This is a genomic window from Xanthomonas sp. NCPPB 3005, from assembly GCF_041228095.2.
Classification (GTDB): Bacteria; Pseudomonadota; Gammaproteobacteria; order Xanthomonadales; family Xanthomonadaceae; genus Xanthomonas_A; species Xanthomonas_A bonasiae.
On sequence record NZ_CP166096.2, the window covers coordinates 3,063,324 to 3,173,231 of the forward strand.

The 109,908-nt window shown below is 68.2% G+C and carries 125 protein-coding genes, 3 tRNA genes and 1 pseudogene (2 of these 129 running past the window's edge); 65 read left to right on the top strand and 64 right to left on the bottom strand.

Annotated elements, in window-relative coordinates:
• The 31 genes and pseudogenes from AB8810_RS13270 to AB8810_RS13420 form a co-directional block, all read right to left on the bottom strand.
• On the bottom strand, positions 1-41 hold the start of the coding sequence (locus tag AB8810_RS13270; RefSeq protein ID WP_369913884.1) for a phage portal protein. The gene continues 1,549 nt to the left of window position 1, outside the view; only the first 41 of its 1,590 coding nucleotides appear in the window; it begins with the start codon at positions 39-41; its stop codon lies beyond the left edge, outside the window.
• Positions 38-331 carry a hypothetical protein gene (locus tag AB8810_RS13275; protein ID WP_369913885.1) on the bottom strand — a complete coding sequence of 98 codons (294 nt, stop codon included), beginning with the start codon at positions 329-331 and terminating at the stop codon, positions 38-40. Before AB8810_RS13275 ends, AB8810_RS13270 begins: the two co-directional genes overlap by 4 nt.
• Positions 332-406: 75 nt before the next feature.
• Positions 407-1,849: a phage major capsid protein gene (locus AB8810_RS13280; RefSeq protein ID WP_369913886.1), complete on the bottom strand. Its 1,443-nt coding sequence runs from the start codon at positions 1,847-1,849 to the stop codon at positions 407-409.
• A 109-nt stretch (positions 1,850-1,958) separates the two neighbouring features.
• Positions 1,959-2,588: an HK97 family phage prohead protease gene (locus tag AB8810_RS13285; protein ID WP_369913887.1), complete on the bottom strand. Its 630-nt coding sequence runs from the start codon at positions 2,586-2,588 to the stop codon at positions 1,959-1,961.
• A gap of 1 nt (position 2,589) precedes the next feature.
• Positions 2,590-4,317, bottom strand: coding sequence for a terminase large subunit domain-containing protein (locus AB8810_RS13290; protein WP_369913888.1), 1,728 nt, complete (start codon positions 4,315-4,317; stop codon positions 2,590-2,592).
• Positions 4,314-4,646 carry a hypothetical protein gene (locus tag AB8810_RS13295; protein ID WP_369913889.1) on the bottom strand — a complete coding sequence of 111 codons (333 nt, stop codon included), beginning with the start codon at positions 4,644-4,646 and terminating at the stop codon, positions 4,314-4,316. The genes AB8810_RS13290 and AB8810_RS13295 overlap by 4 nt, the downstream gene beginning before the upstream one ends.
• A complete protein-coding gene (locus AB8810_RS13300; RefSeq protein WP_369913890.1) occupies positions 4,634-4,930 on the bottom strand; it encodes an HNH endonuclease in 297 nt (98 codons plus the stop codon). The genes AB8810_RS13295 and AB8810_RS13300 overlap by 13 nt, the downstream gene beginning before the upstream one ends.
• 299 nt (positions 4,931-5,229) lie before the next feature.
• The gene (locus AB8810_RS13305; protein WP_369913891.1) at positions 5,230-5,556 is read right to left on the bottom strand and encodes an HNH endonuclease; all 327 of its coding nucleotides are present in this window, start codon (positions 5,554-5,556) and stop codon (positions 5,230-5,232) included.
• Complete coding sequence (locus AB8810_RS13310; RefSeq protein ID WP_369913892.1) at positions 5,556-5,762, bottom strand: hypothetical protein; 207 nt, start codon at positions 5,760-5,762, stop codon at positions 5,556-5,558. Before AB8810_RS13310 ends, AB8810_RS13305 begins: the two co-directional genes overlap by 1 nt.
• On the bottom strand, positions 5,762-6,055 hold the full coding sequence (locus AB8810_RS13315) for a hypothetical protein (protein ID WP_369913893.1): 294 nt from the start codon (positions 6,053-6,055) through the stop codon (positions 5,762-5,764). Before AB8810_RS13315 ends, AB8810_RS13310 begins: the two co-directional genes overlap by 1 nt.
• Positions 6,056-6,060: 5 nt before the next feature.
• Positions 6,061-6,258 carry a hypothetical protein gene (locus AB8810_RS13320; protein WP_369913894.1) on the bottom strand — a complete coding sequence of 66 codons (198 nt, stop codon included), beginning with the start codon at positions 6,256-6,258 and terminating at the stop codon, positions 6,061-6,063.
• Positions 6,259-6,354: 96 nt separating this feature from the next.
• On the bottom strand, positions 6,355-6,837 hold the full coding sequence (locus tag AB8810_RS13325) for a lysis system i-spanin subunit Rz (protein WP_369913895.1): 483 nt from the start codon (positions 6,835-6,837) through the stop codon (positions 6,355-6,357).
• Between the two features lie 244 nt (positions 6,838-7,081).
• Positions 7,082-7,207 (bottom strand): hypothetical protein, encoded by a 126-nt coding sequence (locus AB8810_RS13330; protein WP_369913896.1) that lies wholly within the window; start codon positions 7,205-7,207, stop codon positions 7,082-7,084.
• Entirely contained in the window at positions 7,204-7,704 is a 501-nt protein-coding gene (locus AB8810_RS13335) for a hypothetical protein (RefSeq protein ID WP_369913897.1), read from the bottom strand. Before AB8810_RS13335 ends, AB8810_RS13330 begins: the two co-directional genes overlap by 4 nt.
• On the bottom strand, positions 7,701-8,159 hold the full coding sequence (locus AB8810_RS13340) for a hypothetical protein (RefSeq protein WP_369913898.1): 459 nt from the start codon (positions 8,157-8,159) through the stop codon (positions 7,701-7,703). The genes AB8810_RS13335 and AB8810_RS13340 overlap by 4 nt, the downstream gene beginning before the upstream one ends.
• A gap of 1 nt (position 8,160) precedes the next feature.
• On the bottom strand, positions 8,161-8,652 hold the full coding sequence (locus AB8810_RS13345) for a glycoside hydrolase family 104 protein (protein WP_369913899.1): 492 nt from the start codon (positions 8,650-8,652) through the stop codon (positions 8,161-8,163).
• A 213-nt stretch (positions 8,653-8,865) separates the two neighbouring features.
• Complete coding sequence (locus AB8810_RS13350; RefSeq protein ID WP_369913900.1) at positions 8,866-9,876, bottom strand: P63C domain-containing protein; 1,011 nt, start codon at positions 9,874-9,876, stop codon at positions 8,866-8,868.
• Positions 9,877-9,947: 71 nt separating this feature from the next.
• Positions 9,948-10,361 (bottom strand): hypothetical protein, encoded by a 414-nt coding sequence (locus tag AB8810_RS13355; protein ID WP_369913901.1) that lies wholly within the window; start codon positions 10,359-10,361, stop codon positions 9,948-9,950.
• A 4-nt stretch (positions 10,362-10,365) separates the two neighbouring features.
• Entirely contained in the window at positions 10,366-10,623 is a 258-nt protein-coding gene (locus tag AB8810_RS13360) for a hypothetical protein (protein WP_369913902.1), read from the bottom strand.
• On the bottom strand, positions 10,620-11,138 hold the full coding sequence (locus AB8810_RS13365; RefSeq protein ID WP_369913903.1) for a hypothetical protein: 519 nt from the start codon (positions 11,136-11,138) through the stop codon (positions 10,620-10,622). Before AB8810_RS13365 ends, AB8810_RS13360 begins: the two co-directional genes overlap by 4 nt.
• Positions 11,135-11,842, bottom strand: coding sequence for a hypothetical protein (locus AB8810_RS13370; RefSeq protein ID WP_369913904.1), 708 nt, complete (start codon positions 11,840-11,842; stop codon positions 11,135-11,137). Before AB8810_RS13370 ends, AB8810_RS13365 begins: the two co-directional genes overlap by 4 nt.
• Positions 11,839-12,132 carry a hypothetical protein gene (locus tag AB8810_RS13375; protein WP_369913905.1) on the bottom strand — a complete coding sequence of 98 codons (294 nt, stop codon included), beginning with the start codon at positions 12,130-12,132 and terminating at the stop codon, positions 11,839-11,841. Before AB8810_RS13375 ends, AB8810_RS13370 begins: the two co-directional genes overlap by 4 nt.
• On the bottom strand, positions 12,129-12,653 hold the full coding sequence (locus AB8810_RS13380) for a Rha family transcriptional regulator (protein WP_369913906.1): 525 nt from the start codon (positions 12,651-12,653) through the stop codon (positions 12,129-12,131). Before AB8810_RS13380 ends, AB8810_RS13375 begins: the two co-directional genes overlap by 4 nt.
• Before the next feature lie 22 nt (positions 12,654-12,675).
• Complete coding sequence (locus AB8810_RS13385) at positions 12,676-12,849, bottom strand: hypothetical protein (RefSeq protein ID WP_369913907.1); 174 nt, start codon at positions 12,847-12,849, stop codon at positions 12,676-12,678.
• Positions 12,846-13,214, bottom strand: coding sequence for a Ref family recombination enhancement nuclease (locus AB8810_RS13390; protein ID WP_369913908.1), 369 nt, complete (start codon positions 13,212-13,214; stop codon positions 12,846-12,848). Before AB8810_RS13390 ends, AB8810_RS13385 begins: the two co-directional genes overlap by 4 nt.
• Positions 13,211-14,017: a hypothetical protein gene (locus AB8810_RS13395; protein ID WP_369913909.1), complete on the bottom strand. Its 807-nt coding sequence runs from the start codon at positions 14,015-14,017 to the stop codon at positions 13,211-13,213. The genes AB8810_RS13390 and AB8810_RS13395 overlap by 4 nt, the downstream gene beginning before the upstream one ends.
• Positions 14,014-14,661, bottom strand: a complete 648-nt coding sequence (locus tag AB8810_RS13400; RefSeq protein ID WP_369913910.1) for a hypothetical protein — start codon at positions 14,659-14,661, stop codon at positions 14,014-14,016. Before AB8810_RS13400 ends, AB8810_RS13395 begins: the two co-directional genes overlap by 4 nt.
• A gap of 107 nt (positions 14,662-14,768) precedes the next feature.
• Positions 14,769-16,145 (bottom strand): annotated as a pseudogene (gene dnaB, locus AB8810_RS13405) (replicative DNA helicase); the annotation flags it as partial.
• Positions 16,142-17,122: a hypothetical protein gene (locus AB8810_RS13410; protein ID WP_369913911.1), complete on the bottom strand. Its 981-nt coding sequence runs from the start codon at positions 17,120-17,122 to the stop codon at positions 16,142-16,144. The gene AB8810_RS13410 and the pseudogene dnaB, both read right to left, overlap by 4 nt.
• On the bottom strand, positions 17,119-17,310 hold the full coding sequence (locus AB8810_RS13415; protein ID WP_369913912.1) for a hypothetical protein: 192 nt from the start codon (positions 17,308-17,310) through the stop codon (positions 17,119-17,121). Before AB8810_RS13415 ends, AB8810_RS13410 begins: the two co-directional genes overlap by 4 nt.
• Positions 17,307-17,753, bottom strand: a complete 447-nt coding sequence (locus tag AB8810_RS13420) for a phage regulatory CII family protein (protein WP_369913913.1) — start codon at positions 17,751-17,753, stop codon at positions 17,307-17,309. Before AB8810_RS13420 ends, AB8810_RS13415 begins: the two co-directional genes overlap by 4 nt.
• A 54-nt stretch (positions 17,754-17,807) precedes the next feature.
• On the opposite strand from AB8810_RS13420, the gene AB8810_RS13425 reads away from it, so the two are divergent.
• Positions 17,808-17,972, top strand: coding sequence for a hypothetical protein (locus AB8810_RS13425; protein WP_369913914.1), 165 nt, complete (start codon positions 17,808-17,810; stop codon positions 17,970-17,972).
• A gap of 94 nt (positions 17,973-18,066) precedes the next feature.
• Positions 18,067-18,312: a hypothetical protein gene (locus AB8810_RS13430; RefSeq protein ID WP_369913915.1), complete on the top strand. Its 246-nt coding sequence runs from the start codon at positions 18,067-18,069 to the stop codon at positions 18,310-18,312.
• Positions 18,313-18,584: 272 nt separating this feature from the next.
• On the opposite strand, the gene AB8810_RS13435 is transcribed toward AB8810_RS13430, so the two are convergent.
• On the bottom strand, positions 18,585-18,773 hold the full coding sequence (locus tag AB8810_RS13435; RefSeq protein WP_369913916.1) for a Rha family transcriptional regulator: 189 nt from the start codon (positions 18,771-18,773) through the stop codon (positions 18,585-18,587).
• 75 nt (positions 18,774-18,848) lie between these two features.
• On the opposite strand from AB8810_RS13435, the gene AB8810_RS13440 reads away from it, so the two are divergent.
• The 42 genes from AB8810_RS13440 (at position 18,849) to AB8810_RS13645 (ending at position 43,979) form a co-directional block, all read left to right on the top strand.
• Positions 18,849-19,283, top strand: a complete 435-nt coding sequence (locus tag AB8810_RS13440) for a helix-turn-helix domain-containing protein (RefSeq protein ID WP_369913917.1) — start codon at positions 18,849-18,851, stop codon at positions 19,281-19,283.
• Between the two features lie 2 nt (positions 19,284-19,285).
• Positions 19,286-19,603, top strand: a complete 318-nt coding sequence (locus tag AB8810_RS13445) for a hypothetical protein (protein WP_369913918.1) — start codon at positions 19,286-19,288, stop codon at positions 19,601-19,603.
• A gap of 29 nt (positions 19,604-19,632) precedes the next feature.
• The gene (locus AB8810_RS13450; RefSeq protein ID WP_369913919.1) at positions 19,633-20,430 is read left to right on the top strand and encodes a hypothetical protein; all 798 of its coding nucleotides are present in this window, start codon (positions 19,633-19,635) and stop codon (positions 20,428-20,430) included.
• A gap of 162 nt (positions 20,431-20,592) precedes the next feature.
• Entirely contained in the window at positions 20,593-20,778 is a 186-nt protein-coding gene (locus AB8810_RS13455) for a hypothetical protein (protein ID WP_369913920.1), read from the top strand.
• A 3-nt stretch (positions 20,779-20,781) separates the two neighbouring features.
• Positions 20,782-21,147 carry a hypothetical protein gene (locus AB8810_RS13460; RefSeq protein WP_369913921.1) on the top strand — a complete coding sequence of 122 codons (366 nt, stop codon included), beginning with the start codon at positions 20,782-20,784 and terminating at the stop codon, positions 21,145-21,147.
• Positions 21,144-21,407, top strand: coding sequence for a hypothetical protein (locus AB8810_RS13465; RefSeq protein WP_369913922.1), 264 nt, complete (start codon positions 21,144-21,146; stop codon positions 21,405-21,407). Before AB8810_RS13460 ends, AB8810_RS13465 begins: the two co-directional genes overlap by 4 nt.
• The gene (locus tag AB8810_RS13470) at positions 21,404-21,712 is read left to right on the top strand and encodes a hypothetical protein (protein WP_369913923.1); all 309 of its coding nucleotides are present in this window, start codon (positions 21,404-21,406) and stop codon (positions 21,710-21,712) included. The genes AB8810_RS13465 and AB8810_RS13470 overlap by 4 nt, the downstream gene beginning before the upstream one ends.
• Positions 21,709-21,972 carry a hypothetical protein gene (locus AB8810_RS13475; RefSeq protein WP_369913924.1) on the top strand — a complete coding sequence of 88 codons (264 nt, stop codon included), beginning with the start codon at positions 21,709-21,711 and terminating at the stop codon, positions 21,970-21,972. The genes AB8810_RS13470 and AB8810_RS13475 overlap by 4 nt, the downstream gene beginning before the upstream one ends.
• Positions 21,969-22,247, top strand: coding sequence for a hypothetical protein (locus AB8810_RS13480; protein WP_369913925.1), 279 nt, complete (start codon positions 21,969-21,971; stop codon positions 22,245-22,247). Before AB8810_RS13475 ends, AB8810_RS13480 begins: the two co-directional genes overlap by 4 nt.
• On the top strand, positions 22,244-22,636 hold the full coding sequence (locus AB8810_RS13485; RefSeq protein WP_369913926.1) for a hypothetical protein: 393 nt from the start codon (positions 22,244-22,246) through the stop codon (positions 22,634-22,636). Before AB8810_RS13480 ends, AB8810_RS13485 begins: the two co-directional genes overlap by 4 nt.
• Positions 22,633-22,854: a hypothetical protein gene (locus AB8810_RS13490; RefSeq protein WP_369913927.1), complete on the top strand. Its 222-nt coding sequence runs from the start codon at positions 22,633-22,635 to the stop codon at positions 22,852-22,854. Before AB8810_RS13485 ends, AB8810_RS13490 begins: the two co-directional genes overlap by 4 nt.
• Positions 22,851-23,081, top strand: a complete 231-nt coding sequence (locus AB8810_RS13495; protein ID WP_369913928.1) for a hypothetical protein — start codon at positions 22,851-22,853, stop codon at positions 23,079-23,081. Before AB8810_RS13490 ends, AB8810_RS13495 begins: the two co-directional genes overlap by 4 nt.
• On the top strand, positions 23,078-23,200 hold the full coding sequence (locus tag AB8810_RS13500; protein ID WP_369913929.1) for a hypothetical protein: 123 nt from the start codon (positions 23,078-23,080) through the stop codon (positions 23,198-23,200). Before AB8810_RS13495 ends, AB8810_RS13500 begins: the two co-directional genes overlap by 4 nt.
• Positions 23,197-23,751, top strand: coding sequence for an HNH endonuclease (locus AB8810_RS13505; protein WP_369913930.1), 555 nt, complete (start codon positions 23,197-23,199; stop codon positions 23,749-23,751). Before AB8810_RS13500 ends, AB8810_RS13505 begins: the two co-directional genes overlap by 4 nt.
• A complete protein-coding gene (locus AB8810_RS13510) occupies positions 23,748-23,927 on the top strand; it encodes a hypothetical protein (RefSeq protein WP_369913931.1) in 180 nt (59 codons plus the stop codon). The genes AB8810_RS13505 and AB8810_RS13510 overlap by 4 nt, the downstream gene beginning before the upstream one ends.
• The gene (locus AB8810_RS13515) at positions 23,920-24,231 is read left to right on the top strand and encodes a hypothetical protein (protein WP_369913932.1); all 312 of its coding nucleotides are present in this window, start codon (positions 23,920-23,922) and stop codon (positions 24,229-24,231) included. Before AB8810_RS13510 ends, AB8810_RS13515 begins: the two co-directional genes overlap by 8 nt.
• A complete protein-coding gene (locus AB8810_RS13520; RefSeq protein ID WP_369913933.1) occupies positions 24,228-24,482 on the top strand; it encodes a hypothetical protein in 255 nt (84 codons plus the stop codon). The genes AB8810_RS13515 and AB8810_RS13520 overlap by 4 nt, the downstream gene beginning before the upstream one ends.
• 23 nt (positions 24,483-24,505) lie before the next feature.
• Positions 24,506-25,291 carry a pentapeptide repeat-containing protein gene (locus AB8810_RS13525; RefSeq protein ID WP_369913934.1) on the top strand — a complete coding sequence of 262 codons (786 nt, stop codon included), beginning with the start codon at positions 24,506-24,508 and terminating at the stop codon, positions 25,289-25,291.
• A gap of 39 nt (positions 25,292-25,330) precedes the next feature.
• Positions 25,331-25,582, top strand: a complete 252-nt coding sequence (locus AB8810_RS13530) for a hypothetical protein (protein WP_369913935.1) — start codon at positions 25,331-25,333, stop codon at positions 25,580-25,582.
• 11 nt (positions 25,583-25,593) lie between these two features.
• Positions 25,594-26,193 carry a hypothetical protein gene (locus tag AB8810_RS13535; protein WP_369913936.1) on the top strand — a complete coding sequence of 200 codons (600 nt, stop codon included), beginning with the start codon at positions 25,594-25,596 and terminating at the stop codon, positions 26,191-26,193.
• Between the two features lie 104 nt (positions 26,194-26,297).
• Positions 26,298-27,350 (top strand): hypothetical protein, encoded by a 1,053-nt coding sequence (locus AB8810_RS13540; protein WP_369913937.1) that lies wholly within the window; start codon positions 26,298-26,300, stop codon positions 27,348-27,350.
• Between the two features lie 2 nt (positions 27,351-27,352).
• Entirely contained in the window at positions 27,353-29,041 is a 1,689-nt protein-coding gene (locus AB8810_RS13545; protein ID WP_369913938.1) for a hypothetical protein, read from the top strand.
• Positions 29,041-29,268 carry a hypothetical protein gene (locus AB8810_RS13550; protein ID WP_369913939.1) on the top strand — a complete coding sequence of 76 codons (228 nt, stop codon included), beginning with the start codon at positions 29,041-29,043 and terminating at the stop codon, positions 29,266-29,268. Before AB8810_RS13545 ends, AB8810_RS13550 begins: the two co-directional genes overlap by 1 nt.
• Entirely contained in the window at positions 29,265-29,645 is a 381-nt protein-coding gene (locus AB8810_RS13555; RefSeq protein WP_369913940.1) for a zinc-finger-containing protein, read from the top strand. The genes AB8810_RS13550 and AB8810_RS13555 overlap by 4 nt, the downstream gene beginning before the upstream one ends.
• Complete coding sequence (locus AB8810_RS13560; RefSeq protein WP_369913941.1) at positions 29,642-29,896, top strand: hypothetical protein; 255 nt, start codon at positions 29,642-29,644, stop codon at positions 29,894-29,896. Before AB8810_RS13555 ends, AB8810_RS13560 begins: the two co-directional genes overlap by 4 nt.
• Positions 29,893-30,963, top strand: a complete 1,071-nt coding sequence (locus AB8810_RS13565) for a phage Gp37/Gp68 family protein (protein WP_369913942.1) — start codon at positions 29,893-29,895, stop codon at positions 30,961-30,963. The genes AB8810_RS13560 and AB8810_RS13565 overlap by 4 nt, the downstream gene beginning before the upstream one ends.
• Entirely contained in the window at positions 30,960-31,112 is a 153-nt protein-coding gene (locus AB8810_RS13570; protein WP_369913943.1) for a hypothetical protein, read from the top strand. The genes AB8810_RS13565 and AB8810_RS13570 overlap by 4 nt, the downstream gene beginning before the upstream one ends.
• Positions 31,109-32,284 (top strand): site-specific DNA-methyltransferase, encoded by a 1,176-nt coding sequence (locus AB8810_RS13575; RefSeq protein ID WP_369913944.1) that lies wholly within the window; start codon positions 31,109-31,111, stop codon positions 32,282-32,284. Before AB8810_RS13570 ends, AB8810_RS13575 begins: the two co-directional genes overlap by 4 nt.
• The gene (locus AB8810_RS13580; protein WP_369913945.1) at positions 32,281-32,469 is read left to right on the top strand and encodes a hypothetical protein; all 189 of its coding nucleotides are present in this window, start codon (positions 32,281-32,283) and stop codon (positions 32,467-32,469) included. The genes AB8810_RS13575 and AB8810_RS13580 overlap by 4 nt, the downstream gene beginning before the upstream one ends.
• Positions 32,466-32,738 (top strand): hypothetical protein, encoded by a 273-nt coding sequence (locus tag AB8810_RS13585; protein ID WP_369913946.1) that lies wholly within the window; start codon positions 32,466-32,468, stop codon positions 32,736-32,738. The genes AB8810_RS13580 and AB8810_RS13585 overlap by 4 nt, the downstream gene beginning before the upstream one ends.
• A 2-nt stretch (positions 32,739-32,740) precedes the next feature.
• A complete protein-coding gene (locus tag AB8810_RS13590) occupies positions 32,741-33,676 on the top strand; it encodes a hypothetical protein (RefSeq protein ID WP_369913947.1) in 936 nt (311 codons plus the stop codon).
• On the top strand, positions 33,673-33,996 hold the full coding sequence (locus AB8810_RS13595; RefSeq protein ID WP_369913948.1) for a hypothetical protein: 324 nt from the start codon (positions 33,673-33,675) through the stop codon (positions 33,994-33,996). Before AB8810_RS13590 ends, AB8810_RS13595 begins: the two co-directional genes overlap by 4 nt.
• 294 nt (positions 33,997-34,290) lie before the next feature.
• Entirely contained in the window at positions 34,291-35,253 is a 963-nt protein-coding gene (locus tag AB8810_RS13600) for a tyrosine-type recombinase/integrase (RefSeq protein ID WP_369913949.1), read from the top strand.
• A gap of 303 nt (positions 35,254-35,556) precedes the next feature.
• Positions 35,557-37,089, top strand: coding sequence for an aldehyde dehydrogenase family protein (locus AB8810_RS13605; RefSeq protein WP_369913950.1), 1,533 nt, complete (start codon positions 35,557-35,559; stop codon positions 37,087-37,089).
• 3 nt (positions 37,090-37,092) lie between these two features.
• A complete protein-coding gene (locus AB8810_RS13610; RefSeq protein ID WP_206259700.1) occupies positions 37,093-37,833 on the top strand; it encodes a metallophosphoesterase in 741 nt (246 codons plus the stop codon).
• Between the two features lie 85 nt (positions 37,834-37,918).
• Positions 37,919-38,200, top strand: a complete 282-nt coding sequence (locus AB8810_RS13615; protein WP_179564286.1) for a DUF4190 domain-containing protein — start codon at positions 37,919-37,921, stop codon at positions 38,198-38,200.
• 4 nt (positions 38,201-38,204) lie between these two features.
• Positions 38,205-38,972, top strand: coding sequence for a class I SAM-dependent methyltransferase (locus AB8810_RS13620; RefSeq protein ID WP_369913951.1), 768 nt, complete (start codon positions 38,205-38,207; stop codon positions 38,970-38,972).
• 9 nt (positions 38,973-38,981) lie between these two features.
• A complete protein-coding gene (locus tag AB8810_RS13625) occupies positions 38,982-40,037 on the top strand; it encodes a quinone-dependent dihydroorotate dehydrogenase (protein ID WP_179564282.1) in 1,056 nt (351 codons plus the stop codon).
• A complete protein-coding gene (murB, locus tag AB8810_RS13630; RefSeq protein WP_179564280.1) occupies positions 40,034-41,074 on the top strand; it encodes a UDP-N-acetylmuramate dehydrogenase in 1,041 nt (346 codons plus the stop codon). The genes AB8810_RS13625 and murB overlap by 4 nt, the downstream gene beginning before the upstream one ends.
• A gap of 32 nt (positions 41,075-41,106) precedes the next feature.
• Positions 41,107-41,976, top strand: a complete 870-nt coding sequence (locus AB8810_RS13635) for a DMT family transporter (RefSeq protein WP_179565571.1) — start codon at positions 41,107-41,109, stop codon at positions 41,974-41,976.
• 112 nt (positions 41,977-42,088) lie between these two features.
• The gene (locus tag AB8810_RS13640) at positions 42,089-42,778 is read left to right on the top strand and encodes an aspartate/glutamate racemase family protein (RefSeq protein WP_369913952.1); all 690 of its coding nucleotides are present in this window, start codon (positions 42,089-42,091) and stop codon (positions 42,776-42,778) included.
• Between the two features lie 109 nt (positions 42,779-42,887).
• Positions 42,888-43,979: a YgcG family protein gene (locus AB8810_RS13645; protein WP_369913953.1), complete on the top strand. Its 1,092-nt coding sequence runs from the start codon at positions 42,888-42,890 to the stop codon at positions 43,977-43,979.
• 159 nt (positions 43,980-44,138) lie between these two features.
• On the opposite strand, the gene AB8810_RS13650 is transcribed toward AB8810_RS13645, so the two are convergent.
• The 4 genes from AB8810_RS13650 to ispG form a co-directional block, all read right to left on the bottom strand.
• On the bottom strand, positions 44,139-45,059 hold the full coding sequence (locus tag AB8810_RS13650; RefSeq protein WP_369913954.1) for a hypothetical protein: 921 nt from the start codon (positions 45,057-45,059) through the stop codon (positions 44,139-44,141).
• On the bottom strand, positions 45,041-45,601 hold the full coding sequence (locus AB8810_RS13655; RefSeq protein WP_369913955.1) for a hypothetical protein: 561 nt from the start codon (positions 45,599-45,601) through the stop codon (positions 45,041-45,043). Before AB8810_RS13655 ends, AB8810_RS13650 begins: the two co-directional genes overlap by 19 nt.
• Positions 45,602-45,910: 309 nt before the next feature.
• The gene (locus AB8810_RS13660) at positions 45,911-46,633 is read right to left on the bottom strand and encodes a phosphatase PAP2 family protein (protein ID WP_369913956.1); all 723 of its coding nucleotides are present in this window, start codon (positions 46,631-46,633) and stop codon (positions 45,911-45,913) included.
• Positions 46,614-47,879: a flavodoxin-dependent (E)-4-hydroxy-3-methylbut-2-enyl-diphosphate synthase gene (gene ispG / locus AB8810_RS13665; RefSeq protein ID WP_179564272.1), complete on the bottom strand. Its 1,266-nt coding sequence runs from the start codon at positions 47,877-47,879 to the stop codon at positions 46,614-46,616. The genes AB8810_RS13660 and ispG overlap by 20 nt, the downstream gene beginning before the upstream one ends.
• A gap of 104 nt (positions 47,880-47,983) precedes the next feature.
• Between ispG and AB8810_RS13670 the strand changes: the two genes are divergently transcribed.
• The 3 genes from AB8810_RS13670 (at position 47,984) to AB8810_RS13680 (ending at position 51,694) form a co-directional block, all read left to right on the top strand.
• Entirely contained in the window at positions 47,984-49,207 is a 1,224-nt protein-coding gene (locus AB8810_RS13670) for an ATP-binding protein (RefSeq protein WP_179564270.1), read from the top strand.
• The gene (locus AB8810_RS13675; RefSeq protein ID WP_179564268.1) at positions 49,204-49,770 is read left to right on the top strand and encodes a response regulator transcription factor; all 567 of its coding nucleotides are present in this window, start codon (positions 49,204-49,206) and stop codon (positions 49,768-49,770) included. The genes AB8810_RS13670 and AB8810_RS13675 overlap by 4 nt, the downstream gene beginning before the upstream one ends.
• Before the next feature lie 127 nt (positions 49,771-49,897).
• Positions 49,898-51,694, top strand: coding sequence for a putative bifunctional diguanylate cyclase/phosphodiesterase (locus AB8810_RS13680; protein ID WP_369913957.1), 1,797 nt, complete (start codon positions 49,898-49,900; stop codon positions 51,692-51,694).
• A gap of 51 nt (positions 51,695-51,745) precedes the next feature.
• Here the strand turns inward: AB8810_RS13680 and AB8810_RS13685 are convergent, their stop codons facing one another.
• From AB8810_RS13685 to pcnB, 8 genes are all read right to left on the bottom strand, one after another.
• Positions 51,746-53,308, bottom strand: coding sequence for a sodium/sugar symporter (locus tag AB8810_RS13685; RefSeq protein ID WP_179564264.1), 1,563 nt, complete (start codon positions 53,306-53,308; stop codon positions 51,746-51,748).
• 345 nt (positions 53,309-53,653) lie between these two features.
• Positions 53,654-56,242 carry an exo 1,3/1,4-beta-D-glucan glucohydrolase gene (locus tag AB8810_RS13690; RefSeq protein WP_369913958.1) on the bottom strand — a complete coding sequence of 863 codons (2,589 nt, stop codon included), beginning with the start codon at positions 56,240-56,242 and terminating at the stop codon, positions 53,654-53,656.
• A 593-nt stretch (positions 56,243-56,835) separates the two neighbouring features.
• Entirely contained in the window at positions 56,836-58,350 is a 1,515-nt protein-coding gene (pgi, locus tag AB8810_RS13695; RefSeq protein WP_179564260.1) for a glucose-6-phosphate isomerase, read from the bottom strand.
• On the bottom strand, positions 58,347-58,727 hold the full coding sequence (gene panD / locus AB8810_RS13700; RefSeq protein ID WP_003470181.1) for an aspartate 1-decarboxylase: 381 nt from the start codon (positions 58,725-58,727) through the stop codon (positions 58,347-58,349). Before panD ends, pgi begins: the two co-directional genes overlap by 4 nt.
• A 696-nt stretch (positions 58,728-59,423) precedes the next feature.
• Positions 59,424-60,263 (bottom strand): pantoate--beta-alanine ligase, encoded by an 840-nt coding sequence (panC, locus tag AB8810_RS13705; protein WP_369913959.1) that lies wholly within the window; start codon positions 60,261-60,263, stop codon positions 59,424-59,426.
• Positions 60,260-61,078, bottom strand: coding sequence for a 3-methyl-2-oxobutanoate hydroxymethyltransferase (panB, locus tag AB8810_RS13710; RefSeq protein WP_369913960.1), 819 nt, complete (start codon positions 61,076-61,078; stop codon positions 60,260-60,262). Before panB ends, panC begins: the two co-directional genes overlap by 4 nt.
• A gap of 31 nt (positions 61,079-61,109) precedes the next feature.
• A complete protein-coding gene (folK, locus tag AB8810_RS13715; protein ID WP_179564257.1) occupies positions 61,110-61,622 on the bottom strand; it encodes a 2-amino-4-hydroxy-6-hydroxymethyldihydropteridine diphosphokinase in 513 nt (170 codons plus the stop codon).
• Positions 61,619-62,962: a polynucleotide adenylyltransferase PcnB gene (gene pcnB, locus AB8810_RS13720; RefSeq protein ID WP_237651029.1), complete on the bottom strand. Its 1,344-nt coding sequence runs from the start codon at positions 62,960-62,962 to the stop codon at positions 61,619-61,621. The genes folK and pcnB overlap by 4 nt, the downstream gene beginning before the upstream one ends.
• A gap of 103 nt (positions 62,963-63,065) precedes the next feature.
• Between pcnB and AB8810_RS13725 the strand changes: the two genes are divergently transcribed.
• Positions 63,066-63,140: transfer RNA gene (locus AB8810_RS13725), tRNA-Glu, on the top strand.
• Between the two features lie 86 nt (positions 63,141-63,226).
• On the opposite strand, the gene AB8810_RS13730 is transcribed toward AB8810_RS13725, so the two are convergent.
• The 14 genes from AB8810_RS13730 to AB8810_RS13795 all read right to left on the bottom strand — a co-directional run bounded on the left by AB8810_RS13730 (position 63,227) and on the right by AB8810_RS13795 (position 89,785).
• Positions 63,227-63,787, bottom strand: coding sequence for a carbonate dehydratase (locus tag AB8810_RS13730; RefSeq protein ID WP_179564256.1), 561 nt, complete (start codon positions 63,785-63,787; stop codon positions 63,227-63,229).
• On the bottom strand, positions 63,784-64,731 hold the full coding sequence (gene folE2, locus AB8810_RS13735) for a GTP cyclohydrolase FolE2 (RefSeq protein ID WP_369916671.1): 948 nt from the start codon (positions 64,729-64,731) through the stop codon (positions 63,784-63,786). The genes AB8810_RS13730 and folE2 overlap by 4 nt, the downstream gene beginning before the upstream one ends.
• 74 nt (positions 64,732-64,805) lie before the next feature.
• Positions 64,806-65,972: an N-acetylmuramoyl-L-alanine amidase gene (locus AB8810_RS13740; protein ID WP_369913961.1), complete on the bottom strand. Its 1,167-nt coding sequence runs from the start codon at positions 65,970-65,972 to the stop codon at positions 64,806-64,808.
• 365 nt (positions 65,973-66,337) lie between these two features.
• Complete coding sequence (locus AB8810_RS13745) at positions 66,338-67,765, bottom strand: sugar porter family MFS transporter (protein WP_179564254.1); 1,428 nt, start codon at positions 67,763-67,765, stop codon at positions 66,338-66,340.
• Positions 67,766-67,855: 90 nt separating this feature from the next.
• Positions 67,856-69,196 carry a xylose isomerase gene (xylA, locus tag AB8810_RS13750; RefSeq protein WP_179570173.1) on the bottom strand — a complete coding sequence of 447 codons (1,341 nt, stop codon included), beginning with the start codon at positions 69,194-69,196 and terminating at the stop codon, positions 67,856-67,858.
• A gap of 39 nt (positions 69,197-69,235) precedes the next feature.
• Positions 69,236-70,729: a xylulokinase gene (gene xylB, locus AB8810_RS13755; RefSeq protein ID WP_369913962.1), complete on the bottom strand. Its 1,494-nt coding sequence runs from the start codon at positions 70,727-70,729 to the stop codon at positions 69,236-69,238.
• The gene (locus AB8810_RS13760) at positions 70,726-73,113 is read right to left on the bottom strand and encodes a glycoside hydrolase N-terminal domain-containing protein (RefSeq protein ID WP_369913963.1); all 2,388 of its coding nucleotides are present in this window, start codon (positions 73,111-73,113) and stop codon (positions 70,726-70,728) included. The genes xylB and AB8810_RS13760 overlap by 4 nt, the downstream gene beginning before the upstream one ends.
• A 184-nt stretch (positions 73,114-73,297) precedes the next feature.
• Complete coding sequence (locus AB8810_RS13765) at positions 73,298-76,198, bottom strand: TIM-barrel domain-containing protein (protein WP_369913964.1); 2,901 nt, start codon at positions 76,196-76,198, stop codon at positions 73,298-73,300.
• 53 nt (positions 76,199-76,251) lie between these two features.
• Positions 76,252-77,973: a DUF5597 domain-containing protein gene (locus AB8810_RS13770; RefSeq protein WP_369916672.1), complete on the bottom strand. Its 1,722-nt coding sequence runs from the start codon at positions 77,971-77,973 to the stop codon at positions 76,252-76,254.
• 11 nt (positions 77,974-77,984) lie between these two features.
• On the bottom strand, positions 77,985-79,916 hold the full coding sequence (locus AB8810_RS13775) for a sialate O-acetylesterase (protein WP_369913965.1): 1,932 nt from the start codon (positions 79,914-79,916) through the stop codon (positions 77,985-77,987).
• Between the two features lie 114 nt (positions 79,917-80,030).
• Positions 80,031-82,256, bottom strand: a complete 2,226-nt coding sequence (locus AB8810_RS13780; protein WP_369913966.1) for a WD40/YVTN/BNR-like repeat-containing protein — start codon at positions 82,254-82,256, stop codon at positions 80,031-80,033.
• 143 nt (positions 82,257-82,399) lie between these two features.
• Positions 82,400-85,132: a TonB-dependent receptor gene (locus AB8810_RS13785; RefSeq protein WP_369913967.1), complete on the bottom strand. Its 2,733-nt coding sequence runs from the start codon at positions 85,130-85,132 to the stop codon at positions 82,400-82,402.
• 390 nt (positions 85,133-85,522) lie between these two features.
• On the bottom strand, positions 85,523-88,369 hold the full coding sequence (locus AB8810_RS13790; protein WP_369913968.1) for a TonB-dependent receptor: 2,847 nt from the start codon (positions 88,367-88,369) through the stop codon (positions 85,523-85,525).
• A gap of 456 nt (positions 88,370-88,825) precedes the next feature.
• Positions 88,826-89,785 carry a LysR substrate-binding domain-containing protein gene (locus AB8810_RS13795; RefSeq protein WP_179564231.1) on the bottom strand — a complete coding sequence of 320 codons (960 nt, stop codon included), beginning with the start codon at positions 89,783-89,785 and terminating at the stop codon, positions 88,826-88,828.
• A 332-nt stretch (positions 89,786-90,117) separates the two neighbouring features.
• On the opposite strand from AB8810_RS13795, the gene AB8810_RS13800 reads away from it, so the two are divergent.
• The 5 genes from AB8810_RS13800 to fdxA all read left to right on the top strand — a co-directional run bounded on the left by AB8810_RS13800 (position 90,118) and on the right by fdxA (position 94,183).
• On the top strand, positions 90,118-90,738 hold the full coding sequence (locus tag AB8810_RS13800; protein WP_191826957.1) for a 2-dehydro-3-deoxy-6-phosphogalactonate aldolase: 621 nt from the start codon (positions 90,118-90,120) through the stop codon (positions 90,736-90,738).
• Complete coding sequence (dgoD, locus tag AB8810_RS13805) at positions 90,735-91,886, top strand: galactonate dehydratase (RefSeq protein ID WP_179564227.1); 1,152 nt, start codon at positions 90,735-90,737, stop codon at positions 91,884-91,886. Before AB8810_RS13800 ends, dgoD begins: the two co-directional genes overlap by 4 nt.
• 8 nt (positions 91,887-91,894) lie before the next feature.
• Entirely contained in the window at positions 91,895-92,812 is a 918-nt protein-coding gene (locus AB8810_RS13810) for an SMP-30/gluconolactonase/LRE family protein (protein WP_369913969.1), read from the top strand.
• Entirely contained in the window at positions 92,809-93,708 is a 900-nt protein-coding gene (locus AB8810_RS13815; protein WP_369913970.1) for a 2-dehydro-3-deoxygalactonokinase, read from the top strand. Before AB8810_RS13810 ends, AB8810_RS13815 begins: the two co-directional genes overlap by 4 nt.
• 151 nt (positions 93,709-93,859) lie before the next feature.
• On the top strand, positions 93,860-94,183 hold the full coding sequence (fdxA, locus tag AB8810_RS13820; RefSeq protein ID WP_039005179.1) for a ferredoxin FdxA: 324 nt from the start codon (positions 93,860-93,862) through the stop codon (positions 94,181-94,183).
• Between the two features lie 240 nt (positions 94,184-94,423).
• Here fdxA and AB8810_RS13825 read toward each other — a convergent pair whose 3' ends face one another.
• A complete protein-coding gene (locus AB8810_RS13825) occupies positions 94,424-94,957 on the bottom strand; it encodes a hypothetical protein (protein WP_179564221.1) in 534 nt (177 codons plus the stop codon).
• 18 nt (positions 94,958-94,975) lie between these two features.
• Positions 94,976-95,884, bottom strand: coding sequence for a 4-hydroxy-tetrahydrodipicolinate synthase (gene dapA, locus AB8810_RS13830; protein WP_369913971.1), 909 nt, complete (start codon positions 95,882-95,884; stop codon positions 94,976-94,978).
• A 160-nt stretch (positions 95,885-96,044) separates the two neighbouring features.
• On the opposite strand from dapA, the gene AB8810_RS13835 reads away from it, so the two are divergent.
• The 9 genes from AB8810_RS13835 to AB8810_RS13875 all read left to right on the top strand — a co-directional run bounded on the left by AB8810_RS13835 (position 96,045) and on the right by AB8810_RS13875 (position 101,951).
• Positions 96,045-96,620, top strand: a complete 576-nt coding sequence (locus AB8810_RS13835; RefSeq protein ID WP_087943489.1) for a glycine cleavage system protein R — start codon at positions 96,045-96,047, stop codon at positions 96,618-96,620.
• Between the two features lie 61 nt (positions 96,621-96,681).
• The gene (locus AB8810_RS13840) at positions 96,682-97,161 is read left to right on the top strand and encodes a peroxiredoxin (RefSeq protein WP_009604221.1); all 480 of its coding nucleotides are present in this window, start codon (positions 96,682-96,684) and stop codon (positions 97,159-97,161) included.
• An 84-nt stretch (positions 97,162-97,245) separates the two neighbouring features.
• Positions 97,246-98,646, top strand: a complete 1,401-nt coding sequence (locus AB8810_RS13845) for a PhoH family protein (RefSeq protein ID WP_179564215.1) — start codon at positions 97,246-97,248, stop codon at positions 98,644-98,646.
• A complete protein-coding gene (locus AB8810_RS13850) occupies positions 98,643-99,137 on the top strand; it encodes a hypothetical protein (protein WP_369913972.1) in 495 nt (164 codons plus the stop codon). Before AB8810_RS13845 ends, AB8810_RS13850 begins: the two co-directional genes overlap by 4 nt.
• A 69-nt stretch (positions 99,138-99,206) precedes the next feature.
• Entirely contained in the window at positions 99,207-99,875 is a 669-nt protein-coding gene (locus AB8810_RS13855) for a YoaK family protein (RefSeq protein WP_179564211.1), read from the top strand.
• 42 nt (positions 99,876-99,917) lie between these two features.
• A complete protein-coding gene (gene thiD / locus AB8810_RS13860) occupies positions 99,918-100,727 on the top strand; it encodes a bifunctional hydroxymethylpyrimidine kinase/phosphomethylpyrimidine kinase (RefSeq protein ID WP_369913973.1) in 810 nt (269 codons plus the stop codon).
• Positions 100,724-101,575: an alpha/beta fold hydrolase gene (locus AB8810_RS13865; RefSeq protein ID WP_372530391.1), complete on the top strand. Its 852-nt coding sequence runs from the start codon at positions 100,724-100,726 to the stop codon at positions 101,573-101,575. The genes thiD and AB8810_RS13865 overlap by 4 nt, the downstream gene beginning before the upstream one ends.
• 63 nt (positions 101,576-101,638) lie before the next feature.
• Positions 101,639-101,715, top strand: a tRNA-Arg gene (locus AB8810_RS13870).
• A gap of 159 nt (positions 101,716-101,874) precedes the next feature.
• Positions 101,875-101,951: transfer RNA gene (locus AB8810_RS13875), tRNA-Arg, on the top strand.
• Positions 101,952-102,033: 82 nt separating this feature from the next.
• Here the strand turns inward: AB8810_RS13875 and AB8810_RS13880 are convergent.
• Both AB8810_RS13880 and AB8810_RS13885 read right to left on the bottom strand, forming a co-directional pair.
• Complete coding sequence (locus tag AB8810_RS13880; protein ID WP_179564205.1) at positions 102,034-103,023, bottom strand: DedA family protein/thiosulfate sulfurtransferase GlpE; 990 nt, start codon at positions 103,021-103,023, stop codon at positions 102,034-102,036.
• Positions 103,024-103,128: 105 nt separating this feature from the next.
• Complete coding sequence (locus AB8810_RS13885) at positions 103,129-104,055, bottom strand: LysR substrate-binding domain-containing protein (protein WP_369913975.1); 927 nt, start codon at positions 104,053-104,055, stop codon at positions 103,129-103,131.
• 162 nt (positions 104,056-104,217) lie between these two features.
• Here AB8810_RS13885 and AB8810_RS13890 point away from each other — a divergent pair, with 162 nt between their 5' ends.
• The 3 genes from AB8810_RS13890 (at position 104,218) to AB8810_RS13900 (ending at position 108,017) form a co-directional block, all read left to right on the top strand.
• Positions 104,218-104,919, top strand: a complete 702-nt coding sequence (locus AB8810_RS13890; RefSeq protein WP_179564201.1) for a pirin family protein — start codon at positions 104,218-104,220, stop codon at positions 104,917-104,919.
• Between the two features lie 277 nt (positions 104,920-105,196).
• Positions 105,197-107,335, top strand: a complete 2,139-nt coding sequence (gene glgX, locus AB8810_RS13895) for a glycogen debranching protein GlgX (RefSeq protein ID WP_369913976.1) — start codon at positions 105,197-105,199, stop codon at positions 107,333-107,335.
• A gap of 511 nt (positions 107,336-107,846) precedes the next feature.
• Positions 107,847-108,017: a CsbD family protein gene (locus tag AB8810_RS13900; RefSeq protein ID WP_179564197.1), complete on the top strand. Its 171-nt coding sequence runs from the start codon at positions 107,847-107,849 to the stop codon at positions 108,015-108,017.
• Positions 108,018-108,528: 511 nt separating this feature from the next.
• Here AB8810_RS13900 and AB8810_RS13905 read toward each other — a convergent pair.
• Both AB8810_RS13905 and AB8810_RS13910 read right to left on the bottom strand, forming a co-directional pair.
• Positions 108,529-109,344 (bottom strand): 4'-phosphopantetheinyl transferase superfamily protein, encoded by an 816-nt coding sequence (locus AB8810_RS13905; protein WP_369913977.1) that lies wholly within the window; start codon positions 109,342-109,344, stop codon positions 108,529-108,531.
• Between the two features lie 183 nt (positions 109,345-109,527).
• A protein-coding gene (locus tag AB8810_RS13910; RefSeq protein ID WP_179564193.1) for an efflux RND transporter permease subunit crosses the window boundary here: on the bottom strand, positions 109,528-109,908 show its final stretch. 2,673 nt of this gene lie beyond the right edge of the window; the window shows 381 of its 3,054 coding nt (coding positions 2,674-3,054); its start codon lies beyond the right edge, outside the window; its stop codon occupies positions 109,528-109,530.

A 109,908-nucleotide genomic window follows, 5' to 3' on the forward strand; every position in this document is an offset into this window, starting at 1 on the left:
CCGGCCTCCGTTGCCAGCTCACGGGGCGAGAAACCAGTCATTCGGATTCGTCCTTCTTGGCAGGCGACTGCGCCGCCTTCTTTGCCGCCTTGGCTTGCGCCGTGCCGGCCTTGTCGGCCTTGGGAGACTCGGACGATGCAGGCGCGGCTACCGGAGCTTCCGGCGCCGGGGTCGCCTGCAACGAGGTGGGCGGCACGGGCGGAGTTGCATCTGCGGGTGCCTGCGCCTGCATGTCGCGGCGCAGATAGCCGTGCCGCGACACGAGCATGTCGGCAACGCGCGGGTGCACCTTCGCCACGCGGCCGCGCTTTTCGATTTCGACCTTGGTCATTGAGTCCTCACCTGGTCAGGTAAACGCACGAAAGCGGCGAGGGCCGAAGCCCCCGCCGCCGTCGACCGCTCGGGGTTACGCGGCGCCCCAGCTCACGCCGGTCAGGTACGCCACGCCGGAAGCGCGGCGGCGCTGCCAGTTGATGTAACGCTCGGCGCGGAACGCGGTGCTGTTGGTCTGGAACATCGAGACCATGCTGGTGGCGGTGCCGGTCGCCGAGTTGTTGGTCGGGTTGTCCAGCATCTGCAGCGACGCTTCCTGCGAGGCGTCGACGGTGACCTGGCCGTCATCGGCGAGCCAGATGTCCGAGGCGTTGACCAGCACCACGATGCTGCCGTCGCTGGTGACCGGCAGGTAGTCCGACACGATCACCGGCACGCCGTTGAAGGTGCCGCCGTTCATGGTGATGCCCGGGAACTCGGGCTGACCCAGCGGGTTCAGCATCAGGCTCAGGGCCAGCGCCGTGGTGCTGTCCATGATATAGACGGCGCTGCGCGGCGGATTGCGGGCCGCGATGAACGGAGCCCACAGCGCCTTCAGGTCGGCGCGGATTGCATCCGCATCGCTGCCCGAGGACGCCACTGCGGTCGCGCCGTTGGTGATCGACGCCGGCGAGACGTTCGCCACCGCGGCCTTCGCCGGGTTGATGAAGTCGATGTCCAGGCGCTCGTTCACCGCGCCGGCCAGCGCATCGCGGACCAGGCGCTCGGCCGACGGGCTGGAGAAGCGGATCAGCTCGTTGGTCAGGACCGAGATCGCCGCGACCTTCGCCCAGCGCAGTTCGACCGCGTTGAAGTCGAAACCGGTGAGCGGCTTCGGAGCACCCTCACCCACCCAGCTGGCGTTGCCGCCACTGGTCTGCCCGGCGATACGGACATTGAACGGGATGCTGTTCAGGCCGGGCACGTTGCCCTGACCGAACTGGCCGATGATGCCGCGCGGCCGCTGGAACTCCACGAAATCGCCCGCGAAGGTCTGGTAGTCCACCAGGGGTGCGGCGAAAGTCGAGTCCAGCGTGGTGCCGGCCTCGATGGTCGCCTTCATGATCATCTCCAGGTCAGCACCTTCCGCCTGCGCCTTCAACGTGCGGACGATGCGCTCGCTGTCGGGGAAGTGCCGCTCGGCCAGGCGGAACGCGGTCTCCGGGTTGCCCTTGGCCTTCAGACGGCACATGGCGTACCGCGCGAACTCGATGCCCTTCTCCAGCTTCTGGGTGTTCTTGAGCTGCGCCGGCTCCAGCGAGCGGCCATCGCCGCGCGACACGGGGTCTTCGTTGCCCTTGGCGATGATCGCCGCCGGCACCGCGGACTTGGCCTGCACGGCCTGCAGGCGGGTCAGGCGGTCGATGTCCCCGTCCAGCGACTTGATCTGGCCTTCCAGGTCGTCGAACTCTTCCTGCTCGGCGGTGTTGAAGGAACGGCTCTCGTCCATGGACTTCTGAGCGATGTCGCCCAGCTTCTTCTGGTGCGCTTCGCGGGTCGCGCGCAGCGCTTCCAGCTGTTCGGCGATGGTCTTCATTTCGTTTCCTTGATGATGGCGCAGCCGTTCGGCCCGGGTTCCACGCCGGGCAGTGCCTGCAAGATTGGGAAAGCGGGTTCCACCCCGCGGAGCCATGCGGCCCGGTGCTTCAGTGCAGCAACTTCACCGCGCCGCCGGCCGGTCGTTCGACCGGTGCCGCCTGGCGCTGGATGAGGGGGACGCCGCCACCCAGCAAGTTCCGCACGAGCGCTTGACGCTCCAGAACGCTGGACGCGGCCTTGATGCCGAGTGCGCTACGGATCAGCGCGGCATCGGCAGATTTGAATGCGGTGATGACGGCATCCGGGTTGGCCGGAACACCGACGAGACTTAGCTCGAGCATTTCCCACTTCTTGAAGAGCAGGCCGCCCGACTTCAGCAGTTCGACGCCGCCCTCTAGCGGGTTGAAGCCGATGGAGACGGCATCCAGAAGGCGGTACTTGACCGAGTGCCATGCCTCGTTGACGCGCTCCCGTACGGTTCCGGCTTCGCTGACGTCCGGGATTGTCGCCTTGAACGGGATGCCCTTTTTCGTGGGCCGATCGAACGTCACCCGCCCCACCGGCAGATCATGCTTGTGGTACAGGTGCAGCTTCACCGGGCCTCGATAGACGACACCCTCCGGATCGACAACGTCGTCCATACGATCGACAGTCGGCGTGGTCGCCATGCCGTGGATCTCACGGCGCTCATCATCGACCTGCTTCACCTCCAGCAGGCTCCAGGCTTTCATGGTCATCTCAGTTTCCCAGGGTCATGAGGACGAGCTTCTTGTTCTTGCGCGGGCTCGGATTGAGGGACATCAGCGCCACCGCGTTGATGCCCGCGAGTAGCGGATCCACCTTCGCGCTGCCCGATACCTGCTTCGTGATGTAGCTGGCGTTTCCTGCGTTCACCATCTTCGCGTTGCCTACGCACCACGCCATAAGCGGTTGCGCCGCGTGCACGATGTCGCCACCGGCCAGTGCGCGCTCGGTGGTCTTGGTCCAACCGTTGAGTTTCCAACCCTGCCCGATCGATACGATCCGGCTCTGATCGATGCCGCGTTCCTTTGTGGTCAGCTCGTCGACGATCGCTGAGATGCCGGCGGAATCCACTCCGACGGCTTGGTGTTCGGCAAGCAGCCCGGCGCGATCCACCCGGCACACGATGTCGGCCACTTGGTCGACGTCTTCGCCAGGTAGTTCCACGATCGTCAGGTCGCCATCCTTTTTGAACCCTTGCAGCTGTGGCTCGATGTCCTTGCGCCGATCCAGCACGATCTCGTGGGCCCATGCATGCGCCCACCACAACCACCGGCGCGTTCCCTTCTCGCGTCCCAGCACCACCAGCCCCAGGAGGTCGTCCAGGCCGCCGCCGTCGATGCCGATCGTCGCCACCTCGCAGCGCTCGAGCAGGCTGTCCAGCGTCAGCGTGCGGTCGCCGCGGCGGTTCCAGAACTCCGCCCCAGCCCAGCCGCCGCCCATGTTCTCGGACGGAGGCACGTTCAGGCGCTTGGCGAGGAACACGCGGAGCTTCTCGCCGCCGGCCTCCTTCGCCTCCTCCATCTTCCGAGCGAAGTCCTCGGGATCGACGGAGGCGCCGAAGTTCGGGTTCACCAGCCGGGCGTTGGCTACGTCCAGGTACGCCTTGGACTTGATCAGGCTCTTCGGCCACTCGTACAGCAGCGGCAGGAACCACGGCGCGTCGATCTCACCATCCCGGACCTTCCGGGCGAACTCGATCTTCGCCTTGTACTCGCCCACCGGCTCCTCATCGGATTCGGTGGTGATCGAAATCACCACGCCCTCCGGCCGCGAAGCCTGACCGCCGGTCGCCTCAAGGATCATGTCCGAGGCGCCCTTCCGCTTCGCCAGCAGCCAAAGCTCTTCGAGGATCACGAAGGCCCACTTCTTGCCGGAGATCGCGTCGGTGTCCGCCGCGTAGACGCGGCAGCTCATCTTGGTGATGCGGTGCGTGATCTTCCGGTTGATCGGCTGGATGTGGAAGATCGCCGACAGCTCGGGATCATTCTCGATCGCGACCTTCATCGGGTCGAAACAGTTGTCGGCGGTGTCCTTCGTCGGCGCGATGATCGCGGCGCCGTTGGACGATCGCCAGTTGAGGATCATCAGCGTGAGCATCACCCCCGCTGCGAACCCGGACTTCCAGTTCTTCTTCGGGACCTTCAGCAGCACCTCGCGGATGAGGCGCTGCCCGGTTTCCTCGTCATACGACCCTAGGATGGCGGCCGCCAGATCCAGCAGCCACTTCCGGGAAATCTGCCCGTAGGTCGGAGGCACGGGCAGCCCTGTCTCCGGATCGACCTCCCCGGTAGGGTTTTCCACGTCCACCGCCAGCAGGCTTTCGAACACCTGCATCGCCTTCTCGGCGTAGGCCGGGAAGATCGGGCCGCACGGCATCAGGCTCTCGCCCGACTTGAAGCGACGCTCCCAGTCCGGGCAGGCCGTTGTCCATGTCGGATTCACTTGACCGCTACCAGCCTCGGCCTGCTCGGCGGTGCAGAAGGCGCCAGAGACCGGGACACCAACGCCTGCGCAGCTTGCTGGGACCGTTCCCGCTTGCCTGCCGGACCAGGCTCCTTCCCGGTCTTCTTCAGGGCCATAGCCGCGGCCATCCGGTCCTTGAAGTCGGCATTCGGGTCAGCCATCAGCGCACGCAGGAACTCGTCAGGATCGGTGGTCTGGTACGCCTTCGATTTCGACTTTTTGGGCTTCGCTGGCTTACGGCCCGCGCCGGGACGGGCACCGCCCGAGTTTTCGCGCGGCCCTCCGCTTCGTCCCTTCACGCCTGCCATTTGCTGATTCCCCCTTGCCCGGGATTTTTCTCACAAATGAGTGGGCGGCAGGTGTCCAGCGAGACGGCCTTGAAGTTTTCCCCCTCCCCCCCGGGCATGTTCGCCCCCTTGTTCAGGTTGCAGGCGCGGCATGCGCACCGCACGTTGTCGCGCGTGTGGGTTCCGCCCTTGCTGAGTGGGATCACGTGCTCGAGCTCGGGCGCGTTCGGCTCGGCGCTTCCCATGAGCTCTCGCGGTGTGTCGCAGCCGCACAGGTAGCAGCACCACCCTTCGGCCTCGAACACACTCTCCTTCCTGATGTGCTCCGATGCCACTCCGTACTTCCGCGCCCTCCTGCTGTGCGTGCTGCCCGACTGCTGGGCGTTCTTCCTGGCCTGCCTGCACTCCACCCTGCAGTAGGCGCCGTTGCCGAGGCTGGTAAACGGCCCCTGGCACCACCCGCACGCCTTCCCCCTGCCCACCTTCGGCTGCTGCGACAGCGCCACCTGCTGCTTGGTGTGCGGCCTGCAAGTCAGGCAGTACAGGCGTGGCCGACCTACTGAGGTTCCGCCCGTGGCATTGCCGCAGCTCTTGCACGCCATCATTACCAAGACCCCTTCACGCCGCGCTGGGCTTCTGCTTGCGTCTTGGCCTGGTGGCAGTCCGTGCAGATCGACTGCAGGTTGGTGTCGTCGTCGGTGCCACCCTCTGCCAAGTTCAGCATGTGATCCACCTCAGTGGCCTCCGTGATGCGGCCTGCCCTCTGACATGGCTGGCACAGGTATTGGTCGCGCTTCAACACCGCCTCGCGCTTCCTCCGCCATGGCCTGCCGCCTCGGCCGTGGCCGTAGGTAGGGACTGCCTGTGCCATCGTCTGGACCCTGGGCGCGAGGGTCTCCAGGCGTGGGGTCAACATGCGGAGGCGGCCCATCAGAGGATCTCCACGCGGACCGTGCCACGCTTGGTGCGCTCGATCATTCGCTTTCCGTGCTTGTGGATCTTCGGAGGCGTGTCGGCGTGGTGCACGATGCCCTTCCGGGTGTCGGCGTAGGTCACCTTCTCCACCACCTTGCCGTCCACCATTACCCTGCGCGGACCGCGTCCATCATCTGGCGCGTGGATGTGCGAGTCCTCCATCAGCCCAGGCTCTGCGACTGGTCGCGCTCGCCCGGCATCACGTCACCATCCAGGCTGACGGCCGGGGCCTCCTGCCCTTCCTCGCCCTCGGCTGCCAGCGCCTCCAGTAGCGCGTCCAGCTTCTGCTCGATGCGGCCCAGCTGCTCGCTGTCGCTCTTGGTGATGCCCGGCGGGAGGACCACCACCATCCGATCGCCGTACGCCTTGCGGAAATTGGCCGCGAGTTCGTCCATCTGTTCGTCGCTCAGGTGATGCGCCAGATGGAAGACGACGGGCTCGGGCTTCTCGCTCATGGCTCTCATCCGTTGATCGGCCTGCCAGCCAGATCGAAAGCCGGCTCACCGCCTGCGTCCTGGTCTCCGGCAACCGTCGCCATCAGGTCAGCGTTCATCGCCACGATCTGTAGCAGCAGGTCGTTCTGCTTGGTGATGGCCAGGGTGTGCTCCTGCATGGCCGATGTCTGCGCCTTCAACAGCGCCTTCAGTTCCTCGTCCACGCATCCTCTCCAGCAGTTCGTTGCCTCGGGCGAGCGCGATTCCCGCCACCTTGGTCATCCACGCCCGCCGACGCTTGCAGCCTGAGCAGCTCAGCGTCACGGCTTCACCTGGCCGGGCTCGGCCCGATCCGCGAGGATCACGGCTTGCGCTGCTCGGAGCTGGTCGTCGGCGTCGCGGGTGAGACGAACAAGATCTCCCGCAACCTCTGCTCGTAGTTGGGCGTGCGCATCACGTTCGAGGGTGCCGGCGACAGCTTGGGACAGTAGGCTGGTGCTGCAGGTGGCGAGGTCGTCGCGCAGCTGGAGACTGCCGTCACGCACGCCAGCAACAACAGCAGCAGGGACGGCCTGGGCCGCGGTGCGGTCTTCTTCATGCTTCACTCCGATGTCGGCCAGCACCTGGCCCTGGGTGTGCTCGATTTCGCGCGCGCCGGCTTGGGCCTTGGCCTCACCCTGGGCGGCGGCGGTCTGCTGCTGGGACGTGGCCAGGTCTGCGCTGCGGTCGCGCCACTCGCGCCCGGCCCAGAACGCCACGCCGGTCCAGGCAACGAATACGGCCAGCGTCAGCCAGCGGTTCATCGGACGCTCCCAGTCTTCACCCAGCGTCGAATCCCCAACTCGCATGCCGTGGTGAGTGCCATGCCGTTGGCCATGCCGCGATGTGTTGCGCGGCGCTTGCACCCGCAGTGGCATCGCCGCCGGGACTTGGATTCCACAGCCTCGGCATAGCGCACGTGGTTGACAGATCCATGCCAGCCCCAGCCTTCAGTGCCGCCACGCATGGCAGCAGAGCGTGCCGCCGGATTCAAATCGTTCAGCATGCTCAGCCCCTCACGTTGATGTAGATGCCCACCGCCAGCACGGCCAGCAGGCCCACGCACAGCGCAGCGACCAACCACCCGGGCGGATCGCCAGCCGGCGGCAGCCCACGGTCCCAGCGGTCGCTCACGCCGCGGCCTGGGATGCGCCCATGGCCAGGCGCATCACCAGGCGCGACACGGCCCGGTTGTCCTGCTCGGTTGCGTCGTTGAAGCGCTCCCAGCGGAATTCCTGGATCACCGACCCGAACTCCATCCAGTCGCCCCGGCGCGCGGCGGCCCACAGGTCGCTGCTGTCGCGCACGTCCTCGGCGCCGATGATGTCGGCGATGGCGATGATGTACGGCAGCGAGGGGCGCATCTCCGGGTGCACCGCCAGCAGCTCGAAGAACCGGCCGCGCAGCGTCTCCTGCGCCTCCATGCAGTCCTCGGTCAGCTCCAGCGTCGCCGCGCGCTCGCTCTGGTCCCGCGTCTCGATCGCCCGGCCGTAGCCCAGGCGCAGCACGTTGCGGTTGTCGCGGCGCGGGCGCGGGGAGCGGCCCCACACCTCCTGCAGCAGCGCCACCGCCTCCCCCAGAGACTGGCGCTCGGCGTCCAGCAGCGTGGCGTCGTCGAGGTCCGGCATCATGCGTCCCCTTCCCCAGCGGCCGGCGGGTCGTTGGGCTGCAGGGATTCCGGCTTCGCGCACGGGAACATGCGATAGAGCACGTTCGACGCCGTCGTCCACAACCCCATCGCGGCAAAGCCGGTCATCAGTGCGAACCACGCCCCGCGCGGCGTCGGCACCTTCGCCCAGCAGATGACGATGGCCAGCAAGCAGCTCCAGAACCGGATCCGCGCCTTGGTGAACGCCGGCGGCCACGACGCCCGCATGCCGATCTGTTGCGGGAGGTGCGGCAGCAGCAGGCCGATGGCGACGCTGATCGCCAGGCTCATCCACATGGCCTCGACCTGCGGGGCCGAGAGGAACGTGCCCATGTCGATCAGGAATAGCTTCACCGCCGGCCAGTTGTCGGCCATGGCGACGATGCCGCCGATGATCGGCACGGCCGCGGCGGCCTGCGCGAGGGTGATGCGCGCCACGTCAGGCCTCCACGACCTGGCCGCCGGCGCGCTTGTACGCGGCCAGCAGGTTGTCCAACTTGTGCTCGTGCTGCCCGTAGCCGGCACCCGGCAGGCTCGCCCAGATGTTCGACACCCGCACGATGGCCTCGTGGATCCTGCCGGCCTGGATCAGCGGCAGCGCCTTGCGCTCGCGGATCTGCTGCAGGGCGATCTTGTCCTGGCTCAGCGGCGAGAAGTCGGCCAGGCCGAGGGTCTTGCGGTAGGCGTCGAAGTAGCGACGCAGCAACTGGTAGCGCCCGGCCGCCGTCGACTGGATGCGCAGCGCCGGCAGGTCCACCAGCACGCGCGGATGGTCCGCGTAGCTGGTGAACAGCTTGCCGCCGACGATGACGTCGTAGCCGTGGTTCTTGGTCGCCTGCTTGCCGTTGTCGGTCCCCTCGGACCAGGCCAGCATGTCCAGGAAGGCCACGACGTTGCGGCCACCAGCTTGCTCGGGCGTGATGACCGCCATGGGATTCTCCAGTGTGGCGCGGGCGGCCGAACCCGGCCCTTGATCGGCCGGCAGCAGCCAGCCCAACCCGCATGCAATAGGTGCCCGGCCCGCGGTCCAGCTGGACGCATGGCTTGGTCTGGCGAGGGGCCGGGCGGAAACGAAAAAGCCCCCGGGGTATCCCGAGGGCTTCTATGTCAGCTTCACGGATTGGACACCTTTCCGGATTATCCGTCAAGGCCCTTCAGCATCACCTTCTGGCAGATCCATCCCGATGGTTTCGCTGTACTTCGGGTGCACCACATCCAGCTTGTGGGTGAAGTCATCGTAGTCCTTGCTCAGCTTCATAACCGTGACTACCGAAGCCAAGTGTTCACGCAACTTCGGATGACCAACGTTGTTGGTGAGGCGCTGCATCAACTTCCCCTTCTTCTCGTCCTTGGCTGCCTGGGCTTTCAGCTCCGTCAGCAATCCAGGGGCCAAGCGCTTGTAGACGATGTCGTTCGTGAGCACCCCGAAGTACTGCGGACGGTAGTGAGCCTTCTCCGGAGGGTAAGGGAGCCCGCGAAGGCGAAACATGTGTTCGTAGTAGTCGGAGGGAAAGGTTTTCACGTAAGGCTGCAGCTCTTTGGCGACGAATGCCTCCAGAATCTGAGCAAGCGCATCGCGGGCTCGCTCCTTCTGGTAGCCAGTCGCCTCATCGACGAGCGCAATAACACCGACTCGCGCGAAGCCACGGACGAGTACCTCGCATTGATCGGCTATGTGGGCCAGACGCAAGGGGAGGTCGCCGTCTGCGCGAGCTGAGAGGACCGCCTCGCAAACGTCAGCCAAAATTGTCGCCGGATATCCGAATGCGGTCGCGCCGCCGTGCGGGGGTCGGAAGCGAATAGGCGCCCTCAGCATCGCCAGTAAGTCCTTGCTTACATGGGATTTCATTGCGTCAGACTCGAACAAAACGATGTGGCGAGCATCGCCGCTTTTGGAGGACCCGAGGCTCATGCCGATGCCAGAAATGAGGCCTCGCTGGGAAAGAACTCGCGTGCCGTCATCCAACACGTAGCAGGGGATCTCGACGTCTCCAATGCGCAGCGGACGGTCAGCCGACCCATGTGTTGCTTTTGGCAGCGAGGCTACCTCTTTGCGTGCCGCAGCACCCTCCCGCGCAATCTCCCGGCGACGCTCCGGTGTCAGTGACGCCGCGCGCGCTTTACCACCTTTCGCCTTTCCGGAATCCTCGACCATTTCTAGCAAGCTCCAGCCCTCAGTTGCTTGCATATCACCATCAAGCAAGCACATTGTCAATCTTTGCTTGCTTATGCAGCCCTTGAAACCCCGAGCAGCATCCCGTGAACCCGCTCGGTCCCACGGCGCGCCATGTCCAGGTAGCTCGGCTGGCTCACAGCGGCCAGGCCGGCAGTGGTCAGCAGCAAGTTCGCCGTCTCCCACCGCTCGATCTTCCGGCGCCCCTGGCCGCAGTAGTAGGCGCGCAGCACCCATCCCAGCGCCGGCGCATGCCGCGCGATCTCGAAGACGGCATCTTCGATCTGCTGCGCCTCGGCGTCGACCTCCAGCGGCTTGAATCCGATGGACCGGCTCGGCATCTCGCCTCGGTGGTCGATCAGGACCTGCAGCAGGTTCTTCGAGGCGTGGCCCAGGTACTCGCAGTCGCGCGCCAGCGCGAACACCTCGCCCCAGCGCTCGAGCCGGCGCCGCACGTATTCGCTCATGGTGTCAGGCTGCATCGCGATACTTCTCCAGGGTGTTCGGGTCGAGTTGAAATTGCGGCTGCTGGCCATCCCACTTGCAGCAGCCCTTTTGCCGGTCTTCCTTGCCGCGGCAGTGCAGGACGCCCATCGTCGTGGCGCGGTGCAGGCAGATGCAGCAGTTGCCGTGCCGGCGGCGGTCGGCGTCCATGCGCTTGCGCAGCACCTTGGCGTGGTGGCGCTCGGTGTAGCGCTCCTGTCGTGTCAGGTCGTCGGGGTTTCTCACGCGGCGCGGGCTCCCAGTTCGGTGTGCTCGTGGTACAGCGCCAGCAAGAGCGCCTCGCTGCGGCCATCGTCTTTCTTCCGCTGCAGCAGCGCCGCCGCCGACGGAAACCGCGCTATCGCCAGCAGCCGCGAGGCGTCCTTGCCCTTGCCGATCAGGCCGTAGTGCCGCTTCCAGCTGGCCGGCTCGGCGAGGCTGAAGGGGATGCCCATCACCTCGAAGACCGCTTTCACCTTGGCGTAGCTCTCGCCGAAGTTCATCGACGATTGCGCGCCTGGCCGCCGGTCGCCCTTGGGCGGCATTGCCCGGACGCGCTCGACGCAGCCGGAGAAATATGCGCCAGGGTGCGCGGCGCGGAGCGATCGGATGAAAACGGCGATTGCGCGCGCGTCCACCTCGCGCTTGTTGCCCACCGCCATGGTCGGCATGTCGATGACCGGCCCGGCCTCGCCGTCGATCAGCGCGGCGACTGCGCCCGACATGCCCGGGTCAGCGCCAAGAACTACGCGAAGGGTCATGCTGCGTTTCTCCAAGTCGGGATGGTCCGCGGCGCCGGCGCGGCCTGGATGCCGGGCAGCCGATCGACGGCGCCGCCGCGCGCCAGGAACTGCTCGACGGTCTCCGCCGGGCGGCTTGATGGCGTGACCACCGGCTTGGGCGTCATGCCGGCGACGCTGCCGACGCGCTGCAGCCGGGTCGGCGCAGGCCGCGGCGCGCTGGGACGCTCCTGCTTGCCGGCGGCGACCTTCGCCAGCCACTCGGCGCGGGTCATGCCGCCGGCCGCGCGGCGGGCCAGTCGTTTGCGCTCGGCGGCGCGCTGCTTGGCGTAGGGCAGATCGCGCACGCGGGCTTCGCGCTCGGCCCGCCGCTGGGCACGCTCAGCCTCGCGCGCCAGGCGCCGCTGCTCCCGCGCCACGGCCAGCTCATCGCGGGAAAGCCCGCCGTCGCGCTTGTGCCGCGCACGCGCCATCGCCGCGCGCTTCTGCTTGCGCACTTCCGGCGTCAGCTTCGATGCGCGCGTCGGCATCTGCACGAACTGGTAGCGCATGCCCCGGCCCATGCCCTCGCTGACCAACTGGCCGCCCTGCACCATCGTGCGGATCGTCCACGCCACCATCTGCCGTTCCTTGCCGGTGGCGCCCAGCCCATCCGACACCTCGCCGGCCGACCGCATCCCGCCGGCGGCGATCAGCCAGGCCCGCACCCGCGCGGCGCGGCTCACAAGGTGCCCCGCAGCTGCACGCCACCAGGAACACGCTGTTCGATGCTCGCGAACAGGTCGGTGCGGTGCTGCACGATGTCGTCCAGGATGTCCTCGACGCCAGCGGCCTTGGTGTACCGCCCGATCATGAAATTCTCGGGCAAGTCGTAGGAGCGCCGAACGTCCCCGAGCTTGTCCATCGCCACCAGGCCGGACATCGAGGCGTACACGGTCCACGTGCCGCCGCCGCGCGCGATGCGCTGGTGCACGGCATCGGCGATCTGCACAGCGTCTTCGCTCAGGATGTTCATGCGGCGCTCCGTGGCAGTAATGGCAGCTTGAGTTGGGGGTCGAGCTGTTCGAGCCGCGCCAGGTGCGCCGGCTTCCTGTTCTTCCACGCCACCAGCCCAGTACCGCAGCGAGACGCGTAGTTCTGATCGTTCCGGTATTCGAGATAGGCGGCCTCCCAGCGCCGCAGATTGCCGTCGGCCTGGACACGGATGAACTCGGCCATCTGGTTGAAGGCTCGGATGAACGCCCAGCGGACGGCCGCTGCGGCCTGGCCAGTGAACGCCAGCGCCACTGCCATGAATCCGTCCTTGGTCAGGAGGTAGTACGGCTGAGGCTTCCCGTTCTGCAGATCATTGATTTCAAAGCAAAGCCCAAAATTGGATTTTGCAGAATCGTCAGGCGCGCCCTCGATTGCCTTGCGGATCGAACGCAACACATGCGCATGCTGCTTTCCGAATGCCTCAGCAACCTTCTTGCTATCAGTGACCACTTGCTCGCCGGTAAGCATCACGATTTCCGACGCCTTCTGGATATCGATCATGCGGCGCTCCGGCGTTGCTGGTTCATCGGGCACCTCCGAAGAAGCCGCCCCACCACAGCAGCAGCGCCACCACTGTGGTCGCGAACAGGTCCGTGGCGAAATTGTGGTTCCCCGTCTGCGGCTGCCCGTCCTTGACGAGACTGTGCGTCAGGCCGACCGTGGCCAGGACGATCCAAATGATCTGTGGTGCGTTCATGCTGCCCTCGCTGTGTGCTGTTCGATCAAGGTGTTCTGCAGGTCCAGCAGGTAGTCGTCCCGGCCGATCTGCTCGCGGAATGCGCGCGGCTGGCGCGCGTAGGAAGGGCCGAACAGCGCCTCGCACTGCGCGGCGGACATGCCGCCGAACGGCTCGCCGCGGTGCGACCAACTGTTCAAGCCGACGGTGTAGTCGTGGCCGCGGCGCGGGGCGCCGTGCTTGCCGCCGATCGTCAGGTGATGAATTTCTGCGGGCACGTAGCCGAGGCCGCGCGAGTGCGCGACGATGCAGCCGATGTCGCGGATGACGTCGAACCGCGCCTGCTGCGCGCGCGTCGGGGTGCTGGTGCTGCGGCCGCGCTTCATGCCGCGGCCTGCTGGCGCTTGGCATGCGCCTCGGCCAGCACCTGCGCGTAGGCCTCGGGGTGCTGCGCATCGAAGGCCGGCATCTTGCCGCGGCCCCACCGTCCGCCGCCGAGCTGTTCCAGCCAGCCATCGCTGGCGCAAAACCGGCGCGCATCCACTCCGCAGTCGCGGACCGACTTCGCCGTGACGAAGCCCTCGACCTCCAACTGCGCCAGCACGCGCAGCGCGCCGATCTTCCATGGCGTCAGCCGCAGCGGCGCCGGCACGCCGCAGCGCACCGTGGGCACGATCTCCGGCAGCGTGCAGCGCCGCGCCGGGTTCCAGTCGTGCCAGGCCATGTCCCAATCGTTGAGCGGACCGTCCTCGGCATCGTATGCACGCCGGTCAGGACGCCCGCGTCCGCTCCCATGCTTGGACAGGCAGCGATCGAAGCTCCACCCGCGGCTGTAGCCAGGTTCCGGCGCCCAAACCATCACGCCCAGGATGCCGAGCATCTTCGCGATGCCCGCCGAGGCATCGGTGATCGACGGCACGATGACGGCGCGGAAGTCGGGGCCTTCGCGCCCCTCGGTGCCATAGCCCATGTAGTGATCCGGCAAGATCTGGTCGGCGACCTTCGCGTTCAGCGCCAACTTCGCCTCGATGCCGAGCTGGTGGCCCGTGGCGTCGTATACCGCGAGGATGTCGAAGCCAGCGGTCTCCGGGTACGCGGTCCAGCCGCCGAGCTTCTTCAGACTGGCCAGGAAGCAATCGCACAGCGACGCCTCGGTCGGGAATGCCGCCTTGATCTCCGATGCTTTCACGCCGCCTCCCTGCGCTGCACCGACGCCGGCTGCGTGCCCTGCCCGTTCACGAGGAGCCAGAACTCGTCGACCACGTCCTCGAGCATCACCTGCGTGTAGTGCAGCCCGATGTGCGCGGTGATGCCCTCGAACAGCCGGCGGAACTCGTCCTCGTCCATGCAGTCGAACGCCAGCGAGCGCGCGACGGTGACCGGGATCGTCTCGATCCGCGGCAGCACCTCGCGCAGCAGCTTCGCCGCGCCCGGGCCGAACGCGGCATCGGCCGCCGCCAGCACCGCGGACACCACCGCCGTGGCGTCCATGTCGACCTGCTCGCAGCACACACCGGCCTCGCGCTGCAGGCGCTTCACGGCTTCGTGCGTGTCCAGCGCCTCCCAGCCATCGACGTTCTCGACCATCAGCGCGCCGATCTTGTGCAGCAGCCGGTGGCGCCAGCCGTCGCGCGGCGCCTTCAGCTCGGCGCGCAGCTCCTGCCCGACGCGGTAGCCGCGCGCTCGCATCAGCTCGCTGTCGACCTGGTTCTCCGGCACCAGCGCGCCCACCTCCTGCCGCGTCACCGGGTCCAGCAGCCGGCGCACGACCATGTAGATCGGACGCGAGGCGCGCTTCTGCCGGATCTTCTTCGCTGCTGCGGTCATGGTCATTCGTCGCCGTCCTGCCGCGCGGCGGCGGCCGTTACCTTGCGGAAGCCGCGGCGCGCGGGTGCCGGCTTGTCGTCGCTCTCGATCGGCGCCGGCTGCCAGTACTCTGGCAGGTTCTGGAACTTGAACCGCTCCGGCATGTAGAGCGCGCGCACCTCGCCGGCCGGGCCGTTGCGCTGCAGCGCGACGATCAGCTCGGCCGTGCCCTTCCAGCGGCTGCCGCGGTTGTAGACCTCGTCGCGGTAGATGAAGATCACCGCGTCCGCGTCCTGCTCGATCGAGCCGGAATCGCGCAGGTCCGAAGGGATCGGGCGCTTGTCCGGCCTCTTCTCTAGGTCACGGTTGAGCTGGCTCAGCAGCAGCACCGGGATGCCCAGCTCGCCGGCCATCAGCTTCAGCGCCCTGGTGATATCGCCGAAGCCCTGCGCGCGGTTGTCGCCGCTGATCTGCATCAGCTGCAGGTAGTCGATCACCACCAGGCCGAGCGACTTGCGTGCGTGCTGGCGCCGAACCTGCGCGACGACATGCTCCACACGGGCGTTGCGCGGCTTGCTGACGTAGATCTCCGCGGCGCGCAGGCGCTTCATCGCCGCGGTGACGTTCGTCCAGTCGATGTCGTCCAAATCGCCGGAGCGGATCCGGCCGCCGTCGATGCCGCCGATCGACGACAGCATGCGGTCGCCCAGCTCCTCCGGCTGCATCTCGAAGCTGAAGACCGCCACCGGCACGCCGCGGTTCAGCGCCGCGTGCTCGGCGATGTTCTGCGCGAGCGTGGTCTTGCCCATCTTCGGGCGCGCCGCCAGGACGTACAGGCCGCCCGGCTTCAGGCCGCCCAGCAGCGCGTCCAGATCGTCGATGCTGGTCGGCAGGCCGTGCGCGTCACCCTCGCCGCGGGAACGGTCGCCGAGGCGATCGAACACGCGCTGCATCACCGGCGCGACCAGCTCCAAGTCGCACGGCTGGGTGTCCAGCAGCTGGCCGATCCGCGTCTGCGCCTCGCCGATCAGCTCCACGCTGCTGCGGCCGGCGGCGGCGAAGCCGTCGTTCACCAGCTCCGTGCCCACCTCGATCATGCGGCGCAGCCGCGCCTTGTCGGCCACGATCTCGGCGTGCGCGCGGACGTTCGCCGCGGACGGCGTCGTGCTGGACAGCTCGATCAGGTAGGCGCCATCGCCGACCATCTCGAGCTTCCCCTGGGCTTCGAACCAGTCGCCCAGCGTCACCGTGTCGAACGGCCGCGCCGGCACCGACGTCGCCATCTCGCGGATCGCGCGCCAGATCAGCTGGTGGTCGCGGCGGTAGAAGTCCTGCTCGGTCACGATGTCGGCGACCTGGTCCCAGGCGCTGGCCCGCAGCATCAGGCCGCCCAACACCGCCTGCTCGGCATCGGCGCTGTGCGGCGGCACACGCAGCGCGGCGTGATGTTCCTGCCTGCGCTGCTCCCCGTACAGCGCCGCCATGCGCTCGGTCTCCTCGTGGGCGTTCATGCGGCGTGCTCCGTCATCGCCCGGTCGAACAGCTTCGCGATCACGTTCTCGCGCAGCAGGTACTCGAAATCGGGTTTCCAGTTCTCGTGGCCAGCGCCGCCGGGCTTCCGGCCGGAGTGGAAGTCGTCATCGGCCGCGGTCTCAAACAGCGCGGTCCAGAACTGCGGCGTGATCCGCTCGTTGCCGTACAGCTGCCGGCAGATGGCGCGCGCCGTCGGCAGGGCCTTCTCGACCGCCTTGATCCGCGGCTTGTTCAGGACGTTGCAGGCCATCAGCTCGCCGGCCGGCTTGGCCAGCAGCCGGTTGTAGGCGGCCTGGGCCTCCTCGGCGATCTGCTGGATCCGCTGGGTCTTCCGGTGGCTTAGGTCAGCAGGTGGCGACGGCGGGGTCAGCGTCAGCGACGCGGACGACTCCGAGCGAAGCGAGGAAGCTTCTGCTTTTGGAGACGGAGACGGTATCGGAGACGGAGACGGAGACGGGGCAGACGGTTTTTCGGTTTTAGCAGGATCGTCGCCTGCTAACTCGCTGCTATTAGCAGGATTCTGGCTGCTACTAGCAGACGAATCCGCGTCTTTAGCAAGACGGGCTGCGTACTCGGGCATGAGCCGCGCTGCCTCCTCGCGACCGTGCCGGCGGCACAGTGCCGACCACTTCGCTCGATCCGCGCGCGCCTCCGAGCCGGCCGACCAGGGCTGATGCTCCGCCCAGTCGTGCAGCCGATACGCGCCCTCCTCCCCATCCAGGAAGCCCACCGACGCCAGTTCGCGCACCAGCGCATCGTTCTCGCCGGCCCAGTCCGCGGCAAGCTCGATGTCCTCGGCCGACATGCCAGTCAGGTCGCCGTCGGCACGGTTCGCGCGCGCCCATAGGATCAGGCACACCAGGGACCAGCCCGCGCTGGCACCCAGCCTGCGGATCAGCTTCTTCGTCTTGGGATGCCCGGGCAGTCCAACGCTCAGGCGCGCGTCTGTGCTCACGCCAAGCCCCTCGCCCGCTCCATGCGGGCCACCTGCCCGGCGCTGCGTGCAAAACACTCGCGGAGCAAGCTCAGCCAGAGAGCCCCAGCCAACTCGCGCTCGTCCGCGGCGTTGGCCAGCACCAGTGCGGCGGCCAGGCGGCGGATGCGGCGCTCGCGGCGCCAGTCGGTGATGCGCTGCAAGATCATGCCGGCGCTCCCGACTTCGCCGCGGCGCGCGCGTGCTGCGCGACCTGGGCCAGCACCGCCTGCGCATCGCCGCAGACCTCGGCGATCTCGCGCGCCTCGTTGCCGGTGATGCGGCCGTCGGCGATGGCCTCGGCCACCAGCGACGCCAGCTTGCCCTTCAGCGACGCCGCGGCGAGCAGCGCGGTGACCACCGAGCCCTGCGTCGGCGCCTCGACCTTCTGCAGCGTGTAGCCGTGCTGCGCAGCCAGCGCGTGCAGGATCCGGTCGTCGCCGGTGACGCCCATCACCTCGCTGGCTTCCACCAGCGTCAGGTGGTGCGTGGTGTTGTTGGGATTGACCTTGTTGCGCAGCACAGCGGCGGACATGCCGATGCGCGGTGCCAGCGACTCGCTGCCGCCTGGGTAGGCGTGCACGGTCTTGTGGGCGGCGTCGATGATGTGCATGGGTGATCTCGGTGAACGTGGAATGCAGTCGTGCGGCGGCGCAACATCTGCGCCATGGAGAAGATCAAGTCAGCAGGGAAGCGGGCCAGGGATGGCCAGGTGCGCGTACCGCGCGGCAGCAACGTCACCGCGCTGGTGAAAGTCGGAGGGAACTGGCTGTCGGCTCGATGGGTCGACGGAAAACTGGTAACGCGCGTGCTGCGCCGAGAGCCGGTTTGACCCGTGGCTGCTACCGAGATGAGTGCCAAGGAAGCGGGAGTCCGCCTGCCGGTAGGATGGGAGTGCGACCCCACCACCACTACCGGAGACGGACATGACGGAAGAATTGACCCTCGCACCTGCGACGGGCTGGCAACTACGCGTGGTGCCATCGATGGGCGCAGTCGCCATCACGCTGCGCTACCTCGTGAGTCCGATGGAGCGCGTGGCAGACGCGCATGCGTCTCCCAATTTCGTGTTTCATCCATGGCAGCTTCGAGAGCTGGCACATGCCATGCTCCGCGCGGCAGACAAGGCGGAAAATGCCCCACCATCACCATCGTCTGGGCCAACAAACTGATCGAGAAGACGGCTGGGCCTAAGAGGCCGGCACGCACATGGGGGCGCCAGAGCCGATACGCGATGGCGCACCGCTGGCGATGGATCGCTAGCCGAGACTTCAGTAGGGACTGCGGACGATCGCGGGGCAGTAATTCCATCCAGGACGAATCGTCCTTCCCGCTAAGGGCCGCGTTCCATGCCGCGCGCAAATTCTCTGCGTCCGACACGGAGAATTTGGGCGTGTGTGCCCGCAGCGGCGCGCCCGACCAGCGGCGCAGGAGCCAGGCCATCTCAGGCGGCCTCTTGGTGGTCGGGGGTGGCGGTCTCGAAAACGTCGGGACGTGCAAGCTGCAAAAACTGCAGTCGTGCATCCGGGATGCCGCTGCGTCGCCATTCGCTGACGGACGGCGGCTTGACCTTGCAGAGACGGGCCACCGCGAAGGTGCCGCCGAGAGCATCGATAATCTGGTTGGCGTCCATGGGCGACGATTGTTAGGCATTCCTACTGAGATTGTCAATAGGCATTCCTACTTCGCCAACCATTAGGCTCGCCTAATGGAATCCTGGGCAGAACGAATTCACGAACGCATGGTTGCGGCCGGCAAGAAGCCGGCCGACCTGGCGCGCGCATGCGGCGTCAAGCCGGGGTCAATCAGCGGCTGGTTCGGCCAGGGGAAGCCGACGAAGATGATTTCGGGGGACAACCTCGTGGCCGCTGCGGCATACCTGAACACCACGGCCGAGTACATCATGACCGGGCGCGCCTCTCCCTCCAGCCAGTCGCAACCTGTGGGACTGGATCTGTCCAAGCTATCGACGGTGATAGCTGTTGTGGAAGGCGCGATCAAGGACAGCAGGAAGAGCGTCCCGCCTGAGTTCAAGGCGAACATGATCAAGCGCGTCTACGAAAGCCCGCACGTCTTGTCCGTCGAATCCGCTGATGCGGTGCAGGCGGTGTTGGCTGGACTTCTGGAGACCATGAGGGCTTGAGGATGGATACGATTGCAATGCTGCGTGAGGATCTTGCAACGATGTTGGCCGAGTCGAATCTACCGCCAGCGCACGCGGTGGAGACGCTACACCCTCCGCTTGATATGTCGCCGCGCGCTAAGAAAATGCGCGCTATCGTGCGGATCGCCGACATGTATGGATGGCACTCCGCGATAACGCACTTCCTGGACATGAAGAGCGCGCCCTACCTTTCCGATTTGACAGCGCCGCAGCTTGACGATCTGCTTGATCGGATGCACGGCTATGTGGACGCGGCGGAGACAGGCTCCAGCATCGCGGACTACCTGCCGGCTCACTAGAAACGCTGGCGAAGAGGGGGATATAGCTCATGAAAATTGCCACAAGGACAGTTGCAACGGCCATGGCAGTGATACTTGCGACTGGCGCGTGCGGGCGATCCCCTTACGGCCCGGATGCAGATCGGGCGCGCGAAGCGGCCGCTGCAGAGCTAGAGCGTCACAAGCGCTCGATGATGGAAATCTTGAATGACGAATCGAAGCCAGCGTCGGATCGATTGGGTGCAGCAAGAAGCCTAGTTCATCGCTTCCCTGAATCACCCGAAGGCCTAAAGGCCAAGAGTATGCTGGCTATGCTCAGGAATTCCGCAGCAATAGAACAACAAACCCATAAGCGATCGACTGCGGAAGATCTGCAGCAGAGTCTCCAAAATCATGATGCTGGTGCGCAGTGGAACTATTTTCACAACGAAGACAAGATGACCGGACAGGTCACCTCGACTGCGGAGATAAGCAGTAAAAACCGAGTCTCTTTGGACTTCCCCTACGCTGGAGAACAGCGAGCAAGCCTGATGCTGCGAAAGCATCCACGATACGGGGGCGACGTGATCTTCTCGATCGAGAAGGGCCAGCTTTTATGCCGTAGCTATAGCGGATGTCCGGTTCAGTTGCGATTTGACGACGACAAGCCATACACGGTGCAGGGACAAGAGCCGGGAGATAACAGCACCGAGGCGATCTTCCTCCCCGGATACAAGTCCATCGCTAGCCGCCTCGGAAAATCGAAGAAGCTGCTCGTGGAGGTCGGTGTCTATCAGAACGGTAGCCAGATCTTTGAGTTCGATGTCGCTGGGTTCGATCAAGGCAAGGTATCGAGCTCAACTAAATAGTGACCTAGTACCGGTAGTCTGAACGAAGCGTCATCCAGCCTCGCCCGTGCGGGGCTATTTTTTGCAAAATGCAAAAAAGTTAGGAATGCCTATTGACAGCAATCGTAGGAATGCCTAACTTAGGAACCGTCAGCCCACAAGGGCAAAAGACGGGACCAGGACATGGCACACGCAGGAATCAGGCAGTTCGCAGAACCGGTCACCGCCGGGCTGCTGGAGAGCACCGGAGAGGTCGAGGTCGTCTCCGGCTGCGTCTACATCCGGATGCCGGCGGCGGACGCAGCTGAGCTGGCCCGCCAGCTGGCCGTGGCCGTCGAGCTCGCCACCTCCGCGACGCTGGAGGCCTGAACCATGGCCCGCTGCCACAGTTACCACACCAATTGCGGCTGCACGACGTGCAGCCGTCAGGAGCAGGCCGACTCGCGCGCCGAGGCGCTGGCGCTTGATCTGCATTCCTCCGGAGCGGTCTTCAGCGAGGCGCTGGGCCAGCTGACGACGGACCAGCACGCGCTGCTGGCCGGGCACCTGGCGTCGGGCAACGACGCTGGCCTGGGCGAGATCCTGCGCAGCGTGGTCGCGGACTACGTGGAGTCGGAGATCCAGCGCCGCGTCGCCGACGACGGCATGAGCCGCCTGGAAGCCGTGCAGCGCATGCGGGACGTGTACGAGGTCGCGCCGAAGCCGGCACCGGCCATGCCGTGGAGCCGCGCGGCATGAGCGCCGGCGACCTGGATTCCCTCTTCCTGGCTGATTGCGAGGTCCGCCGCTGGAGGGCTGAGCGCGAGAACGCGACGGCCCGCCTTGAGCTTGCCCAAGCGAAGGCCGCGCGCGCACGTCTGCTGTCGCAGTACGAGCCGGTGAACTCGCTCGGCATCGACCGCGAGACGCTGCGCGCCCTGCTGGCCTTTACCTCACACCACGACGAGCAGCGCCTGAAGCGCGAGCTGGGCGCGCTCGCCACCGGAGCATCGGCATGAGCATCGACCACGGCGTCCTGAATGTCCCGCTCAGCAAGCGCGGCAACATCGACACGGCCATCGACCGGTACAAGGCTGAGCAGCAGCGCGAGACCGAGGCGGTGATGCGCGGGCTTCGGAACGCGAGCGCAGCTGCACGTACTGAGGCGCTGGCGCTGATCGAGCGCATGACCGACGAGCACGTCGCGCGGTGGGCACTGCGGCTCAAGTGCCAGGCGCGGAGCGTCCGCAAGCGCCTGCGCTCCGAAGCCGGCCTGAATCCGACGCTGGTCCTGCGCGCCCTGCGCGATGGCGGTGCGGCATGACCGCGCAGACCAAGGGCGTGGATGTCGTCGCCGCGAAGCTGGCCGGGCGATGTGCGAACGGGATGGAGCGCGGCCAGGGCGCGAGGATTCATGCAATCCCCGCATCGCAGATTCGCTCCGAATACAACGAGGCGCACGGAAGTGCGATGTGCGGGGCGACACCCGGCCGCCGGTCGGTCGGGTGGACTCTGCGCGCTGGCGAGGCCGTGACGTGCCCGCGCTGCATGAAGGCGCTGGCCGGCGCAGGCGGTGCGCAATGAGCGGGCAGACCAAGGCCGTGGATGTGCTGGCGGTCTGGGATGCCGCGCGCGCCATCATCGAGACGAGTGCGCCTGCGCACATGCAACTGCAGCCGGGTGTTGCGCTTGAAGCCCGCGCCGCCATCGCCGAGCTGATCGAGAAGGGCGCGGCATATCGCAAGGCCGAACTTGCGTGCAGCGAGGATCACGTGGGGTATCGCCGGCTATTCGATGCCCTGCAGGTTGCGCGCGCGGAATTCACCGCCGCCCTCGCCCGCTGCGGAGCGACGCCATGAGCGACCAGATCAATGCGCTCGCGTCGCTCTCGCGCGAGGAACTGGAGCGGCGCTACAACCTTGCGCTCGAGGCAATCGAAGTTGCGGATGACGTGATGTCCTACTGCAGCGGCGATGCATGGGAGCGTGAGGCCACGGAAGGTGATCGCAAGAACTTCGCGAAGATTCGCGATGAGTTGATGCCGCCCCCGCCGCCGGCACCTGTGGTCGAACCGCGATGGGCGACGCGCCACCAGTTCGGCACCGTCAGGTGTGCCAAGTGCAATCGGAAGCTCGCGCGTATCCCCAGTGCGATCGACAACCACAACCGCGACCTGCACGCCGACCTCACTGCGGTTGCTCGCGCACAACTCGCCACCGAAACACTCAACGGAGCGTGGCAAGTATGAGCGCGCAGATCCTGCAGTTCCCGATCCGGGACAGCTACGACAAGCACCAGGTGTCGCACGTGCGCCGCCTGGCTGCCGAACTCGGCCATGACCCCAAGCAGGCCGAGCGCGACTTCCTCGCCGCCGGCTGCCCGCAGCAGCAGCGCAACGAACTGGCGGAGCGCGCGCGCCGCGCCCGCATGCACAACCCTGACGATGAAGGACCGGAGGCAGCATGAAGAACGGAGATATGGCGGCGATGCCGAATGCGCTGGCCGCCCCGACGAACGATGGATTCCTCAGTACATCTGGCCTGACCAAGCGCGAGCTGTTTTCAGCGATGGCGATGCAGGGCCTTTCCGCTTCCGACCGCTATGCGGATTCGCCCTCGGAATTGATTGCTCGCTACGCGGTCGCGCAGGCCGACGCCCTACTGGCCGAACTGGCGAAGGAGCCACGGCCGTGAACGACTACGAAGAACTTCCCCCGATCGACTGCGCGCTGGTAAGCCATGCGGTCGTCTACGCGATTTCGTTCTGCTGCGGCGCTGTGTTCTCGCTGTTCGTCATGGCGGTTCTGCCGTGAAGCCTAAACTCCCGCCAATCAAGCGCCTGCGCGAGCTATTCGAATATGACGCCAACACTGGCGGGCTTGCGTGGCGCGTGAGGCGCGGCCCTGTTCGCATCGGTAGTGCAGCCGGCTCTTTGCACCGAAGCGGGTACTACAGGGTCATTGTGGATGGTATACGCGTTGCCGCGCATCGTGTCGCATGGGCCTTGCACCATAACCAGTGGCCAGCAGATCAGATAGATCACATAAATGGCAACAAGGTTGATAACAGAATCATCAATCTACGTGAAGCGACCAATTTGGAGAACAACCAAAACCGCGCTGCAAACGTCGGGAGCGTCAGCAAATACGTTGGCGTCGTCTGGCATAAGGGGGCAGGAAAGTGGCAGGCCCAAATCGGATACAACGGCAAGAGACGATATCTAGGCATGTTTCGAACAGAGCATGAAGCGCACGACGCCTACTGCGCCGCTAAGCGTGAACTGCATAAGTTCCAGCCGATTCCACGAAACACAAATTCCGATCTAACCGCTAAGTGCTTTGGACAGGGCGACCACATTCAATGAATGACCACGACTTCATCGCAGCGATGAGCCAGGGCATTCCGCCGCTGCCGCAGCCTGACGGGCTTGAGGTCACGGACTGCTCGGGGATTCTGACCGGCAACGCCGACCTTGAGCTTTCCGACCTTGAGCGCATCGAGGGAATTTGCGCACTTTCTGAGGAGATTCGATATGAGTGAGGCGAAGTGGACTAAGCAGGATTGGCTGGTAGATGGCGTCACCGTCTATGCACTAAATGTCGAAGGCACCAATCGATTCAGTGCGCGCGTAGAAGGCGGCTGGAGTACACATGGTCGCACTCGGACAGACATGGAGGAGCGGGAGGCAACCGCCCACCTCATCGCGAGCGCGCCGGATCTCTACGAGGCGCTGGTCGATCTGATCGGCTGGGTTCCTGGCCCTGTGCACTTCCACAACGACGAGCCGCAGAAGGCCGTCGAGCGCGCCCGTGCTGCGCTGGCCAAGGCCCGAGGCGAAGCATGAAGGCGCTCGCCCTCCTCCGCTTGCTGCTGTGCGGCGCTGCCGTCAGCTTCCTCGGCGACATGCTCCGCCGCTGCGTGATCGTCGAGGCGTGGAGCGTCGGCCCTGTCGTCGCCGCGCTGCTGGTGCTGGCGCTGATCGCCACGCGCTGGTCGTGGCGCGCTGCTCGCCGGGGCTGGCTGCCGACCGAACCTGCAGCGCCCGATGCGCTCACCCCCGAATTCCCCGCGCAGCCCAAGCGCGATATCCGCTGATCCCAGCCCAACAAGGAAGCGTCATGAAATTCGAAATCAAGAACCGTTGGACCGGCAACGTCCAGTACACCTGCGAACTGTCCGCCGAGATCGCCGGCAAATCCTATGGCCTGCAGCTGGGCTTTGCCGTCAAGTCGGCGGTGGCCAGCGGTGCCGACCTGCGCGATGCCGACCTGAGCGGTGCCGTCCTGCGCGATGCCGACCTGCGCGGTGCCGACCTGCGCGGTGCCGTCCTGAGCGGTGCCGTCCTGAGCGGTGCCGTCCTGCGCGGTGCCGTCCTGAGCGGTGCCGTCCTGAGCGGTGCCGTCCTGAGCGGTGCCGACCTGCGCGGTGCCGTCCTGCGCGGTGCCGTCCTGAGCGGTGCCGTCCTGAGCGGTGCCGTCCTGCGCGGTGCCGTCCTGAGCGGTGCCGACCTGCGCGGTGCCGTCCTGCGCGGTGCCGTCCTGCGCGGTGCCGTCCTGCGCGGTGCCGTCCTGAGCGGTGCCGATGGCCACGCCTGCCCGGTCGTGATCAAGAACATCCACCAGGCCGTCTACGCCGCCGCATCCAAGCCGGCGGCGCTGGACATGGGCTCGTGGCACACCTGCAACACCACGCATTGCCGGGCCGGTTGGGTGGTGACGCTGGCCGGCGATGGCGGCCGCGCTCTGGAGTACGCGTTCGGCACGTCCGCTGCCGCGGCGCTGATCTACATGTCCAGCGATCCGAAGCTGGAGCGCATGCCCGACTTCTACTGCGGCAACGACGATGCGCTGGAAGACATGCGCCGTCTCGCCGAAGCCGAAGCCGCTGCATCCGAGCAGGTTTAACCCACGCCGGCGCGGCCGGCACTACCGAAGAGGTTCCAGATGAGCAATCGCATTCTCGGCTCCACCGTCACCGACCGCATCACCGGATTCAATGGTGTGGCGGTTGGTCATGTCGAATATCTGACCGGCTGCAACCAGACGCTGGTCGTTCCCCGCGTCGATTCCGAAGGGAAGCTGCGCGAAGGCCAGTGGTTCGACGATCAGCGCCTGCAGGTGAACGAACTCGCGTCGGTATGGCTCGACAACTCGGCGACGCCCGGCCACGACGCAGCGCCCTCCCGCAACTACTGACCGAGGTTCCCATGTTCCAACTCGACAAGCACGAGGCGTCCATCGCCAACGTCAACCAGCGCATCCAGCGGCACGGCGAAGACCGCCAGCTCGCCGCGGACATCAAGTTCGCGCTCAGCGCGGGCAACGACGTGCTGGACTCCTTCGACGCGACGCTGCGCGCCGACCTGTTCCGCAAGCCCGGCAGCGGCGAGCAGCAGGAGCTGCCGCAGATCGGCGGCGCCGGCCTGACCGCGGTGAAGCACCCGGCGCTCGAGCCGCTGAAGCTTAACCACGAGCTGACCGGCTACGAGCTGCACATCGGCGGCCTGCTCGAAGCCGGCGACCCGGTGGTGCTGGTCGACGTGAAGCTGAAGCGCTTCGTGATCGAGCCCAAGGAAGGCGGCAGCGTCGCCATGACGTTCACCGCGTCGGCCGAGGTCGACGCCGACGAGATCAGCGAGCTTTCGGCCGCCTTCATCCGCGAGGACGTGCTGCTGACGCTGGTGCCGCAGAAGCGCGACGGCCAGCAGGAAGACCTCAGCGGCGGCGACACGCTGGATGCGCAGGAAGCGGCCGACGCCGCGGCGGAAGCGGCGAGCCTGATCGAAGCCGGCAAGAAGGCGGCCTGACGACATCCCGGCTCGGCGCCCGCCGCTGAGCCACCCGCACCGGCCGGGCCACGCCGGCACCTCATTCCCACCTCGCCGGACCCGCCGGCTGGAGCAATCACGCAATGAACGCACAGGTACACGAAGGCCAGCTGATCCCCGAGGAAGGCATGGCCGCGATGATCAACCGCTCGGAGATCGAGCAGCAGATCGCGACGGCGCGGCGCTTCCCGCGCTCGCTGAAGCGGTTCCGCGACGAAGCGCTGCAGATGGTCACGCTGAGCCAGAGCATCGCCGAGCAGTGCGTCTATGCCCTGCCCCGCGACGGCAAGACGATCGAAGGCCCGTCGGCGCGCTTCGCCGAGGTGATCGCGTCGGCCTGGGGCAACAACCGCGCCGGCGCCCGGGTCATCGAGGACAAGGGCGAGTTCATCATCGCGCAGGGCGTGTTCCACGACCTGGAGCGCAACGTGGCGATCACCTACGAGGTGCAGCGCCGCATCACCGACAAGTCCGGTCGCCGCTACAAGGCCGACATGATCGGCGTCACCGCGAACGCGGCGTGCTCGATCGCGCTGCGCAACGCGGTGCTCAAGGGCGTGCCCAAGGCGTTCTGGGAGGACATGTACGTTGAGGCCCGCAAGGTGATCATGGGCGACGTCAAGACGCTGGCGAACCGCCGCGCCGACGCGCTCGCCGTGTTCCAGCGCTTCGGCGTCTCCGCCGAGCAGGTCTGCGCGAAGCTGGAAGTTCCCGGCGTCGAGGACATCGGCCTGGAACACCTGGTCCTGCTGCGCGGCATGCTGACCGCGATCAAGGAAGGCGACACCACGCCGGAAGATGCGTTCGCCACCACGCAGGCGCCAGCGGGCGGCAAGCCGGCGGCGGCGGCATGGACCGAGGAAGCGTTCGCCGCGTCGCTCGCCAACTGGGCGAAGGTCATCGCCGCGGGCAAGAAGTCGCCCGACGACATCATCACGATGGCGAAGTCCAAGGCGCCGCTGACCGACGACCAGCAGAAGCGGATCCGCGCATGCGCCGAGCCAGCGCCGGAGCAGCCTGCCGAGACCGCCGGCGAGGCCCAGCCGAACCCCGATTTCCCGCTACCCGATGACGAGCCGCAGAGCGATGTTGCGGCTGCTGCTGGCGGCCTGACCCAGACCGCAGTGGAGCGCTGAACATGCAGATCATCGAACTGATCCAGGGCACGCCGGAATGGCACCGGCACCGGGCGCAGCACCTCAACGCCAGCGAGGCGCCAGTGATGCTGGGCGAGTTCCCATCGGTCACCCGCAGCGAACTGCTGAAGGTGCGCGCGACCGGCGTGGAGTCGGAAATCAGCTGGTTCCTGCAGCAGATCTTCGACGACGGGCATCGCTTCGAGGCGCTGGCCCGGCCGCTGGCCGAGGCGATCATCGGCGAGGACCTGTACCCATGCGTTGGCGTGCAGGGAAAGCTGTCGGCCTCCTACGACGGCCTGACGATGCTGGGCGACGTGAACTGGGAGCACAAGATGCTCAACGCCACGCTGCGCGCCTGCATGATCGAGGGATGCACCGGCGCGGACCTGCCGCTCTACCACCAGATCCAGATGGAGCAGCAGCACATGGTGTCCGACGCCGAGCGCACGCTCTTCATGGCGTCGGAGTGGGACGAGGACGGCAACCTCATCGAGGAGCGCCACTGCTGGTATACGCCGAACCCGGAGCTGCGCGCGCGCATCGTCGCCGGCTGGGAGCAGTTCGAGCGCGACGTGTGCGCCTACGAGGACAAGCCGCTGCCGGCGCCAGTTGTCGGCCGCGTGCCGCAGACGCTACCGTCGTTGAACGTGCAGGTGACCGGCATGGTGACCGCCTCCAACCTGGCCGAGTTCCGCGGCTCCGCGCTGTCGGTGCTGTCACGCATCAACCGCGACCTGCAGACCGACGAGGACTTCGCCGACGCCGAGCAGACGGTGAAGTGGTGCAAGGGCGTGGAGGAGCGGCTGGAGGCCACCAAGCAGCAGATCCTGGGCCAGACCGCCGACATCGACGCCGTATTCCGGACCATGGACGAGGTCGCCACCGAGGCGCGGCGCGTGCGCCTGGAGCTGGACCGGCTGGTCAAGGTCGAGAAGGAGAACCGCCGCGGCCAGATCGTCGCCAACGGTGTGCAGGCCGTGCGCGAGCACTACGACGCGATCAACGCCACGCTCGGCCAGCACCGGATCCAGCCGCCGCAGTCGCTGTCGATGGACATCGGCTTTGTGATCAAGGGGAAGAAGTCCCTGGCCAGCATGCAGGACGCCGTCGGCACGGCCGCGGCGAACGCCAAGATCGCCGCCAGTCAGGCCGCCGAGCGCGTGCGCACGAACATGGCGCTTCTCGACAACCATGCGGCCCATGCCAGCTTGTTCCCCGATCGAGTGCAGTTGTGCGCCAGCAAGGATCTGGAGGACCTGCGCAACCTGGTCACCACGCGCATCACCGAGCACGAGGCGAGCGAGGAGAAGAAGCGCGAGGAAATCCGCCAGGAAGAGCTGGCCAAGCTGCAGGCGGTCGCCGTCCCGCCGCCGGAACCGGAACCGGCGGCGGTGCCTCAGCCGGTGACGCCGGCATCGCCGGGGCTGGGACAGTCGCCCGCCCCCACCTACTACGCGGCCGTGGCCAGCCTGGTCGGCGCCAGCGCGCCGATGCGCAAGCTGAAGCTCGGCGAGATCAACGCCCTCATCGCGCCGCTGTCGATCAGCGCCGACGGCCTGGCCGAGCTGGGCTTCCAGCCGGTCGCCACTGAGCGGGCGTCGAAGCTGTACGACGCTGCGCGGCTGCCGGCGATGGTCGACGCGATGCAGCGCCGGCTGGCCCTGGCCGTGGCGAAGGCGGCCGCGTGATGCGCCGGACCTGCACCCACTGCGAGCGCCGGCTGCCCGAGGATCAGTTCCCACTGGCCGGCGGCAAGCGCCGCGGTGCCTGCCGGCTCTGCGACAACGACGTGCAGCGCATGCGCGCGCCGCTGGCGCCGATCCTGGTTGATCGCGAGCAGGTCAGGTTGAACAACGCCGTGTCGATCTGGCATGGCCCGGTGCAGCGCACCCAGCTGCTGCGGTGTGCCGCATGAACCGCTCCAGCCCCAGGCCATGTCCCTACTGCGGCGAGACCGACCGCCTGGTCAGCGGTCGCGAGGTCTACCCGCACCGCCCCGACCTGTTCGCCAAGCCGCTCTGGGCGTGCATGCAGTGCCGCGCGTGGTCCGGGTGCCACCCCGGCACCGAGAAGCGCATGGGTCGCCTCGCCAACGCGGCCACGCGGCAACTGAAGATGCGCGCGCACGCCGCGTTCGATCCGCTGTGGAAGTCGGGCGGCATGAAGCGCGGAGCGGCTTATGCGTGGCTGCGCGAACGCACCGGCCTGGACGAGCGCGAATGCCACATCGGGTGGATGTCGGACGACGACCTCCGCCGCGTCATCGAAATCTGCGAAGGAGCAACCGCATGACCCGCCACCTCACCCGCCGCAAGCCGCAACGCAACGGCGGCTTCAGCTGGGGCCGCGTGCTGCTCAGCGACACGACGGTCACCTACCGCCTGTTCCGGCGCGACCACAGCGGCCATTGCCACTTCTGGCAGCTGACCTTCGACACGGCCACCCCGCGCCGCTCGATCGCCAACGACCTGCGCCGCGCGCGCCACAAGCTGCGCGACAAGGTGGACGAGATCGACCTGGTCGCCATGGGAGTGACCGAATGAGCCAGACCACCGCAATCGAATGGTGCGATTCCACGTTCAATCCGTGGATCGGTTGCACTAAGATCTCGCCCGCCTGCGACCATTGCTACGCGGCGGTGAGCACGCCTGCGCGCACCTTCGGCATCAAATGGGGCGCCGGCCAGCCGCGTCGCCGCACCACCGCCGCCAACTGGAAGATGCCGCTGCGCTGGAACGCTCGACCGTTCTACGCCTGCCGCGCATGCGGATGGCGCGGCGACCAGCCATCGATCGCAGGCACCGCGCTGACGGATGGTCTGCCCTCCTGCCCGGCTTGCGACGCTCTCGACATGATCCCGGCCCGCCGCCGCGTCTTCTGCGCGAGCCTGGCCGACGTGTTCGACAACGAGGTCGATCCGCAATGGCGCGATGACCTCTTCGACCTGATCGGCGCCACCCCGAACTTGGATTGGTTGCTGCTGACCAAGCGCATCGGCAACGTCGGCAACATGCTGCCGGTGCCGTTCGACTTCGACCGCCTCTACCCGCACGTCTGGATCGGCGCCACGATCGCGAACCAGGCCGAGGCCGAACGCGACATCCCGAAGCTGCTGGCCACGGGCGCGGCGGTGAAGTTCCTGTCGATGGAACCGCTGCTGGGGCCGGTGGATCTTGAATACCCGGAAGGACTTTTCCCTGGAGGCCCGCCCCGATGCTGTGGCGGTGCAAGCAACGAGTGTGGCTGCATGGGGCAGCCCACGGAACCACCGCTGTTGTACGGGCTGGATTGGGTGATCGCTGGCGGCGAAAGCGGCCACGGCGCCCGCCCGATGAACCCGACGTGGGTGCGTATGTTGCGTGACCAGTGCGCAGCTTGGCGTGTGCCATTCCTGTTCAAGCAATGGGGCGAATGGGCACCGCACGAGGTGAAGGCCGGCGGCGATCTGGGCGGCGATCTTCGCAGCGGCGTCGTGCGCCATCTGCACGGGCCGGGCAACCCCGAAGGCCATTTCCGCCAGGGCGACGCCTACGTTAGCCGCGTCGGCAAGAAGGCCGCTGGCCGCCTGCTGGACGGCAAGCAGCACGATCAATTCCCGGAGGCACGATGAACATCCACGCCAACGACAAGCTGGCTGCCCTGCAATGGGCCGTCGAGCGCGCACGCGCGGCCGCCGCCAGCGACGAGCTGGTCCGCCTCAACGTCCTGCCGGCGCTGCAGCAGCTGCGCGACGATGCGCAGCAGGAGGCTCGGCGGTGATCCACGTCGGTGACTGCCTGGAAGTCATGCGCGGCATAGCCGCGGATTCGGTCGACGCGATCGTGACCGATCCGCCCTATGGCCTGTCGTTCATGGGCAAGCACTGGGACTACGACGTGCCGAGCGTCGAGGTGTGGGCGGAATGCCTGCGAGTGCTCAAGCCGGGTGGCCACCTACTGGCGTTCGCCGGCACACGCACGCAGCACCGTATGGCTGTGCGCATCGAGGACGCAGGGTTTGAGATCCGCGACATGATCGCGTGGATATACGGCTCTGGGTTCCCGAAGTCGCACAACCTGGCGGGGGCGCACGAAGGTTGGGGCACGGCACTGAAGCCAGCGCTTGAGCCGATCACCGTGGCCCGCAAGCCGCTGTCCGGCACTGTCGCTGCCAACGTCCTGGCACATGGGACGGGTGCGCTGAACATTGACGAGTGCCGCGTGGGCTGGCCTGGCGGCGTAGCACCAGAAATCGGCACACCTGGATGGGGTGGCCCTGCGAAGAAGCTCACTGCTGTTCCTGGGCAGGATGGAGAGACAGTCGAGCGTTCCACTCCGTCGCAGCTCGGCCGCTGGCCTGCGAACCTGATCCACGACGGCAGCGAGGAGGTGCTGGCAGCGTTCCCGGCTGCAAAAGGCCAGCAGGGCGATCTGCGTCGGCACGCGAAGTGCAGGCAGTCACGAAACGGAATATTCGGCGGCATGCGCCCTGCACTGGATCATTTCGCTCGCATCGAGACTGAAACAAGCGCCGCGCGCTTCTTCTACTGCGCGAAAGCCAGCAAGGCTGACCGCGATGCAGGTCTGGTCGGGTTTGAGACGAGGGCGGCGGGCATGGTGAGCAACACCAGCGGCCAGCACATGACCCGGCGCGACGAGGGCTACGAAGTGACGCCACGTGCCAACAACCACCCTACCGTGAAGCCAACAGACCTGATGCGCTACCTGTGCCGCCTTGTCACGCCGGCCGGTGGGCTGGTGCTGGATCCGTTCATGGGCAGCGGCAGTACCGGTAGGGGGGCTGTGCTTGAGGGTTTCCGCTTCGTAGGCATCGAGCTGGACCCGGCCTATGCCGCGATCGCTGAGGCGCGCATTGCCGCTGCCCTGGCCACGAAGGCAGCGGCTGACGCAGCACCGCAGCAGCACGGCCTGCAATTCGGAGACGCCGCATGACCGACCAGCTATTCCCCCGCCAGCCGCGTCGCATGCGCCAGCCCCGGAAATCGATTCTTCGGGAGCAGCTGGCCCAGGCCGCCAGCGAGATCGAGCGGCTGCGCGCCGAGAACGAACGCCTGCGCGCGCCGTGGTGGCGCCGCATCACCCTGAGCCGGCGCCGCGCGCCGAAGGACATCACGTGAAGATTTTCAGAATCGACGATTGCGACTGGTGGATCGGTGAGGACGCCGAGAGCGTGCTGGCCGCGGTAAAGGACGAGACCGGCATGGAAGCCGAAGACCTGGAGGACTTCCATGAGATCAGCGATGACGACATGGACCGCCTGAAGTTCGTGGACACCGATGAGGACGAGCGCACCATCGGCGACCCGCGCACCTTCCGCCAGCAACTGGCGATCGAGGTCGCCCAGGGCGGCAATTTCCCCCGCATGTTCGCTACGACGGAGTTCTAACCATGACCCCGAACATCACCCCCGAGGCGCTGGAGCGCGCCACTGCCGCCGTATGTGCCCAGTGGAACATGCATCGACCCGATGTGCAGCGGATGCTGGAGTGCGCCCTCCCCGAGCTACTGGCAGCGCAGCCGGCGAGCAGCGCGGGCGGGCAGGAGTATCGCGTCAGCGCCGGCCCTGCTACCGGGTGGAGTCCGTGGTTCCCAGGCACGGGCGACGAGTTCGAAGCGGACTATCAAGTCGAGCGCCGCGCCGCCCCCGTCGCCGGTGAGGCTGCGCAGCCTGTTATGCCGGTTGACGACCACGCGGTGAAGGTCGTAGCCGAAGCGCTCGCGGCATCTGGCTGGGCCACGGGTGGCGATGATTCGGAATTCATCGAAGACGTGCGTGACGCGCTGAACCTGATAACGTCCGCGCCAGCTGCTGCTGTGCCGGTGGATGGCGCCGACATGGTCGCACTGGAAGTAGCCCGCCGTTTCACGCCGGACAGCGAGCCGCAGCGCCGTGCCCGGTTGCAGACGGCAATCGTCACCGCCATTGCGGTCGCCAACGCCGATCACATCCCGGTCGGCTATACGTTGGTGGGCGACGACGAACTGACCAGCCTGCGCGCTCGCGCAGAAATCCCGCTGCGTATCGACATGAAGGAGGTGTGGTTCTGGCAGGGCGACGGGTACGACTATCCGGAATCGCTGTCGTGCCCGGTCATCATGCACGCGGACGCACTGAGGGCATTGCTTACCGGTAAGCCGGCAGCGCAGGGCGTGGACTGGCAGCACATCGCGAACGAGTGGGCCGACTGCGCTTGTAACGGAGTGCAGTGGATCAAGAACGTGCGTGACTTCCCGGCCATGGCCGCCGATGCCCTGGCTGAAATGCAGTCGAACTACGAACGCATCCGCGCCATGCAGCGCCAGCAGAAGGAGAGCGGCGTATGAGCCACAAAGACGCGTCACCGGAGACCGAGAGCCAAACTGCATGCCGTGAGTGGTGGGAGCGCATGCAGCCCCACGTAAAGCGAGCGTGGGGCCGTGCCAAAGATGGCAGGTTTTTCGCCGAGGAGTCGCATCTACTCCATCAAGCATGGCTGGCCGCCCTCGCATCGCAGCCCCAGGCGCACGTAGCTGCGGTGCCGGAGGGTGCGCATAAGGAGATGGCCGACGAATACCAGAAGTGGCTCGAATTCTTCCACCGCGGCGAGGGTGACTACGACGACTTTCTGCGGGTGCATGGGGGTGTCGAATGGCTACGTTCTTGATCGTCTTCGGCACGCTACTTGTCGTTGGGTTTCCGATCCATGGGGCCGTCATGTACGGCGATCCGTGGACATGGTGGAAGAAAGGAGGCAGCCATGGCTGAGCGTCCCGCACAACAGGAGAACGACGATGGGTGCAGCTGAATCCTTACCCGAATGGCTGCTTGAACAAGAGGCCGCCGACCACTGCCGATGCTCGCTCTGGGCATTCCGCAAGATGCAGCTGCCGGCGAGCAACTCCGGCGGCCGCAAGGTCTACAACCGACACACCTTGGATGCAGCACTGGCAGGACGCAAATGGCAACGATCTACGAAAGAGGCGGACGGTGGTATCTCAACTGGCGCGACCAAGGCGTCCAGTTCCGGCGATCCCTCGGCCCGATTGAAAAGCGTCAGGCTGAGGCCCTACGCACCGAGAAAGAGGCCGAACTCCGAGGGTTGATCACCGTCACCCGCGGCGTGACGGTTCGCGACGTAATGGACGAGTACATGGCCTGGTACAAGGATGCCCGGGCCGGCACGTTCCGCCAGGCCACCAGCGCGCTTCGGCGCTTCCGCGAGAAGTTCGACCGCTACGGCGCCGAGGCGTTGCCGCCGGCCGAGGTCGAGGCTTGGGCCGCCAAGGAGGAGCGGCAGGGCCAGACCGAGAAGGCGCTGAAGCTGTCCCGGGCGGCGTTCAACCGCGCACTGAAGCATCGCACCATCTCGCGCAGCCCCATGCTGGGGGTGTCGATCCCGAAGTCGAAGACCAGCCGCGCGCCGCCCTACTACCGGCCGTCCGAGATGCGGAAGCTGGCCGCGGCCGTGCACGGGGCGCTGTGGGTGTTCCTGGCCAACACGGGGCTGCGGCGCGCGGAGATCGCCAAGGCGCGGCGCGCGGACATTCGGGACGGGATGATCTACGTGGAGAGCGAGGCGACCGGGCGCACGAAGAACCTGCGCTGGCGCGCGGTCCCGCTGAACGCCGCCGCGAAGGCGTCGCTGAAGCATCTCGGGAAGGATCGGCTGATCGAGGCGGAGGTGGACACGCTGACGCACTGGTCGATCGACGAGGCGCGCGACGCTGGGCTGAAGGGCTCGATGCACTGGCTGCGCCACACGTTCTGCACGTCGCTGGTACAGTCCGGCGTAAGCCTGCACCAGGTCAAGGAGCTGGCAGGCCACTCGAGCATCGCGGTCACCGAGCGGTACGCTCACCACGCCCCAGGCCACGGCAAGGATGCCGTGTCGAAGATCGGTTCCTGGTCTCGGCGGAAGTAGCTGTGCTAACTGTGCTCAACCGGCCCACAAAGCACACCAAAATGCACCACGCTACGCGGCTGAAAGCCTTGAAATATAAGGGGAGCGGGTTGTCTTAATCCCTTAGGAGGGGACCGCTCTATCCAGCTGAGCTACGGGGCCTTGGCCGGCGCATTGTCGCACGATCGCCGCGCTTGCCAAGCCCGCCGCGGCGCGCGGCGGATGCGGCCTGGCCCGCCCGGTCTGCTAAAATTGCGGGCTAATCGCGTCCCGCGTCCCCCGCCTGCGGTCGCCTTCCCTGTCGCAACGAACCCAGGAGATTCCATGTCCGCTGACCTGCTCAAGGCGCTCGGCCTGACCGCGTCCAATTCCGGCACCTATCTCGGCAACGGCGAGTGGTCCACGGCCACCGGCGCCGGCGTGCTGCAGCCGCTGAACCCGTCCAGCAACGAGATCATCGCCGAAGTGCAGGCGACCACCGCGCAGGACTACGAGACCGTGGTCGCCCGCGCGCAGGCCGCGTTCAAGGTGTGGCGCACCACGCCGGCGCCGCGCCGCGGCGAGGCGGTGCGGCTGTGCGGTGAGGCGCTGCGCAAGCACAAGGACGCGCTGGGGTCGCTGGTCGCGCTGGAAATGGGCAAGAGCAAGCCCGAAGGCGACGGCGAAGTGCAGGAGATGATCGACATCGCCGATTTCGCGGTCGGCCAGAGCCGCATGCTGTACGGCTACACGCTGCACTCCGAGCGCCCCGGCCACCGCATGTACGAGCAGTACCAGCCGCTGGGCCTGGTCGGCATCATCAGCGCGTTCAACTTCCCGGTCGCGGTGTGGGCGTGGAACGCCTTCCTGGCCGCGATCTGCGGCGACATCTGCCTGTGGAAGCCGTCCAACAAGACCCCGCTGACCGCGATCGCATCGATGAAGATCTGCAACGACGCGCTGCGCGATGCCGGCTTCCCGGACATCTTCTTCCTGATCAACGACGCCGGCACCGAACTGGCCGAAACCCTGGTCGACGACAAGCGCATCGCGCTGATCAGCTTCACCGGCTCGACCCAGGTCGGGCGCAACGTCGCCGAGAAGTGCGCGCGGCGCCTGGGCCGCTGCCTGCTGGAGCTGGGCGGCAACAACGCGATCATCCTCGACGAGAGCGCCGACCTGAAGCTGGCGATCCCCGGCATCGTGTTCGGCGCGGTCGGCACCGCCGGCCAGCGCTGCACCACCACCCGCCGGCTGATCGTGCACGACTCCATCTACGACACCGTGCTGGCGACGCTGCTCAAGGCCTACAAGCAGGTCGAAGGCAAGATCGGCGACCCCACCGACCCGGCCAACCTGATGGGGCCGCTGAACAGCCGCGGCGCGGTCGAGCAGTTCCTGGCCTCGATCGAGAAGGCCAAGGCCGCCGGCGGCACCGTCGAGACCGGCGGCACCGCGCTGGACCGCCCCGGCAACTTCGTGCTGCCGGCGATCGTCACCGGCCTGCACAACGGCGACGACGTGGTGCAGCACGAGACCTTCGCGCCGATCCTGTACGTGATGAAGTACAGCAGCCTGGACGAGGCCATCGACATGCAGAACGGCGTGCCGCAGGGTCTGTCCTCGTCGATCTTCACCCAGAACCTGAAGGCGGCGGAGAAGTTCCTGTCGGCGGCCGGCAGCGACTGCGGCATCGCCAACGTCAACATCGGCACCTCCGGTGCGGAGATCGGCGGCGCGTTCGGCGGCGAGAAGGACACCGGCGGCGGCCGCGAATCCGGCTCGGACGCGTGGAAGGTGTACATGCGCCGGCAGACCAACACGATCAACTACTCCGACTCGCTGCCGCTGGCGCAGGGCATCAAGTTCGACCTGTAAGCGATGCGCATCGCCGCCCTGTCCGACATCCACGGCAACCTGCCCGCGCTGGAGGCGGTGCTTGCGGATATCGGGCGGCGCGGCGTGGAGCGGATCGTCAACCTCGGCGATATCGTCTCCGGTCCGCTGTGGCCGCGCGAGACCGCCGAGCGGCTCATGCCGCTGGCGCTGCCCACGGTCCGCGGCAACCACGAGCGCCAGCTATGCGAGCTGGCGCCCGCGGCGATGGGCGCCAGCGATGCCTACGCGCATGCGCAGCTGACGCCGGCGCAGCGGCGCTGGCTGGACGAACTGCCGCCGACCCTGTCCCTGCCGCAGGCGCTGCTGTGCCACGGCACCCCGCACGACGACCTGTGCTGGCTGCTGGACGACCTGGCCGCACCGCACCTGCTGCCTGCCAGCGCGCAACGCGTGCGCGAACGGCTCGGCGATACGCCGCCGGCGCCGCTGGTGCTGTGCGGGCACAGCCATGTGCCGCGCACGCTGCGCCTGGACGACGGGCGGCTGCTGTGCAATCCGGGCAGCGTCGGGCTGCCTGCCTACGCCGAGGCGCATCCGCAGCCGTACCGGGTGGAAACCGGCACGCCGCAGGCGCGCTACGCGATCCTGCAATGCGTGCAGGGCCGCTGGGACGCGCAACTGCTGGCGGTCGACTACGACCACGCCAGCGCCGCGCTGCAGGCCGAACGCAATGGCCAGCCGGAGTGGGCGTATGCGTTGCGCCACGGCCGCACGCGCCGATGAACGGCGCACGGCAGGCGCGCTTCTGGGATAATTCGGGCACCGTGCATGCGAGCGAACCCGCTGCCCCCTTCACGAGGATCCGCACATGAGTGCCGTACGCGAAACCAATTCCCTCGCCGTGGTCAGCCTGGTCGCCGGCATCCTCGGCTGGACCCTGATGCCGGTGCTCGGCAGCCTCGGCGCGATCATCACCGGGCACCTGGCGCGCGCCGAGATCCGCCGCCAGCCGCAACGCTTCCAGGGCGACGGACTGGCGGTCGGCGGGCTGATCCTGGGCTGGGCCGCGGTGATCGTCGCGATCCTGTCGGTGCTGGCGTTCGTGCTGTTCTTCGGCGGGCTGGCCTGGTTCGCCAGCACCCAGGCCTGAGCCGATGGACGCCTCCGCTCCGCGCGAACGCTTCAGCGACCGCGTCGCCGACTACATCCGCTACCGCCCTGACTATCCGCCCGCGCTGCTGGACTGGGTGCACGGGGAACTCGCCGTGGCACGCGATGCGCAGGTCGCCGACATCGGCGCCGGCACCGGCATTTCCACCCGCATGTTCCTGCTGGCCGGGCATCCGACGCTGGCGGTGGAGCCGAACGCGGCGATGCGCGCCGCCGCCGAGACCCTGCTGCGCGACCTCCCCGGCTTCGCCGCGGTCGACGGCAGCGCCGAGGCCACCACCCTGCCCGCCGCCAGCGTCGACCTGATCAGCGCCGCGCAGGCCTTCCACTGGTTCGATCTGGAAGCGGTACGCCGCGAATGGGCGCGCGTGCTGCGCCCCGGCGGACTGGCGCTGGTGTACTGGAACTCGCGACTGCTCGACGGCACGCCGTTCCTGCAGGACTACGAGCAGTTGCTGCTCGACTACGGCACCGACTACAGCGCGGTGGCCGAGCGCTACCACGACGATGCGACGATGCAGCGCTGGTTCGGCGCCGGGCTGCGCGGCACCGCCCAGTTCCCGAACGTGCAGAAGCTGGATTACGACGGCCTGCGCGGGCGCCTGCTGTCCTCCTCCTATGCGCCGCTGGCCGGGCATCCGCGCCACGCGCCGATGCTGGCCGCGCTGCGCGTGCTGTTCGATCGCCACCAGGTGGATGGCCTGGTCGATGTCCACTACCGTACCCGTGCCTTCGCCGGCACGTTGAACTGAGCTGCGCCCATGTATTCCCTCGCCCGCCCGTTCCTGTTCGCCTTCGACGCCGAGCGCGCCCACGCGCTGGGCCTGCGCGCGATCGAGATGGCCTACCGCACCGGCACCAATCCGCTGCTGGCCAGGGCGATCGCGCCGATGCCCACGCGCGCGTTCGGTCTGGAGTTTCCCAATCCGGTCGGGCTGGCCGCAGGCCTGGACAAGAACGGCGAGCACATCGACGCGCTGCTCGCGCTGGGCTTCGGCTTCGTCGAGATCGGCACCATCACCCCGCGCCCGCAGCAGGGCAATCCCAAGCCGCGCATGTTCCGGCTGCCGCGCGAGCAGGCGGTGATCAACCGCATGGGCTTCAACAACCTCGGCGTGGACGCGCTGGTGCGCAACGTCGAACGCGCGCGCCGCCGCCATGGCCTGCTCGGCATCAACATCGGCAAGAACAAGGACACCCCGAACGAGGACGCCGCGTCGGATTACCTGCATTGCCTGGAAAAGGTCTACCCGCTGGCCGACTACGTGACCGTCAACATCTCCTCGCCGAACACCGCCGGCCTGCGCGAGCTGCAGGAGGAACAGGCGCTGCGGCAGCTGGTGTCGCAGCTGCGCGAGGCGCAGGAAGCGCTGGCCGCGCGCCACGGCAAGCGCGTGCCGATGCTGGTCAAGGTCGCGCCGGATCTGAGCGACAGCGATATCGACGCGGCGGCGCGGGTGCTGTCGGACCTGCAAGTGGACGGCGTCATCGCCACCAACACCACCGTCGCCCGTCCCGGCCTGGAGCGCAACGCGCTGGGCGCCGAGGCCGGCGGCCTGTCCGGCGCGCCGCTGCTGGGCCAGTCCACGCTGGTGCTGCGCCGGCTGCGCGCGCGCCTGCCCGAGGCGATCCCGCTGATCGGGGTCGGCGGCATCCTGTCCGGCGCTGATGCGGTGGCGAAGATGGCCGCCGGCGCGGCGCTGGTGCAGTGCTACAGCGGGCTGGTGTTCCGCGGCCCGGAGCTGATCGGCGAATGCGTCGAGGCGATGCGCCGGCGCCGCGAAGCGCCCAGCCGCGGCGCGGTCGCCGCGCTATGAGCAACGCCTGGTCGCTGACCGCGAATGCGCCGCTGCAGGCGCTGAATACCTTCCATGTCGCCGCGCAGGCGCCGTGGCTGCTGCAGATCTTCGCCCCCGACGCGCTACCCGAGGCGCTGCTGGCGCCGCAGCTGGCCGGTGCGGCGCTGCTGCCGCTGGGCGGCGGCAGCAACATGCTGTTCGCCGGCGACGCGCCCGGCGTGGTGCTGGCCTTCGCCAACCGCAGCATCGACACGCTCGAACACCGCGCCGACTACGCCATCGTCCGCGCCGGCGCCGGTGTGGGCTGGCACGAACTGGTGATGTGGTCGCTGGCACAGGGCCTGTCGGGCCTGGAGAACCTGGCGCTGATCCCGGGCACGGTCGGCGCCGCGCCGATCCAGAACATCGGCGCCTACGGCGCGCAGGTCGGCGAGTTCGTGCACGTGGTCGAGGCCTACGACCGCGCCGACGCGCGCTTCGTGCGGCTGGATGCGGCCGCCTGCGAGTTCGGCTACCGCGACAGCCTGTTCAAGCGCCAGCCCGACCGCTACCTGATCGCCGCGGTGGAATTCAACCTGCCGCGGCTGCATGCGCTGCGCCTGGACTACGCCGGCATCGGCGAGGAACTGGAGGCGCTCGGCATCGCCATGCCCGGCGCGCCCGACGTGGCGCAGGCGGTGATCAACATCCGCCGCCGCAAGCTGCCCGACCCGGAGGTGCTCGGCAACGCCGGCAGCTTCTTCAAGAATCCGCTGCTGCCGGCCGAACAGGCGCAGGCGCTGCAGCACGCGTACCCGGCGCTGCCGGTGTTCCCCGGCGACGGCGAGGACCAGCGCAAGCTGTCGGCGGCGTGGCTGATCGAGGCCTGCGGCTGGAAAGGCCACCGCGACGGCGATGCCGGCGTGTCCGCCGCGCACGCGCTGGTGCTGGTCAACCACGGCCAGGCCAGCGGCGCCGAGCTGCTGGCGCTGGCGCGGCGCATCTCCGCCTCGGTGCTGGAGCGCTTCGGCGTGATCCTGGAGCCGGAACCGCGCATCGTCGGCGCGCACTGGTGAAGCAGCCGGTGTCGCTGCGCGCGGCCGCGCTGATGCTGGCCAGCACGCTGTCGTTCGGACTGATGGTGATCGCGATCCGGCTGGCCTCCGCGCACCTGTCCACGGTGGAGATCGCGTTCTTCCGCAACCTGTTCGGCTTGCTGTTCCTGCTGCCGATGCTGCTGCGGCCGGGGCAGTCGCTGCCGCGCACCGCGCAGTTGCCGCGCTACCTGCTGCGCACCGCGATCGGCCTGGTGTCGATGCTGGCCGGCTTCTGGGCGATCGGCCACCTGCCGCTGTCGCAGGCGATCGCGCTGTCCTACTCCACGCCGCTGTTCGTGACCCTGGCCGCGGCGTTCTGGCTCGGCGAGAACGTGCGCCTGCGGCGCTGGATGGCGGTGCTGTGCGGCTTCGCCGGCGTGCTGATCATCCTGCGCCCGGGCGCGGCCACGTTCAGCGCCGGCACCCTGATCGCGCTGCTGGCGGCGGTGATGGGCGCACTGGTGGCGATCCAGATCAAGCAGCTGGCACGGGTCGATTCGGCCAACACCGTGGTGTTCTACACCTATGCGTTCTGGGTGCCGATGTCGCTGCTGCCCGCCCTGTTCGCCTGGACCTGGCCGCAGGGCATCGACTGGCTGTGGCTGCTCGCCACCGGCCTGTTCGGCACGCTCGGGCAACTGCTGTGGACGCGCGCGCTGCGCATCGGCGAAGTCTCGGCGCTGACCCCGATCAGCTTCGTGCAGCTGCCGTTCGTGGCCGTGCTCGGCTGGTGGCTGTTCGGCGAAGCGCCGGATCGCTGGACCGTGCTCGGCGCGCTGATCATCCTCGGCGCCAATGCCTACATCGCTCACCGCGAGGCGTTGCTGGCGCGGCGCGCCGCCAGCGCCGCGGCCACCGCGGCGGCCAAGCCTGGCGAATGAGCGCGCCTGTCCGGCCGTGCCGGCGCCAGGCGCGCGGGCCGCGCACGAACCGGCGACAGTGCGCGATCATCGCTGTCCGCACCCGGCGAACGGGCGACACGTGGAGAACGGCATGAAGACCATCGGCCTGATCGGCGGCATGAGCTGGGAATCCACCGTGCCCTACTACCGGCACATCAACGAAACGATCCGCGCGCAGCTGGGCAGGCTGCATTCGGCCAGGCTGCTGCTGTACAGCGTGGACTTCCACGAGATCGAGCAACTGCAGCAGGCCGGCGACTGGGACGCGGCCGGCGAAGCGATGGCCGTGGCCGCGCGCGCGTTGCAGGCCGGCGGCGCCGATTTCCTGGTGCTGTGCACGAACACCATGCACCGCGTCGCCGACGCGATCGCCGCGGCGGTGCCGCTGCCCCTGCTGCATATCGCCGATGCCACCGCCGACGCGGTGCAGGCCGCCGGCATCACCCGGATCGGGCTGCTCGGCACCCGCTTCACCATGGAGCAGGACTTCTACCGTGCTCGGCTGCAGCGGCGCGGCTTGCAGGTGCTGGTACCGGACCTGCCAGGGCGCGAGGACGTCCACCGCATCATCTACGACGAACTGTGCCAGGGCGTGATCCGCGACGCCTCGCGGCGGCGCTACCGCCAGGTCATCGCGGCGCTGCAGGCGCAGGGCGCCGAGGCGGTGATCCTGGGCTGCACCGAGATCTCGCTGCTGATCGGCGCCGGCGACGCCATGCTGCCACTGTTCGACACCACCGCACTGCATGCGCACGCGGCGGCACTGCACAGCCTGGCCTAGCGGCGACGCGGACGCGCTGCCCAGTATGGAATGGCAAGCGTCCGCCTGCATGCGGCGATGCGCTCCGGCAGACTCCATAATGGCTGCACGCTCGATTGCAAAGACCACCATGCGCATCCTTCGCCTGTTCGCCATCGCCGCGCTCGCCCTGCTGCTGTGCCCGGCAATGCCGGCCTTGGCAAGCGCGATTCCCGAGTACACGCCGAACGTGGTCGATCCGGCCGGGGTGCTGAGTGACGCGCAGCAGCAGCGTGTCAATGCAGCACTGCAGCGGATCCGCGACGAGCAGCACATCTGGGGCGCGGTGTATCTGGTCCCCTCGCTCGAAGGCGAGGACATCGAGCGCGTGGCCGACGATGCGTTCCGGACCTGGCAACTGGGGGACAAGGACGCCAACAATGGCCTGCTGCTGGTGCTGTCCATGCAGGACCGGCGCTCGCGCTTCGAAGTCGGCTACGGGCTGGAGGGCGTGCTGCCCGATGTGGTCGCCAGGCGTGCGCTGGACGATCATCTGGCGCCGAAGATGCGCGAGGGCGACACCGCCGGCGCCATCGTCGATGCGTTCGGCTTCATGGCGCGCGTGGCGGCCAAGGACCCGGACAGCCTCGCGGAACTGGCGCGGCCGCCGTCCGCTTCCGAACGAGGCGACCAGAGCGACTGGAAACGCGGCGTCGCCGCCTGGGCAGGCCTGCTTGCGCTGATCTGGCTGCTGCCGCCGCTGCTGGAGCGCCGGCAGCGACGGCTGCGCACGCGCCTGCTGCAGCGTCACCCGGAGCTGGCCGACGCGCCCGAGGAGATCGCCGCCTCCAGCAAGCGCGCGTCCTCGGGACTGTTCATCAAGCTGTTCCTGACCGTCAATCCGGGCGTGTTCGTGCTGATCCTGTCGGCGCTGTTCCCGCTGGCGTTCTGGCTGTGGATCGCCGCCGAGCTGCTGGCGTTGGGGCTGGCGCTCGCGCTGTCGGGTCGCCGCTACCGCTCGCCGCAGCGCTACCGACGCTTCCTGAAGCAGCAGGAGCGCACGCGCAACGCGCTGATCCGCAAGGGCCATGTGGTCGAGACCGGGACCGGCGCGTTCGCCTATACCGCGGCCTACTACGCCAGCGAGGCGGCGTCCTCCGGATCGTCCTCGTCCACGTCCAGCAGTTCGTCCTCCTCCGGCGGCGGCAGCTCCGGTGGCGGCGGCGCGAGTTCGAGTTGGTAGCCGCTACGCGCGGCAAGCGCCAGCGCGTGTCGCAAGCTGGCGCTTGCTGCGCTCGACGGCCTCGATCACGGCGATGATCGCGCGAGAGTCCACGGTCGCAGCACGTCTTTTCGGCATGACCGGCAGCGGCTGCGGATGCAGGGCGCCGTCCTGTAGCTGTCAGCGCAACAGGCCTGCCCGCAACGCAGCCACGCCTTGCGGATTCGGCCATCCCTCGAAGGAAGCGACTACCTGTCCGTCGCGGACCAGGTAGAACGTTGGCGTATCCAGACTGGTCAACGCCTTCCAGTCGGCGCGTAGGTACATCGGGTGCATTGGCAGGCCCGGATGCGCCGTGTTCCATGCGAGCAGGCCGTCGAGCGGAAGCGATGCGTCCGGCGGTACGACCAGCAGCAGGTTGTCGCGTAGCCATTGCAGCTCCGGTCGCCGGTCAATCTCGGACAAGGCGCGAACCGAGAAGGCGCAAGCTGGATGGACGACGGCAACGACATGGGAATGATGGGCGCGCGGATTCCAGGCCTGCACCTGTGCCTGCATGCGATCTTGAATCGAAAGCATTCGCCAGCCCTGGGCTGCACTCCCGGGAAGAACCTGCAACACAGGCAATACGGGCAACCCTGGCGCCTGCGTGCGCGCACGCAGTTCGTTGGCCTCGGAGTAACGCGAAACGCTCACCAGCGCGCCGGCATAGGTTTGCGTGTGCCATCCCGTCAAAGCGCCGGCAGCGGCCAACTTGCGATACAGGCAACCCAGCGCGTCAACGTCGGCAGTCTCCAGGGAATAGAGTTCAGCGAATGCCGTCGCTCTAAAGAGGTCATCGTCATTGAAGTCGCCAGCGTCGCCCTCCAAGCACGGATGAACATCTGCAGTCAGCTGGCGATACAGGCGCACGACTGCATCGCTTCGCGACTGCCCGCTCCCGCTACGCAACTGTGCGTTCAAGTCCGCCAACTGCTCATAGAGCGTCGCGACCGCCGCTTTTCCAGGCGCCGCCGATGCCGGGGGCGCAAGAAGTGCCACCACCCAGAGGATGGCGGCACCGACGCATGCGACACAGCGCATCAGCAGTTGCCCGTGCAAATTGAACCAACGTTACGCGAGCATGTGGCACGACCACTGCACCAGTAGTCATTATGGTCTTCAGGCAGCGGAATTCCTGGAGTGCCACTACCGAAGGCACGCATGATTTCCCGGTCGCTATCGTTGTCGACCCGGAGTTTCGGCATAAACCGCAACGTGCTCTGCAAGCCAAACAGCGAAAGCAACGCATAGGCCTGACTGCTGTTCAACTCCGCCTCGATATCGGCGTAATAGAAGGAGGTGACGCCGCCCTCATTGAGCTTGAGCGATTCGATGAAACGTGCGCGCGCCGAAGGAGAAAGCGAATCGAGCGGAGAATCACCACCCTTCGACTTTTTCAAGTATTCGAAAAGCCCTACCTGCGAGTGCACGAGAGCATTTTTCCGAATGATCTTTTGTTGCTCCGCATAGTGGCTGCCGAGTTGCGCAGCCACATCCTCCGCGGCGGCATCGCCGACCTGCGCTGCTTGCACCGACGTCGAATCGCCCAACAGAATCCCCAGGCCCACCACTGTGCAAGCGACACTCAATTGCCACTTCATAAAACATCCCTATTCCATGAATTAGTGAAATCAAGCAATCAACCGCGCAACTGCCGACCAGTCAACCCGGCAAAAAATACGTTAATAGCGAACGCATCGGAAGACAATCAGCGCCAGCTGGCGGCTTCTAATTTTGTCTACAAGCGTGGGAGGCTACTTGGTTGATTCGGATAGCGCTTGATGCTTAGAAGGCGCGGTTGCGTGACCGCAAGGACCTGACAAGCAAGTGCATCCTGGGCTTTGGGGATTTGATTGATGTACCCACAGCATTGCTGTTCCCCAGAATGAAAAACGACTGAAGGATTGCAACTAACCGCGAGCGGGCGACACCGCGCGGCGGCGGCACCAGCGAGGACGCCGTTCGCCGCGGAACATCAGCAGGTACAGACCCACCACCCACACCAGCGCCGCGCACCAGCCGCCGAGGATGTCGGAGGGGTAATGCACGCCCAGGTAGATCCGCGACACGCCGACCAGCAGCGCGAACGAACCCGCCAGCAGCAGCACCGGCCAGCGCCAGCGGGTGCGCCAGGCCAGGGCGATCAGCACCGCGGCCAGGGTCATCGACCCCATCGCATGGCCGCTGGGGAAGCTGAAGGTGTGTTCCGGCGCGATCGATTCCCACAGGCTGGGACGGTCGCGCTGGAAGAACTGCTTGGCGCTCATGTTCAACAGCGCCGAGCCGACGAACGAGAACCCGGCGAACATGGCCTCGCGCCAGCGCCGCAGGCCCAGCAACAGCAGCACGATCAGCGTGTCCAGCGGGATCACCCCGTACTGGTAGCCGGCCTCGGTGATGACGGTGAAGAACCGGTCCCAGCCCGGCGAGGCCAACGCGCGCATGCTCCACAGCAGCGGCTCGTCGAAATAGAAATTCTCCAGTTCGTGGACCTCGTCGGCCAGCGCCACGAACACGCCCATCGGCAGCAGCACGCCGGCGAACAGCAGGCCGATGCGCCAGGCGTTGCGGCGCAACCAGTGGCGCACGCCGGCGGCGCGCTCGGCCGGGCTCTCACCCGGCGCGGCGGACATACTTGGTTTCGACGTAGTCGTCGATCAGCGCGACGAACTCGTGGGCGATGTTCTCGCCGCGCAGGGTGACCGTCTTTTCGCCGTCGACGAACACCGGCGCCGACGGCGCCTCGCCGGTCCCCGGCAGCGAGATGCCGATGTTGGCGTGGCGCGATTCGCCCGGTCCGTTGACCACGCAGCCCATCACCGCCAGGGTCATGTTCTCGGCGCCGGGATGGCTCACCTTCCACTCCGGCATCTTCGCGCGGACGTGGTTCTGCACCACCTTGGCCAGTTCCTGGAAGAACTCGGAGGTGGTGCGGCCGCAGCCCGGGCAGGCGGTGACCAGCGGGGTGAAGGCGCGCTGGCCGGTGGTCTGCAGCAGTTCCTGGGCGACGATCACCTCCTGCGTGCGCGACTGCCCCGGCTCGGGGGTCAGCGAGATGCGGATGGTGTCGCCGATGCCTTCCTGCATCAGCACCGCCAGCGCCGCGCTGGAGGCGACGATGCCCTTGCTGCCGATGCCGGCCTCGGTCAGGCCCAGGTGCAGCGCGAAATCCGAGCGCTGCGCCAGGTCGCGATAGACCGCGATCAGTTCCTGCACGCCGCTGACCTTGCAGCTGAGCACGATGCGGTCGCGGCCCAGGCCCAGTTCCACCGCGCGTTCGGCCGAATCCAGCGCCGAGCGGATCAGCGCCTCGCGCAGCACGCGACCGGCGTCCCACGGCGTCTCGCGGCGCGAATTCTCGTCCATCAGCTGCGCCGCCAGGGCCTGGTCCAGCGAGCCCCAGTTGGCGCCGATGCGCACCGGCTTGTCGTACTTCAGCGCGAACTCGATCAGCTGCGCGAACTGGGTGTCCTTCTTCTTGCCGAAACCGACGTTGCCGGGGTTGATCCGGTACTTGGCCAGCATCTCGGCGCACGCCGGTTCGGCGGCCAGCAGCTGGTGCCCGTTGTAGTGGAAGTCGCCGATCAGCGGCACCTCGATGCCCATCATCCGCAGCTTGTCGACGATGCGCGGGATCGCCGCGGCCGATTCGGCGTTGTTGACGGTCAGCCGCACCAGTTCCGAGCCGGCGCGCCACAACTCGGCCACCTGCTTGACCGAGGAGGCCACGTCGGCGGTGTCGGTGTTGGTCATCGACTGCACCACGATCGGCTTGCCGCCGCCCACGACGACGCCTCCGACGCGGACCGGCTGGGTGGAACGGCGCGCCCAGGGCGCGGCGTCGCTGGGGGGGGTGGGTCGGCTGACGGCGTCGTACATGCGCGCATTTTAGCGTGAGCGGGCGGCCGTGCCCCACCCCGGCGCCGGGGACTGCGACGGTTTGTCGCAGACAGCCGTGCGCGCCAGCGCATACGATGCGCGCCATGACCTCCACCGATGCCTCGTTCCTGCGCACCCTGTGCAGCCTGCGCTGGCTGGCCACCGCCGGGCAGGCGGCGACGATCCTGGTCGCGACCTGGGCGATGCGGCTGCCGCTGCCGCAGCTGCCGCTGTGGTCCGGCGTGGCCGCGCTGACCCTGTTCAACCTGTATGCGCAGCTGCGCCTGCGCCATGCCGACACCGCCGCGCCGGCCACCGCGTTCGGCCACATCCTGGTCGATGTGACCGTACTGACCTGGATGGTCGGCTGGAGCGGCGGCATCGGCAACGCCTTCGGCTCGCTGTTCCTGGTGCTGATCGCGTTGGCCGCGCTCGCCCTGCCGCTGCGCTGGGCGCTGGCGGTGGCGGCGGCCTGCGTGGCCGGCTACGCGGTCAGCGCGCTGTTCGGCCTGCCGCTGCCGCGCGGCCCGCACCAGGCCTTGGACCTGCAGCGCTGGGGCATGGCCGCCAACTTCCTGCTGTCCACCATCGTGGTGCTGGTGTTCTCCACCCGCCTGGCGCTGTCGCTGCGCGAACGCGAGCGCGAGCTGGCGCTGCTGCGCGAGCGCTTCACCCGCAACGAAGGCATCGTCGCCCTGGCCACCCACGCCGCCTCGGTCGCGCATGAGCTGAATACGCCGCTGGCGACGATGACCCTGCTCACCGACGACATCGTCGAGCAGATCGAGCAGCCGGAACTGCGCGAGGACCTGGAAACCCTGCGCGAACTGCTGGTGCAGTGCCGCGAACGGGTGCTGGCGCTGGCCGCACCGGCGCAGCGCGCCGGCGGCGGCACGGTGTCGCTGGCGCACGTGCTGCACCAGTGGCAACTGGTGCGCCCGACCGTGCAACTGCGGCGCAACGACGACGCGCCGCTGCAGCTGCGCCTGGAGAGCGCGATCGGCCACCTGCTGCAGGTGCTGCTGAACAACGCCGCCGACGCCGGCGAACGCGCCGGCCATCCGCAGGTGGACCTGAGCGTGCGGGTCACCGGCAGCGAACTGGTCGGCGAGGTCCGCGACTACGGCGGCGGCTTCGACGCCAACCAGGTCGCGCTGCCGGCCACCCTGTTCCGCAGCGGCAAGCCCGACAGCATGGGCGTAGGCCTGGCACTGTCGCATGCCACCATCGAACGCCTGGGCGGCGAACTGTGGACCCAGCCGGCGCCGGACCACGGCGCACGGGTCGGTTTCCGCCTGCCGCTGCTCGCCCTGGAGACGCCCGCATGAGCAACGACGCCCCGCTGGGCCTGCTGGTCGACGACGACCCGCTGTACCTGCGCACCCTGCAACGCACCCTCGCCCGCCGCGGGCTGGAGACGCTGACCGCCGACAGCGGTGCCGCGGCGCTGGCGCTGGCCACGGCGACGCCGCCGGACTACGCGCTGATCGACCTCAAGCTGGGCGACGAATCCGGCCTGGCGCTGATCCAGCCGCTGCGCGCGATCCGCGCCGACATGCGCATCCTGCTGGTCACCGGCTACGCCAGCATCGCCACCGCGGTGGAGGCGATCAAGCTCGGCGCAGACGACTACCTGCCCAAGCCGGCCACCGTGCAGATGATCCTGCGCGCGTTGAGCCTGGAGGCGGACAGCGCCGAGGACGACGACGCACTCGAACTGCCGGACGCGATGACCCCGCTGAGCCGGCTGCAGTGGGAGCACATCCAGCAGGCCATGCACGAGACCGGCGGCAACGTTTCGGCGGCCGCGCGCCTGCTCGGCATGCACCGCCGCTCGCTGCAGCGCAAACTGGCCAAGCGCCCCAGCCCACAACGCGAGCCGCCGCGCTGAGTGTGGTGCGGTTGCGCATGGCGTCGCCGTCTACCGTCGTACACACCGGCTTCACTTTCCCGACCCGCGGCTGTTCGCCGTCCGCGCGCCGACTCAAGTCGCCCACGCAGGCGCCGTTAAATCCTGCATGCGCCCTTCTTCTCATCCGCTGCCGCCCGACGAATCGACGAGGCTGGCGACCCTGCGCCAGCTGTGCCTGCTCGATACCCCGGCCGACCGCGTCTTCGACCTGATCACCCAGCTGGCCTCGCGCACCCTGCGCACCCCGATCGCGCTGGTCTCGCTGATCGACGAGCAGCGCCAGTGGTTCAAGTCCCGGGTCGGCCTGGACGCGCCGCAGACGCCGCGCAGCCAGGCCTTCTGCGCGCATGCGATCCACAGCCCCGAGCTGCTGGTGGTGGCCGACGCGCGGCAGGATCCGCGCTTCCGCGACAACCCGCTGGTCACCGGGCCGCCGTTCATCCGCTTCTACGCCGGCGCGCCGCTGATGCTGGCCGACGGCACCGGCCTGGGCACGCTGTGCGTGATCGACAGCGAACCGCGCAGCGAATTCGACGCCGACGCGCGGCGTACCCTGCAGGAGCTGCGCGACCTGCTGCTGCTGCGGATCGAGACCCTGCGCAACACCGGCTACGTCGATGCGCTGACCGGCCTGCCCAACCGCAGCCGCTTCAACGAAGACCTGACCATGTGGCTGTCGCTGCAGAGCGCGGACCAGCACGACACCGGCGTGGCGATCGACGTCTGCGGCACCGAGTACTTCCGCGACATGGTCAAGGCCCTGGGCTGGGAATACGCCGAGGGCTACCTGCTGGCCGCGCGCGACCGTCTGCTGCAAGCCCTGGACGGGTTGCCGGCCTACCGCATCGACACCACCAGCTTCGCCTTCGTGGTGAAGGGCAACGACCCGGCACAGCTGGCGCAACGCTGCGAACGCGTGTGCGGCGCCTTCGCCGAGGCGATCGAGCACCAGGGCATTCCGCATGCCGCGACCCCGTCGCTCGGCGCGGTGAGCCTGGACGGCGTGCTGAGCGCCAACCACACGCTGCGCTCGCTGACCACCGCGGTGGACATGGCACGCCAGCGCGGCCTGCCGTGGAGCCTGTACGAGCGCAGCCACGACGCCAGCCAGCGCAATGCGTTCCGGATCCTGGCCGCGCTGCCGGAAGCGCTGAGCGCGCGCGAGCAACTGAGCCTGCACTACCAGCCGCGGGTCAGCCTGCGCAGCGGCGACTGCGTCGGCGTGGAAGCGCTGCTGCGCTGGGAGCATCCGCTGCTCGGCACGGTCGCGCCCAACGACTTCATCCCGCTGGCGGAGAAGACCGCGCTGATGAGCCGGGTCACCGCCTGGGTGCTGCGGGCCGGCATCGCGCAGGCCGCGCTGTGGCAGCAGCAGGGCCATCGCTTCAGCGTCTCGCTGAACGTGTCGGCGGTGGACCTGGAACAGGCCGACTTCATCGCCACGCTGCGCGAGCTGCTGACGCGGCACGCGCTGGAACCGGGCCGCATCGAGATCGAGTTCACCGAAAGCGCGATGATCCGGCATCCTGAGCGCGTGGCCGAACAACTGCAGGAGATCAGCGCGCTGGGGGTGAGGATCGCCATCGACGACTTCGGCAGCGGCTACAGCAACCTCAGCTACCTCAAGCGCATCCCCGCCAACGCGCTGAAGATCGACCAGTCGTTCATCCGCTCGCTGCCGGGCAGCCGCAAGGACTGCATGATCGTGCCGTCGATGATCCGGCTCGGCCACGATTTCGGCCAGCAGGTGGTGGCCGAAGGCATCGAGACCGAGCAGATTTACGACATGCTGCGCGACTGGGGCTGCGACGAGGGCCAGGGCTACTGGATCGCGCGGCCGATGCCGGCGGCGGCGCTGGAGGCCTGGCTGGCCACGCCATGGCGCGACCAGGCGCACGGTTGAACGCGCCGCCTGCGCACCCCTGGGGTCACGGCGGCGGCGCTCAGGCGTCGCTCACCAGAACACCGTGTACAGCGCGATCAGGATCGCGACCACGCCCACCGCCCCGATCTTGAAGCCGAGCGTGGTGGCATAGCCGACGTCGTCGGTGCGGATCAGGTCGCGCGCCTGCGTGGCCGCGGTCGCCAGCGACACCACCACCGCCAGCACCAGCGCCGCCACGAACACCACGCCGATGCGGTCCATGAACGGCAGTTCCGGCCAGGCGAACTTGAGCGCGAACGACAGCACCACCGAGCCGATCGCCGCGGTCAGCGCGCCGGCTTCGTTGGCGCGCTTCCAGAACAGGCCGAGCATGAAGATCACCACCACGCCCGGGGTGAAGAAGCCGGTGAATTCCTGGATGAACTGGAAGCCCTGGTCGAAGTTGCCGAGCAACGGCCGCGCGGTGAGGATGCCGACCAGTACCGACGTCACCGCCGCGATGCGGCCGACCCGCACCAGTTGCTTCTGTTCGGTGCGCGGGCGGAACTTGGCGTAGAAGTCCAGGGTGAAGATCGTCGCCACCGAATTGATCTTCGACGCCAGCGAGGCCACGATCGCCGCCACCAGCGCGGCGAACACCAGGCCCAGGATGCCGCTGGGCAGCAGTTGCATCATGGTCGGATAGGCCTGGTCGGGCTTGGCCAGGTCCGGCGCCAGCACCACCGCGGCGATGCCCGGCACCACGATCACCAACGGCATCAGCAGCTTCAGGAACGCGGCGAACACGATGCCCTTCTGCGCCTCGCCAATGTCCTTGGCGGCCAGCGCGCGCTGGATGATGTACTGGTTGAAGCCCCAGTAGCTGATGTTCATCACCCACAGCCCGCCCAGCAGCACGCTCAGGCCCGGCAGGTCCTTGTAGAACGGGTTGTCCTTGCTCAGGATCATGTGGAAGTGCTCGGGGTGCGCGTTCCACAGATGCTTGAACCCGGCCAGCACGCCGGCACCGTCGCCGATGCGCGACAGGGTCAGCCCGGCCACCAGCAATCCGCCCAGCACCAGCAGGGTGACCTGCACGATATCGGTCAGCGCCACCGCCTTGAGCCCGCCGTACAGCTGGTAGACCAGCGCGAACACGCCGATCAGGGCCAGCGCCAGGGTCTGGTCCATGCCGGTGACCTGGCTCACCGCGATCGAACCCAGCCACAGGATCGAGGTCAGGTTGACGAACACGTACAGCAGCAGCCAGAACACGGCCATCAACGTGCGGATCCACTTGCCGTAGCGCTGCTCCAGGAACTGCGGCATGGTGTAGATGCCGTTGCGCAGGAAGATCGGCAGGAAGAACTTGCCGACGATCAGCAGGGTCAGCGCCGCCATCCATTCGTAGGATGCGATCGCCAGGCCGATCGCATAGCCGGAACCGGCCATGCCGATGATCTGCTCGGCGGAGATGTTGGCCGCGATCAGCGACGCGCCGATCGCCCACCACGGCAGGGTCTTGCCGGCCAGGAAGTAGTCCTCGGCGCTCTTGCTGTGCCCGGCCTTTTCCCGCGACACCCACTGCGCGAGCACGAAGATGCCGGTCAGGTAGACCAATACGATCGCAATATCCAACGTCGCCAGACCCACTGCACTTCTCCCACGGGCCGCGGCCCTTTCGCCTGTGTATCGATGCACCCATCCGCACAGGACGGGCGTTGTCTTTGAATGGCCTAGCGCGACCGCGAGCGGCCGCCGCCGCCGTGCCGTCGCGCATCGGCCGTCGCGCGGATCGTTTGTCGCAGCGCGTCCTGTCGCCCGATGCCGCTGCTGCGACCGCTGCCGCAGCGACCACGCAGCAGGCGGTTCGGCCAGCGGCTGGCGCTATCCGCCTTCGCCGCAGCCCTGGCATTGCGCGCTGCGCCGCTTGCGTCCGTATCGGTCGCAGGCGACGCCATCCGGCGATGGCGCCGCTGCATCCTGGTCAGGCGCGCATCAGCGCACCGGGCAGTCGACCACGCTCTGCGCGTCGTTGCTGGCGCCCAGCGCGATCCGCGACAGCGCCAGGTCCAGCGTGCCGTCGCTCTCGATCACCGGCAGCCGCTCCAGCTTGGAGACATCGGCGCCGGCGACGCTGAAGCACTTCAACGGCACGCCCAGCGTGCGCCATTCGCCCTTGGGCAGCGCCGCCAGCGCCTTGCCCAGATCGACCTGCGCCGCACAGCCATTGCCGCAGGCCACGCCGATATGGGTCGCGCCGCTCGGCGCCGCGTCCACCTTCAAGGTCAGGATCAGCTGCACGTCGCCGTTGCTCTCGCGCGACACGTCCAGCGGCCTGGGCAGCACCAGCGCCATCCCGGCCTTGCCCTTGCCCGACCACTCCAGCCGGCGTGCATCCTCCTGCGCCTTGTGGTCGATCGCGGTGACCTTGAGCGACCCGTCGGCCAGCGCCGCCGGGGTCGTCACCGCCGGCAGATTGGCCTGGCTGGCGCCCTGCAGGACCATGTTGATGCCCGCCGCCGGCTTGCCGCGTTCGAAGTACACCCCGCCCACCGCCTGCGCGCCGGACACGCCGGAGACTTCGGACAGGCGGATCAGATCGCCCTTGTCGGCATAGCGCAGGCCATAGCCGAATGCGAACTGCGGGTTGTAGTTCTTCTGCCCGACGTTGTTGGCGTACTGGGTCGCGGTGCGCGGCCAGGAGAAGCTGAGCTTGCCGTGGAAGTCGTACTGGATGTCGCCGTCGGGCTTGCGCAGCAGCACGTCGGCGATGCCGCCGCCTTCCGACCCCGGCAGCCACGCGGCGACGAACGCATCGGCGGCATTGATCTCGCGGTTCACCCACAGCGGACGCCCGCTCAGGAACACCGCCACCACCGGAATGCCGTCGGCCTTGAGCTTCTTGATCAGTTGCAGATCGCTGTCGTCGCCGGGCTTGTACAGCAGCGTGGCGATGTCGCCCTGGAACTCGGCGTACGGGTTCTCGCCGAACACCACCACCGCCACGTCCGGCTTGGCCTGGTACTTGCCGTCGATCGCCAGCTCGGCGCTGCCGCCGGCGGCCTTGACCTGCTGCTGCAGGCCTTCCCAGATGGTGTTGCCGTTCGGGTAGTCGGCGCGCTTGGTGCCGGTGCCCTGCCAGTTCAGCGTCCAGCCGCCGGCCTGCTTGCCCATGTCGTTGGCGCCGTCGCCGGCGACCAGGATCTTGCTCTGCGGCTTCAGCGGCAACAGCTGCTTCTGGTTCTTCAGCAGCACCAGCGACTCGCGCACCGCCTGCCGCGCCACCGCGCGGTGCTCAGGCGCGCCGAGCAGTTCGAACTTGCCGCCGAGCGGGCGCTGCGACGGCTTGCCGGCCTCGAACAGGCCCAGCCGCAGCTTCACCCGCAGGATCCGCCGCACCGCGTCGTCCAGCCGCGTCATCGGGATCTCGCCCGACTTGACCGCCTTCAGCGCGCTCTCGTAATAGCCCTTCCAGCTGTCCGGCGCCATCAGCATGTCCACGCCGGCGTTGAACGCGGCCGGGCAGTCGTCGTTGCGGCAACCGGGCACCTGACCATGGCCGTTCCAGTCGCCGACCACGAAGCCGCCGAAATGCATCTGCCCCTTCAGCACGTCGGTCAGCATCGGCTTGTTGCCGTGCATCTTCACGCCGTTGAAGCTGTTGAACGAGGCCATCACCGTCTGCGCGCCGGCGGCGATCGCAGGCGGATAGCCGGCGCCGTGGATGTCGCGCAGCTGCTGTTCGCTGACCCGGGTATCGCCCTGGTCCTTGCCGTCGGTGGTGCCGCCGTCGCCGAGGAAGTGCTTGACCGAGGCGATCACGTGCGAACCGTCGAGGAAGCCGGGCTGCCCGGGCACGCCCTGCAGGCCTTCGACCACCTTGCCGGAAAAGCTGGCGACCACCTCGGGCGATTCGGAATAGCCCTCGTAGGTGCGGCCCCAGCGATCGTCCTGCGGCACCGCCACGGTCGGCGCGAAGGTCCACTCCATGCCGGTGGTGCGGGTCTCGGCGGCGGTGACCGCGCCGATCTTGCGCATCAGCTCCGGGTCGCGCGTGGCGCCCAGGCCGATGTTGTGCGGGAACAAGGTGGCGCCGACGATGTTGCTCTGTCCGTGCACCGCATCGATGCCGAAGATGATCGGGATCGCCAGGCCGCCGTTGCCCTTGTCCATCGACGCCGCGTAGTAGGCGTCGGCCAGCTTCAGCCACTCCGCCGGGCTGGCGTCGTACTTGCCGCCGGGGTCGGAATTGCCGCCGGCCAGTACCGAGCCGATGTGGTACTTGCGCACGTCGTCCGGGGTCATGCTGGCGATATCGCCCTGCACGATCTGCCCGACCTTCTGCTCCACCGTCATCTGCGCCATCAGCTTGGAAATGCGCGCTTCCAGCGCCGCGTCCTCGGCCAGCGGCCAGGCCGGCGACGGCCACAGCTGCGGATGGATCGCCGGCGGTGCAGCGGCGGCAGTGGCGGCCGGAGCCGATTGGCCGGGGCCGGCCGCGGCCAACGCGAGCAGGCCCAGCGCGGCCGCGGTGGCCAGCGCATTGCGAATCGGCGCAGACACGCCAGCGGACTGTTTTTGCAAGGTCTTCCCTCCCAGGAACGGCGAACGCGCGACACACGACGGCCGCGCTCCCTCCCGAGACGCGCGACCGGCGCCTACGCTTCATTACTCGCCCCGACCCTGTCAACCACGCCGCGAGGTATGCCTTGCCCCGCTACGGATATTGGATTGCGCTATAGCGATGGAATACCGGCAAGGCCGGCCCGCCGCGTGATCGCAGCATCGCCAGCCGCCGCCATGGTCGCGCCGGCAAATACGCTTGTTGCGCCGCAACACTGCCGTGCCGGAGAACTGCGCAACTCTGCGGCGGCGATGGCGCCCTCTGTGGACGGTCTGCAGCGTCACGCGACGCAGCGTTTTTAGCGCCGATCCAGTCGGACGATTGCAGCGCCCATCTCCGCTCGTCGCGACTGAAGTCGCTCCCACAGACTTTTCTCCGCTATCGCGCGGCAGGTCAACCGACAAGCAAGGTGCGTGAGCCCGCTGCGGTTTCTCGAGCGGGCAGTCGACGCCTGCCGTGCAGGACGAGTCCGCTCACGGATACCGAAAGCGTGGCGCGCGGCAAAAACGAACGGGGCCCGAAGGCCCCGTTGCAGGACACCCGAAAGCGCGCCTCAGCCGCGCAAGCGCGCCAGCACCGCGCGCGTCACCGGGTCGGCGACCTCGGTGGTTTCGCCCTGCAGCGCCGGCAGCAGCTGGCTGGCCAGTTGCTTGCCCAGCTCCACACCGAACTGATCGAAGGCGTTGATGCCCCAGATCACCGACTGCACGTAGACGCTGTGCTCGTACATCGCGATCAGCGCGCCCAGCGCCTGCGGGGTCAGCGCATCGAGCAGGATCAGCGTGCTCGGGCGGCCGCCGGGGTAGTCGCGGTGCGGGTCGTCGCTGCCCTGCCCGTTCGCCAGCGCCTCGGTCTGCGCCAGCAGGTTGGCCAGCAACGCCTGGTGGTTGACCGTGTAGGGGTCGTCGTTGTGGATGCAGCCGATGAAATCGGCCGGCACGATGCTGGTGCCCTGGTGCAGCGCCTGGAAGAAACTGTGCTGCACGTCGGTGCCGGCGCCGCCCCACCATACCGGCACGGTATCGGCCTGCACCGGGCTGCCGTCCAGCCGCACGCGCTTGCCCAGGCTCTCCATCACCAGTTGCTGCAGGTAGGCCGGCAACAGCGCCAGGCGCTGGTCGTAGGTCATCACCGCCTGCGTGGCGTAGCCGAGCACGTTGCGGTTCCACAGCGTGGTCAGCGCATGCAGCACCGCCACGTTGCGCTGCAGCGGCGCGTTCAGCGCGTGCTCGTCGAATTGCGCGGCGCCGGCCAGCAGCTGCTCGAAGCCGTCGGCGCCGATCGCCAGCGCGATCGGGAAGCCCACCGCCGACCACAGCGAATAGCGCCCGCCGACCCAGTCCCACATCGGCAGCACGCGGCCGGCGGCGATGTCGAAGGCCTTGGCGGCGCGCTCGGGATTGGCGCTGACCGCATACAGGCGCTCGCTGCCGCCGAGCCAATCGCGCAGGATCTGGCCGTTGAGCAGGGTTTCCTGGGTGCCGAAGGTCTTGGAGATCAGCACGCCGGCGGTGCGCGCCGGATCCAGCGTGGCCAGCGTGCGCTGCATCGCCGCGCCGTCGACGTTGGAGACGAAATGCACGCGGAAACGCGCGCCTTCGACCGGACGCAGCGCGTCGGCGACCAGGCGCGGGCCCAGGTCGGAACCACCGATGCCGACGCTGACGATGTCGGTGACCTCGGTCTGCGCCAGCGCGTCGATCAGCGCGCGCATGCGCTGCTGCACCTCGCGTGCGCTGGCGTTCGCTTCGGCCGCGACCGGCGCGCCGCTGAGCTCGCCGCGCAGCGCGGTATGCAGTGCAGCACGGCCTTCGGTGACGTTGACCGTCTCGCCGCGGAACAGGCGCTGAAACGCGCCGGCCACGTCGTGCTCGGCGGCCAGCGCGAGCAGCGCGTCGAGCGCGGCGCGGTCGTATTTCTGCCGCGCGAAGTTGAAGTACAACGGTCCGACCTGCACCGCCAGGTCTTCGACCCGGCCGGGCTCGGCGGCCAGCAATTCGGGAAGGCGCGCCCCGCGCAAACGCTGGGCGTGGGAGTGCAGTGCGTCGAAACCGTTGGACTGTGTCATGCGGCCTGCTTCGGGATGCTGTGGTTGGTATGGGTGATCTTGTTGGCGCCGTCCACGTAGACCAGGGTCGGCTGGAAGCGCGCGGCTTCCTCTTCGCTCATGCCGGCGAAGGCGGCGATGATGATCAGGTCGCCGACCTGCACGTGGCGCGCGGCGCCGCCGTTGAGCGAGACGATGCCGCTGCCTTCGTCGGCACGGATCGCGTAGGTGCTGAAGCGTGCGCCGTTGGTGACGTCCCAGATATGCACCTGCTCGAACTCGCGGATGCCGGTGGCGTCCAGCAGCAGCCCGTCGATGGCGATCGACCCTTCGTAGTTGAGCTCCGAATGGGTGACGGTGGCGCGGTGGATCTTGGTCTTCAACAGGCTCAGTTGCATGCTTGCGGTACTGCGGTGGGGAAAGACGTGCAGTTTAGCAGCCGAGGGGTTAAGCGGCAGTGGCAGCAAGGCTTGGCGGCAGGTGCGTGGCGTTGTCCGCTGCGCGTCCCGGCATGCCGAGCGCAGGACATGATTTGGCTGCCTGACGCGGCAATGGGCGATGCGAGCGACGCCAACCGCGGCCGGTCGCGCGGCGGATCCCGCGGTTGCGGATCGCGTCGCGAAGCATCAGGCCTGACGGCTTCGGACAGCGTCGCGGCTGAAGCCCCTCCCACAATGCACCCAGCCGGCTCGCCGCAATTCCCTGTAGGAGCGGCTTCAGCCGCGACGCCTGTAGGAGCGGCTTCAGCGGCGACGAACGAAGCGGCAGGCCTGACGGCTTCGGACACAGTCGGGGCTGAAGCCCCTCCTACAGTGCACCCGACCGACTCGCCGCAAGCCCCTGCAGGAGCGGCTTCAGCCGCGACGAACGAAGCGGCAGGCCTGACGGCTTCGGACACAGTCGGGGCTGAAGCCCCTCCTACAGTGCACCCGACCGGCTCGCCGCAAGCCCCTTGTGGGAGCGACTTCAGTCGCGACAAGCGAAGTGGCGAGGCCAACGACTTCGGACAGGGTCGGGAACGAAGTTCCTCCCACAATCCAACCAGTTGCCTGACCGCGAATCCCGCTGGGAGCGACCGCCATCGGCTACCGCGCTCAGAACTCCAGATTGTCGATCAACCGGGTCCGCCCCAGGCGCGCGGCGATCAAGGCCACGCGCGGGCCGTCCTGGTCGTGCGGCTCGCTCAGGTCGGGGAGGCGCAGCACGGTGTAGTCGACCTCGAAGCCGACCTCCTGCAACTGCCTGGTCGCCGCCGCCTCGATCTCGGCGCGCGGATGCCCCGCGACATGCCCGTCGCGCATCGCCAGCAGGGTCTGGCGGATCTGCGCCGCGCGCGGCCGCTCTTCGGCCGACAGGTACTGGTTGCGCGAGCTCATCGCCAGACCGTCGGCCTCGCGCACGATGCTGCCGCCCAGGATCTCGATCGGGAACGCCAGGTCGGCGACCATCTGCCGGATCACCGCCAGCTGCTGGTAGTCCTTCTTGCCGAACGCGGCCAGGTCCGGCTGCACCTGGTTGAACAGGCGCGCGACCACGGTGCACACGCCGTCGAAATGCCCCGGCCGGCAGGCGCCTTCCAGCACCTCGCTGACCCCGGGCGTGTGCATGCGCAACGCCAGCTCCACGCCCAGCGGGTACATGCTCTCCACCGTCGGCAGCCACAGCACGTCGCAACCGGCGCCTTCCAGGCCGCTGGTGTCGGCCTCGGGGGTGCGCGGGTAGCGGGTGAAGTCCTCGTTCGGGCCGAACTGGGTCGGATTGACGAACACGCTGGACACCACCCGGTCGGCGTATTGCCGGGCCAGCATCACCAGCGAGAAATGCCCGGCGTGCAGGTTGCCCATGGTCGGCACGAAGGCCACGCGCAGGCCCTGCCGCTTCCAGCCGGAAACGACGGCGCGCAGCCGGGCCAGGTCGGTGATGGTCTCGATCATTTGGCGTAGGCGTGTTCGGCGTCGGGGAAGGTGCCGGCGCGCACCGCGTCGGCGTAGGCGCGCACGGCGCCGGCGATGGAGCCGCCTTCGGCCAGGAAATCCTTGACGAAGCGCGGCCGCCGGTGGCCGCTGTCCAGGCCCAGGAAGTCGTGCAGCACCAGCACCTGGCCGTCGCAGTCGGGACCGGCGCCGATGCCGATGGTGGGGATCTCCACCTCGGCGGTGATCCGCGCCGCCAGCGGCGACGGCACGCATTCGAGCACCAGCAGCGCGGCGCCGGCGGCGGCCACCGCCTTGGCGTCGGCGAGCAGCTTGGCCGCGGCGGCCTCCTCGCGGCCCTGGATCTTGTAGCCGCCGAAGGTCAGCACCGACTGCGGGGTCAGGCCCAGGTGCGAACACACCGGGATGTCGCGCTCGCTGAGGAAGCGGATCACCTCCAGCTTGTGCCCGGCGCCCTCCAGCTTGACCATCTCCGCGCCGGCCTGCAGCAGCCGGGTCGAGGCGTCCAGCGCGCGCTCCGGGGTGGCGTCGGACTGGAACGGCAGGTCGGCCACCAGCAGCGCGCGCTGCAGTACCCGCGCCACCGCGGAAGTGTGGTAGACGATGTCGTCCACGGTCACCGGCAGGGTCGAGTCGTGGCCCTGCACCACCATGCCCAGCGAATCGCCGATCAGGATCAGGTCCACGCCATTGGCGTCGAACGCGCGCGCGAAGCCGGCATCGTAGGCGGTCAGCATCACCAGTTTCTGCTGGCGGCGCTTGGCCTCGGCCAGGGCGGGAACGGTCCAGGGCTTGCTGTCGGCGTGGCTGCTCATAAGCTCATGCGGTGCGGTGATAAGCCGGGCATTATCTACCGATTGCCACGATCCCGTCGGTTTCGATGCGGTCGCGTATGTCACGCACCGTTCCATGGCCGGGGATGCTCGCCTCGGCGGCGATCTCGGCCAACGGCAGCAAGGCGAAGCCGCGCTGGTGCAGGTGCGGGTGCGGCACCTGCAGCCCGGGCAGGTCGATCACCGCGTCGCCGTACAAAAGCAGGTCCAGGTCCAGGGTGCGCGGGCCCCAGCGCTCGCCGGGCGCGCGCTGGCGGCCGTGGCGGGCTTCCAGCGCCAGCAGCGCCTGCAGCAGCTCCAACGCCGGCAGCGCGGTGCTCAGCACTGCCGCGGCATTGATGAAGTCCGGCTGCGCCTGGTTGCCCCAGGCCGGGCTGCGGTACAGCTGCGAGGCGCGCAGCAGGCGCGTGTGCGGCAGGGTGTCCAGCTCGGCGATGGCCGCGCGCAGGGTCGCGACCGCATCGCCGAGGTTGCCGCCCAGGCCGATGCAGGCCTGCACCGGCGCCGGACCAGGCGAGGCGCTCACTCGGCCGGTGCGGCGGCATCCGGACGCCGGCGCCGGCGCCGGCGGCGCTTGGGGGTTTCCTCGCTGTCGGCCGGGGCCATCGCCACCTCGTCGCCGACGTAGTCGATCTCCGGATCGAAGCCGCGCGGCGGCGGCGCGTAGCCGGGCTGCTGCTGCAGCTCGCGCCAATAGGCGATGTCGGCCTCGTGCTCGGCCGAGGCCGACTGGCGCAGGATCAGGAAATCGAATGCGGCGCGGAAGCGCGGATGCGACAGCGTGCGCACCACCCGCTTCTTCTGGCGCGAGGTGAAGCGCGACTGCAGCAGCCAGATCTCCTGCATCGGCAGCGAGAAGCGCCGCGGCAGCGCGACCGTGCTCAGCTGGTGCAGGGTCACCCGGTCGGCGGCGCGGCGCTGCGCCTCCTCCAGCTGCATGCCCTGCTTCTGCAGCGCCATCAGCGCACGACAGTAGGCCGGCCACAGCAGCAGCGCGAACAGGAACGCCGGCGACACCGGCTCGTCGTTGGCCACCCGCGCATCGGTGTTGCGCAGGCCTTCGATCAGCATCCGCCGCAACGCGCCGCTGCGGTTGGAATGCAGCGCCGCGGCGCTTTCCGGGAACAGCGCGGCGAGCAGGCCGTAGCGCTCCAGGCCTTCGAAGCTGGCCACGCCGTCGCCGGACAGGAACAGCTTGAGCACTTCCTCGAACAGCCGTGCCGGCGCCGCTTCGGCCAGCAGCCCGGCCAGGCGCGGGATCGGTTCGGCGGTGCTCGGCTCGATCTCGAAGTCCAGCTTGGCGGCCAGGCGCACCGCGCGCAGCATGCGCACCGGGTCTTCGCGATAGCGCTGCTCGGGGTCGCCGATCATGCGCATCAGCCGCGCCTGCACGTCGGCGAAGCCGCCGGTGTAGTCGCGCACCGAGAAATCCTCGATCGCGTAGTACAACGCGTTGCAGGTGAAGTCGCGGCGTACGGCGTCGTCCTCGATGCTGCCGTAGACGTTGTCGCGGACCAGCCGGCCGTTGTCGAGCTCGCGGTCGCCGCTGCCGTCGTCGACGTTGGCGCGGAACGTGGCCACTTCGATGATCTCACGGCCGTAGACCACGTGCGCCAGGCGGAAGCGGCGGCCGATCAGGCGGCAGTTGCGGAACAGCTGCTTGACCTGTTCGGGGGTGGCGTCGGTGGCGACGTCGAAGTCCTTGGGCTGCAGCTCGACCAGCAGGTCGCGGACCGCGCCGCCGACCAGGTACGCGCCGAAGCCGGCTTCGCGCAGCCGGTACAGCACGCGCAACGCATTGGGACTGATGTCCTTGCGCGAGACGTTGTGCTGATCGCGCGGGATCAGTTGCAGGGTGAACGGCACAGGAACTGGCGGATTGATGATGGCGCTTCCGTATCGAGTTGCGGGATTGCCGCCGGGCGGCTAGCCCCATATACTAGCGCCCTGCAATCGATGCGACCAACCTGCTCCCTTCGTCTAATGGTTAGGACGTGGCCCTCTCAAGGCTAAAACAGGGGTTCGAGCCCCCTAGGGAGCACCATCGCCGCCTCGCCTGCAGCGAAAACCACAAAAGCCCCGCCCTGGCGGGGCTTTTGCGTTGTGGGGCCGGCCCCGGACCGGGTGCGCTCACCACTGGTTGCGCAGGCGCCGGTAGCCCTCGACCAGGCGGATGTTGGTCGCGGCCACCTCCTCGGAGAATTCGCTGGCCGCGACGCTGACCCGCGCGATCTTCGACAGGTCGGTGCGCGGCCCGATGCGCTCGGTCGAGGGCACGTAGAACCCCGGCGGCAGATCGCAGCCGTCGACCACGGCGTTGTGCCGGACCACGCAGCCGTCGCCGACCTCGCAATTGAACAGCACGCTGTTGAAGCCGATGAACACGCGCTCGCCGACCGTGCACGGCCCGTGCACGATGGCGCGGTGCGCGATCGAGGTGCGCGCGCCGATCAGCACCGCCGCGCCGGCCTTGGAATGGATCACCACCCCATCCTGGATATTGGCGTAGGCGCCGATGTGGATCGGCTCGATATCGCCGTCGGCGGTGGTCTCGTCGGCGCGGATCACCGCATACGGGCCGATGAACACGTGCGCGGCGACCACGACCCGCCCGCACAGGATGGCGGTGGGATCGACGAACGCGCTCTCGTCGACCACCGGCAGGTCGCCGCGCGGATTGCGGCGGATCATCGGGCGCCCTCGCCCGCCGCGAACGGGTCCGGATCGCCAGATCCGCGCTCGGGAGCCCCGGCCTCGGCCACCGCGTCGTGCGGGTGTAGGCTCTCCAGGTGCCGCACCTGCACCCGCACGCTCTGGTAGCGCGCACCCAGCGCCTGCTGCAGGCGCCGCGCGGCGTCCTCCACGTACATCAGGTTGGCGCCGTTGAGGCGGGCGAAGGCCTGCTCGTCGGCGCGCCGCACCGCGGCCTGCACCGGCGTGGCCAGGGCCTGCTCGGCCAGCGCGATCAGTGCCTCCAGGTCGAAGCGCACCGCGCGCGGCGACACCGCCACGCGCAGCGTGGCGATGCTGCGCTGGCTGTGCGGGGTCGCATGGCTGCCGTGCCGCAGCAGCCAGTCCGCCACGGCCTCGCGCCGCAGCGACGGCTGCCCGGCATGCTGCTGCAGGAACGCCGCACTGAGCAATTGCCGGGCCAGCGCCGCCGAACACGGGCAGGTGGAGGAATAGACCACCTCCACCCCGACCTCGATGCGCACGCTGGCGCCGCGCAGCAGCGCGTCGATCCGCAACGGATACGCCTTCCAGCCGGCCAGGCCTTCGCTGCGCAGCGCCGGGCTGCGCCGCAGCAGGGACAGGCGCAAGCCGACCCGCGCCGCGGTGGAGGCGCAGTCGGCATGGCTGTGCACCATCGCGTGCAGCAGCTGCGCCAGCCGCGACGGCGACAGCGGCTGCCGCGCATGCTCGTCCAGCAGCCGGTACAGCCGCGACATGTGGATGCCCTTGACCTGCGCCGCTGGCAGATCGACATGCAGCGCCGCCTGCGCCGGCAGCGGCTCGGTGTCGGCCGTGTCGCACAGGCGGATCGGCAAGGCGATGCCGTCCATGCCGACCCAGTGCAGCGGCGCGACGATCGTGGACGGTTCGCTGCTGGCGACGTCGGGCAACGGCGGTGGAATCGGCAGGTTCATCGGATTGGCAAGGCCAGCAAAGGGAAAGGAATGCAGCGGCGGCGCCATGCGCCGGCAGCGGCTCAGGCATGCACCGGAAACGCCTGGAAGTAGTCGTCGATGCCCAACTGCAGCGACTGCGCCAGTTCCTCCTGGTGGCGGTCGCTGACCAGGCGGCGGCAATCGTCGGCGTTGCTCATGAAGCCGGTCTCGACCAGCAACGACGGAATGTCCGGCGATTTGAGCACTGCGAAGCCGGCCTGGCCGACATCGCCCTGGTGCAGCCGGGTGACCTGCTGCAGGCGCCCGAGCATGTGCTTGCCGAACTGCAGGCTGGTGGCGATGGTGCCGCTCATCGACAGGTCCACCAGCACCTTCGACAGCACCGGGTCCTTCTGCCGCAGATAGCGCTCGGCGACGTTGCCGTACTGGTCGGCGCTGTTCTCGCTGTCGGCGATCCAGCGCGCCAGCGCCGAGCTGGCGCCGTTCTCCGACAGCGCATACACCGAAGCGCCCTGCGCGCTGCGGTTGGGCGCCGCATCGGCATGGATCGACACGAACAGATCGGCCTTGCGCTGGTGCGCGATCACCACCCGCTCGTGCAGCGGCACGAACCGGTCGTCGCTGCGGATCAGGGTCGGCCGGTAGCGCGGGTCGGCTTGCAGCGCGTGGTACAGGCGCCCGGCCACGGCCATCGCCACGTGTTTCTCGTAGCGGGCATCGGCGCTGACCGCGCCCGGGTCCTTGCCGCCATGGCCGGCATCGATGGCGACCACGCGCGGCCGCGACGGCGTCGCGATCGCGGTGCGCGGCGGCACGACGAGCGCGGCAACGGGCGCGGCAGCCGCGGCGTCGGCCGGTCCGAGATCGAGCAGCAACCGTGGCGACACCCCCGCATCCGTGTCCCAGTGCGCGCTGGCGGTGACCGGCCGGCGCAGGTCCAGCACGATGCGCAGGCCATCGGCCTGCGCCCCGCTGCGGATCGCGGCGACCACCGCGTCGGGTTCCGGCAGCAGGATCGGCGGCGCCGGCGCGGCGATCCCCGGCAGATCGATCACCAGCCGCTCCGGATCGGACAGCGCGAACACCCGGTAGTCCACCGTCGCGTCGAGCTGCAGGCGCAAACGCAGGCGCCCGTCATCGGTTTCCAGGTGGCCGCCGGTCAGCCTGGGCGGCGATCCGGCGCGTGCCCAGGCCGGCGCCAACAGCAGTGCGGTGCCCGCCATCCCCAGCCATTCGCGCCGATTCATGCGCGGCCTCGCCCTGGCGCGGAGCGGAAATCGCGGATGTAACGGGAGCCGAACCGAAAGTCGCGACCAGACACTGCAATGCTCCACGGCAAAATGTTACTAAGTAACATATCGCGGACGCAGTGCGACCGCCATCGCATTGCGACCGGCAGTCAGCTGGCAGACGGGATGGTGCTTGCCGGCACAGGCCGGCAGCTGCGAGGGCGCTGCTGCCGGGCAAGTGCAGACGGTCTTTCCGGCCCGGCCATCAGCAGGGGCGATGGCGCCGCGGCGTAACCGCAGGCGATGCCGCACTGCCGGCGATCGCGCCGGGCGCGGCGCCGCGTGCGCCGGCGCGGCCGCATGGGCCGCGCCGGCGACAGCGCTCAGCCCTGCATCTGCTCCAGCTCGCGGCCCTTGGTCTCGTACACGTACTTGAGCACGAAGAACACCGAGACGAACGCGGCCACGGTGTAGATGCCGTAGGCGCCGGCCAGGCCGATGCTGCCCAGCAGGATCGGGAACGAGACGGTGATGGCGAAGTTCGAGGTCCACTGCGCCGCGCCCGCCACCGCCAGGCCGGAGCCGCGGATCTGGTTGGGGAACATTTCGCCCAGCATCACCCACATCACCGGGCCCCAGGACATGTTGAAGAAAATCACGTAGACGTTGGCCGCGACCAGCGCCAGCCGGCCCATGCCCGGCGACATCGCCAGCTTGCCCGCCGCGTCCAGCGAGGCGCTGGCGAAGGCCAGGGTGACCAGCGCCAGCGACACCGCCATGCCGGCCGAACCGATCCAGAGCAAGGGTTTGCGCCCGATCTTGTCGATCAGCATCACCGTGATCAGGCAGGCGCCGATGCTCAGCGCGCCGGACAGCACGTTGATCAACAACGAATCGCTTTCGGAGAAGCCCACCGCCTGCCACAGCACCGCGCCGTAGTAGAACACCACGTTGATGCCGACCAGTTGCTGGAAGGTGGCCAAGCCGATGCCGATCCACACGATCGGACGCACCTTGCCGGTGACCTTGCTGACCAGGTCCGACAGCTTCGGCTTGTGCTGATCCGCGGCCAGCGAGGCGGAGATCTCGGTCAGCTTGGCCTGCGCCTCGCGCGGGCCGTAGAGCCTGGTCAGCACCGCCAGCGCGTCCTCGCGGCGGCCCTTGACCACCAGGTAGCGCGGGCTTTCCGGGATCGCCAGCAACAGCAGCAGGAACAGCAGCGACGGGAACGCCTGCATCCAGAACATCCAGCGCCACGCGGCCTGGCCCAGCCACAGCGGCTCGGTCGAGGCGCTGGCCAGCTTGACCAGCACGTAGTTGCTCAGGAACGCGGTGAACAGGCCGCTGATGATGGCGATCTGCTGCACCGTGGCCAGGCGCCCGCGATAGCGCGCCGGCGCGACCTCGGCGATGTACGCCGGCGACATCACGCTGGCCGCGCCGACCGCGAAGCCGCCCATGACCCGCGCGAAGACGAAGAACGCGGAGCTGTGCGAAGCGCCGGCGCCGAGCGCCGACAGCAGGAACAGCACCGCGGAGATGATCAGCACCGCACGGCGACCGAGGCGATCGGCCAGCCAGCCGGCGAAGAACGCGCCGATCGCGCAGCCCAGCAGCATCGAGGCAACCTCGAAACCGGTGCCGGCGGCGCTGGAATGGAAGGTCTGCTTGAGACCGTCGACGGTGCCGTTGATCACGCCGCTGTCGAAGCCGAACAGGAAGCCGCCGATGGTGGCGACGCAACTGATGAGGATGATGAGGCGCGTGTTCTCGCCTGCGCCATGGGCGCGGTCTAGGGATACGCTGGACATTGAGTCACCTGGTGTCGTGCAGAAAGGAAGCCGGCCATCGGGGGAGGACAGCACGGCCGGCGGCAAGGGTGCCGCCGGCCGTCGCGCGCATCAGCGGATCAGGTACTGGTTGATCAGGTTCTCGTAGGCTTCCTGGCGGCCGCTGACCTGCTTGGGCGCGCCGGCCTTGGCCGCGTGCGCCGCCAGGTCCGCCAGCGTGCTGCTGCCGGCCGCGAACGCCGCGCCGGCGCCGCTGTCGAAGCTGCTGTAGCGCTCGGCGCGCCACTGCTCCAGCGGCGAGGAGGTCAACAGCGCATGCGCCACTTCCAGCCCGCGCGCGAACGCGTCCATGCCGCCGATGTGGGCCAGGAACAGGTCCTGCGGATCGGACGACTCGCGCCGCACCTTGGCATCGAAGTTCAGCCCGCCCGGCGCCAGCCCGCCCTGCCGCAGCACCACCAGCATCGCGCCCACCGTGTCGTACAGGTCGGTCGGGAACTGGTCGGTGTCCCAGCCGTTCTGCGGGTTGCCGCGGTTGGCGTCGATGCTGCCGAGCAGGCCGGCATCGCTGGCGACCTGCAGATCGTGCTCGAAGCTGTGGCCCGACAGCGTGGCGTGGTTGGCCTCGATGTTGAGCTTGAAATCTTTGTCCAGGCCGTGCTGGCGCAGGAAGCCGATCACCGTGGCGCTGTCGAAGTCGTACTGGTGCTTCATCGGCTCCATCGGCTTGGGCTCGATCAGGAAATTGCCGGTGAAGCCGATGCTGCGGCCGTAGTCGCGGGCGATGGTCAGAAAGCGCGCCATGTTGTCCTGCTCGCGCTTCATCTGCGTGTTGTGCAGGCTGGCATAGCCTTCGCGGCCGCCCCAGAACACGTAGTTCTCCCCGCCCAGCTCGACCGTGGCCTCCAGCGCCGCCTTGACCTGCACCGCCGCGCGCGCGACCACGTCGAAGTCCGGGTTGGTCGAGGCGCCGTTCATGTAGCGCGGATGCGAGAACAGGTTGGCGGTGCCCCACAGCAGCTTGATGCCGGTGTCGGCCTGGCGCTGCTTGGCGATGCCGACCATGTGCTTGAGGTTCTTCTCGTACTGGCCGACCTCGTCCGCGTCCGGCGCCAGGTCGATATCGTGGAAGCAGTAGTACGGCACGCCGAGCTTGGTGAAGAACTCGAACGCCGCATCGGCCTTGGCCTCGGCGCGGCCCAGCGCGTCGCTGCCGGCGTCCCACGGATAGGCGCGCGTGCCCGGGCCGAACGGATCGGCGCCGTTGCCGCAGAAGCTGTGCCAGTACGCCACCGCGAAGCGCAGGTGCTCGGCCATGGTCTTGTCGCCGATGCGCTTGTTCGCGTCGTAGACCTTGAAGGCGAGCGGGTTGTCCGAGGCCTTGCCTTCGAACGCGATGCGGCCGATGCCCGGGAAGTATTCCTTGGCGCCGATGTAGACGGAGTTGCTCATGACGAAGTCCTGGTGTGCGTTTGCGGGGGAAAAAGTGGATCAGCCGGCGTAGAGCGGGCCAATGGCGTGCAAGTGCTTCAAGAAGGTCTGGTAGTGCGCCTGGTACTGCGCGCCGCGTTGCGGATCGGGCTGTGCCGACAGCGTCGCCTCGTCCTGCTGGTGCTGCAGCACGACCTCGGCCAGGCTGGCCTGGTCGCCCTGCGCGTGGCCGTCGGCCCACAGCGCCTGCAGCGCGGCGCCGAACGCGGCACCCTCCGCCTGCGCCGGCACGTGCACCGGCAAGCCGAACAGGTCGGCGATCAGCTGCCGCCAGCCGGCGCTCTTGCTGCCGCCGCCGGTGACGTAGATCGAGTCGAACGCCAGCCCGGCATCGACGAAGGCGTCGAAGCCGTTGCGCAGGCTGTAGGTGGCGCCTTCCATCGCCGCGCGGTAGAAATGCGCCGGCGTGGTGTTGTGCAGGTCCATGCCGGTCATGCAGCCGCGCGCGGCCGGCAGGTTCGGGGTGCGCTCGCCGTTGAAGAACGGCAGCAACACCAGCCCGCCGGCGCCGGGCGCGGTGGCCTCGAGCAAGGCCTCGCCCTGCCCGGTCTTGATCCCGAACAGGCGCGAGATGGTCTCGGTGGCCACGGTGCAGTTCATCGTGCAGATCAACGGCAGCCAGCCGCCACTGGACGAGCAGAACGCGGCCCAGCGTGCGGCATCGTCCACCACCGGACGATCGGCGTACGCGAACAGCGTGCCGGAGGTGCCCAGGCTCATCGTCAGCCGTCCCGGCACCACGTTGCCGGTGCCGATCGCGGCCATCATGTTGTCGCCGCCGCCGGTGGCCACGCGCACGTCGCGCGGCAGGCCCAGGGTCTGCGCCGCGGCCGCGGACAGGACGAAGGTGGTCTCGGTCGGCACCAGCGGCGGCAGCGCCGCGGCCAGGTCGCGCTGCGGATCGATCGCCTGCAGCAGCGGCGCCGACCACTGCCGGGTGCGCACGTCCAGCCAGCCGCTGCCGGAGGCGTCGCCGAACTCGGTGTAGCGCTCGCCGGTGAGCCAGAAATTGACGTAGTCGTGCGGCAGCAGCACCGAGGTCATCGCGGTGTAGGCGTCGCTGCGGTGCTTGCGCGTCCACGGCAGCTTGGAGGCGGTGTAGCCGGCCAGGATCGGGTTGCCGGCCAGCTCCACGCAGCGCTGTTCGCCGCCGGCGGCCTGCATGATCTCCTCGCACTCCAGCTGGGTGCTGGTGTCGCACCACAGCTTGACCGGTGCGGTGACCTGCCCTTGCGCATCCACCGGCACGAAGCCGTGCTGCTGCCCGGACACCGACATCGCCCGCACCTGCGCACGCTGCTCCGCGGTCAGCGCGGCGAAGCAGGCGACGATGCCGTCGATCCACCATTGCGCCTGCTGCTCGCGGGTGCCGTCGTCGCGGCTGATCAGTTCCAGCGCATGGCCGTGCGTGGCGACCACGCGGCGGCTGTCCGCATCGTAGGCCAGCAGCTTGACGCTCTGCGTGCCCACGTCCAGGCCGATGTACAGACTCATTGCCGCACCAGCCGATCGTCGTGCAAACCCAGTTCCATCGTCGCTCCAGGAGAAAGATCGGCGGTCAGGGTCTGCCCGCCGTAAACCAAAGTGTAGTGCCCGCCACGCTCGCTGCTCAGTCGCGCATGCTGCAGGCGGCCATCGCGCCAGGCCAGATCGACGCCGGCCGCGCCGCGCACGCGCAACCCGCGCACCTGGCCCTGCGGCCAGGCCTGCGGCAGCGCCGGCAACAGCCAGATGCTGTCGCCCCAACTCTGCAGCAGCATTTCGGTGATGCCGGCGGTGCCGCCGAAGTTGCCGTCGATCTGGAACGGCGGATGCGCGTCGAACAGGTTCGGATAGGTACGCTCGGGCGCCAGCAGCATCGCCAGAATACGATGCGCGTGCTCGCCGTCGTGCAGTCGCGCCCACAGGTTCAGGCGCCAGCCGAGGCCCCAGCCGGTAGCGCTATCACCGCGGATCTGCAGCGAGCGCCGCGCCGCGGCCGCCAACTCGGGGGTGTCGCGCAGGTTGATCTGGCTGGACGGATGCAGCGCATACAGATGCGAGACGTGGCGATGGTGGATTTCCGGGGCCTGCATGTCCCAGTCCTGCTGCCACTCCTGCAGCTGCCCGGCGTCGCCGATGCGGTCCGGCGGCAGCTGCGCGCGCAACGCCGCCAGGCGCTCGCCGAAGGCCGCGTCCACGCCCAGCAAGCGGCCCATTTTGATGCACTGCGCAAAAAGATCGCGCAACAATTGCGCATCCATCGCCGGGCCGGCGCACAGCGCGGCGCCGAACGGATGCCGGTTCTCCGGCGACATCGATGGGTTGGTCACCATCGCGCCGGTCTGCGGATCGCGCACCAGGGTGGCGACGAAGAACTCGGCCGCGCCCTTGAACAGCGGATAGATGCGCTGCAGGTAGGCGCGATCGCGGCCGTAGTCCCAGCGGTCCCACAGCTGTTGCAGCAGCCAGACGCCGCCCATCGGCCACAGGCTCCACTTCACCCCGTCGACCGGCCCGGCCTGGCGCCACAGGTCGGTGTTGTTGTGCACCACCCAGCCCGGCGCGGCGTACATCGCCCGCGCGGTGCGGGCGCCGGTTTCGGCGAGATCGAACAGCATGGCTTCCAGCGGTTCCACGCATTCGTGCAGCGCATTGGCCTCGCTGGGCCAGTAGTTCATCTCGGTGTTGATGTTGACCGTGTATTTGCTTTCCCACGGCGGCTGCATCAGGTCGTTCCAGACGCCTTGCAGGTTGGCCGGCTGGCTGCCCGGCCGCGAGCTGCTGATCAGCAGGTAACGGCCGTACTGGTGGTAGAGCGCGGCCAGTGCCGGATCGTTGCCGTCGGCGTAGCGTTGCACGCGCTCGTCGGTAGGCAGCTGCGCGGCAGCGCTGCCGCCCAGGTCGATCGCCACCCGGCGGAACAGGCGCCGGTGTTCGGCCAGATGCCGCTGCAGCAACTGCGCATAGGGCAGCGCCGCCGCCTTGCGCAGTTGCGCGGCGCTGAGCGCCAGCGGATCGCCGCCGACGTCGTCGTAGCGCCGGTAGCTGGTGGCCGCGGTCAGCAGCAGCACCACCTCGTCGGCGCCTTCGATGCGGATCCGCCCGCGCTCGATGCGGGTCTGGCCGCCAGTGGCCTGCGGCAGCACGCGCAACGCGAAGCGCAGTCCCCCCTCGATGCCGGCGAAACCGGCGTTGCGCCCGGCAAACAGCAACGCGCCCTGCTCTTCGGTGACCTCGCCGGCCTGCGGGCTGTCGATGCCGATGCGCAGCGAGATGCGGCCGGGGTGATCGCAGGACAGGCGCACCACGATGCACTGTTCGGTCGGCGAGACGAACACCTCGCGGACATGCGTGGCGTCGCCCGAGACAAAGCGGGTGCTGGCCACCGCCGTGTCCAGATCGAGTTCGCGCCGATAGCCGTCGATGCCGTCGGCACGGTCGTAGTCGAGCAGCAGGTCGGCCAGCGGCTGGTACGGCATCTGCTTGCGCGGGCGCGACAGCATCGTCGCGTCGGCCAATGCCTCGGCCTCGGCATAGCGGCCGGCGAAGATCAGTGCGCGCACCTGCGGCAACGCCGCCAACGCCTCCGGCGAGGTCGCATAGTAGGGCTGGCCCGCATACAGCGTGTCTTCGTTCAACTGCAGGCGCTCGTGGGCGATGCCGCCCCAGACCATCGCACCGAGCCGGCCGTTGCCGAGCGGCAGCGCCTCCACCCATTGCGTGGCCGGGCGCGGATACCACAGCTGCAGCGCGGCAGGTTCGGCGGCGGTCGCCGGTACCGGCACGCGCGCGGCACCGGCATCGGCAGCGAGCGCAGCGCCCGGCACGGCGAGACCGGCGACCAGGCCGCCGCCGATCGCCTTGCACAGCTCGCGGCGGGTCAGCGCGATGCTCACTTTGCGTCCCCGCCCGCATGCGGCGGACGCCAGCGCCGCCACGCGCTGCGGGTGCAGGCCGCCCGCGCGCACCGGACCCGGACCGAATCCGGGCGCGCAGCGGCACCGCTCGTGCCGCAAACGCGCCGCAGCGGCGCCCGCGTCACGCCGCCGCCCCTGCCCGGGTTGCCGCGCACCTCGGCCATCACTTCGCCTTGCTGCCCTTGTTGCGCTTGGCGCCCTTCACCGCCTTGCGCGCCACGCTCAGGCTCTTGCCGCTGTATTGCACGCTGGCGTCGGCCTTGGGCTCCAGCGCCCCGGTCTCCTCGCGCACGCCATCGACGAAGCGCACGTTGATGGTGCGCTTGGCCAGCATGCCCGGCCAGCTGCCCTCGCGCGCGCCGATGGTCAGCACGCCCTTGGCCTGGTTCCAGCTCAGCGGAATGCGGCTGAACTCGCCCTTCTCGTAGCCATAGCCCTTGCCGTCGTCCTCGTACAGCGAGAACTGGCCGTCGGCGCCGGTGTAGACGACCACGGTCAGCGGCGCGTTCGGCACCTCGTCCACGTATTGCTGCACGGTGGTGGTGGGCACGATGGCCCCGGCGCGCACGAACAGCGGCATGCGCTCCAGCGGCGCGTCGGCGTCGATGCTCTGGCCGCCGTCGTAGCGCTTGCCGCTGTTGAAGTCGATCCACGAGGTCCCGGCCGGCAGGTAGACCTGGCGCGAGGTGGCGCCGAAACGGGTCACCGGCGCGATCAGGAAGGCCGGCCCGAACAGGTACTCGTCGTTGATGTCGGCGACCTTGGGATCGTGCGGGAAGTCCATCGGCAGGCCGCGCATCATCACCCCGTCGTGGTGATAGGTATCGCCGGCGAGCGTGTAGATGTACGGCAACAGCGCATACCGCAGGCGGCTGTAGTACGCCATGCTCGCATAGTACGGCGTGCCTTCCGGGGCGATGTTCCAGATCTCGCGGAACGGGAACTGGCCGTGCGAGCGGAACAGCGGCACGAACGCGCCGAACTGGAACCAGCGCGTGTTGAGCTCGCGCCATTCGCTCTGGTGCGCCGGGTCCTGGTCCTCGTAGCGCTTCTCCACCGCGAAACCGCCGATGTCGAAGGTCCAGTTCGGCAGGCCGGACATGGAGACGTTGACGCCGGCGGAGATCTGGTCGCGCATGTCGTCCCAACGCGAGACGATGTCGCCGCTCCACACCGCCACCGCATTGCGCTGGGTGCCGGCATAGCCCTTGCGCGAGAGGATGAACACGCGCTTGCCGTCGGCGGCGCGGTCACCGGCATAGACGCCGTGGGTGTGCGGCAACGGGTAGGAATTGAAGAACTCGGTGGACGGGCCCAGCGCGGTCGGCGTGGTGCGCGCCTTGCGCTCGCCGATGTCCAGGTTGGAGTGCACGTCCGGCTCGTCGGCATCCATCCACCAGGCATCGAAGCCCTTGCTGTTGAGCTTGTCGTTGATCTGGCGCCAGTAGATCGCCTGCGCGTCTGCCGAATACGGGTCGTAGAACGAGTTCTTGTAGCCCTTGCCGATCCAGTCCAGTTCGCCGACTTCGACGTTGCGCCTGTACATGTGCCCGGCGGCGTCGAGTTCCTTGTAGTTGGCGGTGGTCGGATAGAACTTGGGCCAGATCGAGATCATGATCTGCGCGTGCATGTCGTGCACCGACTTGACCATGCCGTCCGGATCGGGGAAGTGGGCCTTGTCGAAGTCGTGCGAACCCCAGGCGTTCTCCGGCCAGTACGACCAGTCGAGCACGATGTTGTCGATCGGCAGCTTGCGCTTGCGGTACTCGGCCAGCGCGGCGACCAGTTCGTCCTGGCTCTTGTAGCGCTCGCGGCTCTGCCAGAAACCGTAGGCCCACTTCGGCAGCAGCACCGCCTTGCCGGTCAGTTCGCGGTAACCGGCGATGACCTGGTCGGCGTCGGCGCCGGCGACGAAGTAGTAGTCGATCATCTGCCCGGCCTCGGACCACAGCGACAGGTCCTTGGCCTCGGCCGCCGGCAGCGGGTCGCGGTGCAGCAGCGCGATGTAGCTGGGGTCGATCAGGTCCCACTCGACCTTGATCTTGTGGCGCTGGCCCGGTTGCAGCGCGAGGGTGAACTCGTTGTGCCACGGGTTCCAGTTCTGGCGCCAGCGGTCGACCACCAGCTTGCCGTCGACCCACAGCTTGGCGTACTCGCTGGAGTACAGCGAGAAGCTGTGCTCGCCGCCGCTCCTGGCCTCGATCTCGCCTTCCCAGCTGACCTGCATGCGGCTCTTGTCGCTGGGCTTGGCCTTGGCCGGGAACTTGGCCAGGTCCTTGATGTACTGGTAGTTGAGCTCCTTCTCGCGGCGCTCCAGCACCTGCTTGCCGTTGACCGAATAGCGCGCGGTCAGCGCGCCCGGCTTGCCCTTGGCGTCGTACAGCTTCAGCGACGCCGGCAGCGGCTGCAGGCCGCGCGGGTCGCCCATGCGGGTGATCGAATTGTTGTCCCACAGGATGCCGTAGTTGCGGCTGGACACCAGGTACGGCACCGCCAGGTCGATATTGCTCTGCAGCAGTTCGACGTTGTGGCCCTTCTGGTTCATCCAGCCCTGTTGGTGCTGGCCGAAGCCGTAGAAGGCCTCGTCGTCGGGCGAGGCGAAGCGCTGGCGCGTGCTCAGATAGGATTTGCCCTCCACCTTCAGCGGCGCGAAGCTGCGCCCGCCCGCCACTTCCGCCAGCAGCGGCTTGCCGTCGGCATCGGCGAAACTGACATGGCCGTCGCGCGTGGACACCTGCGCGGTGACCTTGGCGGTCTTGATCCGCACCGTGTCGCCCTGCTCGTCGAACTGGTAGGCGGTGTCGCCCTGTACCGGCACCCGCATCAGGCTCGGGGTGCGCTTGAAATCGCCGTCCGGATCGGCGCTGACGCGGATGATGCCGCTGTCCACCACCTGCAGCCGCACCGGCGCGGCGCCCTTGGCGCTGGGACGCACGGTGACGCCATCGGCGTCCTTCTTCACTTCCTGCGCATTCGCGCCGGCGGCGAGCAGCGCCAGCGACAAGGCCAGCAGGCGCGGCAGCGGCTTCATCGCCAGGCGGACGGGACGGTTCGCGTTGTACATGTTCACTCCCTCTGTAGCGGGTGACGGCGCCGCACGCTGGCGGCGCCGAGGTGTCAGTAGGTGGCCAGCTTGATCTTCAGCAATTGCGGCACATCGGAGAAATTGACGCCGTAGTCGGTCTGATCGCCGTTCCAGTTGCGCTGGAACCGCCACTGCGTGTCATCGTAGAAGCCTTCCTCGACCCGGTCGTAGACCATGTTGGCGGTCGCCTCGCTGGCCGGGTGCAGGTTCACCCGCACGTGGTAGCCGGTGACCAGGAATTCGTCCGGGCCCAGTTCGGCGATCAGTGCCGCGCCGGTCGGCTCGGGATTGCCGGGCGGCGTGCCCTTGAACCAGAACTGCGGCACGCCGTAGGTGATGGTCGCGCTCCAGCGCGCGTTGAGCCGCAGCTCCTGCACCGGCTGCCCGGGTTCCTCGGCGGTGCCGTGCAGCTTGCCTTCGGAGGCGGCCTTGGCGAACGGGCGCATGCCCATGCCCACCGCCTTGAAGCCCAGCGCGAACGGCGCCATGGTCGGCTCGTCCACCTTCTTGGCGCCCAGCGGCCAGTTCGAATAACCGCTGTAGTCGATGCCGAAGGTCGACCAGCCGATGCCGTCGTGGCCGAGCGCGGCGTACAGGTAACGTGCGTATTCGGGCCGGTTGCCGGTCTCGGCGACGAACAGCGGGTTGTCCGGCCGCGCGTAGCGATCGAGCACGGTGATGTACGGCGTGTAGTCGGGCAGGTAGATGTCCGGCGCCAACAGGTCGATGTGCGGCGCAGCGGCCTTCCACACGTCGAGCACATTGTCGGTGGGACCGCCGCTGGCGTACTGGCCGGGCTGGCCGGGATTGAACGGACCGCGCAGCGCCGCGTTGACGTACATCGGCAGCGGGTACTCGGCCTTGCCGGCCGCGGCCACCTGGTCGATGAAGTGGCCGATATGCCAGGCGTGGAAGAACTCGTCGGCGTCGGCGCCGAACACCTGGGCCCAGGTGCCGGGCTGCTTGCCCAGTTTCTGCAGCAGCGCCTCGGGCACCGGTCCATCGAAGGCTCGCTGCGCCAGCGGCGAGAAATCGCGCACGCTGCCGTAGGTGCCCGGCTCGTTCTCCGGCTGCACCATCAGCACGGTGCGCTGCGGGTCGGCCTGCTTGAGGTGCTTCATGAACGCGACGAAGGCCTTGCGATCAGCGTCCAGCGTGGCCGGCGCCAGCGGCGACAGCGACCCCAGCGCCTTGCCGTCGCGGGTGACGACCCGCGGGAAACGCACGTTGTCGGTCTTGACCCAGTGCGGCGTATAGGCCGGGCCGTTGTTCTTCCAGGTGCCGAACCACAGCAGCACCAGCCGCACCTTGTGCTGGCGCGCCTGCGCCAGCAGCGTATCGACGAAGGAGAAATCGAACTTGCCCTCCTCCGGTTCCACCTGCTCCCAGGCGATCGGCACCTGCACGGTGTTGGGACCGAGGAACTGCATCGCCGGCCACACCTTTTCCAGGGCGGCGGGATAGTTGCTGGAATTGTTGACCTGCGCGCCGAGAATCAGGAACGGCGCGCCATCCACCAGCAGCGCGTGCTTGCCGTCCTTGCTGACCAGCTGCGGGATCGGTGCCGGCGCCGCCGGTGCAACGCTGGCCTGGTCGGCAGCGGGCTTGGCCGCGCCGGGCTTGGCCGCAGCAGCGTCGGGCGGCGCCTGCTCGGGCGCGCACGCCGCCAGGCCAAGCGCGAGCGTGGCGGCCAGCAGCGGGCGCCAGCGGCGGCGTGCGAGGAACGTGCGGGAAGCGAGGGAATGCATGCGGATAGGACTCCGTGTCACCAGGTATCGGTTCGGAAGGGGGAAACGGGCAACTGCTCGCGGTTGACCAGGTTGGCCTCGGCCGGGTTTTCGCTCCAGGCATAGCGCACCGCCTGCGGTTGCGCCACTTCGGCGCTTTCGACCACCACCACCCGGTCGCCGTCGATGCGCGCCTGCGCCGGATGGAAGCGGCGGTCGGCGCCGGCCACGCTGAAACCGCGCAGCTGCGCGGCACCACCGCGTATCGCCAGCGCACTGCCCATCGGATCGAAACGCAACGCGACCGCATGCCGGCCGAACTCGGCCTGCGCGAATACCGGCGCGCTGTAGACCAGCTGTTCGCCATACGCCACATGCCGCGCCGCCAGCGCGAGGCGATGGCCGACGTCCTGCTTGTTGGTCGGATGGATGTCGCCGGGCGTGCCGATGTCGATGGTCACCGCCTGCGCGGTCGCCGGCAGCGCCAGGGTCCTGGACTGCGATTCGCGCAGCTGCGCCCACGGGCTCAGGTCGCCCTTGTCGGAGCCTGCCTGGAAGTTGGCCAGCTGCACCCACAGGAACGGCAACTGCGGCTGTGCGCGCTCCTCGCGCCAGCTGCGGATCAGGGTCGCGAACTGCTCGCGGTAGCGCAGCGCGCCGCCTTCGTAGGCATTGCTCTCGCCCTGGTACCAGATCACGCCCTTGAGCGGGAACGGCTGCAGCGGATGGATCATGCGGTTGTACAGCAGCGTCGGCTGCTGGTTCCTGCCGTCGTCCAGCGTCACGCTCACCTTGGCCGGACGGAATTTCCATTCCGGCAACGGGCGCTTCGTGCCGTCGCCGAGTTGCACGAAGCGTTCGCTGTCATCGCCGTGCAGGCCGCCACCGCCGCTGAGGTCGGTCACCTGCACCGCGATGCGGTTGACTCCGGCGTGCAGCGCCGCCGCGGGCACGCGGTACACGCGCGGCAGGTTCCAGCGCTGTTCGGTATGCCCGACCGGCTGGCCGTTGACGTAGGTGATGTCCGAGTCGTCGACCTGGCCGATCCCCAGGGTGATGCCGGCCTCGGCCTCCTCCGCGCTGAGGGTGAAGGCGGTGCGGTACCAGGCGATGCCGTCCATGCCGTCGTAGCCGCTGGCCTCCCAGTTGCGATCGACCGCAATCCGGTCCCAGTCGCTGTCGTCCAGGTCGGCGGCGCGCCATTGTTCGGCGCCATCGGCCACCGCCGGCCAGCGCGCGATGCGCTGCCGCACCGCGGCCAGGGTCTGCGCGTCCTTGGCCTGCAGCGCGGCGATGCTGTGCTCGGTCTGCGCGGCATCCATGCCCAGCGCTGCGGCATCCATCCACGCCTCGATCGCGCTGCCGCCCCAGCTGCTGTCGACGATGCCGATCGGCACCCCGGTGCTCCTGCGCAACTCGCGCGCGAAGAAATAGCCGACCGCGGAAAAGGCGCCGGCGTCCTGCGGCGTGGCGGCCTTCCATTCGCCGCCGGCCAGCTGTCGCTGCGGCTGCGGCGACCACGACTTGGGCACCTTGAAATGGCGCAACTGCGGATCGTTCGCCGCGGCCACCTCGCGCGCGCCGTCGCGCGCCTGCGCCAGCGGCCACTCCATGTTGGACTGGCCGCTGGCCAGCCACACGTCGCCGACCAGCACGTCGCCGAGACGGCGTTGCGCACCGTCGCCCTGCACCTCCAAGACATACGGCCCTCCGGCCGCATGCGCCGGCAGCTGCGCCTGCCAGCGCCCGTCCGCGGCGGCGACGGCGGTCGCCGCGGCACCGTCCAGGCGCACCTGGATGCGCGCGCCCGGCGTGGCCCAGCCCCACACGCGCATCGGCACATCGCGTTGCAGCACCGCGCCGTCGGCGAACAGCAACGGCAGTTGCAATTCCGCCCAGGCCGATGCGGGCAATGCCGCCAGCGCCAAGGCGGCCAGCCAGTACAGACAACGGGTCGAGCGTGCGTTCATCGGATCGTTCCTGCATCGGTCGTTGCCGCCGGCGGCGCGCACGGCAACAGGGAAGCCAGCGCAGCGCCCGCGCAGGCGCGCGCACGGCCGCATGCAACGCGCTGGCCGCGCGGACTACGGCGCATCGCCATAGAAGATGCCTCGGCCGCCGGTGGCGAAGTAGACGCGGCCGACCACACGCGGGTCGCCGGTGACGGCGTAGGGGCGGCCGAACCGGTGCGCGTCGTCGTCGATGCGCTGCCAGCGGTGGCCTTCGTCCTCGGAGCGGAACAGCCCGCCCACGCCGTCCACGGTACCGGCAAGGAACAGCATCGGCGGCGCACCCTCGCGCGGCGCCCGGCCCAGGCCCAGCGAGCGCGCTTCCTGCACGTTCGACAGCACCTGCAGCCTGCCGTCCTGCCAGCGCAGCACCCCGTGGCTGGGGCTGGCCAGGTAGACCACGCCGGCGCGCAGCGGATCCGGGCGCAGCTGCGGGCGGGTGCGCTCGGCAGCGGACGGCGCGCCGACCTGGACGCCGCTGTCGCGAAACCGGCGGCCGCCGTCTTCGCTGAGAAAGAAACGACCGCTGGCCGCATCCACCGCGTACCAGCGCTGCGGATCGACCCGGTCGGCCTCGATCAGCAAGCTGCCCGAGGAACCTTCCATACGCTGCCACTGCCGGCCCCAATCGTCACTGGCCCAGGCGCTGCCGCCGTTGCGCGGCGACCAGATCACGCGGCTGCCGTCGGCGTTGATCGCGATATGCCCGGCGCCCTCGCCCACCGGCGGCTCGCTGGCGAATGCCGTCCAGTTGGCGCCGCCATCGCGCGACCATGCCGCGCGAACCTCGCCGTTGCGCCGCTCGCGCAACGTACCGCTGCGCACCACCAACTGCGGCGCCTGGCCGGCGGCATCGATGCTCTCGCCGTTGGTCAGGCGCGGCCCGGCGAACTGCGACTGCGCGCGGTCCAGGGTGTCGTGGCGGAAGCCATCGATGTCGCCGAGCGCGCTCAGCAAGTGCGCGCCTTGCGCCGGGCTGAGCAGGTCCAGCGGTACCGTTTCCTCCAGCCCGGCGTCGGCGAACCACCACTGCACCACGCCATCGGCGGCATCGAACGCGCGCAGGTTGCGCGAGGCCCAGACGCCGTAGCCGGTGACGAACAGCGCGCGATCGCTGTCGAACGGATCGATCGCCAGCGACGCCATCCAGTGTGGGCGCGCCTGCGCGGTCCACGGCGCCGCGTCGTGCGCGAAGCGCGAGCGCGGGAACAGCGGTGCCCAGCTGCGTCCGCCATCGGTGCTGCGGTAGATGTCGTCGCCCGGCTGGTAGCGGCGGAACGTGCTGGCGATCAGCGTGTCCGGCCGGCGCGGGTCCACCGCCACCGCGCCCCAACCGAAGCCCGGCCCGCTGCGCGGTTGCGGCACCGGGGTGATGTCGGTCCAGCGCGCCGCGGCCGGTTCGTACTTCCAGACCGCGCCGTCGGCCATCAGGTCCGGACCCGGCTGGTCGCCGTAGCTGAGGTAGTAGATGCCGGCGCTGGAACGCACCATGTGGCTGGGGCGCAATCCGGTCGGCTGCCCCGGTACCGGCCGCCAGCTGCGCCCGCCGTCCGCGGACTCGAACAGGCTCTGTTCCGGCGTGGACACGCCAACATAGATCCGCTGCGACGCGCCACCGCTGGCGGCGCTGGCCGGGTCGAACAGCACGAAGGCGATGCCGACCTGCTGGCGACGTCCGGCATGGTTCACCGCGCTGGCCGACGGCCCGGTGGCCACCGCCGGAAACGACTGCACCCGCTGCCAGTGCGCGCCGCGGTCGGCGCTGCGCCACAGGCCGGCATCGCGCGAACCGAGCAGCAACACGCGGCCGTCGTTGGGGTCGACGGCAAGCCGTTCGCCGTTGCCGCGGCCCAGTTCGTTGCCGCCCAGCCTGAACGGCAGATCGGTGCGCACGAAGTGGCGCCCCTGGTCGTGCGAACGCAGGATCGCGGCGTTGCCGGCGCGCTCGTGCAGATAGGTGCCCGCGGCCAGGTACAGCGCCTGCGGATCGTGCGGGTCGATCGCGAACGCATCGATGCCCATCAGGTTCTGGTCGGCCGGCCCGAGCCAGTCGGTCAAGGCGACCCAGTGCGCGGACGCGGCGTCCCAGCGGTAGGCGCCGCCGACGTCGGTGCGCGCATACAGCAGCCCCTGCTGCGCCGGGTGGAACAGCAGGCCGCTGACGAAACCGCCGCCACCGATGGCGACGCTGCGGAACTGGTAAGGCACTGGCGGCGCCGCGAGCGCCGGAACCGCGCCGCACAGCAAGGCCAGCAGCAGCGCCAGCCAGGCCGAACGCAGCCGCCCGGCACGCTGCGACATGCCAGGCAGTGCGTCGGATCCTAGCAAGCGATGTTGCCGCATCGTGCGCCCTACTCCGAGTGCAACCGACGGCCACGCCGTCGGCAGGAAAACCCCCGCTCCGGCCACGCTGCGCGCGCCGGAGCGGATCGACCGCGCCGTGCTCAGAAGCTGGCGCGCAGGGTCAGGCCGTAACGACGGTCGTTGATCACGAAGTCGCGGTAACGCGATTCCACGCCCAGGTAGCTCTCGTTGCGGGTATCCAGCAGATTGACCCCATCCACCGACACCGACCATACGTCGTCGATGTTGTAGCGCACCGACGCGTCCAGCTGACCGAAGCCCTTGTTGTACACCGGCAGATTGCCGGTGCCGTTGCCGGCCGTGGTCACCAGCCAGTCGCTGCGCCAGTTGTAGGCCACGCGCGCCTGGAAGCGCGACATCTCGTAGCTGAGGATCAGGTTGTAGCTGTTCTTGGACAGGCCCTGCAACGGCACCGTCAGCGCCTGGCCGTTGGTGTCGGTGGCGGTCGGGCTCGGCGCCTCGCTGTCCACGTAGGTGTAGTTGGCCTGCAGGCCGAAGCCGCTCAGCCAACCCGGCAGGAAGTCGAAGAACTGGGTATAGCCCAGCTCCGCGCCCTTGATCCGGCCGTCCTTGCCGTTGACCGGGCGGGTGATCTCCCAGGTCTGGCCGCCGTAGACCTCCTCGAACACGGCATCGGCGATGAAACCGTCGACCTTCTTGTAGAACACCGTGCCGTACATCATCGAACCCTTGCCGAAGTACCACTCCAGCGCGGTATCGAACTGGTCGGCCTTCATCGGCCGCAGGTCCGGATTGCCGGCCGAACCGGTGCGGCGGGTGGTGCCGTCGTTGCCGGTGGCGGTGCCCAGGCTCAGGTTCGGATTGAGTTCGTTGAGATCCGGACGCGAGATGCCGCGCGAGGCGGCGAAGCGCCACTGCAGCGTGTCGGTGAGCATCCACCGCAGATTCAGGCTCGGCAGCACGTCGGTGTAGGTCTGCTGCACGTCCACCGGCAGCAGGCCGCCGCCCTCGGCGTCGGTGCCGGTGCGCACGCCCTGCGAATCGACCTTGGTGCGCACGATACGCAGGCCGATGTTGCCGTCGAACGGGATCGCGCCGCTGTCCACGCCGAAGCGCAGCACGCCGTAGGCGGCGTAGGTCTTCTCGCCCTGGCCGTTGATGTTGTTCGGCGCGAAGGTCAGCGGCGAGGCGCCGAACACCGACAACGCCTGCGCGTAGTTGTCGACCAGCGCGTCGGACGGAGTCAGCCTGGGGCCGAAGGTCTGCGAATCGCCGCGGAAGAAATCGGTGATCGGATTCTGCATCACCTGCGCATCCGGGTACTGCGAGAACGGCGCGCCCAGGTACATGTAGCGCCACACGTTGCCCTTGTTCTGCGCATCGCGGTCGGTATAGCGCACGCCGGCCTTGAAGCTGCGCGCGAAACTGTCGTCGAACGCCAGGTCCATGTCGCTGCGCCAGGCGAACTCGGTGGCCTTGTTGTCGTCCTTGTTGTCCAGGTGGAACTTCCAGCCGCTGTAGTTGGCCTGGTCGGCCAGGTAGCCCGGGTTGCCGGCGGCATCGGTCACCGACAGGCGCGGCAGGTCGCCACGGAAGTCGATGGTGTACAGCGGCGTGGTGTCCATGCCGGTACCGAGGATGTAGCGGGTGCCCTTGGTGGTGGCATCGATGTACTGGAAATCGGTGCTCAGGGTCAGGTTCGGCGATACCGTCCACTTGGCGCCCAGCGAGTAATCGGTGGTCACCGAATGGCGCTCGGTCAGGCTGGTGTTGGAATCGGCCGGGGTGTTCTGGAACGTGCCGCTGACGAACTCGTTGCGGTCGTTGACCAAGATGTCGTCGTAGCCCTGCATCGGGTTCTGCCCGCTGTAGGCGAAGAACGAATAGTCGTGCCAGCGGAAATCGTAGTCCGAGCGCAGCACCTGCGCGGTGACCTCGACGTCGTCGTTCGGCCGCCACTGCAGCGCGAACGCGCCGGTCTTACGCTTGCGCTCGCCGACCGTGGTGTTGGTGCCGGCGCCATGCGGCACCGAGATCTCCTGGCCTTCATAGCCCGGCAGATCGGTCTGCGTATACCACGGCTCGATGGAGATGGTGTCCTGGCGGAACGGGCTGGTCTGCTGCGAGTAGTTCACCAGCAGGCCGATCTCGCCGATGCCGGTCTGCCAGCGGTCGCTGTACATGCCCGAGAACGCCGGCTTGCTGTCGTCGGCCAGGTCGTAGTGGTTGTACTGCACGCTGCCGGCGATCTTGCGCCCGTCGTAGTCGAACGGCAGGCGCGTGCGCAGGTCGACGGTGCCGCCCAGGCCGCCTTCGATCATGTCCGCGGACGGATTCTTGTAGACGTTGACGCCGGCCAGCAGTTCGGCCGACACGTCTTCGAAGCTCAGGCCGCGGCCGTCGTTGGCGGTGAAGATGTCGCGGCCGTTGAGCTCGGTGCGGACCTGGGTCAGGCCGCGGATCGCGATGCTGCTGCCCTCGCCGTAGTTGCGCGCGATCTGCACGCCGGAAATGCGCTGCAGCGCCTCGGCGACGTTGTTGTCGGGCAGTTTGCCGATGTCCTCGGCCACGATCGAGTCGACGATCTGCTCGGAATTCTGCTTGACCAGCTGCGCCTTGGTCACACTGCTGCGGGTGCCGCTGACCTGCACCGTGTCCAGCTGCGTGGTGGCGTCGTCGGCCTGCGCAGGCGCGGCCTGCTCGGCTTGCTGGGCCTGCGCGGCGGACGCGGCGACCAGCGCGGCGACGGCCAGGGCGATGGCGGAGCGGCGGACGCCGCGGCCGGAAATCGAACGGGTAGAACGGAGCGCCACGGTCCGCGCAGGCGGACAATGGCTATGGGGCGCTGACATGGTGCTTCCCTCCCAGGACACATGTACAAACGATTCGGCGATCGTGCCAAGGGCAACGTCGCCGTTTCTAAGTTGTCCGGCCGCACCTGCCGAAATGGGATGCTGGCCGCAAGTCGGACACGAGCGGGGTTGCCGCAGCGCGCACGCGATCGGAGACGATCACGACTCGGACCTGAGAATAGGTTGCAGTCACCATGCCATCCAATGAAATATTTACAGTTAGCTATATGTTTTCCACATACGAAAAGCGAGTCCGCCTGTAAACAGCCGCATACCGCCGCTGCGTAGCTGTTTCGTTTCGGCGCGACGCCGACCGCATCCGCAACGCCATAAAAAAAGCCCGCATGCGTCGCGCATGCGGGCCGAGGACAGCGTCCTGGCGAACGTCGCTTACCAGTTGGCGCGCAGCACCAGCGAATAGCGGCGGTCGTTGACGAACCAGCTGCGCGTGTACAGGTGGTTGTCGACCTCGCCGTCGGCATAGGAGGTCGGCCCCATCAACACCTTGGTCACGGTATTGGTCAGGTTGTTGGCCTGGACACCGAGCTGCAGATGCGGGGTGAAACGATAGAACGCCGAGGCGTCGAGCTGGCCGTAGTCGTCCGACCAGGTCGGCAGCTTGGTCGCCACGTCGCTGGCGGTCAGCAGGTAGCGCGAACGCCAGTTGTAGGCCAGGCGTACCGACAACGGCCCCTTCTCGTAGATGCCGGCGAGGTTGTAGCTGCGCCGCGACAGGCCTTCCAGCGGCAGGCTCACACCGGTGACGGTGGTCTGCGTGTAGGGATCGGTCGCGGAATTGACGCCGCCGCTGCTGTCCACGAAGGTGAAGTTGGCATTGACGCCGAAGCCGCTCAGCCAGCCCGGCCACGAGTCGAAGAACTGCGTGTAGCCGTACTCGAAACCGCGGATGCGGCCCTTGGACATGTTGTACGGCCGCGTCACCAGCCAGTCCTGGCCACCGTAGGTCTCGGTGGTGGTCTGGGTGGAGAAGTAGTCCTTGACGCTCTTGTAGAACAGGGTCAGGTACATCATGTCGCTGGTGTCGAAATACCATTCCAGCGCGGTGTCGTACTGGTTGGCCTTCATCGGCTTGAGGTTCGGATTGCCCGCGGTGCCGGTCCACTTGGACACGGTGCCGTCCTCCTCGGTGGTCGCCGCCAGCAGCAGGTACGGCTGCAGCTGGGTGTAGTCCGGCCGCGCCATCGCCTTGGACGCGGCGATGCGCCACTGCAGCGCATCGGAGAACTTGAAGCGCATGTTGAAGCTCGGCAACACGTTGGTGTAGCTGCCTTGCGCGTTGTTGGCGAAGAACTGCCCGGTGTACTGCGCCTTGAGCGCATCGGAGGCGGCGGTGGCCGACAGGTCGGGGAACTGGCCGTAACCGGTGGCCTCGGTCTTGGTCTGCACGATGCGCACGCCGATGTTGCCGTCCACCGGCACGCCCAGCGCGTCGTCGTTGCCGAAGTACAGCACCGCGTAGGCCGCCTGGGTACGCTCGAACTGGCGGTTGGTGTCCTGCAACTGGTACTGGTCCGGCGCCCAGCCCCAGCCGCGCAGCGCCACGATCTGCTCGATCAGCTTGGAGGTGCCGGCATAGTCCTTGACCGCGGCATTGCTCGGGAAATACAGACTATTGGGCACGCTGATCTTGCCGCGGAACAGGTTCGAGTACGAATACAGCTGCGAGGACGAGGTCATGTAGCTGGCCAGGTCGGCCAGGCCGGTGCTGGTTTCGGGAATCGTCGCCCAGTTGTCGCTGATCACGCCCCAGTTGTAGCCGGAGTTCTTGTTGGTCTGGGTGCGGTCGGTGGCGCGGATACCGGCGCGGAAGGTGCGCAGCCACGGATTGTCGTCGTAGGTGTATTCCAGATCGAAGCGCGTGGCCAGTTCGCGGCCGCGATTCTTCGCCAGGTGGTCCATCGCCGCGCTCCAGAAATAATTGGAGGGGTCGGAGGTATAGCTGGTATCGGCGATCGACACCGCCGGGTACTTGCCGCTCAGGTCGAAGGTCAGGCCCGGCAGGTAGACCGAACTGAACAGGGTGAAGTCCAGCGAATCGCTTTCCGACTGCACCAGCTGCATGTCGCCGCGCACGGTGAGGTTGCTGGTGAGCTTGTGGGTGAAGCCGCCGGACAGGTCGGAGGTGGTGGTGCTCTGCTGCGCGTAGCGGTTGTCGGTGTAGAAGCGCACGCCATCGTTGCCGGTGACGTTGCCGCGCCAGGAACTGGACACCGGCGAGCCGCTGACGAAACGGCCGTCGGCGTCGTAGGTGAAGGTGGTGCCGGGGGCGGGACTGATCGCGTTGGTGTCGTCGTTGAAGAACGCCGCGCGCTCCTGCCAGTTCATGTCGTAGGTGGAGCGCATGTACTGCACGTAGATTTCGGTGTCGTCGCTGGGCCGCCACTGGAACGCCCCGGCCACGCCCTTGCGCTTGCGTTCGAAATCCAGCTGCCGCCAGTTGACGCCGCCGGGCACGTAGACCTTGTCGAAATCGGTGCCGGCCAGCAACGCCGCATCGGTGCGGCGCACGAACGGCTCCACCTGGATGCCGTCGCTGCGGGTGGCCAGTTCCGAATAGGCCACGTCCAGCATCAGCCCCATCTCGCCGACGCCGGTGTTCCAGCGATCGCTGAACAGGAACGAGCCGGACGGCTTGTAGGTCTTGCTGAAGTCGCCGTAGTTCTCGTCGGCGGTGAAGCCGATCACCCGGCCGGGCTGGTCGAACGGCATGCGCGTGCGCAGGTTGACCGTGCCGCCGAGGCCGCCTTCGATGATCTCGGCCGACGGGTTCTTGTACACGTCCACGCCGGCCATCAGTTCGGCCGGCACGTCCTCGAAGCTGAGTCCGCGGCCGCTGGCGGCGCTGAAGCTGTCGCGCCCGTTGAGCTCGCCGCGCACCTGGGTCATGCCGCGGATCATCACGCCGCTGCCTTCGGCGGAGAAATGGTCGGGGTCGTTGCGCGCCATGAAGTGGTCGATGGTCACGCCGCTGACCCGCTGCAGGGTCTCGGTGACGCTGCGGTCGGGCAGCGCGCCGATGTCCTCGGCGCTGACCGAATCGACGATCTGCTCGGCATCGTGCTTGATCGTCTGCGACTTGATCAGGCTGGCGCGCACGCCCTTGACCTCGATCGCGTCGAGCTGGGTCACCGGATCGGCGCTCTTCTTCTTGCTGCTGTCCTCGGCGTCCTGTGCCATCGCCTGCGCGCTCAACAACAGGCCGATGCTCAGCGCCATGGCCGAACGACGCAAAAGACAGGTAGTACGAACCGCTGCGGTCGGCGAGGCCGGACCACGGTAATGACGCGATGACATGATGTTTCCCTCCCAGGACACATGCACACACGGGTGACGGTCGCGCGTGCGCGCCGCCTTGCTGGTTGTGACGGCGGCAAGCCATGGCCCGCTGCCGTATCGCTAGGCGTGGCGGGCGTCGCAACCGAGCGACGCGCCGCGACATCGGTCACGATCGGCTGAGCCTAGAAGTGAATTTCGCGTTAAGCAAATGAAAAATTCACGCCAACCTATGTTTTTTTCGACTATCTGGACGGCAAATATTTCGGCTCAATCAGCGGCATTCACAGCAGACACAAGCACCCCGGCAACGCATGCCAACGGGTGCCGATCCACGGCAGGCCCACCGCCCGATCGCCCCTGCCCTGCATCAGGAGACGGTACCCGCGGATCCGCGGCTCAGCCCGGCGCCCGATCCGGATACAGGCGCTTGGCGGCGTTGCGCAGCGCCAGCAGGATGCGTTCGGCGCCCGGCGGCAGCATGTAGTCGCGGCGGCGGATGATGCCGAACGATTCCATCCGCACCCCCAGCGCGATCGGCAGCACGGTCAGCAGCTTGGCCTGCACGTACGGCGCCACCGCGTCGGCCGGCAGCGCCGCCAGCAGGTCGCTGCCGCGCAGCAGGCTGGTCATCACCGGCAACGACGAGGTCTCGATGACGTTCTGCGGGGTCGGCACGCCGTGCTCCATGAACATCGCGTCCAGCCGCGCGCGCAGCACGCTGTCCACCGGCGGCAGCACCCAGCCGTAGCGCGCCAGGTCGGCGTGGCGCAGGTCGGCGCGCGCCGACAGCGGATGCCCGGCGCGCGCCACCACCGAATGCGGCTCGTCGGCCAGCGGCTCGAACTCCAGTTCGTCGCCGCCATACGGGCCGAGGATGCGGCCGATGACGATGTCGAGCTGGCCGTCCAGCAGCTTGGCCACCAGCGGCCGGCTGTAGTCCATCTCCACCCGCACCAGGATGCCGGGGAACTCGCGCTTGACCTCGGCGATCGCCTGCGGCACCAGGTTGGTGCCCGGATTGACCACGGTGCCGATCGAGACCTGGCCCATGCGCCCCTCGCGCAGCGCGGCGATCTCCTCCTGCGCGCGGCCGATCTCCGACATCGCCGAACGCGCACGGCGGATCAGCACCTGCCCGTACCAGGTCGGCTCCACCCCGCGCGCATGCCGCTCGAACAGCTTGACCCCGAGCAGATCCTCCATTTCCGCCAGCAGCTTGGACGCCGCCGGCTGGGTCATGCTCGCCGCCTCGGCCGCGCGCAGCACCGAGCGATGCTCGTGCAATTGCAACAGCAGCAACAGATGCCGGGTCTTGAGGCGAGCAGCGTTGAACCAGGGATTGGCGGTAGCGGTCATAAGCGGAAAGCGTCCTGAGCGAGAAGATGCGTATTCACCACCGGAATAGCATATGTCTAAAATTTCATTTGCCGAGCATATCTTCACGCGCGCAGGCTATCGGCCAGTCGCGACTCCGGCCGCGACGCCGTCCCACCGCCACACCCGCCTCGTGAAGGCGCCGGCGCACCGCGCCAGCGTAGATGAGCAGGACGATCAGCCAGCGCACCGGTCGATGGCGCCCGCCCGTTCGTCGCCAACGGGACGGTCGCTCACCTGCGCGCCACTGCGGCCGCGCGATGACGACGTCGCAGTGGACGCCTTCCGCTCCACGCACGTTGCCAGGTAAGCCGATGTCCGCCGTCTCCCCGTTCCAGTTTCCCCTGATCGCGATCCTGCGCGGCCTCACCCCCGACGACGCGCTGGACCATGTCGGCGCGCTGGCCGAGGCCGGTTACGACGCGATCGAGATCCCGCTCAACTCGCCGCGCTGGGCCGACAGCATCGGCGCGGCCGTGCAGGCGTTCGGCCAGCGCTGCTGGATCGGCGGCGGCACCGTGCTGAAGATCGCCGACGTCGATGTCCTCGCCGATCTCGGCGCGCGCTTCATCGTCACCCCGAACACGCGGCCGCCGGTGATCCGCCACGCGGTCGCGCGCGGCCTGCAGGTGGTGGCCGGCTTCGCCACCGCCACCGAAGCCTTCGACGCCCTCGACGCCGGCGCGCAAATGCTCAAGCTGTTCCCGGCCGCCACCTACGGTCCCGGCCACCTGCGCGCGTTGCGCGCGGTGCTGCCGCCGACGGTGCCGCTGTTCGTGGTCGGCGGGGTCAGCACCGACACGCTGCACGACTACCTGGCCGCCGGCGCGATCGGCGCCGGCATCGGCGGCGAACTGTACCGGCCCGGCCAGGCGCTCGCGCAGACCCGGGCGCAGGCCGCCGCCTTCCGCCAAGCCTACTTGGACCACGCATGAAGATCGTTCGCCTCACCACCTATCACGCCGCGCCGCGCTGGCTGTTCCTGAAGATCGAAACCGACGAAGGCATCACCGGGTGGGGCGAACCGGTGATCGAGGGCCGCGCGCGCAGCGTCGACGCCGCGGTGCACGAACTGAGCGGCTACCTGATCGGCAAGGATCCGGCGCGGATCAACGACCTCTGGCAACTGCTGTACCGCAGCGGCTTCTACCGCGGCGGGCCGATCCTGATGAGCGCCATCGCCGGCATCGACCAGGCGTTGTGGGACATCAAGGGCAAGGCGCTGGGCGTGCCGGTGTACGAACTGCTCGGCGGGCTGGTGCGCGACCGCATGAAGACCTATCGCTGGGTCGGCGGCGACCGCCCGTCGGCGACCATCGCGCAGATCCAGGGCTACCGCGAGCTGGGTTTCGACACCTTCAAGTTCAACGGCACCGAGGAGATGAAGCTGATCGACGGGCCGCGCGCGGTGGACGCGGCGGTGGCCAAGGTCGCGCAGATCCGCGAGGCGTTCGGCACCAGCATCGACTTCGGCATCGACTTCCACGGCCGTGTCGCCGCGCCGATGGCGCGCGTGCTGCTGCGCGAACTGGAGCCGTTCAAGCCGCTGTTCGTCGAGGAACCGGTGCTGCCGGAACTGGCCGAATACTATCCGCGCCTGGCCGCGTCCACGCCGATCCCGCTGGCGGCCGGCGAACGCATGTTCTCGCGCTTCGACTTCAAGCCGGTGCTGCAGGCCGGCGGCCTGTCGCTGCTGCAACCGGACCTGTCGCATGCCGGCGGCATCACCGAATGCCTGAAGATCGCCAGCATGGCCGACGCCTACGATGTCGGCCTGGCCCCGCACTGCCCGCTCGGCCCGGTCGCGCTGGCCGCCTGCCTGCAGGTGGATTTCGTCTCGCACAACGCGGTGCTGCAGGAACAGAGCATCGGCATCCACTACAACGAAGGCGCCGACCTGCTCGACTACGTGATCAACAAGGAAGACTTCGCGTGCGACGATAGCGGCAGCATCGCCGCACTGCCCAAGCCCGGCCTCGGCGTGGAAATCGACGAGGAGCGCCTGCGCCATGCCAACGAAAATCCGCCCGACTGGCACAACCCGGTCTGGCGCCACGCCGACGGCAGCATCGCCGAATGGTGAGTGAGCCCATGAGCACCGAATCCGCACACACCGCCACGCTGGCGGTGGACAGCCGCTGCACCCACGGCGAAGGCGTGGTCTGGTGCGAACGCCGGCAAGCGCTGTTCTGGGTCGACATCGACGGACGCCAGCTGTGGCGCCACGACCCGGCCAGCGGCGCCACGCGTCACTGGGCCCTGCCCGACCGCCCCGGCTGCCTGGGCCTGTTCGACGACGGCCGCCTGCTGCTGGCGCTGGCCAAGGGCGTGTACGCCGCCGATCCCGACGCCAGCGCCGCCGACGCGACCGACTTGCCGCTGCACAAGCTGGCCGATCTGGAACCGGAGCGCGACGACACCCGCGCCAACGACGGCCGCGCCGACCGCCACGGCAATTTCGTGTTCGGCACCATGAGCGAACGCGCCGACCAGGCCCCGGTCGGCAGCTTCTACCAGTGGTCCGCGCGCCACGGCCTGCGCCGCCTGCCGTTGCCCGGCGTGGCCATCCCCAACGCGATCTGCTTCAGCGCCGACGGCCGCACCCTGTACTACTGCGACTCGGTGCGCCCGCAGATCCTGTGCTGCGACTACGACGCCGCCAACGCCCAGACCGGCAACAGCCGCGTGTTCGCCGAACTCGATCACCCCGGCGCCGAACCCGACGGCGCCATCGTCGATGCCGAAGGCCACCTGTGGAACGCGCAATGGCGCGCCTGGCGCGTGGTCCGCTACCGGCCCGACGGCAGCGTCGAGCGCAGCGTCGCGCTGCCGGTCAAGCATCCGACCTGTCCCGCACTGGGCGGCGCCGACGGCCGCACCCTGTACCTGAGCACGTCGCGCATGGACCACGCCGACGCCGAACTGGCACGCACGCCGCAGGCCGGCGGCCTGTTCGTCGCCGCGGTCGGCATCGCCGGCCTGCCAGAAGGACGCATCGCCAGCGCATGATCGCCATCGATTGGGGCACCAGCAGCCTGCGCGGCTACCGGCTCGCCGCCGACGGCCGCGTCCTCGAGCAGCGCCGCAGCGACCAGGGCATCGGCGCCTGCCAGGGCCGCTTCGCCGCGACCCTGGCGGCGCTGATCGACGGCTGGCCCGGCGACGCGGTGCTGTGCGGCATGATCGGCAGCCGCAACGGCTGGATCGAACTGCCTTACGCGCCCTGCCCGGCCGACGCAGACGCGCTGGCCGCGGCGATGCAGCCGCTGCAGGACCCGGCCCTGTCCGGGCGCACACTGTGGTTCGTGCCCGGCGTGGCCAGCGGCGCCGAGGCGGTGCCGGACGTGATGCGCGGCGAGGAGACCCAACTGATCGGGCTGCTCGACGTCCTGGCGCAGGACGCCCGGGACGCGGGCCGCCACAGCGTGTGCCTGCCCGGCACCCACAGCAAATGGGTCGATCTGGAACACGGTCGCATCGCCGCCCTGGCCACGATGATGACCGGCGAGCTGTACGCGCTGCTGCGCCAGCACAGCCTGCTGGCGCGCCTGATGGACGCCGACGACGCGCAGTTCGACGGCGCCGGCTTCGACGCCGGCCTGCAGCGCAGCGGCGAGCCCGGCGGCCTGCTGCACCACCTGTTCGGCGTGCGCAGCCTGGGCCTGTTCGAGCGGCTGAGCGCGGCGGCCGCGCCGTCCTACCTGTCCGGCCTGCTGATCGGCCACGAGCTGCGCGCGCGCCTGCCGCTGGCGCCGCGCGTGCACCTGATCGGCGGCAGCGGCCTGCTGAACCGCTACGCGCACGCGCTGCGCGCGCTGGGCAGCGCGGTCCACAGCCACCCGGAAGACCTTGCCGCACGCGGCCTGTACCGCCTGGCGCAACGCCGCGGCGGCATCGGCGTCTGATCCCCGCACCGTCCCCGGCGCCGCCTGCAAGCCGCGCCGCAAGGCCCACCTGCCGCGGCGCGGCGGGACCCGCGCCGGCACCGCCACGCGCATTCTCCACGCGCCGGCGCCGACTGCTTTAGAATTGCGCGCTTAACCGCCGGATCGAACCATGCCTTTTGTCGTCACCGAAAACTGCATCAAGTGCAAATACACCGACTGCGTGGAAGTGTGTCCCGTGGATTGTTTCCACGCGGGTCCCAATTTCCTGGTGATCGATCCGGACGAGTGCATCGACTGCACCCTGTGCGAGCCGGAGTGCCCGGCCAACGCGATCTATCCCGAGGACGACGTGCCAGCCGGACAGGAAGGCTTCGTCGCGCTCAACGCGGAGCTGGCCAAGGCCTGGCCGGTGCTGACCACGCGCCAGGAACCGCTGCCCGACGCCGCCGAGTGGGACGGCAAGCCGAACAAGCTGCCACTGCTGCTGAAGTAACCGGCGCGCAGCGCCGTCGAGGCAACCCAAGCTGCGCGAGCGGTTTTTGTAGGAGCGGCTTCAGCCGCGACAGGCTCCATCGGTAAAGCCTGTCGCGGCTGAAGCCGCTCCTACAGGGGATTCCTGGAACCTCAGCATCCGGGCGCAATCCACATCTTCCCCAAAACGAAACGGGCGCCCTGCGGCGCCCGTCTCTGTCCATCGCCACAGCCGGCGCGCACGCCGGCCGGCGACGCCGGCTCAATGGCCGAGCTTGGCCTTCAGCGCCGCGATCAGCTTGACCGGGGCATCGCCGTTGGCCGGCATGCCGCGCGGATCGACCGCCGACACGTACACGCCGGCATCCACCGCCACCACGCGAACCAGGAAGTTGCTGCCTTCGTAGGCCACGTCGTAGGAGCCCAGCACCTGCGCACGGCTGGCGATGGTGACGCCCTCGATGCCGCCCAGCGCGTCGCCGACCTGGCCGAACACCTGGTCGCGCGCGCCCGGCACCACGAAACCGCTGTTCGACGCCGCCGGCGCCTGGGCCGGCGCGCTGCCGGCGCCGGGGCGCTGCGTGGCCGAGGCCAGCGCCGGCACCTTCATCGCCGCCGAGGTATCCGGCGCGGTCAGATCCGGCGGCACTTCCAGCGGACGCATTTCGGGAGCCAGCGCATAGTCGCCACGCGGCTTGCCCTTGTGGAACCAGCTGCAACCGCTGGTGGCCGCGACCATGGTGGTCGCCAGCACGGCGGCCGACAGCACGCGGACGTAGGGAACGGAAGCACGCATCGATAAATCTCCTGAGGGTCAGGCCGCGAGCGTTTCGCGGCTGGATAGTTCTTCCAACGCGGCTGCGTCGGTGGCGAGACGGTCGGCCGTGGCGTGGTGCGCCGCGGACAGCGGCAGCAGCGGCAGCCGCAGCCCCTGGCCGATACCGGCGCGCTGCAGCAGCGCCTTGACCGGGATCGGGTTGGATTCGATGCCGCAGAAGGCGTGGAACGGCTGCAGGCGCGCGTCCCAGGCCTGCGCCGGCTCGGCCTGGCGCGCACGCGCCAGGTCGCACAGGCGGCGGTAGGCGGCCGGCAAGGCGTTGGACGCGACCGAGATCAGCCCGTCGTAGCCGCCGAGCATGGCCTGCGCGGCGCTGCCGTCGTCGCCGCTGAGCACGGCGAAGCCGTCGCTGCGCAGCGCCAGCAGCGCGGCGATGCGTTGCGGATCGCTGCTGGCTTCCTTGATGCCGACGATGTTCGGATGCTGCGCCAGCTGCGCCATCGTCTCCGGCAGCAGGTCGCAGCCGGTGCGCCCGGGCACGTTGTACAGCACCACCGGCAGGCCGCCGTGCTCGGCCACCTCCAGGTAATGCGCGAGCAGGCCGGCCTGGGTCGGGCGCACGTACGGCGGCGTCACCACCAGCGCGTACTGGGCGCCGTTGGCCGCGGCGCGGCGGGTCAGCGCGACGGTCTTGGCGGTGCCGGACAGGCCGGTGCCGGCCAGCAGCGGCACGCGCCCGCCGATCGCCTGCGCCGCCTCGCGCAGGATCAGGTCGTACTCCTCGTCCAGCAGGGTGGCCGCCTCGCCGGTCGATCCCGCCACCACCACGCCCTGCACGCCGCCGTCCAGCTGCCGTTTGAGCAGCCGCTGCCAGGCGTCGAGGTCGAGGTCGCCATTGCCCTGGAAGGGCGTGGCCAGGGCGGTGATGATGCCGGAGAGGGACAAGATGCGTGATGCTCGCTGTGATTTGGAGAGGGCCGCGTGCAGCCCGCACGGACGGGATTCGTCCCGCATGTTACTTGCGGCCCGAAAGCGCGGGCAAGTATGCTGCATACTGCGCCGAGCGACCGCCCGGACGCCGTTCAGCCTTACGCAATCCTACGCAATGCCGGAAGCCCCTTTGACAGACACCACGCCCCGGCCCGCGCCGACCGAAAACCACCTCCTGATCAACGCCTATACGACGCATCCGGAGTCGCCGCTGTTGCCGGTGACGCGCCGTATCGCCGACAGCGGCTGCAATCTCGTCGATGCGCGCCTGGCCACGGTCGGCCGCGACGTGTCGGTGACCGCGCTGGCGACCGGCTCGTGGGATTCGGTCGCCAAGCTCGAAGCCATGCTGACCCGGCTCGACCGCGAGGAAGGCATGAAGCTGGTGTGGTACCGCACCGGCGCCAAGCAGGCGCAGTCCAACCTGCTGCCCTACATCGTCGAGGTCATCGCCGCCGACAAGCCGGGCATCCTGTTCCAGCTGGCGGACTTCTTCGACCGCCAGGGCATCACCATCGAGAACCTGCAGAGCACCCGCTACCGCGCGATGCAGACCGGCGCGGAGATGTTCTCGGCGCAGGTGACGATCGGGGTGCCGGCGAACATGCACATCGCCGCGCTGCGCGACGACTTCCTCGAGTTCTGCGACCACCTGAACCTGGACGCGATCATGGACCCGATGAAGTTCTGATCCGCGCTGGACATCGATGCATTCGAACGCAGATGATGGCGATGCACGCGGAGGACACCCCATGAAGGACGGCGACACCCTGGACCGCACCACGCTGGCATTGCCGCTGGCGTTGTCCGGCGGCGCCAGCGCCACGCTCGGCGATTACGCCGGCCGCTGGCTGGTGCTGTATTTCTATCCGAAGGACAGCACCCCCGGCTGTACCACCGAGGGCATCGACTTCAACGCACTGCTGCCGCAGTTCGAGCAGGCCAACGCCGCCGTGCTCGGCGTCTCGCGCGATTCACTGAAGTCGCACGACAACTTCTGCGCCAAGCAGGGCTTCCGCTTCCCGTTGGTCAGCGACGCCGACGAGGCGCTGTGCCGCGCGTTCGACGTGATCAAGGAAAAGAACATGTACGGCCGCCAGGTGCTCGGCATCGAGCGCAGCACCTTCCTGATCTCGCCCTCGGGCCGGCTGCTGCGCAGCTGGCGCAAGGTCAAGGTTCCCGGCCACGCCCAGGCCGTGTTCGACGCACTGCAGGCCGCCGCCCAGCAGTGATCATTCGCGTTTCCCGCACGTCGCATCACCCTGCCCTGCGCAGGCCGTGATGGTCTTTCCCTGTCCCACTCCCAGGAATCCACGATGACCCGAGGCAAGCGCATCTACGTGCTGGATACCAACGTGCTGATGCACGACCCGACCGCGCTGTTCAAGTTCGAGGAACACGACGTGTTCCTGCCGATGCAGGTGATCGAGGAGCTGGACAACGCCAAGAAGGGCATGTCCGAGGTCAGCCGCAACGCGCGCCAGGTCAGCCGTTTCCTCAACGAGCTGATCGAGGGCGCCGGCGCCGAGCAGATCGAGTCGGGCATCCCGCTCAGCCATCCGCAGGGCATCCAGCTCAAGAGCAGCGGCAGCATCGGCCGGCTGTACTTCCAGACCCGCCCGGTCGAGCCCGGGCGCAGCTTCGGCACCGTGGCGCCGGACAACAAGATCCTGGCCGCGGTGCTGGCGCTGCGCGAGGACGGCCCGGAAACGCCGGTGATCCTGGTGTCCAAGGACATCAACCTGCGGATCAAGGCGGCGATCAGCGGCCTGATCGCCGAGGACTACGAGAACGACCGCGCGCTCGACGATTTCAGCCTGCTGTACACCGGCGCGATCGAGCTGCCGGAGGATTTCTGGCAGAAGCACAACCAGGACCTGCGCAGCTGGAGCGACAAGGGCCGCACCTGCTACGAGATCGCGCTGGCCGACGACGAGGACTGGTATCCGAACCAGTACCTGTACCTGCCCGGCGACGACGAAGTGGAACTGCGCGTGGTCAAGGTCAGCGGCGAGCGCAAGGCGACGCTGGCCCTGGTCGACGACTTCCGCAGCGGCCAGCACGCGGTGTGGGGCATCGCCGCGCGCAACCGCGAACAGAACTTCGCGCTCAACGCGCTGATGGATCCGGAAATCGACTTCGTCACCCTGCTCGGCACCGCCGGCACCGGCAAGACCCTGCTGGCGCTGGCGGCGGGCCTGGCGCAGACCATGGACCAGCAGCGCTACCGCGAGATCATCATGACCCGCGCCACGGTCAGCGTCGGCGAGGACATCGGGTTCCTGCCCGGCACCGAGGAAGAGAAGATGACGCCGTGGATGGGCGCGCTGACCGACAACCTGGAAGTGCTGACCCACAACCAGGAAGGCGGGGCCTGGGGCCGCGCGGCGACCAACGACCTGCTCGCCAGCCGGATCAAGATCCGCTCGATGAACTTCATGCGCGGACGCACCTTCCTGTCGCGCTACCTGATCCTGGACGAAGCGCAGAACCTGACCCCGAAGCAGATGAAGACGCTGATCACCCGCGCCGGCCCCGGCACCAAGATCGTGTGCCTGGGCAACGTCGAGCAGATCGACACGCCGTACCTGACCGAGACCACCTCGGGCCTGACCTATGCGGTGGACCGCTTCAAGGCCTGGCCGCACAGCGCGCACGTCACCCTGCGCCGCGGCGAGCGCTCGCGCCTGGCCGACTACGCCTCGGAGGTCCTGTGAACGCCGCCGGCGCATGCCGTCTCGGCGGCGCGGCGCTGGCCCTGGCCCTGCTCGGCGCGTGCACCACCACGCGCGGGCCGGTCAGCGTGCCGACCGCGATCAAGGCCGGGCAATCGTGGATCGTCACCCGCAACAGCACCGCCGCGCAGGTGCTCGACACCTGCTCGCGCGACAGCCCGGCGCGCCACGACGGCGCGGTGAGCGGCTATTGGGTGCCGAGCGTGGAGCAGATCGCACGGCTGGAAACCCGGCTGGCGCAACTGCAGCCGGACATCGCCGATCCAGCCGGCGCCGACCGCCAGTACGTCGGCATCCTCTACCGCGGCAAGCAGGCGATCTACGTCAACGCGTTCAAGCCGCACGACGACAGCGACCTGGATCCCAGCGTCGACGCGGTGCGCGTGTGCGGCGGCGGCGGCGGCTTCTGGGGCGCGGTGTTCGACCCGGACAGCGGCACGTTCTCCGAGATCGCCGTCAACGGCGCGAAGTAGGCCGCGACGCATGCGCCGCCAGCCCTCGCCCAGCCTGTCGCGCGCCGCGCCGCGGCGCCGCACCGGCGCATGAACTTCGAGTTGCCGCGCTGGGCCTGGGCGTTCGCCGGCGCGCTGGCCTGCGTCGCCGGCATGGTCAATGTGGTCGGCTATCTGGGCTTCGAGCACCAGGCGGTGACCCACCTGACCGGCACCACCACCCTGCTCGGCGCGGCGCTGGCCGATGGCGACATGCGCGTGATCGGCAACCTGCTGGGCGTGGTGCTGGCCTTCCTCGGCGGCGCCGTGCTCAGCGGCATCGTGGTGCAGGACAGCCGGCTGCGCCTGGGCCGCCGCTATGGCGTGGCGCTTGCCTTGGAAGCATTGCTGCTGCTGGCGGCGATGCAGGCGTTCAAGCAGCAACAGCTCGTCGGCGCCCTGTTCGCCGCCACCGCCTGCGGCCTGCAGAACGCGATGACCACCACCTACAGCGGCGCGGTGGTGCGCACCACCCACCTGACCGGCATGTTCACCGACCTGGGCATCGGCCTGGGCCAGGCCCTGCGCGGCCTGCCGCTGCCGCGGCGGCGCATCCGCCTGAGCCTGCTGATCATCGGCGGCTTCCTGCTCGGCGGCGTGCTCGGCGCCTGGGCCTACCGCCATGTCGGCTTCGATGCGCTGCTGGCGCCGGCGCTGCTGACCGGCCTGGTCGGCACCATCTACGCGCTGCAGGCCCACTACCGCCGCCAGCAGCGCTGACCCGCGGTCGCCAAGCCGCGGCGGGCGCTGCACAATCGGCGCATGAGCGAACCCACCGTCGTCTCCGCCCTCAGCATCGCCGGCACCGACTCGGGCGGCGGCGCCGGCATCCAGGCCGACCTGAAGACCTTCGCCGCGCACCGCGTGCACGGACTGTCGGCGATCGCCGCGCTGACCGCGCAGCACACCCGCGGGGTCAGCGCCGTGCACGTGCCGCCGCTGGCGTTCCTGCGCGCGCAACTCGACGCCTGCTTCGCCGATTTCGACATCGGCGCGGTCAAGCTCGGCATGCTCGCCAACGCCGCGGTGATCCATCTGGTCGCCGACGCGCTGGAACAGTACCGCCCGCCGTTCGTGGTGCTGGACCCGGTGATGGTCGCGACCAGCGGCGCCAAGCTGCTCGAAGACGACGCGCTCGATGCGCTGCGCGGCCGCCTGCTGCCGCTGGCGACCCTGGTCACGCCGAACACGCCGGAAGCGCAACTGCTGCTGGGCCGCACGATCGAGAACGCCGACGATGCCGAGCACGCCACCGCCGCGCTGCTCGCGGCCGGCGCGCAGGCGGTGCTGCTCAAGGGCGGCCACCTGGCCGAAGGCCATCGGGTGATCGACCGCTACGACGACGGGGTCAGCCGCAGCGAATTCAGCCATGCGCGGCTGGACTTGCAGGCGCACGGCACCGGCTGCACCCTCGCCGCGGCGATCGCCGCGCAGCTATGCCAGGGACTGGCGCTGCCGGTGGCCTGCGAGGCAGCGATCGACTACGTCGCCCGCGCGCTGCAGGGCGGCTACCGTCCCGGCCGCAGCGAGGTGGTGGTGCTGGACCACTTCGGCGCCGCGCGCAACGCATGAGCACGCACACGCCAGCGAGCGAGGCGCTGCCGGCCGTCGCCGGCGACGGCCACCGCTGGACGCTGCTCGCACGCATCCCCGCGGCGCCGCGCCAGGCGCTGCTGTGGCTGCCCGCGCTCGGCGTGGCCGCGCGCCACTATCTGCCGCTGGCCGAAGCGCTGGCCGCGCAGGGCGTGGCGGTGTTCCTGCACGAATGGCGCGGCAACGGCAGCAGCGCGCTGCGTCCGTCGCGCACGCAGGACTGGGGCTATCGGCAACTGCTGTGCGAGGATCTGCCGGTCAGCCACGCGGCGATCGCGCAGCACGGCGCGTTGCCGCTGACCATCGGCGGCCACAGCCTCGGCGGGCAAATCGCCTGCTGCTACGCCGCGCTGCATCCGCGGGCCTTCGCCCAGCTGTGGCTGGTCGCCAGCGGCACGCCGTACTGGCGCCAGTTCGCCGCGCCGCGTCGCTATCTGCTGCCGCTGGCGTACCGCTTCCTGCCGTGGCTGGCGCAGCGCCAGGGCGTGCTGCACGGGCGCAGGCTCGGCTTCGGCGGGACCGAAGCGCGCTCGCTGATCGCGGACTGGGCGCGGGTGGGCCTGAGCAATCGCTATGCGGCGGCCGGCATGGCCGCGGATCTGGAAGCGCTGCTGGCGCAGGTGACCGCGCCGGTGCGCGGCGTGGTGCTGCAGGACGACTGGCTGGCGCCGGCCACCTCGCTGCGCGCCCTGCTGCGCAAACTGGCGCCGCGCACGCTCGAGCTGCACTCGCTGGATGCGGCGCAGCTGGGCGCTGCGGCCGACCATTTCGCCTGGATGAAGCGGCCGGCGGCCGTGGCGCAGGCCCTGCTCGGCAGCGCAGACTGAATTTTTTCCGCGAAGGGCATTGACGGGTCCGGGGGACTCGGTAATAATTCCGCTCCTGACGACGCGCCCGTAGCTCAGTTGGATAGAGTACCTGGCTACGAACCAGGCGGTCGGGAGTTCGAATCTCTCCGGGCGCACCAGTCAGATGAAAAACGACAAACTCGGTTTGTCGTTTTTTTTTGCGCGTTCGCCGGCTATTGCAGGTATGCGACCGCGACGTTGCGCAGCGCAACGACGCATCGGCGCACGCCGCTGTAGACGAATCGGCAGAACTCGGGAATAATCCCGCGCCTGACAACGCGCCCGTAGCTCAGTTGGATAGAGTACCTGGCTACGAACCAGGCGGTCGGGAGTTCGAATCTCTCCGGGCGCACCAGTCAGATGAAAAACGACAAGCCTGCGCTTGTCGTTTTTTTTGCATTTCCGTTTGCCTACGCTCGCGCCGCAAGCGCGCGCGTTTACGCGGCGACCTTGCCGCCGAGGTCGGCCGCCGGCGCTGCCGCGCCGCCGCCCAGTTCGATCACCGCATAGCCCGCGGCACGCCACGCATCCAGTCCGCCGCGCAGCGGCACCACGTCCTCGTAGTGACGCTGGCGCAGGCGCGTGGCCAGCACCGCCGCCGACACCTCGTTCGGGCAGGCGCAGTAGATGACGATCTTGCGATCGCGCGGCAACGCCTCGACGATGGCGTCGATACGGCGATCGTCCACCTCCATCGCGCCCGGAATCGCATACGGCTCGAGCGCGCGATATCCCGGCGCGCGGATGTCCAGCAACACCGGCACCGCCTCGCCCTGCATCAGGGCGTACAGCTCGTCGACGTCGATGCGCAGCGTCTCCATCGACTTCAGCAGCGCATGCCGGCGCCACGCGCGATAGCCTATATACAGCGCCAGCGCGCCCGCCAGCAGCAGCACCGCGCGCGAGCCGAGCAGGCTCAGCCAGTCCAGCACGTCCTGCACCTGGTCGGCGAACGCCAGGCCCAGCAGCAGCCCGCAACCGGCCCACAGCGCCGCGCCCAGCGCGTCGTAGCGCAGGAACGCGCCCGGCCGCACCCGCATCGCCCCGGCCATCGGCACCGACACCATCGACAGGCCGGGCACGAACTTGGCCACCGCCAGCACGCGCACGCCCCAGCGGGTATAGAAGCGCTCGGTCTGCTTCATGCAGGTATCGCGCGACAGCGACAGGCGGCACAGCGACTGCAGCGTGCGGTTGCCATAGCGGCGGCCGGCGCCGAACCAGACCAGGTCGCCGATCAGGCTGGCCACGATCGACACCGACAGCGCGGCCAGCAGGCTGCTCCACACCGCACTGCCATCGAGCAGCGCATAGGTCGCGCCGACCAGGATCAACGTCGGCAGGGCCGGCACCGGCAGGCCCAGCGACAACGCCAGCACGTTGACGAAGACCAGGCCCAGGCCGTAACGCGCGATCAGTTCCTGCATGGCCGAGCCTGCGCCTGGGGGAGAAAGGGATGCGCCATTATCCTCCCGGCATCGCCGCCCGGCGCGCGCGATGCCGCCTCACCAGCGGAACAGACCCGCCCACACTCAGTCCAATCGCGCCTGCAGCCGCGCCAGCCACGCCTCGAACACCCCGGGCTGGCGCATGCGCGCGCGCCACCAGGCCAGCGCCGCACCCTCCTCGCCGCTGCGCCACGCCAACTGGAACACCTCGTCCGGCTTCGGCTCCTCGACCTGCTTGCGCAGCAGCGCGCCGCGCGCCAGCGCCGCCCGCGCGTAGGGTTCGGGCAGGAAACCGAAGCCCAGCCCCGCCACCTGCAGCCGGTACTTGCTGCGCATGTCCGGCACGGTCAGCGCATCCTGGCCGAACAGCAGCCCGACCGTGCGCGGCAGCAGCCGCCGTGCCGAATCGGCGACCGCGATCGCGCGATGCTCGGCCAGCTGGCTGCGGCCGAGCGGCTCGGCCGCCTGCGCCAGCGGATGCGTGGGCGCGACCACGAACACGAACGACAGCGAGCCGAACGCCTCGGCCACATAGCCGCCGCCGCTGGGCCCCTCCCCGGCCGCGCCGACCAGCAGGTCCACGCGCCGGTCCAGCAGCGCCTCCCAGGTGCCGGACAGCGATTCCTGCACGATCCGCAATCGGGTCTGGTCGGCGACCGCATAGAACGCGGCGATGTCCTCGGCCAGGCAGTCCGGGGCGAATACCGAGTCCAGCGCCAGCGCGAACTCGGTCTCCCAGCCGGACGCGACGCGGCGCACGCGGAGTTCCAGGTCCCCGGCCGCGCGCAGCAGGTGGCGGCCCTCGCGCAACAGCTCGGCCCCGGCCGCGGTGAGCGCCACCTTCGGACCCAGGCGATCGAACAATTGCACGCCCAGGTCCTCCTCCAGCTTGGCCACCGTGTAGGAAATAGTGGACGGCACCTTGTACAGCGCCTTGCCGGCGGCCGAGAACGAACCGCGGCGGTCGATGGCGTCGATGATCTGCAGCGCGTCGAGGCTGATCTTGAGCATTCGAATTTTTCGATGATAGGTGCCGAATCTATCCGTTTTTCAAACCCGGCGACAGTGCGGATACTGTCCCTCACCGCAAGGCGGCCACGAAATCAACCAGATATCGCCACCGCCCTGCCTTATCGATCCACTTGCACATATCGCCACTATCAGGAGCTTCCCATGTTGCAGATCCGCACCAGCGATACCCGTGGCCGCGCCGAGCACGGCTGGCTATCCTCGCGCCACACCTTCTCCTTCGGCCACTACCACGATCCGCGCCACATGGGCTTCGGACCGCTGCGGGTGATCAACGAGGACCGGGTGCAGCCGGGCCAGGGCTTCGGCACCCATGCGCACCGCGACATGGAGATCCTCTCCTACGTGCTCGACGGCGCGCTGGAGCACAAGGACAGCATGGGCAACGGCTCGGTGCTGCGCTATGGCGACGTGCAGCGCATGACCGCCGGCTCCGGGGTCACCCACAGCGAGTTCAACCACTCCGCCAGCGAGTCGGTGCACTTCCTGCAGATCTGGCTGTTGCCGGAACGCGCCGGGATCGAACCCGGCTACGAGGAAAAGCACTTCGCCCCGGAGACCAAGCGCGGCCAACTGCGCCTGATCGCCGCGCCGCAGGGCGAGGATGGCGCGGTACGGATCCACCAGGATGCGCGCATCTATGCGGCCATCCTGGACGGCGAGGAACGCGTGGACCATGTGTTGGCCGACGGGCGCGGCGCCTATGTGCAGGTCATCCGCGGTTCGCTGACGGTCAACGGCCAGGCGCTGCAGGCCGGCGACGCGGCGCAGATCGTCGACGAGGCCGAGCTGACCTTCGCCGATGCGCGGGATACGGAATTCCTGTTGTTCGACCTGCCGCGCTGAGCCGCGACGCCGGCCCGACCGGTGCCGCAGCACAGGCGGTGCCCGCAGAACCCGCCCGATGGCGGGTTCTGCGTGTTCGCACGGCACAGCGCGCATCCGCGGCGGCACTGGCAGCCACCGCGCAGCGCGCCGATCGCAACGCCAGGCACGGATCCGGTGCCGCAATGCCCGCTCCTCACGCGCCCCTCGACAGGCCATGACGCGTCCTGCACGGCATCCGCGTCAATGCTTGCGCTCTTCCCCACACGCCGGCATGCCGGCCAAGAGCCCTGCACCGATGCGACACCCCACCAGCGCCGTCTACGCCACCCCCTCGCGCATCCGCCAGGGCCGCCCCTTCCCCCGCGGCGCCGTGTTCGACGGCCAGGGCACCAACTTCGCCCTGTTCTCGGCGCACGCCACGCGCGTGGAGCTGTGCCTGTTCGACGAATCCGGCACGGAAACGCGGCTGGACCTCCCCGAGTACACCAACGAGATCTGGCACGGCTACCTGCCCGATGCGAAGCCCGGCCAGCGCTACGGCTACCGCGTGCATGGCCCGTACGCGCCCAGCGAGGGCCATCGCTTCAATCCCAACAAACTGCTGCTCGACCCCTACGCCCGCGAGATCGAGGGCGACCTGATCTGGGCCGACGAACTCTACGGCTACACCGTCGGCCACCCGGATGGCGACCTCAGCTTCGACGAACGCGACAGCGCGCCGTTCATGCCCAAGTGCGTGGTCGTCGAAGACACCTACGACTGGGGCGACGACGCCCGGCTGCTGACCCCATGGAGCGACACCCTGGTGTACGAGACGCACGTGCGCGGCTACACCATGCGCCACCCGCAGGTACCGCAGGAGTTGCGCGGCACCTGCGCCGGTCTGGCCCAGGAACCGGTGCTGCGCTACATCAAGGAGTTGGGCGTCAGCGCGGTGGAACTGCTGCCGGTGCATGCCTATCTCGACGACCAGCACCTGCTCGACAAGGACCTGCGCAACTATTGGGGCTACAACACCCTGGGCTTCTTCGCGATCAAGTCGCGCTACCTGGCCAGCGGCCATCGCGACGAATTCCGCGACATGGTCAAGGCCATGCACCGCCAGGGCCTGGAGGTCATCCTCGACGTGGTCTACAACCACACCGCCGAAGGCAGCGAACTGGGCCCCACCCTGTCGTTCCGCGGCATCGACAACGCCAGCTACTACCGCCTGGCCGAAGACAAGCGCTACTACATCAACGATACCGGCACCGGCAACACGCTGAACCTGAGCAACTCGCGGGTGATCCAGTTCGTCAACGACTCGCTGCGCTACTGGGCCGGCGAGATGCACGTGGACGGCTTCCGCTTCGACCTGGCCACCATCCTCGGCCGCGAACCCACCGGCTTCGACCAGCGCGGCGGCTTCCTGGATGCGTGCAACCAGGATCCGTTGCTGTCGGAAGTGAAGCTGATCGCCGAGCCGTGGGACTGCGGCCCGGGCGGGTACCAGGTCGGGCATTTCCCGCCGGGCTGGTCGGAGTGGAACGACAAGTTCCGCGACAACGCACGCGCGTTCTGGAAGGGCGACGACGGCATGCTCGCCGAGTTCGCCACCCGCTTCACCGGCTCGGCCGACCTGTTCGATCGCCGCGGCCGCCGGCCCTGGGCCTCGGTCAACTTCATCACCGCGCACGACGGCTTCACCCTGCGCGACCTGGTCAGCTACAACGAAAAGCACAACGACGCCAACGGCGAGGACAACCGCGACGGCTCGTCCAACGACGGCTCCTGCAACTACGGCGAGGAAGGCGCGACCGACAACGCCGAGATCCTGCAACTGCGCGAGCGGCAGATGAAGAACCTGCTGGCCACGCTGCTGCTGGCGCAAGGCACGCCGATGCTGCTCGCCGGCGACGAACGCGCGCAGAGCCAGGGCGGCAACAACAACACTTATTGCCAGGACAACGAGATCACCTGGCTAGACTGGGACCACGACCCAACCGAAGGCCGGCTGACCGAGTTCGTGAAAGCGCTGAGCGCATTGCGCAAGCGCTACCCGATCCTGACCCGCGGGCGCTTCCTCAACGGCCAGTACAACGAAGAAGCCGGCGTGCGCGATCTCACCTGGCTCAATCCCGGCGGCACCGAGATGGAAGACGCGCACTGGACCGATGCCGGCGCCCGCGTGGTCGGGCTGCTGCTGGAAGGCAAGGCGCAGACCTCCGGGGTCAGGGAACTGGCCAACGACGACACGCTGCTGATCGTCATCAACGCCTACCACGAAGGGGTGAACTTCACCCTGCCCTCGTCGGAGGAGGAACTGCACTGGAAGCTGGTGCTGTCCACCGACGACGCATTGCAGATCGACAGCATGCCCGCAGGTGCCAGCGAGTTCCTGGCGCCGCCGCGCAGCGTCAGCGTGTTCGAGTGCCAAGCGTCGCAGCCTCAGTGACGACATGCGCCACCCGGAGGCCGCGAGCGGTAGCCGGGTGTCGCATGCGGCGTGCTGCAGCCGCGGAAAGCGCAGCCCGGATCCAGCCTTCAGAATAGTCGGCACGCCGCATCTGGCGGCTGGTATCGGACATCCAAGGAGGAGGAAAAAGCGGAAATAGGTCATCGCCAGTCTTATCCAAAGCTGGCGGATCGCAAAGCCACGATTCCAGCATTCCGACCATCGCAGCGACCCGCTCGCCGCTGTCTGTACGCCTGTGGACACGTCAAGACGCACGATCCCGGGAGCCAACGCCGATGCGCAACAGCGCAGCGCCATGGCCCATGGCATCGCGTGCAGGCTGCGCCCATGGACGACACGAGAACCGGACCGAAGCATCGCCTCGGCGCCCAAACTTTCCAGCGATTAAACGGCACTTCCGACTGCGCCCAATCTTCACTCGCGCCATACCGCTGCACGCGCAGTTTGGCGATGCCCGCTCAAGGGCTCTAACTTACTCGCGGAGTCAACGATGGATAAGAATCGCACTGAAGGCGCCAAGAACCAGGTCAAGGGCACCGTCAAGGAAGTCGTCGGCAAGGTCACCGGCAACAAGTTGAAGGAAGTCGAAGGCAAACTGCAGAAGGGCGCAGGCAAGGTTCAGAGCGAAGTCGGCAAGGCACGGGACAACGCCCGCCACTGAGCAGCGCCGCAGCGCTTCCAAGACCTCGCTGGGCGCAAGTCTTTGAACGATGGCTTCGAGGCGTCCTTGCTTGGATCCCGAGCAACCGGTTTCGAGCACGACAGCCAGGGCCAAGCCATCGGCGCTCCAGGGAGTTTCGCGATGATGCACGCGGACAGCGGCTTGCAGTAATGGGCCAGGCGTGGCCGGGCGTATCGCCCATAACACGCCTTTGACGAAGTTCCGGTTGTCGGCATCCATCCAGACCGGCGTACTCGCGTTGACATGGGGCAGATCTTCGGATCTGCCCCCGTTTTGGTCACAGTCGATTCGTAGCGGCCAGACTGCACCGGCGCGCTCTTTCGCATCAGCCAAATGCAGCCAAGGCAAGGGCCTCATGCCCAGTCGGCCCATAGCGGCGAATCTTCCTTGCCAGTCACACAGCTTTTCCGGAACCAGCGTTCGCACTCGCGGGTCAGAGGCACACGCCAGCACCCCCCTCGACACGGAGCACTTGAATCATCCGGATCTCTCACGAGGTCTTCAGAAACTCCAGATCGAGCACGGCATGCGCGCCAGTTGGAATCCAGCGGCGGATGATGACCTGCGGCACCGCGTCGTCGCCTACATCCACGCAAAGCGCCAACAAGTGATCGCGCGTGGGCCGGCATTGCCAAAAACGCCAGCGGCTCACGTCGTGGTCCAGGCTCGGATCTGCCACCAACCGCACTGAGCGTCCGTCCCCCAACCGAAAGCCGAATTTCTCCAACGGCATGGACATCCCCAGACCGCGCGCCTTGGCGTAGGATTCCTTGAAGGTCCAATACTCGAAGAAGCGATCCTGCTGTTGATCGGTAGGCACGCAGGCGAGATCGGCGATCTCCTCCGGGGCGAAATTACTGTTCGCCACTCCCATGGACACCTGCCGCGCCACGATCTGTTCGACATCCACGCCCACCGCGCGGCGCGAGGTAACGGCCATGGCGATCAACCCACGCGTATGCGAGATATTGAAGGACAGACTGCACGCATCAACCCCATGCCGATCCGCGATGTGTGGACGCCCGAAGCCATCCTTCAGAAAACTCCAGTCCTCCGGCGACACATCCACATACTTGGACAACACCGTACGCGCCATGCCACGGGTCACGAGGTAACGCTTGCGGTCATCTTCGAGCAAGAACCGCACTTGTTGACTGCGTTCGTCCGCATTCAACAAGGGCAGAATGCCGGCAAGTGCGTCTTCGGCGATGTGGTCATAGAACGCGAGCCAGACATCGACGCCCGCCCCGCCACCCCCTGGCGGAACACCCAGCGCGGATGGGCATCTATGTTCGACGTTCGTCATGACCCCAGGTTTCGCACGCCAGCAAGACGGAGTGGATGAGATGCTCCATGAGAAACGCCATCGGGGCAGCTCGGCAAGCGCGCCCTAGCAAGGCACCGCACGCCGATTGCGTTGCGGCAACAGCGATTGCCCATGCATCGCCACTCGCCCCTCCCATTGGCTCGTCGCTCGTCATGCCCCCGATCACGCCGCACTGGACACGATCGCCTGCACCTTGGGACCAAATTTCCGCGCGAGCCACAGCTCGATGTCATGAACGAAACTGAAGAGCACCGGGACCAGGATCAGGCTGAGCACGGTCGAGGAAATCAGTCCACCAATCACCGCGATAGCCATCGGCGCGCGAAACGCGGAGTCCAGCGATACGCCGAACGCCAACGGCAGCATGCCCGCAGTCATCGCCACCGAGGTCATCACGATCGGGCGCGCGCGGGCGCGGCAGGCCAGCATGATTGCGTCGAATCTCGGCACGCCTTCGCGGATATTCTCCAACATGGCATCCACGAGCAGGATCGAGTTCTTATCGGCGATACCCATCAACATCAGCATGCCGAGCAAGGCAGG

Bases quoted from the DNA above. Each gene is read 5' to 3' on its own strand.
- AB8810_RS13275 (WP_369913885.1), bottom strand. From the start codon at position 331: ATGACCAAGGTCGAAATCGAAAAGCGCGGCCGCGTGGCGAAGGTGCAC.
- AB8810_RS13280 (WP_369913886.1), bottom strand. From the start codon at position 1,849: ATGAAGACCATCGCCGAACAGCTGGAAGCGCTGCGCGCGACCCGCGAA.
- AB8810_RS13285 (WP_369913887.1), bottom strand. From the start codon at position 2,588: ATGACCATGAAAGCCTGGAGCCTGCTGGAGGTGAAGCAGGTCGATGAT.
- AB8810_RS13295 (WP_369913889.1), bottom strand. From the start codon at position 4,646: ATGGCAGGCGTGAAGGGACGAAGCGGAGGGCCGCGCGAAAACTCGGGC.
- AB8810_RS13305 (WP_369913891.1), bottom strand. From the start codon at position 5,556: ATGGGCCGCCTCCGCATGTTGACCCCACGCCTGGAGACCCTCGCGCCC.
- AB8810_RS13310 (WP_369913892.1), bottom strand. From the start codon at position 5,762: ATGGAGGACTCGCACATCCACGCGCCAGATGATGGACGCGGTCCGCGC.
- AB8810_RS13315 (WP_369913893.1), bottom strand. From the start codon at position 6,055: ATGAGCGAGAAGCCCGAGCCCGTCGTCTTCCATCTGGCGCATCACCTG.
- AB8810_RS13325 (WP_369913895.1), bottom strand. From the start codon at position 6,837: ATGAACCGCTGGCTGACGCTGGCCGTATTCGTTGCCTGGACCGGCGTG.
- AB8810_RS13335 (WP_369913897.1), bottom strand. From the start codon at position 7,704: ATGATGCCGGACCTCGACGACGCCACGCTGCTGGACGCCGAGCGCCAG.
- AB8810_RS13345 (WP_369913899.1), bottom strand. From the start codon at position 8,652: ATGGCGGTCATCACGCCCGAGCAAGCTGGTGGCCGCAACGTCGTGGCC.
- AB8810_RS13350 (WP_369913900.1), bottom strand. From the start codon at position 9,876: ATGGTCGAGGATTCCGGAAAGGCGAAAGGTGGTAAAGCGCGCGCGGCG.
- AB8810_RS13355 (WP_369913901.1), bottom strand. From the start codon at position 10,361: ATGAGCGAATACGTGCGGCGCCGGCTCGAGCGCTGGGGCGAGGTGTTC.
- AB8810_RS13365 (WP_369913903.1), bottom strand. From the start codon at position 11,138: ATGACCCTTCGCGTAGTTCTTGGCGCTGACCCGGGCATGTCGGGCGCA.
- AB8810_RS13375 (WP_369913905.1), bottom strand. From the start codon at position 12,132: ATGAACATCCTGAGCGAAGACGCTGTGCAGATCGCCGATGCCGTGCAC.
- AB8810_RS13380 (WP_369913906.1), bottom strand. From the start codon at position 12,653: ATGATCGATATCCAGAAGGCGTCGGAAATCGTGATGCTTACCGGCGAG.
- AB8810_RS13385 (WP_369913907.1), bottom strand. From the start codon at position 12,849: ATGAACGCACCACAGATCATTTGGATCGTCCTGGCCACGGTCGGCCTG.
- AB8810_RS13390 (WP_369913908.1), bottom strand. From the start codon at position 13,214: ATGAAGCGCGGCCGCAGCACCAGCACCCCGACGCGCGCGCAGCAGGCG.
- AB8810_RS13400 (WP_369913910.1), bottom strand. From the start codon at position 14,661: ATGACCATGACCGCAGCAGCGAAGAAGATCCGGCAGAAGCGCGCCTCG.
- AB8810_RS13415 (WP_369913912.1), bottom strand. From the start codon at position 17,310: ATGATCTTGCAGCGCATCACCGACTGGCGCCGCGAGCGCCGCATCCGC.
- AB8810_RS13420 (WP_369913913.1), bottom strand. From the start codon at position 17,753: ATGCACATCATCGACGCCGCCCACAAGACCGTGCACGCCTACCCAGGC.
- AB8810_RS13425 (WP_369913914.1), top strand. From the start codon at position 17,808: ATGGAGAAGATCAAGTCAGCAGGGAAGCGGGCCAGGGATGGCCAGGTG.
- AB8810_RS13430 (WP_369913915.1), top strand. From the start codon at position 18,067: ATGACGGAAGAATTGACCCTCGCACCTGCGACGGGCTGGCAACTACGC.
- AB8810_RS13435 (WP_369913916.1), bottom strand. From the start codon at position 18,773: ATGGACGCCAACCAGATTATCGATGCTCTCGGCGGCACCTTCGCGGTG.
- AB8810_RS13440 (WP_369913917.1), top strand. From the start codon at position 18,849: ATGGAATCCTGGGCAGAACGAATTCACGAACGCATGGTTGCGGCCGGC.
- AB8810_RS13445 (WP_369913918.1), top strand. From the start codon at position 19,286: ATGGATACGATTGCAATGCTGCGTGAGGATCTTGCAACGATGTTGGCC.
- AB8810_RS13450 (WP_369913919.1), top strand. From the start codon at position 19,633: ATGAAAATTGCCACAAGGACAGTTGCAACGGCCATGGCAGTGATACTT.
- AB8810_RS13455 (WP_369913920.1), top strand. From the start codon at position 20,593: ATGGCACACGCAGGAATCAGGCAGTTCGCAGAACCGGTCACCGCCGGG.
- AB8810_RS13460 (WP_369913921.1), top strand. From the start codon at position 20,782: ATGGCCCGCTGCCACAGTTACCACACCAATTGCGGCTGCACGACGTGC.
- AB8810_RS13465 (WP_369913922.1), top strand. From the start codon at position 21,144: ATGAGCGCCGGCGACCTGGATTCCCTCTTCCTGGCTGATTGCGAGGTC.
- AB8810_RS13470 (WP_369913923.1), top strand. From the start codon at position 21,404: ATGAGCATCGACCACGGCGTCCTGAATGTCCCGCTCAGCAAGCGCGGC.
- AB8810_RS13475 (WP_369913924.1), top strand. From the start codon at position 21,709: ATGACCGCGCAGACCAAGGGCGTGGATGTCGTCGCCGCGAAGCTGGCC.
- AB8810_RS13480 (WP_369913925.1), top strand. From the start codon at position 21,969: ATGAGCGGGCAGACCAAGGCCGTGGATGTGCTGGCGGTCTGGGATGCC.
- AB8810_RS13485 (WP_369913926.1), top strand. From the start codon at position 22,244: ATGAGCGACCAGATCAATGCGCTCGCGTCGCTCTCGCGCGAGGAACTG.
- AB8810_RS13490 (WP_369913927.1), top strand. From the start codon at position 22,633: ATGAGCGCGCAGATCCTGCAGTTCCCGATCCGGGACAGCTACGACAAG.
- AB8810_RS13495 (WP_369913928.1), top strand. From the start codon at position 22,851: ATGAAGAACGGAGATATGGCGGCGATGCCGAATGCGCTGGCCGCCCCG.
- AB8810_RS13510 (WP_369913931.1), top strand. From the start codon at position 23,748: ATGAATGACCACGACTTCATCGCAGCGATGAGCCAGGGCATTCCGCCG.
- AB8810_RS13515 (WP_369913932.1), top strand. From the start codon at position 23,920: ATGAGTGAGGCGAAGTGGACTAAGCAGGATTGGCTGGTAGATGGCGTC.
- AB8810_RS13520 (WP_369913933.1), top strand. From the start codon at position 24,228: ATGAAGGCGCTCGCCCTCCTCCGCTTGCTGCTGTGCGGCGCTGCCGTC.
- AB8810_RS13525 (WP_369913934.1), top strand. From the start codon at position 24,506: ATGAAATTCGAAATCAAGAACCGTTGGACCGGCAACGTCCAGTACACC.
- AB8810_RS13530 (WP_369913935.1), top strand. From the start codon at position 25,331: ATGAGCAATCGCATTCTCGGCTCCACCGTCACCGACCGCATCACCGGA.
- AB8810_RS13535 (WP_369913936.1), top strand. From the start codon at position 25,594: ATGTTCCAACTCGACAAGCACGAGGCGTCCATCGCCAACGTCAACCAG.
- AB8810_RS13540 (WP_369913937.1), top strand. From the start codon at position 26,298: ATGAACGCACAGGTACACGAAGGCCAGCTGATCCCCGAGGAAGGCATG.
- AB8810_RS13545 (WP_369913938.1), top strand. From the start codon at position 27,353: ATGCAGATCATCGAACTGATCCAGGGCACGCCGGAATGGCACCGGCAC.
- AB8810_RS13550 (WP_369913939.1), top strand. From the start codon at position 29,041: ATGCGCCGGACCTGCACCCACTGCGAGCGCCGGCTGCCCGAGGATCAG.
- AB8810_RS13555 (WP_369913940.1), top strand. From the start codon at position 29,265: ATGAACCGCTCCAGCCCCAGGCCATGTCCCTACTGCGGCGAGACCGAC.
- AB8810_RS13560 (WP_369913941.1), top strand. From the start codon at position 29,642: ATGACCCGCCACCTCACCCGCCGCAAGCCGCAACGCAACGGCGGCTTC.
- AB8810_RS13565 (WP_369913942.1), top strand. From the start codon at position 29,893: ATGAGCCAGACCACCGCAATCGAATGGTGCGATTCCACGTTCAATCCG.
- AB8810_RS13570 (WP_369913943.1), top strand. From the start codon at position 30,960: ATGAACATCCACGCCAACGACAAGCTGGCTGCCCTGCAATGGGCCGTC.
- AB8810_RS13580 (WP_369913945.1), top strand. From the start codon at position 32,281: ATGACCGACCAGCTATTCCCCCGCCAGCCGCGTCGCATGCGCCAGCCC.
- AB8810_RS13590 (WP_369913947.1), top strand. From the start codon at position 32,741: ATGACCCCGAACATCACCCCCGAGGCGCTGGAGCGCGCCACTGCCGCC.
- AB8810_RS13595 (WP_369913948.1), top strand. From the start codon at position 33,673: ATGAGCCACAAAGACGCGTCACCGGAGACCGAGAGCCAAACTGCATGC.
- AB8810_RS13600 (WP_369913949.1), top strand. From the start codon at position 34,291: ATGGCAACGATCTACGAAAGAGGCGGACGGTGGTATCTCAACTGGCGC.
- AB8810_RS13605 (WP_369913950.1), top strand. From the start codon at position 35,557: ATGTCCGCTGACCTGCTCAAGGCGCTCGGCCTGACCGCGTCCAATTCC.
- AB8810_RS13610 (WP_206259700.1), top strand. From the start codon at position 37,093: ATGCGCATCGCCGCCCTGTCCGACATCCACGGCAACCTGCCCGCGCTG.
- AB8810_RS13615 (WP_179564286.1), top strand. From the start codon at position 37,919: ATGAGTGCCGTACGCGAAACCAATTCCCTCGCCGTGGTCAGCCTGGTC.
- AB8810_RS13620 (WP_369913951.1), top strand. From the start codon at position 38,205: ATGGACGCCTCCGCTCCGCGCGAACGCTTCAGCGACCGCGTCGCCGAC.
- AB8810_RS13625 (WP_179564282.1), top strand. From the start codon at position 38,982: ATGTATTCCCTCGCCCGCCCGTTCCTGTTCGCCTTCGACGCCGAGCGC.
- murB (WP_179564280.1), top strand. From the start codon at position 40,034: ATGAGCAACGCCTGGTCGCTGACCGCGAATGCGCCGCTGCAGGCGCTG.
- AB8810_RS13635 (WP_179565571.1), top strand. From the start codon at position 41,107: ATGCTGGCCAGCACGCTGTCGTTCGGACTGATGGTGATCGCGATCCGG.
- AB8810_RS13640 (WP_369913952.1), top strand. From the start codon at position 42,089: ATGAAGACCATCGGCCTGATCGGCGGCATGAGCTGGGAATCCACCGTG.
- AB8810_RS13645 (WP_369913953.1), top strand. From the start codon at position 42,888: ATGCGCATCCTTCGCCTGTTCGCCATCGCCGCGCTCGCCCTGCTGCTG.
- AB8810_RS13655 (WP_369913955.1), bottom strand. From the start codon at position 45,601: ATGAAGTGGCAATTGAGTGTCGCTTGCACAGTGGTGGGCCTGGGGATT.
- AB8810_RS13660 (WP_369913956.1), bottom strand. From the start codon at position 46,633: ATGTCCGCCGCGCCGGGTGAGAGCCCGGCCGAGCGCGCCGCCGGCGTG.
- ispG (WP_179564272.1), bottom strand. From the start codon at position 47,879: ATGTACGACGCCGTCAGCCGACCCACCCCCCCCAGCGACGCCGCGCCC.
- AB8810_RS13670 (WP_179564270.1), top strand. From the start codon at position 47,984: ATGACCTCCACCGATGCCTCGTTCCTGCGCACCCTGTGCAGCCTGCGC.
- AB8810_RS13675 (WP_179564268.1), top strand. From the start codon at position 49,204: ATGAGCAACGACGCCCCGCTGGGCCTGCTGGTCGACGACGACCCGCTG.
- AB8810_RS13680 (WP_369913957.1), top strand. From the start codon at position 49,898: ATGCGCCCTTCTTCTCATCCGCTGCCGCCCGACGAATCGACGAGGCTG.
- pgi (WP_179564260.1), bottom strand. From the start codon at position 58,350: ATGACACAGTCCAACGGTTTCGACGCACTGCACTCCCACGCCCAGCGT.
- panD (WP_003470181.1), bottom strand. From the start codon at position 58,727: ATGCAACTGAGCCTGTTGAAGACCAAGATCCACCGCGCCACCGTCACC.
- panC (WP_369913959.1), bottom strand. From the start codon at position 60,263: ATGATCGAGACCATCACCGACCTGGCCCGGCTGCGCGCCGTCGTTTCC.
- panB (WP_369913960.1), bottom strand. From the start codon at position 61,078: ATGAGCAGCCACGCCGACAGCAAGCCCTGGACCGTTCCCGCCCTGGCC.
- AB8810_RS13730 (WP_179564256.1), bottom strand. From the start codon at position 63,787: ATGATCCGCCGCAATCCGCGCGGCGACCTGCCGGTGGTCGACGAGAGC.
- AB8810_RS13740 (WP_369913961.1), bottom strand. From the start codon at position 65,972: ATGAATCGGCGCGAATGGCTGGGGATGGCGGGCACCGCACTGCTGTTG.
- AB8810_RS13745 (WP_179564254.1), bottom strand. From the start codon at position 67,765: ATGTCCAGCGTATCCCTAGACCGCGCCCATGGCGCAGGCGAGAACACG.
- xylA (WP_179570173.1), bottom strand. From the start codon at position 69,196: ATGAGCAACTCCGTCTACATCGGCGCCAAGGAATACTTCCCGGGCATC.
- xylB (WP_369913962.1), bottom strand. From the start codon at position 70,729: ATGAGTCTGTACATCGGCCTGGACGTGGGCACGCAGAGCGTCAAGCTG.
- AB8810_RS13765 (WP_369913964.1), bottom strand. From the start codon at position 76,198: ATGTACAACGCGAACCGTCCCGTCCGCCTGGCGATGAAGCCGCTGCCG.
- AB8810_RS13775 (WP_369913965.1), bottom strand. From the start codon at position 79,916: ATGAACGCACGCTCGACCCGTTGTCTGTACTGGCTGGCCGCCTTGGCG.
- AB8810_RS13780 (WP_369913966.1), bottom strand. From the start codon at position 82,256: ATGTCGCAGCGTGCCGGGCGGCTGCGTTCGGCCTGGCTGGCGCTGCTG.
- AB8810_RS13785 (WP_369913967.1), bottom strand. From the start codon at position 85,132: ATGTCAGCGCCCCATAGCCATTGTCCGCCTGCGCGGACCGTGGCGCTC.
- AB8810_RS13790 (WP_369913968.1), bottom strand. From the start codon at position 88,369: ATGGCGCTGAGCATCGGCCTGTTGTTGAGCGCGCAGGCGATGGCACAG.
- AB8810_RS13795 (WP_179564231.1), bottom strand. From the start codon at position 89,785: ATGACCGCTACCGCCAATCCCTGGTTCAACGCTGCTCGCCTCAAGACC.
- AB8810_RS13800 (WP_191826957.1), top strand. From the start codon at position 90,118: ATGTCCGCCGTCTCCCCGTTCCAGTTTCCCCTGATCGCGATCCTGCGC.
- dgoD (WP_179564227.1), top strand. From the start codon at position 90,735: ATGAAGATCGTTCGCCTCACCACCTATCACGCCGCGCCGCGCTGGCTG.
- AB8810_RS13810 (WP_369913969.1), top strand. From the start codon at position 91,895: ATGAGCACCGAATCCGCACACACCGCCACGCTGGCGGTGGACAGCCGC.
- AB8810_RS13815 (WP_369913970.1), top strand. From the start codon at position 92,809: ATGATCGCCATCGATTGGGGCACCAGCAGCCTGCGCGGCTACCGGCTC.
- fdxA (WP_039005179.1), top strand. From the start codon at position 93,860: ATGCCTTTTGTCGTCACCGAAAACTGCATCAAGTGCAAATACACCGAC.
- AB8810_RS13825 (WP_179564221.1), bottom strand. From the start codon at position 94,957: ATGCGTGCTTCCGTTCCCTACGTCCGCGTGCTGTCGGCCGCCGTGCTG.
- AB8810_RS13835 (WP_087943489.1), top strand. From the start codon at position 96,045: ATGCCGGAAGCCCCTTTGACAGACACCACGCCCCGGCCCGCGCCGACC.
- AB8810_RS13840 (WP_009604221.1), top strand. From the start codon at position 96,682: ATGAAGGACGGCGACACCCTGGACCGCACCACGCTGGCATTGCCGCTG.
- AB8810_RS13845 (WP_179564215.1), top strand. From the start codon at position 97,246: ATGACCCGAGGCAAGCGCATCTACGTGCTGGATACCAACGTGCTGATG.
- AB8810_RS13855 (WP_179564211.1), top strand. From the start codon at position 99,207: ATGAACTTCGAGTTGCCGCGCTGGGCCTGGGCGTTCGCCGGCGCGCTG.
- thiD (WP_369913973.1), top strand. From the start codon at position 99,918: ATGAGCGAACCCACCGTCGTCTCCGCCCTCAGCATCGCCGGCACCGAC.
- AB8810_RS13865 (WP_372530391.1), top strand. From the start codon at position 100,724: ATGAGCACGCACACGCCAGCGAGCGAGGCGCTGCCGGCCGTCGCCGGC.
- AB8810_RS13880 (WP_179564205.1), bottom strand. From the start codon at position 103,023: ATGCAGGAACTGATCGCGCGTTACGGCCTGGGCCTGGTCTTCGTCAAC.
- AB8810_RS13885 (WP_369913975.1), bottom strand. From the start codon at position 104,055: ATGCTCAAGATCAGCCTCGACGCGCTGCAGATCATCGACGCCATCGAC.
- AB8810_RS13890 (WP_179564201.1), top strand. From the start codon at position 104,218: ATGTTGCAGATCCGCACCAGCGATACCCGTGGCCGCGCCGAGCACGGC.
- glgX (WP_369913976.1), top strand. From the start codon at position 105,197: ATGCGACACCCCACCAGCGCCGTCTACGCCACCCCCTCGCGCATCCGC.
- AB8810_RS13900 (WP_179564197.1), top strand. From the start codon at position 107,847: ATGGATAAGAATCGCACTGAAGGCGCCAAGAACCAGGTCAAGGGCACC.
- AB8810_RS13905 (WP_369913977.1), bottom strand. From the start codon at position 109,344: ATGACGAACGTCGAACATAGATGCCCATCCGCGCTGGGTGTTCCGCCA.